Annotated in this window: 89 protein-coding genes and 6 pseudogenes (2 of these 95 running past the window's edge); 48 read left to right on the top strand and 47 right to left on the bottom strand. The window is 69.3% G+C overall.

The features are described 5' to 3' along the window. The 3 genes in view from ACQP26_RS19960 to ACQP26_RS19950 are tightly spaced (each overlapping or abutting the next) and all read right to left on the bottom strand, a layout consistent with a single transcriptional unit that may run on beyond the window. Nucleotides 1-1,402: the 5' portion of a ThiF family adenylyltransferase gene (locus ACQP26_RS19960; RefSeq protein ID WP_433493680.1), read on the bottom strand. It extends 89 nt beyond the left edge of the window; the window shows 1,402 of its 1,491 coding nt (coding positions 1-1,402); it begins with the start codon at nucleotides 1,400-1,402; the stop codon falls past the left edge of the window. Further along, the gene (locus ACQP26_RS19955) at nucleotides 1,399-1,764 is read right to left on the bottom strand and encodes a hypothetical protein (RefSeq protein ID WP_433493679.1); all 366 of its coding nucleotides are present in this window, start codon (nucleotides 1,762-1,764) and stop codon (nucleotides 1,399-1,401) included. The genes ACQP26_RS19960 and ACQP26_RS19955 overlap by 4 nt, the downstream gene beginning before the upstream one ends. Beyond that, a complete protein-coding gene (locus tag ACQP26_RS19950; protein ID WP_433493678.1) occupies nucleotides 1,761-2,021 on the bottom strand; it encodes a multiubiquitin domain-containing protein in 261 nt (86 codons plus the stop codon). The genes ACQP26_RS19955 and ACQP26_RS19950 overlap by 4 nt, the downstream gene beginning before the upstream one ends. Before the next feature lie 227 nt (nucleotides 2,022-2,248). Between ACQP26_RS19950 and ACQP26_RS19945 the strand changes: the two genes are divergently transcribed. From ACQP26_RS19945 to ACQP26_RS19930, 4 genes are read left to right on the top strand one after another with little or no spacing between them, the layout of a single operon-like run. Next, nucleotides 2,249-2,644, top strand: a complete 396-nt coding sequence (locus ACQP26_RS19945) for a hypothetical protein (protein ID WP_433493677.1) — start codon at nucleotides 2,249-2,251, stop codon at nucleotides 2,642-2,644. After that, a complete protein-coding gene (locus tag ACQP26_RS19940; RefSeq protein WP_433493676.1) occupies nucleotides 2,641-3,612 on the top strand; it encodes a hypothetical protein in 972 nt (323 codons plus the stop codon). Before ACQP26_RS19945 ends, ACQP26_RS19940 begins: the two co-directional genes overlap by 4 nt. Before the next feature lie 24 nt (nucleotides 3,613-3,636). After that, nucleotides 3,637-5,031: a hypothetical protein gene (locus ACQP26_RS19935; RefSeq protein ID WP_433493675.1), complete on the top strand. Its 1,395-nt coding sequence runs from the start codon at nucleotides 3,637-3,639 to the stop codon at nucleotides 5,029-5,031. After that, nucleotides 5,000-6,799 (top strand): AAA family ATPase, encoded by a 1,800-nt coding sequence (locus ACQP26_RS19930; protein ID WP_433493674.1) that lies wholly within the window; start codon nucleotides 5,000-5,002, stop codon nucleotides 6,797-6,799. The genes ACQP26_RS19935 and ACQP26_RS19930 overlap by 32 nt, the downstream gene beginning before the upstream one ends. Nucleotides 6,800-6,913: 114 nt before the next feature. Here ACQP26_RS19930 and ACQP26_RS19925 read toward each other — a convergent pair whose 3' ends face one another. The 3 genes from ACQP26_RS19925 to ACQP26_RS19915 form a co-directional block, all read right to left on the bottom strand. Next, nucleotides 6,914-7,189 (bottom strand): hypothetical protein, encoded by a 276-nt coding sequence (locus ACQP26_RS19925; protein WP_357671025.1) that lies wholly within the window; start codon nucleotides 7,187-7,189, stop codon nucleotides 6,914-6,916. Between the two features lie 76 nt (nucleotides 7,190-7,265). After that, nucleotides 7,266-7,463, bottom strand: a complete 198-nt coding sequence (locus ACQP26_RS19920) for a hypothetical protein (protein ID WP_433493673.1) — start codon at nucleotides 7,461-7,463, stop codon at nucleotides 7,266-7,268. A 203-nt stretch (nucleotides 7,464-7,666) separates the two neighbouring features. After that, nucleotides 7,667-11,248: a hypothetical protein gene (locus ACQP26_RS19915; RefSeq protein ID WP_433493672.1), complete on the bottom strand. Its 3,582-nt coding sequence runs from the start codon at nucleotides 11,246-11,248 to the stop codon at nucleotides 7,667-7,669. An 897-nt stretch (nucleotides 11,249-12,145) separates the two neighbouring features. Here ACQP26_RS19915 and ACQP26_RS19910 point away from each other — a divergent pair. The 4 genes from ACQP26_RS19910 (at nucleotide 12,146) to ACQP26_RS19895 (ending at nucleotide 20,358) form a co-directional block, all read left to right on the top strand. Beyond that, entirely contained in the window at nucleotides 12,146-13,993 is a 1,848-nt protein-coding gene (locus tag ACQP26_RS19910) for an Hsp70 family protein (RefSeq protein ID WP_433493671.1), read from the top strand. A gap of 118 nt (nucleotides 13,994-14,111) precedes the next feature. Continuing rightward, entirely contained in the window at nucleotides 14,112-16,160 is a 2,049-nt protein-coding gene (locus ACQP26_RS19905) for a hypothetical protein (RefSeq protein ID WP_433493670.1), read from the top strand. A 272-nt stretch (nucleotides 16,161-16,432) separates the two neighbouring features. After that, nucleotides 16,433-19,402, top strand: coding sequence for a BTAD domain-containing putative transcriptional regulator (locus tag ACQP26_RS19900; RefSeq protein ID WP_433493669.1), 2,970 nt, complete (start codon nucleotides 16,433-16,435; stop codon nucleotides 19,400-19,402). Next, on the top strand, nucleotides 19,399-20,358 hold the full coding sequence (locus ACQP26_RS19895; protein ID WP_433493668.1) for a DUF2637 domain-containing protein: 960 nt from the start codon (nucleotides 19,399-19,401) through the stop codon (nucleotides 20,356-20,358). The genes ACQP26_RS19900 and ACQP26_RS19895 overlap by 4 nt, the downstream gene beginning before the upstream one ends. Before the next feature lie 170 nt (nucleotides 20,359-20,528). Here the strand turns inward: ACQP26_RS19895 and ACQP26_RS19890 are convergent, their stop codons facing one another. From ACQP26_RS19890 to ACQP26_RS19880, 3 genes are all read right to left on the bottom strand, one after another. Next, nucleotides 20,529-20,990 carry a DUF4262 domain-containing protein gene (locus tag ACQP26_RS19890; RefSeq protein ID WP_433493667.1) on the bottom strand — a complete coding sequence of 154 codons (462 nt, stop codon included), beginning with the start codon at nucleotides 20,988-20,990 and terminating at the stop codon, nucleotides 20,529-20,531. A gap of 243 nt (nucleotides 20,991-21,233) precedes the next feature. Further along, on the bottom strand, nucleotides 21,234-22,043 hold the full coding sequence (locus ACQP26_RS19885) for a hypothetical protein (RefSeq protein WP_433493666.1): 810 nt from the start codon (nucleotides 22,041-22,043) through the stop codon (nucleotides 21,234-21,236). 60 nt (nucleotides 22,044-22,103) lie between these two features. Beyond that, entirely contained in the window at nucleotides 22,104-22,988 is an 885-nt protein-coding gene (locus tag ACQP26_RS19880) for a hypothetical protein (protein WP_433493665.1), read from the bottom strand. Between the two features lie 1,165 nt (nucleotides 22,989-24,153). Between ACQP26_RS19880 and ACQP26_RS19875 the strand changes: the two genes are divergently transcribed. Further along, nucleotides 24,154-24,888 carry a hypothetical protein gene (locus tag ACQP26_RS19875; RefSeq protein WP_433493664.1) on the top strand — a complete coding sequence of 245 codons (735 nt, stop codon included), beginning with the start codon at nucleotides 24,154-24,156 and terminating at the stop codon, nucleotides 24,886-24,888. A gap of 483 nt (nucleotides 24,889-25,371) precedes the next feature. Here ACQP26_RS19875 and ACQP26_RS19870 read toward each other — a convergent pair whose 3' ends face one another. From ACQP26_RS19870 to ACQP26_RS19795, 16 genes are all read right to left on the bottom strand, one after another. Continuing rightward, complete coding sequence (locus ACQP26_RS19870; protein ID WP_433493663.1) at nucleotides 25,372-25,704, bottom strand: hypothetical protein; 333 nt, start codon at nucleotides 25,702-25,704, stop codon at nucleotides 25,372-25,374. A 457-nt stretch (nucleotides 25,705-26,161) separates the two neighbouring features. After that, nucleotides 26,162-26,680: a hypothetical protein gene (locus tag ACQP26_RS19865; protein WP_433493662.1), complete on the bottom strand. Its 519-nt coding sequence runs from the start codon at nucleotides 26,678-26,680 to the stop codon at nucleotides 26,162-26,164. Between the two features lie 70 nt (nucleotides 26,681-26,750). Then, complete coding sequence (locus ACQP26_RS19860) at nucleotides 26,751-27,164, bottom strand: hypothetical protein (RefSeq protein ID WP_433493661.1); 414 nt, start codon at nucleotides 27,162-27,164, stop codon at nucleotides 26,751-26,753. 28 nt (nucleotides 27,165-27,192) lie between these two features. Then, the gene (locus ACQP26_RS19855) at nucleotides 27,193-28,197 is read right to left on the bottom strand and encodes a DUF4192 domain-containing protein (protein ID WP_433493660.1); all 1,005 of its coding nucleotides are present in this window, start codon (nucleotides 28,195-28,197) and stop codon (nucleotides 27,193-27,195) included. A gap of 199 nt (nucleotides 28,198-28,396) precedes the next feature. After that, nucleotides 28,397-29,995 carry a VWA domain-containing protein gene (locus ACQP26_RS19850; protein ID WP_433493659.1) on the bottom strand — a complete coding sequence of 533 codons (1,599 nt, stop codon included), beginning with the start codon at nucleotides 29,993-29,995 and terminating at the stop codon, nucleotides 28,397-28,399. Between the two features lie 21 nt (nucleotides 29,996-30,016). After that, entirely contained in the window at nucleotides 30,017-31,150 is a 1,134-nt protein-coding gene (locus ACQP26_RS19845) for an AAA family ATPase (protein ID WP_433493658.1), read from the bottom strand. A 269-nt stretch (nucleotides 31,151-31,419) separates the two neighbouring features. Beyond that, the gene (locus ACQP26_RS19840) at nucleotides 31,420-31,722 is read right to left on the bottom strand and encodes a hypothetical protein (RefSeq protein ID WP_433493657.1); all 303 of its coding nucleotides are present in this window, start codon (nucleotides 31,720-31,722) and stop codon (nucleotides 31,420-31,422) included. Continuing rightward, nucleotides 31,715-32,827, bottom strand: coding sequence for a DUF4314 domain-containing protein (locus tag ACQP26_RS19835; RefSeq protein WP_433493656.1), 1,113 nt, complete (start codon nucleotides 32,825-32,827; stop codon nucleotides 31,715-31,717). Before ACQP26_RS19835 ends, ACQP26_RS19840 begins: the two co-directional genes overlap by 8 nt. Then, a complete protein-coding gene (locus ACQP26_RS19830) occupies nucleotides 32,824-33,708 on the bottom strand; it encodes a hypothetical protein (RefSeq protein ID WP_433493655.1) in 885 nt (294 codons plus the stop codon). Before ACQP26_RS19830 ends, ACQP26_RS19835 begins: the two co-directional genes overlap by 4 nt. Nucleotides 33,709-33,803: 95 nt before the next feature. Next, a complete protein-coding gene (locus ACQP26_RS19825) occupies nucleotides 33,804-34,835 on the bottom strand; it encodes a C40 family peptidase (protein WP_433493654.1) in 1,032 nt (343 codons plus the stop codon). 71 nt (nucleotides 34,836-34,906) lie between these two features. After that, nucleotides 34,907-35,434, bottom strand: a complete 528-nt coding sequence (locus tag ACQP26_RS19820) for a hypothetical protein (RefSeq protein WP_433493653.1) — start codon at nucleotides 35,432-35,434, stop codon at nucleotides 34,907-34,909. An 82-nt stretch (nucleotides 35,435-35,516) separates the two neighbouring features. Then, entirely contained in the window at nucleotides 35,517-35,783 is a 267-nt protein-coding gene (locus tag ACQP26_RS19815) for a hypothetical protein (RefSeq protein WP_433493652.1), read from the bottom strand. Beyond that, nucleotides 35,780-36,355 (bottom strand): hypothetical protein, encoded by a 576-nt coding sequence (locus ACQP26_RS19810; RefSeq protein WP_433493651.1) that lies wholly within the window; start codon nucleotides 36,353-36,355, stop codon nucleotides 35,780-35,782. Before ACQP26_RS19810 ends, ACQP26_RS19815 begins: the two co-directional genes overlap by 4 nt. Nucleotides 36,356-36,436: 81 nt before the next feature. Continuing rightward, nucleotides 36,437-37,075, bottom strand: a complete 639-nt coding sequence (locus ACQP26_RS19805; RefSeq protein WP_433493650.1) for a diguanylate cyclase domain-containing protein — start codon at nucleotides 37,073-37,075, stop codon at nucleotides 36,437-36,439. A 92-nt stretch (nucleotides 37,076-37,167) separates the two neighbouring features. Then, nucleotides 37,168-38,193 carry a MarR family transcriptional regulator gene (locus ACQP26_RS19800; protein WP_433493649.1) on the bottom strand — a complete coding sequence of 342 codons (1,026 nt, stop codon included), beginning with the start codon at nucleotides 38,191-38,193 and terminating at the stop codon, nucleotides 37,168-37,170. A gap of 565 nt (nucleotides 38,194-38,758) precedes the next feature. Further along, complete coding sequence (locus ACQP26_RS19795; RefSeq protein WP_433493648.1) at nucleotides 38,759-39,409, bottom strand: hypothetical protein; 651 nt, start codon at nucleotides 39,407-39,409, stop codon at nucleotides 38,759-38,761. Here ACQP26_RS19795 and ACQP26_RS19790 point away from each other — a divergent pair. Continuing rightward, nucleotides 39,402-39,626: a hypothetical protein gene (locus tag ACQP26_RS19790; protein ID WP_433493647.1), complete on the top strand. Its 225-nt coding sequence runs from the start codon at nucleotides 39,402-39,404 to the stop codon at nucleotides 39,624-39,626. The genes ACQP26_RS19795 and ACQP26_RS19790 overlap by 8 nt on opposite strands. Before the next feature lie 598 nt (nucleotides 39,627-40,224). Further along, the gene (locus tag ACQP26_RS19785) at nucleotides 40,225-41,193 is read left to right on the top strand and encodes a hypothetical protein (protein ID WP_433493646.1); all 969 of its coding nucleotides are present in this window, start codon (nucleotides 40,225-40,227) and stop codon (nucleotides 41,191-41,193) included. A gap of 75 nt (nucleotides 41,194-41,268) precedes the next feature. On the opposite strand, the gene ACQP26_RS19780 is transcribed toward ACQP26_RS19785, so the two are convergent. From ACQP26_RS19780 to ACQP26_RS19755, 6 genes are all read right to left on the bottom strand, one after another. Further along, nucleotides 41,269-42,174 carry a replication-relaxation family protein gene (locus ACQP26_RS19780; RefSeq protein WP_433493645.1) on the bottom strand — a complete coding sequence of 302 codons (906 nt, stop codon included), beginning with the start codon at nucleotides 42,172-42,174 and terminating at the stop codon, nucleotides 41,269-41,271. Nucleotides 42,175-42,440: 266 nt separating this feature from the next. Then, nucleotides 42,441-44,903 carry a type IV secretory system conjugative DNA transfer family protein gene (locus tag ACQP26_RS19775; protein ID WP_433496165.1) on the bottom strand — a complete coding sequence of 821 codons (2,463 nt, stop codon included), beginning with the start codon at nucleotides 44,901-44,903 and terminating at the stop codon, nucleotides 42,441-42,443. A 74-nt stretch (nucleotides 44,904-44,977) separates the two neighbouring features. After that, on the bottom strand, nucleotides 44,978-46,765 hold the full coding sequence (locus tag ACQP26_RS19770) for a VirB4 family type IV secretion system protein (RefSeq protein ID WP_433493644.1): 1,788 nt from the start codon (nucleotides 46,763-46,765) through the stop codon (nucleotides 44,978-44,980). Beyond that, nucleotides 46,762-47,691 (bottom strand): PrgI family protein, encoded by a 930-nt coding sequence (locus tag ACQP26_RS19765; protein WP_433496164.1) that lies wholly within the window; start codon nucleotides 47,689-47,691, stop codon nucleotides 46,762-46,764. Before ACQP26_RS19765 ends, ACQP26_RS19770 begins: the two co-directional genes overlap by 4 nt. Before the next feature lie 38 nt (nucleotides 47,692-47,729). Further along, nucleotides 47,730-48,650, bottom strand: coding sequence for a hypothetical protein (locus ACQP26_RS19760; protein ID WP_433493643.1), 921 nt, complete (start codon nucleotides 48,648-48,650; stop codon nucleotides 47,730-47,732). Between the two features lie 2 nt (nucleotides 48,651-48,652). Then, a complete protein-coding gene (locus ACQP26_RS19755) occupies nucleotides 48,653-49,027 on the bottom strand; it encodes a pilin (protein ID WP_433493642.1) in 375 nt (124 codons plus the stop codon). 1,074 nt (nucleotides 49,028-50,101) lie between these two features. Here ACQP26_RS19755 and ACQP26_RS19750 point away from each other — a divergent pair. The 4 genes and pseudogenes from ACQP26_RS19750 to ACQP26_RS19735 form a co-directional block, all read left to right on the top strand. Continuing rightward, nucleotides 50,102-50,974, top strand: a complete 873-nt coding sequence (locus tag ACQP26_RS19750) for a hypothetical protein (RefSeq protein ID WP_433493641.1) — start codon at nucleotides 50,102-50,104, stop codon at nucleotides 50,972-50,974. A gap of 356 nt (nucleotides 50,975-51,330) precedes the next feature. After that, the gene (locus ACQP26_RS19745) at nucleotides 51,331-52,215 is read left to right on the top strand and encodes a hypothetical protein (RefSeq protein ID WP_433493640.1); all 885 of its coding nucleotides are present in this window, start codon (nucleotides 51,331-51,333) and stop codon (nucleotides 52,213-52,215) included. 4 nt (nucleotides 52,216-52,219) lie between these two features. Then, on the top strand, nucleotides 52,220-53,203 hold the full coding sequence (locus tag ACQP26_RS19740) for a DNA methyltransferase (RefSeq protein ID WP_433496163.1): 984 nt from the start codon (nucleotides 52,220-52,222) through the stop codon (nucleotides 53,201-53,203). Nucleotides 53,204-53,519: 316 nt separating this feature from the next. Then, a pseudogene (locus ACQP26_RS19735) lies at nucleotides 53,520-53,649 on the top strand (IS630 family transposase); the annotation flags it as partial. Here the strand turns inward: ACQP26_RS19735 and ACQP26_RS19730 are convergent. The 3 genes and pseudogenes from ACQP26_RS19730 to ACQP26_RS19720 form a co-directional block, all read right to left on the bottom strand. After that, the gene (locus tag ACQP26_RS19730) at nucleotides 53,646-55,538 is read right to left on the bottom strand and encodes a KedN5 family methylcobalamin-dependent radical SAM C-methyltransferase (protein ID WP_433493639.1); all 1,893 of its coding nucleotides are present in this window, start codon (nucleotides 55,536-55,538) and stop codon (nucleotides 53,646-53,648) included. The pseudogene ACQP26_RS19735 and the gene ACQP26_RS19730 overlap by 4 nt on opposite strands. A 276-nt stretch (nucleotides 55,539-55,814) precedes the next feature. Further along, nucleotides 55,815-57,008: a hypothetical protein gene (locus ACQP26_RS19725; protein WP_433496236.1), complete on the bottom strand. Its 1,194-nt coding sequence runs from the start codon at nucleotides 57,006-57,008 to the stop codon at nucleotides 55,815-55,817. A 387-nt stretch (nucleotides 57,009-57,395) separates the two neighbouring features. Beyond that, nucleotides 57,396-57,470 (bottom strand): annotated as a pseudogene (locus tag ACQP26_RS19720) (hypothetical protein); the annotation flags it as partial. Between the two features lie 490 nt (nucleotides 57,471-57,960). Between ACQP26_RS19720 and ACQP26_RS19715 the strand changes: the two are divergent. Next, nucleotides 57,961-58,677 (top strand): hypothetical protein, encoded by a 717-nt coding sequence (locus ACQP26_RS19715; RefSeq protein ID WP_433493638.1) that lies wholly within the window; start codon nucleotides 57,961-57,963, stop codon nucleotides 58,675-58,677. Nucleotides 58,678-58,849: 172 nt separating this feature from the next. After that, nucleotides 58,850-60,613, top strand: a complete 1,764-nt coding sequence (locus ACQP26_RS19710) for a BTAD domain-containing putative transcriptional regulator (RefSeq protein WP_433493637.1) — start codon at nucleotides 58,850-58,852, stop codon at nucleotides 60,611-60,613. Between the two features lie 850 nt (nucleotides 60,614-61,463). Here ACQP26_RS19710 and ACQP26_RS19705 read toward each other — a convergent pair. Together ACQP26_RS19705 and ACQP26_RS19700 are read right to left on the bottom strand one after the other, a co-directional pair. Then, nucleotides 61,464-62,032, bottom strand: a pseudogene (locus ACQP26_RS19705) (transposase family protein); the annotation flags it as partial. Between the two features lie 130 nt (nucleotides 62,033-62,162). Then, nucleotides 62,163-62,450, bottom strand: a pseudogene (locus ACQP26_RS19700) (transposase); the annotation flags it as partial. A gap of 204 nt (nucleotides 62,451-62,654) precedes the next feature. On the opposite strand from ACQP26_RS19700, the gene ACQP26_RS19695 reads away from it, so the two are divergent. The 11 genes and pseudogenes from ACQP26_RS19695 to ACQP26_RS19645 all read left to right on the top strand — a co-directional run bounded on the left by ACQP26_RS19695 (nucleotide 62,655) and on the right by ACQP26_RS19645 (nucleotide 73,810). Beyond that, the gene (locus ACQP26_RS19695; RefSeq protein WP_433493636.1) at nucleotides 62,655-62,783 is read left to right on the top strand and encodes a hypothetical protein; all 129 of its coding nucleotides are present in this window, start codon (nucleotides 62,655-62,657) and stop codon (nucleotides 62,781-62,783) included. Nucleotides 62,784-62,893: 110 nt separating this feature from the next. After that, nucleotides 62,894-63,682: a hypothetical protein gene (locus ACQP26_RS19690; RefSeq protein WP_433493635.1), complete on the top strand. Its 789-nt coding sequence runs from the start codon at nucleotides 62,894-62,896 to the stop codon at nucleotides 63,680-63,682. Further along, nucleotides 63,679-64,449: a hypothetical protein gene (locus tag ACQP26_RS19685; RefSeq protein WP_433493634.1), complete on the top strand. Its 771-nt coding sequence runs from the start codon at nucleotides 63,679-63,681 to the stop codon at nucleotides 64,447-64,449. The genes ACQP26_RS19690 and ACQP26_RS19685 overlap by 4 nt, the downstream gene beginning before the upstream one ends. Further along, on the top strand, nucleotides 64,446-65,711 hold the full coding sequence (locus ACQP26_RS19680; protein WP_433493633.1) for an MFS transporter: 1,266 nt from the start codon (nucleotides 64,446-64,448) through the stop codon (nucleotides 65,709-65,711). Before ACQP26_RS19685 ends, ACQP26_RS19680 begins: the two co-directional genes overlap by 4 nt. Then, nucleotides 65,708-66,841, top strand: a complete 1,134-nt coding sequence (locus ACQP26_RS19675) for an insulinase family protein (RefSeq protein ID WP_433493632.1) — start codon at nucleotides 65,708-65,710, stop codon at nucleotides 66,839-66,841. The genes ACQP26_RS19680 and ACQP26_RS19675 overlap by 4 nt, the downstream gene beginning before the upstream one ends. 26 nt (nucleotides 66,842-66,867) lie before the next feature. After that, nucleotides 66,868-67,980 (top strand): hypothetical protein, encoded by a 1,113-nt coding sequence (locus ACQP26_RS19670; protein WP_433493631.1) that lies wholly within the window; start codon nucleotides 66,868-66,870, stop codon nucleotides 67,978-67,980. Further along, a complete protein-coding gene (locus tag ACQP26_RS19665; RefSeq protein WP_433493630.1) occupies nucleotides 67,944-68,948 on the top strand; it encodes a hypothetical protein in 1,005 nt (334 codons plus the stop codon). Before ACQP26_RS19670 ends, ACQP26_RS19665 begins: the two co-directional genes overlap by 37 nt. Continuing rightward, nucleotides 68,945-69,940 carry an aminotransferase class I/II-fold pyridoxal phosphate-dependent enzyme gene (locus ACQP26_RS19660; RefSeq protein WP_433493629.1) on the top strand — a complete coding sequence of 332 codons (996 nt, stop codon included), beginning with the start codon at nucleotides 68,945-68,947 and terminating at the stop codon, nucleotides 69,938-69,940. Before ACQP26_RS19665 ends, ACQP26_RS19660 begins: the two co-directional genes overlap by 4 nt. 36 nt (nucleotides 69,941-69,976) lie before the next feature. Then, complete coding sequence (locus ACQP26_RS19655) at nucleotides 69,977-71,302, top strand: hypothetical protein (RefSeq protein ID WP_433493628.1); 1,326 nt, start codon at nucleotides 69,977-69,979, stop codon at nucleotides 71,300-71,302. Between the two features lie 66 nt (nucleotides 71,303-71,368). Further along, the gene (locus tag ACQP26_RS19650; RefSeq protein WP_433493627.1) at nucleotides 71,369-72,124 is read left to right on the top strand and encodes a class I SAM-dependent DNA methyltransferase; all 756 of its coding nucleotides are present in this window, start codon (nucleotides 71,369-71,371) and stop codon (nucleotides 72,122-72,124) included. Between the two features lie 556 nt (nucleotides 72,125-72,680). After that, nucleotides 72,681-73,810: pseudogene (locus tag ACQP26_RS19645) on the top strand (IS701 family transposase). 413 nt (nucleotides 73,811-74,223) lie between these two features. On the opposite strand, the pseudogene ACQP26_RS19640 reads toward ACQP26_RS19645, so the two are convergent. Next, nucleotides 74,224-74,622: pseudogene (locus tag ACQP26_RS19640) on the bottom strand (transposase); the annotation flags it as partial. Nucleotides 74,623-74,824: 202 nt separating this feature from the next. Between ACQP26_RS19640 and dnaE the strand changes: the two are divergent. Beyond that, nucleotides 74,825-78,361 (top strand): DNA polymerase III subunit alpha, encoded by a 3,537-nt coding sequence (dnaE, locus tag ACQP26_RS19635; protein ID WP_433493626.1) that lies wholly within the window; start codon nucleotides 74,825-74,827, stop codon nucleotides 78,359-78,361. Between the two features lie 841 nt (nucleotides 78,362-79,202). On the opposite strand, the gene ACQP26_RS19630 is transcribed toward dnaE, so the two are convergent. The 4 genes from ACQP26_RS19630 to ACQP26_RS19615 all read right to left on the bottom strand — a co-directional run bounded on the left by ACQP26_RS19630 (nucleotide 79,203) and on the right by ACQP26_RS19615 (nucleotide 83,820). Then, nucleotides 79,203-80,645: a GH1 family beta-glucosidase gene (locus tag ACQP26_RS19630; protein WP_269705241.1), complete on the bottom strand. Its 1,443-nt coding sequence runs from the start codon at nucleotides 80,643-80,645 to the stop codon at nucleotides 79,203-79,205. Beyond that, on the bottom strand, nucleotides 80,642-81,541 hold the full coding sequence (locus tag ACQP26_RS19625) for a carbohydrate ABC transporter permease (RefSeq protein WP_091427581.1): 900 nt from the start codon (nucleotides 81,539-81,541) through the stop codon (nucleotides 80,642-80,644). The genes ACQP26_RS19630 and ACQP26_RS19625 overlap by 4 nt, the downstream gene beginning before the upstream one ends. A gap of 10 nt (nucleotides 81,542-81,551) precedes the next feature. After that, nucleotides 81,552-82,484 carry a carbohydrate ABC transporter permease gene (locus ACQP26_RS19620; RefSeq protein ID WP_433493625.1) on the bottom strand — a complete coding sequence of 311 codons (933 nt, stop codon included), beginning with the start codon at nucleotides 82,482-82,484 and terminating at the stop codon, nucleotides 81,552-81,554. A 64-nt stretch (nucleotides 82,485-82,548) separates the two neighbouring features. Further along, entirely contained in the window at nucleotides 82,549-83,820 is a 1,272-nt protein-coding gene (locus ACQP26_RS19615) for an ABC transporter substrate-binding protein (RefSeq protein ID WP_433493624.1), read from the bottom strand. 266 nt (nucleotides 83,821-84,086) lie between these two features. On the opposite strand from ACQP26_RS19615, the gene ACQP26_RS19610 reads away from it, so the two are divergent. The 3 genes from ACQP26_RS19610 to ACQP26_RS19600 all read left to right on the top strand — a co-directional run bounded on the left by ACQP26_RS19610 (nucleotide 84,087) and on the right by ACQP26_RS19600 (nucleotide 86,572). Next, entirely contained in the window at nucleotides 84,087-85,100 is a 1,014-nt protein-coding gene (locus tag ACQP26_RS19610; RefSeq protein ID WP_433493623.1) for a LacI family DNA-binding transcriptional regulator, read from the top strand. Nucleotides 85,101-85,610: 510 nt separating this feature from the next. Then, entirely contained in the window at nucleotides 85,611-85,994 is a 384-nt protein-coding gene (locus tag ACQP26_RS19605) for a VOC family protein (protein ID WP_269705244.1), read from the top strand. Further along, nucleotides 85,991-86,572, top strand: coding sequence for a GNAT family N-acetyltransferase (locus ACQP26_RS19600; RefSeq protein WP_433493622.1), 582 nt, complete (start codon nucleotides 85,991-85,993; stop codon nucleotides 86,570-86,572). The genes ACQP26_RS19605 and ACQP26_RS19600 overlap by 4 nt, the downstream gene beginning before the upstream one ends. A 7-nt stretch (nucleotides 86,573-86,579) precedes the next feature. Here ACQP26_RS19600 and ACQP26_RS19595 read toward each other — a convergent pair whose 3' ends face one another. Next, nucleotides 86,580-87,317 carry a hypothetical protein gene (locus tag ACQP26_RS19595; RefSeq protein WP_433493621.1) on the bottom strand — a complete coding sequence of 246 codons (738 nt, stop codon included), beginning with the start codon at nucleotides 87,315-87,317 and terminating at the stop codon, nucleotides 86,580-86,582. A gap of 302 nt (nucleotides 87,318-87,619) precedes the next feature. Here ACQP26_RS19595 and ACQP26_RS19590 point away from each other — a divergent pair, with 302 nt between their 5' ends. The 15 genes from ACQP26_RS19590 to ACQP26_RS19520 are packed head-to-tail and all read left to right on the top strand — an operon-like array spanning nucleotide 87,620 to nucleotide 105,200. Further along, the gene (locus tag ACQP26_RS19590) at nucleotides 87,620-88,207 is read left to right on the top strand and encodes a hypothetical protein (protein ID WP_269705247.1); all 588 of its coding nucleotides are present in this window, start codon (nucleotides 87,620-87,622) and stop codon (nucleotides 88,205-88,207) included. Beyond that, on the top strand, nucleotides 88,204-89,313 hold the full coding sequence (locus ACQP26_RS19585; protein ID WP_269705249.1) for a BtrH N-terminal domain-containing protein: 1,110 nt from the start codon (nucleotides 88,204-88,206) through the stop codon (nucleotides 89,311-89,313). Before ACQP26_RS19590 ends, ACQP26_RS19585 begins: the two co-directional genes overlap by 4 nt. A gap of 35 nt (nucleotides 89,314-89,348) precedes the next feature. Beyond that, nucleotides 89,349-90,641, top strand: a complete 1,293-nt coding sequence (locus ACQP26_RS19580) for a DegT/DnrJ/EryC1/StrS family aminotransferase (RefSeq protein WP_433493620.1) — start codon at nucleotides 89,349-89,351, stop codon at nucleotides 90,639-90,641. Further along, nucleotides 90,638-91,510 (top strand): transketolase, encoded by an 873-nt coding sequence (locus tag ACQP26_RS19575; RefSeq protein ID WP_269705252.1) that lies wholly within the window; start codon nucleotides 90,638-90,640, stop codon nucleotides 91,508-91,510. Before ACQP26_RS19580 ends, ACQP26_RS19575 begins: the two co-directional genes overlap by 4 nt. Beyond that, nucleotides 91,503-92,537 carry a transketolase family protein gene (locus ACQP26_RS19570; RefSeq protein WP_433493619.1) on the top strand — a complete coding sequence of 345 codons (1,035 nt, stop codon included), beginning with the start codon at nucleotides 91,503-91,505 and terminating at the stop codon, nucleotides 92,535-92,537. The genes ACQP26_RS19575 and ACQP26_RS19570 overlap by 8 nt, the downstream gene beginning before the upstream one ends. Then, nucleotides 92,534-92,698 (top strand): lysine biosynthesis protein LysW, encoded by a 165-nt coding sequence (locus ACQP26_RS19565; protein WP_302906721.1) that lies wholly within the window; start codon nucleotides 92,534-92,536, stop codon nucleotides 92,696-92,698. The genes ACQP26_RS19570 and ACQP26_RS19565 overlap by 4 nt, the downstream gene beginning before the upstream one ends. Continuing rightward, entirely contained in the window at nucleotides 92,695-93,588 is an 894-nt protein-coding gene (locus ACQP26_RS19560; protein ID WP_269705255.1) for a RimK family alpha-L-glutamate ligase, read from the top strand. The genes ACQP26_RS19565 and ACQP26_RS19560 overlap by 4 nt, the downstream gene beginning before the upstream one ends. Further along, nucleotides 93,585-94,610, top strand: a complete 1,026-nt coding sequence (argC, locus tag ACQP26_RS19555; protein ID WP_433493618.1) for an N-acetyl-gamma-glutamyl-phosphate reductase — start codon at nucleotides 93,585-93,587, stop codon at nucleotides 94,608-94,610. The genes ACQP26_RS19560 and argC overlap by 4 nt, the downstream gene beginning before the upstream one ends. A gap of 52 nt (nucleotides 94,611-94,662) precedes the next feature. Then, on the top strand, nucleotides 94,663-95,535 hold the full coding sequence (locus tag ACQP26_RS19550) for a [LysW]-aminoadipate kinase (protein WP_269705257.1): 873 nt from the start codon (nucleotides 94,663-94,665) through the stop codon (nucleotides 95,533-95,535). Further along, nucleotides 95,535-96,623: a M20/M25/M40 family metallo-hydrolase gene (locus ACQP26_RS19545; RefSeq protein ID WP_269705258.1), complete on the top strand. Its 1,089-nt coding sequence runs from the start codon at nucleotides 95,535-95,537 to the stop codon at nucleotides 96,621-96,623. Before ACQP26_RS19550 ends, ACQP26_RS19545 begins: the two co-directional genes overlap by 1 nt. Next, a complete protein-coding gene (locus ACQP26_RS19540; RefSeq protein WP_433493617.1) occupies nucleotides 96,620-99,913 on the top strand; it encodes a non-ribosomal peptide synthetase in 3,294 nt (1,097 codons plus the stop codon). The genes ACQP26_RS19545 and ACQP26_RS19540 overlap by 4 nt, the downstream gene beginning before the upstream one ends. Further along, complete coding sequence (locus tag ACQP26_RS19535) at nucleotides 99,910-100,782, top strand: thioesterase domain-containing protein (protein WP_433493616.1); 873 nt, start codon at nucleotides 99,910-99,912, stop codon at nucleotides 100,780-100,782. Before ACQP26_RS19540 ends, ACQP26_RS19535 begins: the two co-directional genes overlap by 4 nt. A 3-nt stretch (nucleotides 100,783-100,785) precedes the next feature. Continuing rightward, the gene (locus ACQP26_RS19530) at nucleotides 100,786-103,035 is read left to right on the top strand and encodes an acyl-CoA dehydrogenase family protein (protein WP_433493615.1); all 2,250 of its coding nucleotides are present in this window, start codon (nucleotides 100,786-100,788) and stop codon (nucleotides 103,033-103,035) included. A 12-nt stretch (nucleotides 103,036-103,047) separates the two neighbouring features. Further along, complete coding sequence (cysD, locus tag ACQP26_RS19525; protein WP_269705262.1) at nucleotides 103,048-103,953, top strand: sulfate adenylyltransferase subunit CysD; 906 nt, start codon at nucleotides 103,048-103,050, stop codon at nucleotides 103,951-103,953. Beyond that, a complete protein-coding gene (locus ACQP26_RS19520) occupies nucleotides 103,953-105,200 on the top strand; it encodes a sulfate adenylyltransferase subunit 1 (protein ID WP_269705263.1) in 1,248 nt (415 codons plus the stop codon). Before cysD ends, ACQP26_RS19520 begins: the two co-directional genes overlap by 1 nt. 130 nt (nucleotides 105,201-105,330) lie before the next feature. Here ACQP26_RS19520 and ACQP26_RS19515 read toward each other — a convergent pair whose 3' ends face one another. Together ACQP26_RS19515 and ACQP26_RS19510 are read right to left on the bottom strand one after the other, a co-directional pair. Continuing rightward, nucleotides 105,331-107,769 carry a non-ribosomal peptide synthetase gene (locus ACQP26_RS19515; protein WP_433493614.1) on the bottom strand — a complete coding sequence of 813 codons (2,439 nt, stop codon included), beginning with the start codon at nucleotides 107,767-107,769 and terminating at the stop codon, nucleotides 105,331-105,333. Between the two features lie 70 nt (nucleotides 107,770-107,839). Continuing rightward, nucleotides 107,840-111,922: a non-ribosomal peptide synthetase gene (locus tag ACQP26_RS19510; RefSeq protein WP_433493613.1), complete on the bottom strand. Its 4,083-nt coding sequence runs from the start codon at nucleotides 111,920-111,922 to the stop codon at nucleotides 107,840-107,842. Nucleotides 111,923-112,238: 316 nt separating this feature from the next. Here ACQP26_RS19510 and ACQP26_RS19505 point away from each other — a divergent pair, with 316 nt between their 5' ends. After that, nucleotides 112,239-113,582 (top strand): MFS transporter, encoded by a 1,344-nt coding sequence (locus ACQP26_RS19505; protein ID WP_433493612.1) that lies wholly within the window; start codon nucleotides 112,239-112,241, stop codon nucleotides 113,580-113,582. 46 nt (nucleotides 113,583-113,628) lie between these two features. On the opposite strand, the gene ACQP26_RS19500 is transcribed toward ACQP26_RS19505, so the two are convergent. The 3 genes from ACQP26_RS19500 to ACQP26_RS19490 form a co-directional block, all read right to left on the bottom strand. Then, a complete protein-coding gene (locus tag ACQP26_RS19500) occupies nucleotides 113,629-114,294 on the bottom strand; it encodes a response regulator (RefSeq protein ID WP_269705267.1) in 666 nt (221 codons plus the stop codon). 390 nt (nucleotides 114,295-114,684) lie between these two features. Continuing rightward, on the bottom strand, nucleotides 114,685-114,849 hold the full coding sequence (locus ACQP26_RS19495) for a hypothetical protein (protein ID WP_433493611.1): 165 nt from the start codon (nucleotides 114,847-114,849) through the stop codon (nucleotides 114,685-114,687). Between the two features lie 475 nt (nucleotides 114,850-115,324). Then, on the bottom strand, nucleotides 115,325-115,343 hold the 3' end of the coding sequence (locus ACQP26_RS19490; protein WP_433493610.1) for an SGNH/GDSL hydrolase family protein. It continues 686 nt past the right edge of the window; the window shows 19 of its 705 coding nt (coding positions 687-705); its start codon lies beyond the right edge, outside the window; it ends in the stop codon at nucleotides 115,325-115,327.

Raw genomic sequence — 115,343 nt, 5'->3', positions numbered from 1 at the left:
GCCGCTGCCGTTGTTCGCGAACTCCATCAGCCGCCGGGTGACGAGCGGTGAGTTCAGAGCGTTGATCGCCTTGTCCGACGACCTGTTCGTATGGGCAGGTGTCGAGTGTTTCGGAGGGCAGGTGCTCAAGGGTGTGCGTGGCCAGAGAGAAACGTAGGGGACTCGGTGCGCCGAGGCCGGCGGGCGTGACGATGAGGCTGGTGAATTGGGCCAGCATGGAGGCGGTGACGGAGGGCGCGAGCAGTGACACGTTCTCACGTGAGGGGGCTTTGATACCGGCGGTCTTGATGTAGGTCTGGTTGTCGAGGAGGCCAGCCCGGTCGCGAGCCACCTGACCGCCGTCTATCTGGCCGTTGCATTGCATGCACGGTCGGCCTGGTGTGATGACGTGCGCTCGCCATGTGGCGTTGCGCATTCCACCGTGGGGGAATGGGTCGATTGCCAGACCGCCATCGATGACGGGAATGAGGTCGGTGTAGGCGATTTGGTTGAGCACGGCGCGGGCCCACGGCCGGTCCACGCAGCTGAAAATCACATCGTAGTCCAGCGCCACGCTCAGCCCCGCTGGCTCGCAGATGCTGAGTTCATGCCCGTTCAATGTTGGTGTGGCTGCGGTCGAGGCGGCTCGCATGGCCCGCAGCGCCACATAGACCTTGCTTCTGAGCAGGGCGGCGTCGAGACGGCTGGCGGTGATGAGCCGGTCAAGGTTGAGAATCTCGACGGTGTCGAAGTCCATGACGGACACGTGTTGTATGCCGGCCTGTACGAGGCGGATGGCTAGGTCGAGGCCCACGGTGCCGACACCGACGACGAGGACGCGGAGCCGGGCAATGCTGGCCTGCACGGCGTCGCCCCAGGCCGAGACGGTGCGGACCTGCGCGCCGGTAGGCGTGGGCGCGGGGCGAATGGCGTCATTCCAACTAAGGCGCAGGGCCGGTCCGGCGACGCGCACGTTTTCAGCGCCTCGGTGCCCGCCATCCTCCTGCCAGAACCGCGCCGACCAACCGGCATCGCCCGCGACCGTCATGCCGAGCAGGGGCAAACCGGTGATGGTCTGAGCGACACGGGCGTAGGACTTCTCGGTGTCGTGATCGATGCCGCTCATGCTCTGCCAGCCTGTGCCGGTCGGGTGTGAGTGCATCAAGGCGATGCCGAGACCGCTCTTGGCGGCCTCACTTGCGGCCCGGACCACATATTGCCCGGCGAAGGAGGCGTTGCCGTGAACACTACGTTCACCCGGTTGGGGCAGCACGAGCCTCGACAGGGCAGCCGTGGTGCGTGTCAGCCCTGTCGACGGGGCGTACAGGGCAAGGCACACGTCTTCCTGCCCGTCCGTCCGAAGCAGGTGGTCGCGGGCCTCGGCGTCGAGGTCGGCTGTCATCGCCGCCGACAGCCGGTTCATACGGCACCCCCGAGGACGCCTCGAACATGCGCGAGCCACGCGGCGATCGGTGTTGCCGCCGTGCCCCACGCCTTGATGTCACGTGAATGGGATGCCCATCCCGGCATGGGTGAGCCGCCCTTGTTCGTCTGCGCGAAGGCCACATGATCGGGCACATGGATCCAGTGCGGAGGCGCCATCGGCCACGGTACGACCTCGTCAAGGATCACACCGGTACGCACCGGCTGACCGGCAAGAGCCCCCGTCACCGGGGTGACGGTGTACGTCACCAGGCCCGAGGTGACCTCGGGGTCAGCCGCGTAGGACTCGAGCGCAGCGACGAAAGCGCCGATCCCGGTGGTGGCAACGAGCTGCGTGGTCACGCTACAGTGCCCTGCTGGTTGACGCTGACGAAGACATCGTCGTTCTTGACGTTTACCTTCTGCTCGTCGCGGAAGGTCTCGACGTGGCCGTGCTTGCCGACCCGGGTGAGGTCGTACCCGGCCGCCGGCAGCCCCGCGAGTGCCAGCAGCTCGGCTGCCGTAAAATGGCGATCCTCGATGTTGAACGACTGCCCGTCGATCGTGATCCGGATCTTGTGGTTGCGCTCGGCCGGCGAGGGCTCGGTACTGGTAGTCATGGAGGCTCCTTGGTCTGGGATCCCTGTACTGGCCGGATCCTGGTGGCTCGTTCGCCCAGCCAGGACGTCGCACCTGATCTCCGCGTCCGACCCAAGTGGCAACTACTTTCAGTGATCTCCGCCATGCGGATAGTAGCGCTGCGGCTTCCGGACAGAGCGGCGCGGTGCGACGTCTGGAAGCAGCAGGGGCCTTCCGAGGCCGAAAGGGCGGGAGGGCTTACGGCGAGATGTCGAACCACGGGAGGCGGTCGCACGCCTGGCTCGCCAAGCCGAAAGGGGCGGCCGGCGAGCCCTTCCTGCCGAAAGTCGGAGAGCTGTACCTGATCACCACAACGATCTTCACCCTCGGTAACGATCCTGGGGCCTCGCGCCCCGCAGTCGTCATCGTGGTACCGGCCGAGCCGGGATCTCGCTTTCCGATCCAGGTGGTTACCCGAACCTCGCAGAAGGCGGCAGGTGTTCCGCATCCCGCGGACCGGAACCTCAGTTCCTACCTAGACAAGGACGGCATGTTCTCCGACCTGACCTCAGTCGAGCAACAGCTCTGGCGTCCGGAGAACGTCAAGCGGCTCGGCGAGCTGCCAGAGCCCTACCTTTCCCGCGTGTTGAGGCGGTTCACGTGACCCCCCGCGAAGAATTGATCGCCGAGCGCCGTATCGGTCCCGCCGGTGCAGCACTGCTGTACAAGACGGTAAGGCTCGTGGCAATCGGAAACGGGTTTCCACCACCTGAAGGCTCCACCAGGTGGGACGTCAGCGCCGTGACCGAGGTGGCCCATGACTTCCTGCAGGGCGAGCGAGGATCGAAGCGCCTGCTCGACGTGACCCTCCGGTCGACCGACGACGCCTCGTTCGCACGGTTGCTGGAGACCGCGGTCCTGAACTTCCTGCGGGATCTTGCCAGGGGCACCGACATGGGCAAACTGATCGTGCGAGTCAAGGAGATCTTGCGCGACGAGGAGGACTTCGAGGTGGTGCCCGGATCGCCAGAACGCTGGACGCTGGCCGGCGGTCCCCGCGCCATCAGCGGGGCGAGCATCAGCGACTTGGCCTCGGCGACGGCCGGCGTTGAGGTAACCGTGCCCAAGTGGACGAGCGCGAGACGGGACGCCCCACTTGCCGATCGTGCATCCTTTGTTCGTTTGATGACCAAGGTCCTGTCGACGGCGGCGGGAAGCCTCGCGGCAACAGACCTTGCCCATGCTTTGACGGCCCGCCTTGATCACCGCAGGACCGCATATACCGTTGAACTGGATATCCAGGAGCAGGTATCAGAACCAGGCTGGCTCGAAGGAGACCCGGCCACCCAGACGGAGGCCCAGCTACGCGCGATCGAGATCTTCAACGCGCTCAGCGACCGCGAGCGCATCATCGTGCCGACGCTCGACACGAACGTGCGAGATCTCGCCAACCTGATCAACGCTGGCAAGACGCAGGCGGCGCACCTCCGTCAACGACTCCTGAACCGCTTGCGCGCCGAACTGGCCGACGATGACCAACCGGACAGCACCGCAACAATCTTGTACGAGCTTTGCGAGCGGTGGATCGAACGCCGGACAGCAGGGGAAGGTGCAACGTCTGATGACAAGTAAGCACCACGAAAGGGGTGATGACCGGTGACCCTCCACGTCCATCCCTCATCCAGCGAGCTACTTGCGGCCATCCACGAACCTGACCGCGCGCCGCTAGTTCTCGAACACGTCGGCGACTGCCTCGCCTGCCGTGTCCGCCTGTCCAGGCTCCGTGAGGCAGCCGAACCGGAGCCCACCGACCAGGGAACCTTCCAGCGCATCATGGCGGCATCGACGCCGCTACCCGACATCGCCCACCTCGTCACCGCAAGCACGAACGAGCAGCCCCAACCCAATCAAGTCTGGCGCATCGGCCGAGACGAAGCGCTGCTCGCATGGGTCCGTCGCGTGTTCGACGACGGCGTCGCTGAAGTCATCCCGCTCGTCCTTGACATCGAGCTCGCGGACCAGCAAAGCGTCCTGATCAGGGCTGATGCCACTCCGGTTGCCACCGAGATGGCAGCCCTCGTCGCCTTGCGCACGCACATCCACGTCGGCGCCTTCCTCAACCCCATCGGTGAGCTCGATATCAGCCGAGAGGTCACCGAAATCATGACCGCGGTTCAAGAGGGACGCCGCCCCAGTGGCATTCCCGTGGGACCACCCATCGAGGACGACGATGACCAGCGGCTGGAATACCGCCAAGCCCTGCGGGACCTTCTCGCCCCGCTGTCACCAAGCGCCTGGCTCGACGGCGACGCCGACCCCGAACCGTCGAGCCAGGAGGCAGCGGCAGACAAGCCTACGGAGTCGACGGATGGCGAAATCGGCTACATCAAAGAACAGCTCACCGAAAGACTGAGGGGCATCCTCATTGTCGACAGCTCGCCGCTGATAGTGGCTGTAGGGAGCCATGCACACGCGACCAGGATCCTTAACGTCACCTACCTTGACGCCACGGTCATTGTCGCTCAACTCCGTGTTGACGATGAGGACGCCGCAGAACCAGACAACGCATCACTGGCGCAGGCGTGCGCATCATTCCTGGAATGTGAGCCAGGCGCCGACGCGGTCGCCGTTGCAGTGAGCCAGGAGGGATGGCCGACTCGACTGTTCCCGTCGTCGTACCTCCGAACGGCGTACCAATTACCTGCAGGTGTCGTCACAGGTCCGGAGCCCTCGCTCACCGGCCTCGGGCTAGTCGACACTCTATGCAAGCACCTCGACGGGAGTTCTCGCGCATGGGAGCTACTGGACGAGCCTGTCCACTTCAAAATTGGAACGAAGAGCATTCGGCAAGTGGCTATCGGTCATGCTACAAGCTCGATCGAAAAAATCACAAGAGACGGAAAGCGCGCCGTTCAGGTTGCGAAAAAGGTGGCCTGGCAAAGCCTGCCCGAGGATCTCGACCAGCGAGTAGCCAACTTCGTGGCAGCTGCTGCCGGAAACGACATGTCGGACGCCCTGGATGACCTTCTTGGAGAACTTCCCGGTGATTAGGAGACTGACTCTCAAGAACTGGCGCAGCTACAAGGACTTCACCATCGATCTCGGACCCGGTACGACATTCATCGTCGCTACCAACGGCGTCGGAAAAACGTCCCTGGTTGAAGCCGCGCGATGGGCTCTCTTCGGTGCGAGCAGCACAAGCGGAAACGCCATTCGCGTCGATGCTGACTCCGCTACGGCACGTGTCGAACTAGAACTCCCAGATTTGCGCGTTCTCGCCATCGAACGAACCCTCACCCGCAACGCGCGTAGAAGAAGCAATCTTCACATCCAGCTGGACGGTGCGCCCATAGCGGAAGAAGACGTCGGCCAGCACTTCCTCGAGGCGTACGGTACCGAACCCGGCTTCCTGGCAAGACTCGCGATGCCGGCCGCGGATCGGTCCAGTGACACGCCGTCCCACTTAGGACTGGAAGCCCATCTGGGTCGATATTACGGCGTCGACGGCCTCAGCTCCGCGATAGAGCAGCTCAAGAAGCGCAACGGAGTCGTTGCTGCGGAAATTAAGAAGATCAAGGAGGTAAACGCGGCGGCCGCTCAACGCCTCGACCATCTGCTGGAAGAGGAAAACATGGCGAAACTCCGCGCCGAACAAGCTAACGAAGTCCACCAGTCCCTGAAGGGAAGAGTGGACCGTGCGCGCGAAAAACATCGCCGACGTTCCGAACTCGCCGCGTGGAAGTCCAGACATGAAACGTGGAGAACCGCCACTGAGCACCTGGCTGAACGCATCTCAGCCGAACTCGGCCGGAAGGTTTCCATGGAACTGCTGCAGCCCGCGATCGACGAATTCCTGTCGGACATCGACGGTAACATCCAACGGGTGCGCGTGGATATTGCTGTCAACGAGTCCACGGAAGCGCAGCTAACAAGCAACGATCAGGATCTGATGGCTGCTGAGCATGATTGCCCCATTTGCCGTCGGCCCCTCGATGGGATGACCATCACATCCGCTCATGAAGCCAACGCGGATGAGATTACGCGAACCCGAACAGTGATCTCGGGACTAAAGTCCACCGAAGCCGATCTCCTCGAACGTCGCCGGCGCGCAAAGGAAATCTTGGACGAATATCGGAGAGTCCCTCATCCGGGACCAGAGCCGGAAATGCTGCAAGGTGCCGCCGGCACATCCAACGCGGACGAGAATATCGAGGAACAACTTGAGAAGGCGTTCGCTGAACTCGTTGAGGCGCGAGCAGCTCACAAGAACGCCACGCGCGAGCGTGAGCAGGCGCAGGCGGCTGGCAAGGCAATGGAAAGGCTGGAGTCGCTGTTTCGCCAAAATGCCGTCTTGACAGCAGCGATCGGGGCTACCGAGGCGACTCGGAACGAACTTCTCACGGAGACGATCCGCCCTCTCGCATCCGAAGTAAGTCAGCGATGGCAGGCGCTGTTCCCAGGCCGAGGCCAGCTCGTAACCCGCCCGGACGGTCAGATCACCCGATCCGTCAGTGGGCACCAACTTACCTTCGACGCATTTAGCACGGGCGAGGGCATGGGCGCCACCATCCTCGTGCGCCTGCTGGTCGCTCATTTCGCCACGTCAGTCAATTTCTGCTGGTTCGACGAACCACTCGAACATCTCGACCCCGACGTCCGCCGCCAGGTGGGCAATGCCCTTTCCCGCCTAGCCACAGGCAGGGGACCGCTCAGGCAAGTCGTGGTGACGACCTACGAAGAACGACTCGCGCGCCACCTCCAAGCCCGAGACCCAGAACATGTCAAGCTGCTTGACGTGCGCCAGCCGGCGGGGCGCTGACCTTCCGGAGACAGAGACTATGGAATCCTCGGCCGTACTTTAAGCCCGGCGAGAAGGGCGCGGGACGGGCATCCAACACACGACTTGTGGCGGCCTGCGTGCACATAATTGTCACTATGTGATCCGCCGCGCCTCGCCAGCGCCAGTACCCGGCGGGGGAGTGCCGCGGTCCTGCTCTCGCCACTGGCCGGCGGTGTCGGCGCGCAGCAGGCGATCAACCATCTCCAGCGCCGGTGGCTCCGAGTCGAACTCCCAGCGCAGCACCTTTCCGGACTCCGTGTCCCCGGCCCGGGCCATCACCGTCCAGCGCGTCTCGCGGACCAGCCACACGTCGCGCCGCGTCAGGCGCCCCCAGACACCGTTCCACCACCGCCGTACCACTTCCTGCACCCCGCGATCGTACATACGTTCGATTAGGTAGGCGGCTCGGATGGCGAGCGTGTCTCGCCCGCCCCTAAACGAAGGGTTACTCGCAGCGGTCCTCCGCGCCCCGGCCGTAGCGCTCGCAGCAGTCCGGGCGGTGCCGATACACCCGAAGATCACGCCCGCCCCGGCGGGCGAACTCCTGCGTGATCTCGTACAAGCAGGGCCGCCACACGACGGCCTCCCCGCCCCCGACCAGCACCTGGCCGTCACCCGGCCCGCCGCGCAGCAGCACCTCCACCCCTCCGACCGTAGGCGATCGGCGAGCGGCGGGCCCGAGCTCGACCGATCACCCCCGCCGCCTTTGGCGGACCGAAGACAGAGGGTCCCCGCAGCGTGGGCTTCACGCTGCGGGGCCCGGATGTCGGTGGCCTGCTGCCGGGGCTGATGGCAAAGGCAATGAACGGGGTGGGTGTTGCGCTGTGCGAGGCCGCGGCAATCCGCTTACGCCGATCCGTTTGCGGGCTTCCATGTCAGGATGCACGCGTCGTGGCCTGCGGTGATGAGCAGGGTGGTGCCGTCGGATCGAGCCGAGGTCCCCACCGCGTTCACCGGGCTGGTGTGGCCGTGGAGTTCGCCGGCGGGTCGGAGGGTGTGGGGGTCCCACAGCCGCACGACCTGGTCGTGGCCGGCGGTGACGAGCAGGGTGGTGGCGTCGGGGCGGGTCCAGGTCCCCACCGCGAGGATCCAGTCGGCGTGGCCGTGGAGTTCGCCGGCGGGTCGGAGGGTGTGGGGGTCCCACAGCCGCACGACTTGGTCGTGGCCGGCGGTGACGAGCAGGGTGGTGGCGTCGGGGCGGGTCCAGGTCCCCACCGCGATCACGGAGTCGGTGTGGCCGTGGAGTTCGCCGGCGGGTCGGAGGGTGTGGGGGTCCCACAGCCGCACGACTTGGTCGTGGCCGGCGGTGACGAGCAGGGTGGTGGCGTCGGGGCGGGTCCAGGTCCCCACCGCGAACACCAGGCCGGTGTGGCCGTGGAGTCCGCCGGCGGGTCGGAGGGTGTGGGGGTCCCACAGCCGCACGGCCCGGTCGCGGCCGGCGGTGACGAGCAGGGTGGTGCCGTCGGGGCGGGTCCAGGTCCCCACCGCGAGGATCCAGTCGGCGTGGCCGTGGAGCTCGCCGGCGGGTCGGAGGGTGTGGGGGTCCCACAGCCGCACGACTTGGTCGTGGCCGGCGGTGACGAGCAGGGTGGTGGCGTCGGGGCGGGTCCAGGTCCCCACCGCGATCACCGGGCTGGTGTGGCCGTGGAGTTCGCCGGCGGGTCGGAGGGTGTCCGGGTCCCACAGCCGCACGGCCCGGTCGTGGCCGGCGGTGACGAGCAGGGTCGCGCCGTCGGATCGAGTCCAGGTCCCCACCGCGTTCACCGGGCTGGTGTGGCCGCAAAGTTCGCCGGTGGGCCGGAGGGTGTCGGGGTCGGGGTCCCACAGCCGTACGGCCCGGTCGCGAGCGGCGGTGACGAGCAGGGTCGCGCCGTCGGATCGAGTCCAGGTCCCCACCGCGTTCACCGGGCTGGTGTGGCCGTGGAGTTCGCCGGCGGGTCGGAGGGTGTCGGGGTCCCACAACCGCACGACTTGGTCGTGGCCGGCGGTGACGAGCAGGGCGACGCCGTCGGATCGAACCCAGGTCCCCACCGCGTTCACCGGGCCGGTATAGCCGTGGAGTTCGCCGGCGGGTCGGAGGGTGTCGGGGTCCCACAGCCGCACAGGCCGGTCGCGACCGGCGGTGACGAGCAGGGCGACGCCGTCGGATCGAACCCAGGTCCCCACCGCGTTCACCGGGCCGGTGTGGCCGAGGAGTTCGCCGGCCGGTCGGAGGGTGTCGGGGTCCCACAGCCGCACGGCCCGGTCGTATCCGGCGGTGACGAGCAGGGCGGCGCCGTCGGATCGAGCCCAGGTCCCCACCGCGTTCACCGGGCTGGTGTGGGGCTCGAGTTCGCCGGCCGGTCGGAGGGTGTCGGGGTCCCACAGCCGCACGACCTGGTCGTATCCGGCGGTGACGAGCAGGGTGGCGCCGTCGGGGCGGGTCCAGGTCCCCACCGCGAGGATCCGGTCGGTGTGGCCGTGGAGTTCGCCCGTGGGTCGGAGGGTGTCGGGGTCCCACAGCCGCACGACTTGGTCGTGGCCGGCGGTGACGAGCAGGGCGACGCCGTCGGATCGAACCCAGGTCCCCACCGCGTTCACCGGGCCGGTGTGGCCGAGGAGTTCGCCGGCCGGCCGGAGGGTGTCGGGGTCCCACAGCCGCACGGCCCGGTCGTATCCGGCGGTGACGAGCAGGGCGGCGCCGTCGGATCGAGCCCAGGTCCCCACCGCGTTGATCCAACCCGAGTGGCCGTGGAGTTGGGTGTGGGCGGCTCCTCGCCAGATCGCGCCGTGAACGCGCGGAGCATCAGGGTGGAATCGGGCGGCGCAGGCAGCCGCGAGGGTGGTGCTGCGGCATTTCACTGCCCACACGTGCAGCCAGCGCAGTTGCTCGTCGGGGGCCAGGGCGCTGGGGTCGCCCATCAGTTCTCGTGCGGCGATTGCCTGGCGGGCTTGCGGGTCGGTGACGGTGTTCCGCGTGCGCAGCAGCGGCGGCAGTGGAGACCACAGGAGGTAGCCGGGGTCCAGGGCCAGCCGGTCGAGTTCTCCCGCCGCGGCGGCGTGGTCGGTCAGATGCGCCCGGGCGTAGCTGCCGGCATCCTCCCACCGTCGGACTCCCGCCTCGTCTAAGGCGGGGATGAGGCAGGCCAGGATCCTCCGGTGGGCCTGCTGGGTTGCCTGGGCGCAGCGCGCCGAGAGCTGCACCACCGTGTGGTCCTCGTGGCCGGTCTCCCGTCCGGTCAGGAAGTCCCGCAGGCTCTGGTGCCGCAGCCGGTAGCGACCAGTCGGATCAGCAGCCTCATGGTCGCCTCTCGTGTGGGCAAGGAATGGCCGTAGCGGGCTGTCGAGGACATCCTGCACCGGTCCCAGGGGCAGATTCATGGACCAGTCAGCGAGCGTCGTACTGGTCATCGGTTCGGTGACCGCCGCCAGCGTGCCCAGAACCGGCAGCACAACGCCGTCCCACCGGTCCGGGTCCCGCTCCCGAATCCGCCGCAGGTTCTCGCTGTAATACCCGGCCAACCCTGCCGGCAGCGCGTCGAGACTGTCAGCGGGCAGGTCACCGTCGCGGACCTGATCCATTACCAGCAACGCGTAGATCCACACTCCAGCGGCAGCGGCCACCAGCCCTCGTGTGAACGCCTCCGGAGTGACGTTGCTGGCGGCGAGCCGGGCTGCCAACGCGCGGTCGCTGCGCGCCCGGAAGGTGACATGCTCGCGCAGATCGTCGAGGTTCGCCTGCCCCGTGACATCGATCCGCTCCACCCTCGCTCCAGCCGGCAAGGGATGCCCCGGACGGGTGGTGGCCACCACCACCACTCCCGGCGGCAGAGTCCGTGGCAGCCCGAACGCGACCTCACCCGCCGAAGGAGGGGGTGCCTCGTCCAACCCGTCGATCAGGATCACCAGCGGCGATACCTCCCCACGCGCACGCCGCTGTGCCTGAATCGTCATCAGCCGCTGAGCGAACCACGCTGGATCGGTGTAGTTGCCCGGCAGTCCCGCCGACCCGTCCGGAGTGTCGGTAAGCGGGTATGCATAGGTGAGCTGGGCGGCGAGGTTCGCGCGTGCAGCTTCCGGGCTGGTCGACTGACGAGAGAAGTGCGCTGGCCAACGCCGCGTCGGCGAGAACGCCAGATACGTCGCCAACGCGCTCTTTCCCAGCCCCGCCTCCGCCTCCACTAACACGTAACCGCCGACCGGGCGGGCAGCAACCTGCGCGATCCGCACGTCGATTTTCTCCACCAGCCACCCACGGCCGGTGAACCCGCCCACCGGCTCATCAGCGACCGTCAGCCCAAGCTCAAGCGGAATCAGCGACGGATCAAGAACCACATCCGCCAAACCCGTCGCGTTGCCTGCCAGGATCGTGCCCGCCACCGTCCCGTAATTCGCCCCGACCGTCGCCCCGGAACCCCCACCCTGCACCGAACCGATCCGCTCCGGCACCCCACGACCGAACCTCACCATCACACAGCTCCCCGGTCGGCACCGCCACGAGCCTCGCCATAGTTGACACCGATCGTCGGCCCGGACCCACCCCCCGACACCCTGTCGATCCTGTTGTCACCGGTGTGCACAACACCAGACCTAGCGCCGACGGTCGCCCCACGGTAGGTCAACCATGCCGACAACCCTGACCCGACCGCCGCCAGCACCACAAACCCCACCCAGAACCACGGGCCCTCACCGAGGTTGTTGCCCACCACCCCGGCCGCCGTCCCGACAGCGAACGCCGCACCCGACCCGGCCGCCAACTTTCCCGCACCAGCCACAGCGCCCCCTCATGCCATCTCACCAACCAGCATGCCCAACGGAAGCCACCCAGTCCTTCATGGATGCAAGCGCAACCACCAAACACGCGACCGAGTACAAGCTGGTGACCGAGTACAAGCTGGTGACCGAGTACAAGCTGGTTAAGCATCCCCCGTGCCCCAGGCGGTGTCACGCGGGGCAAACCAGGCCCACGAATACCAGATCGACAAGGTGGAACGCCGTGCCCAGAACCGGTGTTGTGCGATTCCCAAGCCGACAGTCGGCTCGCCTATGGCGTTCATCAGGAACGACGGCAGGGATGTCCGGTGGTAGCCAGCGGACAGGCGCGACGAGACAGCCCAGCCAATGCCCGGCCAGGACTTCTTCGGCTTAGTGAAGCCCTCTGGATCCGGCCAAGTCGGGGTGCCCAATCACACGCCATGGCCGACACTGTCAGCGCTTGCCTTGCCCGACGCGAGTCACTCAGCGGTCGTCCGTCCCGGTCACCCTGCTCATCAGGCTGCAAGATGTCCGTGTCTGTGAGTAATTCGTGGGTGACGTGAATGTGATCGTCATGTTTGACTGAGGTCTATGCGAGCGGGGGAGGCGCGGCTGGCGATCGACTGCGGTATCGCCAGCACAGCCGCGGTGCTGGCGTGGCCGGACGGCGCCTGGCTGCCGCTGATGTTCGACGGCGAACCAGCCCTGCCGAGTGCCGTGCTGGTCGGCGGGGAGGGCGACGTGCTGACCGGCCACCAGGCATGGCAGGCCGCCGCCGCGGATCCGCAGCGGTTCATCCCGGCCCCACGGCGCTCCCCCGAGCAGCAGCTCGCCGTTGCCGGCGCGGATGTCGACACCTTGGATCTGGTCGCCGCGACGCTACGTCGGGTCGCCGCCGAGGCGCAGCGGGCCGTCGGGTTGGTGGTGGAGGATGTGCGGCTGGTGGTGCCGGCCGGGTGGGGGCCGCGGCGGCGGACGTGGATGCGCCACGCCGCGCATCGGGCGGGCCTGCCCCAGCCCCGCCTGATCGAAGCCCCCGTAGCCGTTGCCGGACACTTGCTGGCGACCGGGGTCCAGCTGCCGGTGGGGTCGTGCATCGTGGTGTGCGACGTCGGCGCCGGCGCCGAGGTCAGCGTCCTGCGGCGTGGGCCGGCTGGGTTCGAGGTCCTCGCTACCCTCGCCGACGCCAGCGCGGGTGGGACCGCGATCGACGAAACCCTCACCGCCATGTTCGCCGAGACCAGCCCGGCAGGTGGCGACGGGCAGCGGTGGGCTCTGCTGGCCAGCGTCGGCGCCGCGAAGCATGCCCTGGCCGACCGTGTCGCGGTGACGGTGCCGCTGCCCCAGGGGCAGGCCGCGGTGCTCAACACCGACCTCCTCGAGCAAGCCGCTCATCCTGTCCTGCAGCGCGTCGCTCAGCTGGCGACAGGGGCGATCGCCGCCGCCGAGATCGCGGTCAACGACCTTGCCGGTGTCTACTGCGTCGGCGGTGTCGCCCGGATGCACCTGCTGGAGAAGGTCCTCACCGAGACCGTCGGTGTCACCCCGACGGTAGTGGCGGACCCCGCCACGGCGGCCGTCCGGGGAGCCGCCGACGCCGGCGCCGCTGACGCCACAGCGGCCGCAGGGCTGCCGGCGGAGGAGCCGGTGCCACCCCTGCGACGGGCCGCCGCGATTGCGGTACCCGGCTTCATGTCGCTCGGCCTGATCTCTCAGTTCCTGCTGACTCCCGAATGGAACGGAAGCTACCTCTACAAGTGGGCGCTGCTGAATTGGGGTGAACTGGCCGTGGGCGCCGTGTTCGCGGTGATCGCCAGCCTCGGCGCCGGTACCGTCCTCGCCTCCACGATCGCCGCCCGCACCAACCCGGCGGTGAGCCCTGGCTCCCAGACCGGCACGGGCATCCTGGCGTCGGCGTCCCTCGGCGTCGCGGTCAGCGGCATGTACGCCGTCGTCGGCAGCCTCTACATCGGCGACCCCGCGGGCGGATTCCTGCGCTGGGCGCTGCTGCCGATTACCCCGATCGTCGCCGCGGCCGCGGTGATGGCCCTCGTCGCGGCCCGACAGTGGCGCATCCCCCGAGGCGGCTGGTCGCAGCTACTCGCGTTCCCGACCGGCTCCGTGGTCACCGCCGGGCTGGGGATGATGCTCATCCAGTACTCCCTGACTGCGGACCGCTGGCCGAACATGGTCCTGTGGATCGACCTGGCCAGTCGCCTCGGCGGCGTGCTCCTCGGTGTCGGAACCGTCATGGCCGTCGTCTCCCAGCCGATCCTGCGGCTGATCCTCGGCGCACCCCTCGCCGTCATCACCGCCGCGCTGGTCGGGTGGCCCGCCTCCGGAATCCTCGGGGCGATCTACGCGATCGCCGTGGCCGTGTGGTGGCTGCGCCAGCTGTGGACCCGCCTCCTTCGCCCCGCGGCGCCTGCAGTTCGATGAGCGGCGGGCCGAGGCGCGGACAACCGCCCCGAGCAGAGGTCAGCTCCTTCAGGAGGTGGGTGAGGTGAGGTGGCCGCGAAGGGTCACATCCCTCGCGTTCGCTCTGCTTCTTCTGGGTATGCCGCCGTGGCTGCTGGCGAGGTTCGTCGGCCCGCCGTTGCACAGCTGGCCAACCCTGCAGCAGCTCCGCCTCTGGGCGGCGCAACCCCTCACCACTCAGACGCTGACCGCCGGGCTGACGGTCTTCGCATGGCTGCTCTGGCTGCTCGTGGCATACGCGGTCATCGTCACCGCCGCACGGCGTCTGCGTGCCGGCGCCCGCTGGCTGCGGCGCCTGCCGCTGCCGACACCCCTGCAAGCCACCGCCACCGGCATGGCCGGCGCCGCCGCCCTGACGGCCGCGGCCAACACCACCGCGACGTCCCCGCCCGTCCAGCCCGTCGCTGTCTCCGCCGGCACACTCCACCACGACGCTGTCGACGTGCATCCGGCACCCGAGGTCCAGGCGGGGGAGGGCGTCACCATCCCGGGCGGCTGGCTGCCTCAGAAGACGGCCGACCAGGTGGCCGCCGCGGCCACACTTGTGTGGCTGAGGCGCCGACGCAGCTACCAGCCCGGCCTGCGGGAGTCTCCGGACCAGGACGACCCGGACCTGGCACCGCTGCCGGCGGCCGTCACCGCCGTCCAGGCAGCCGTCTGCGTCCCCGACCAGGACTCCAGCGAACGGTCGCCCGACGAGCAGCCCCTGGCTATCGCGCCGCCGTCAATCGCCGCGTTACCCCCGGCGGGCGTCGCCTTCGCCGGCGGCGGCGCGGCCGACGCCGCCAGGGGAGTGCTGGTCACCGCGCTGCTTGCGGCGTTGCGCGATCCGCCCGACGCCATCCGCGTGGTCATCACCCGGTCCGCCCTGACCACGCTGCTTCCGCCGGCCGCCACCGAAGTCTGCGACAGCGTCCCCGCCCTCCGGGTCACCGAGACCGCGGCCCACGCCGTTGAGCTGATCGAATCCCTCGCGTCGCCCACACCTGACACGGATGGCCCGTCGCCGCCGACGCACGAGGAGGCTTCGCGGCTGGTGCTGATCACCGAGCCGCCGCCGGGGCCTGCCGCCGACCGGTTGGCGGCCCTGCTCGGCGCCGGCCGAGCAACCGCGGTCGTCCTCGGCGCATGGCCGCTCGGCGCCACGTGGAGCGTCGACCAGCACGGCCGGACCGTGAATGCGCGGCTGCCGGGGCACGCAGGGCCCCGGCTGTGCGTCCTGGACCGGGTTGCCGCGATGGACCTGCTCACCGTCATCGCCCCGCCCACACCAAGCAACACACCGCACGCAGGCACCGCCCCCCGCACAGTCGTCCCCGAACAGCGACGGCAGCCGCCCGAGGTCCGGATTCCCCGCCAAGCCGGCGAGGACCGCACGCCCCAGCCCACCCCGCTCGTTGCCGCGCAGCCGCCGGTCGAGCTGCGGGTCCTCGGCCAGCCCACGCTGCTCATCGACGGCGGGGCCGTGACCATCCGCCGCAGCGCCGCCGTGCAGATCCTGACCTTCCTCGCCGTCCACCGCCACGGCGCCACCACCGCACAACTCGTGCAGGCCATCTGGCCCGGCCTGGCCGCCCACACCGTCACCAACCGCCTCTACACCACCCTCAGCGTGCTACGCGCCGCCATCCGCGCCGCCTCGGATCTCTCGATCATCGACCACTCCGACGACCGCTATCGCCTGCGCAGTGAGCACCTTGAGGTCGACCTGTGGCGGCTGCACACCGCCGCCCACCACGCCGCCACCACCCTCACCGACCCCGCCCGCGCCTGGCAGGCCGTGATCGACGCCTACACCGGCGACCTCGCCGCCGGCCACACCTGGCCCTGGATCGACCCGCCCCGGGAAGGCACCCGCCGGCTCGTCCTCGACGCCTACGCCGCCGCCGCGTCGACCCAACAAGATCCCCGCCGCGCCCTGGAGCTCCTGCAGGCCGGGATCCGCGTCGACCCCTACAACGAGAACCTCCACCAGCGGGCCATCGACATCCTCACCACGCTGGGAGACCACGCCGCCGCACAACGGCTGCGCGACGCCCACCGTCACCGGCTCAGCATCGCCGGGCTGCACCCCAGCGACACCCCCGGCCAGCCCCGCGAACACAGCAACGCCTCCGCCGGCGACTAGCCAACCCCGCCGAACGTCGAAGCGCGGCAGCGCGAGCCACCCCGTTGCGGAAGCCACCGAGCGCAGGGGCCGTGACTCGTTGAGCTGCGGTTGTAAGGGCGCGTGAGGTTTTGTAAGGCGCTGTCAGGCGCCGCACCGGCGCACCGCCATCGCCATCGCCATAGCGTCAGATCATTCCCAGCCCACCGCCATCCGCAGCCCTCGTTCGCGGCGCGCTCGCCGCTGCATCCGGCCTAGCGGCGGCGTGGCAGCCAGCGACGCGAGGAGGTCAGGTGAGGTCCAGAGCAGCGAACGCCGCGGCCGCCGCCACGTCCATCATGTCCACCCTTGTCGTTGCCGCGATCCTCGTCGCAAGCGGGGTGTGGCATCCTCGGCTACCGTCGCCGGCGGCGCTCCGGCAGTGGATTCACCAACCGTTGACGACCGACTTCGTCATCCTCCTGGCCGAAGCAGGCGCCGTGATGCTGTGGCTGCTGCTGGCAACCACCGTCCTGACCCGCGCCTACACGACGCTGGCTCGCCGCCTGCGCTGGCTGCCCGCACTACACCTACCCGGCCCCGTCCAAGGCCTCACCGCCGCACTGCTCGGCGCCACCGCCGTCACCACCGCCACCGCGGGCACCCCCGCCCACTCCGCCCCCGCAACCGGAACCACGCACGACAGCGACGCGCAGACTCCGCAAGCTTCGACCACCGCCCCAGCGACCCGCCAGGTGAGCAGCAGTCAACAGCTGAAGCTGATGGCCGCCGACCATGCCCACACCCACACCGTCAGGCGAGGGGACACCCTCTCCACGATCGCCGCTGAGCAGCTCGGCGACGCCGACCGCTGGCCCGAAATCTTCGCCCTCAACCGCGGTACCCACTTCACCCACACCGGCGGAACCCTGCGCAACCCGAACGTCATCTACCCCGGCTGGACCCTCACCCTGCCCGACGACGCCACCCCACCGACCAAACACCAACCCCGCACCGAATCGCCACCGCCGGCCCCGCATGAGCCGGACTTCGCCACCCCGGCCCCCGTCCCGACAACCGCCCGGCCGCCCTCGACACCGCGCCCGGCCCCACCCACGGCAACCACTCCCGCAATCGAGCCGAGCCACGCGCCGACGCCCACCACCGCCGGCACCTGCGCCAGCACAGACAACACCACGAGCACACCTACCTCCGGACCGACCGCGGACCGTGGACCCCGCCCCACCAGCCCCGACCGAGGCGTGGTGCTGCCCAGCGGCAGCTGGATAAGCCTGGGCCTCGCCCTGGCCATCACCACCGCCGCCGCCCTCGTCTGGGCGCACCGGCAGCGCCGCTACACCGCGGGCAAGCCCTCCACCACGCCGCGCTGGGAAACGCAAACTCTCGCCCCCTTGCCCCGGCTGATTGGGCAGATCCGCCGCGCGCTGCGCCATCCAGCCGCCATGCCGGGCGAAACGGGCCAACACAACGAGCCGGCGGACGCTGCAGTCGGCGATCCCGACGCCGCCAGCACCCTGAGCAAGACCAATTCGAGCAGTCAACAAGCGACGTCACGCGATCCTTCGGCCACCGCCTCACACGCCACCACCACGCTGACCAGCAGCAGCCACGGCTTCGACCCGGTCATGCCGACGCCTGCGCCGCTGACGGTATGGCCGCCGGCCGGGCTGGGCCTGACCGGACCCGGCGCAGACGCCGCCGCCCGAGGCTTCCTCACCGCCGCCCTCGCCACCGACACCGACGAACATCCCCACGCGCGCACCCACGTCGTGATACCGGCAGCGACTGCGGCGACCCTGCTCGGCGCCACCACAGGAACCGTGCCCCGCACACCCCGGCTGAGGATCACCCCCACCCTCGACGACGCGCTGGACCTCCTCGAAGCCCTGGCGCTGCACCGCACCCGACTGATCGACCAGCACGAGACCGCCACCGTCGCCGACCTCCGCGCGGACCCCTACGAAGAGCCCCTCCCACCAGTCATGCTCCTCACCCACCCCCCAGACCGCCGCGAGCGCCCCCGCGTCGCCGCCCTGCTCACCCAAGGGCAACGCCTGGACATCCACGGCGTGCTCCTCGGCCCCTGGTCCGACGGCACCACCGTCACCGTCAACGAAGACGGCACCACCACACCCGCCGAGGGCGACCACGCCTCCCACCGCGCCGACATCGGCCGGCTCACCGTCCTCGAACCCACCGAGACCCTCGATCTGCTCGCCGTGCTGGCCGAGGCCCACACCGGCGATGCCCCCTCCCCGGCCCCCGCCGAGCCCACGCCCACCGCACAGCGCACAGCCGCTCAGCCCGACCCGCGAACACCGCTGGCGCGCCAACATCAGATAGCAACGATGCCGGCCGACACACGCGTAGACGGTGCTCACTCCGAGATCCAGGCGCTCGACACGGCCCACGCTGACGCCCTCGACCAACCCCTCGCCACCAGCACGCCGGCGACCAGCTCCACCCCACCCGTCCCCGAAACCGGCACCCGCACCACGGTCGCGATCACCGTGCTCGGTGCTCCCGCCCTCGCCCACGCGGACCCGCAGCGCAGCCTGCGCGCCAAATCCCTCGAACTGCTCGTATACCTGGCCGCGCGCGACGGCGCCGCCACCACCGAGGCGATCCTCGACGACCTGCTGCCCGACGCACCCGCGAGCAAAGCCACCCACCGCCTGCACACCTACGTCTCCGACCTGCGCAGCGTCCTGCGCCACCACGGCGGACCCGGCACCTACCTCACCCACCCCCGCCACCGCTACGAGCTCAACCCCGACCGCCTTGACGTGGACCTGTGGCGGATGCGCGCCGCCCTCCGCGCCGCCAACACCGCCACCAGCAAAGCCGAACGGGTCGCGGCGCTGCGCCGCGCGGTCGACACCTACCGCGCACCACTGGCCGACGGCTGCTACTACGAGTGGATCGAGCCCCACCGGGAAGCCGTGCGGCAACAAGCCCTCGACGCGGCCGTCGCCCTCACCGAGGAACTCGACGGCCAACCGGCCGAGCAGCTAGCCGTCGTCGACGCCGCCATCGGCCAGCACCCCTACGCCGAGCAGCTGTATCAGGTGGCCATGCGCGCCCGCGCGCACCTCGGCGACATCGACGGCGTGCGGGCCCTACGCCGAACCGTGACACGGCAGCTCGCCGAAATTGACGCCGAGCCCGGCGACGACACGCTCACACTGGCCGACCAGCTCATCACCAAGCTGCGCTCCGCCAGCCGAAAGGGTCGGGCCGCAGCGCAGGGAGCACGATCGTGAGCCCGCTGACCAGCCCCACCACCCGTACCGAGGGCAACTCGACAAGCGAGGCCGCGACTGATGTGGCTGTGGTGCACCTGAAGCGGCTGCGATGGGCAGTACGGGCAACCCTCACCCTCGGAGTCGCCGCATCAGTCGCCGCGAACGTGCTGCACGCCCGACCGAACCCGATCAGCCAGATCATCGCCGCGTGGCCGCCGCTGGCGCTGCTGCTCACCGTCGAGCTGATCTCCCGCGTCCCGCACCATCGCCGCTCCCTCGGCATCATCCGCATGGCCGCCACCAGCGTTATCGCCGCCATCGCCACCTGGGTGTCGTACTGGCACCTCGTCGGGGTCGCCGCCCGCTACGGCGAGGCCGGCGCAGGGGCCGCCTACCTGCTGCCCATCTCCGTTGACGGCCTGGTCATCGTCGCCAGCGTCAGCCTCGTCGAGCTCACCGCCCGGATCCGCGCGGGACAACCCGAACAGCACCCCCAGCTTCCTGTGGCCGCCACACCCAGCCCTGCGTCCACGACACGCATGCCGCACGCCGCATCAGCGGGCCGCCGAGACGAGGGCACTGCAGACGCGTCATCCGGCGCGGGGGCATCAGCTGATCCGGTCCCGTGCCCTGACCCGCCGCAGCGTCGCCCACAACATGACGCCGGCGACGGTGAGCGCCGGCCGAGGCGCCACCTGGTCGACGTGGCCAACGCGCGGGTGCAGCGGCCCTCCGCTGCCAGCGCCGTGAACGGCGAGCCGGCGGTGAACGGCGACCAGCTGGTGCCGTCGGAGACGGCCGCCGCCGTTGCTTACTGGCACCGGCGGGAGCCCCACCTGCATCCGGCCGAGATCGCGGCGCGTATCGGACGCTCGGAACGCACCGTGCGCCGCTACTGGCCGCCACGTCCGCAGACACCACCGGCAGCCAACGAGAACCACGCCGGTGATCTCACCGAAGGGGCCCGCACCTAGCAACCGCGACCGCTTCCACGACCCACGGAACCCCGGGGAAGAGACGCCCCAAAGACAGAAAAACCGATCTTCTTCCTCGCGCCGGTCATTGACAGGCGGCTCCGGCGACGAAGGACCTCGCGGCGAGGGGCCGGACGCGGCATCGCATCCGGCCCCACGGGGGCCGAGGTCTACGGCCGCGCGATCAGCGGCTGCACGGCGGAGGGAAACGCGTATGCGGTGTCCCAGGGGAAGCGGCCGTGCCGGTCGGGCCAGACAACCTGCTGCAGGCGGACGCGGTCGCGGCCGTAGCGGCCGATCGCGCCGCCCGGGTGCAGCTGCTCGGTCGGGTCGCCCTCGATGATGACCGCGTCGTATCCGGCGATGAGGTCGCCGATGCCCTGACCGTGACGGAAATGTTCGGCCTTGTCGTAGACCCTGCTCGCGAGGTCGTTGAGCAGCGCTTGGGAGGTAGCCGGGTCCAGTCTGGCGATGATCAGCTCCGGGTAGTCGTGTGCGGTGAGCCCGACGGTGTAGGCGAAGGGCGGGGTGTCGTCGGGGTCGTCGTCGCTGGGGACGACGAGAGTTACCGCCCAGCCCACCCTGTCGATGATCTCGCCTTGGCGGTACAGGAAGTCGTCTATGCCGGTCACGAGGAACGGTCCTTCGGTTGGGATGCGGGCAGCGGTGGCCAGCCACGCGGCTCGTACCGCACCCGCTCCGGGGCCATTCGTTGGTGTTGTCGGCGTACGGGTTCCGGTGCAGCGACACTCGCACCGTTCGCCTACCTGGACCTGGACGAGCTGCGCCGCAAGGCGTACGAGTTGTTCCCGGGTCAGGACATGTGGCGGTCCAACGCCATCTGGCAGCGAATGCACAATTAGTGAAGACCGGGACTAAGTCGCCGAGCCATTTTTGCCGGATTTGCTCTGGTACAGCCTCTTGCTGCGCCCTAGCTTGACTAGAGAACTGTGTGCCTCAAGCAGGCGGTCAGCCAGTCCCTCCAGCTCCCGCGCCTTTGCCTCGAACTGGCGGTTCGATTGGAATCGGTCTCGTTTGAGGACGCGAGTGCCATCGTTGGGGTCACCCAAGTCTCTGAACGATTCACTGGCGACCCCTACCCGAAAATCGGTACACCTTTCGTGGAGTGTTGTGAGCGCAGCTTGGACCTCCTCATCATCGAAAAATGTGTTCAGAGACCACGTAGCGCAGAACTCGTATAGCTCTCCAAGTCTGTCTATATCCCAACTCTCGCCGCTGAACCACTTCGTCAGGTACTCGACGGTGCCCTTATCTTGCGGGAAATCGTCAAGGAAGCGCTGGAACAGATCACAATCGTGCGGTGTTGGCTCGGCCCTGAGCCGGGCAAGCTCCGTCTGCGAATTCTTCAGATCGGCCGTCACACTCTCAAGGCGGTCGTCCCGTTCAGCCAACTCCCCCTGGTGCACCTGGATTAGCTTCGACTCTCGCTGCTTTCCGTCGGTCAACATGCGGTGCAAGACAAGGACGTAGACTACGAGGATGATAATTAATGTCACTCCCACCCAGAAGACAAGGATGGAGTTCGCCTGAACCCAGCGTCGGAAGCCTGCCGAGAAGAGGAAGGTTGCGGCGCCGACGAGATCACTTACCGAGCCGGTGATCAGCAAGAGAAGAGCGACTGCAACACTACCCGCGATCCCAGCCAGTCCGAGCCTTTTGCGCATCTATCTAGGATAGAGGGCTCTGTCCTTTATGGCGATCCCCACGTCTCCGATGGGTCGGCTCTACGCCTTGTGGCGCAAAACGCCGGTCGAGAGCCACTGCACCAGCAGTACGGCAAGGTGCACCGCCGCCTCCGCCTCGTCCTGGCTTTGCCGGCGGGACTTTGGCGCTCCGCCGTGCCGGGAGATCTGGGCGTGCCACAACGCCTCCATCATCGAGACGATCGGCTCGACGCCGCTTGGCTGGCCGTCCTTGCCGGGCAGCACCAGCTCCCACTTGTGCGGCGCGTTCTTGCCCAGTTCGCCGATGACTGTGCCGAGGGTGGCCGAGTTCGCGGCAGCCTTCTTCTGCTCGACCAAGGGGCAGGCCACCTCCTCCACGGCCCGGATCGCCTCGTTGAAGACCTTGTCCGGGTCGGGGTTCAAGCCGTACGCCGAAGTCCACGCCGCGCGCAGGTGATCCGCTGCAGAGGCCGTGGTGCTCTTGATCGCCGTGTCGACGGCAGCCTGCGTCGTGTCGTCCACCCGACGAACTAGGCAGTGCTGCTCAAAGTCGCACCGGTAGAGCGACCCTCCGTCGGAGAGCAGGAGGTCCAACTCGCGGAGGGACGCGATGACACTCTCCCTGAGCAAGCGATGCCTGTCCCAAAGGGCGTCCTCGTCTTCGTGCCACCCAGGGTGCAGCTGAAGCACTGCATCAACGACGGTGAGTAGATCATCCATAAGGACGTTGGTGAGCTGATCTTTGTACGCCGAGTAGTACTGGGGTTGGTACGCCCGCCTAAGCCGCAGCATCACCTTCTGCGCCATCAGCTCGCTGATGCTACGTCGGAGCCAATCGCGAAGCGGCTCCACCAACCACTCCGGCACGCCGTCATGGAGGGTCGTGTCCAGAGGCTTCCGGGCGAGCCGGTCGGCCAAGGGCTGGAAGGGGCGCGCTTCGGTCACGGAGCGAGGTTACCCGCTCGCTGCGACAGTCTCGAACACACTTTCGGGCCGCCCGCGCCGACACGTTCGGCCTCCACCTCGCGCGACCATGGGATACTCGGCGACGACGTTGTTGGCACTTGAAGGAGCAGCGTTGCATCAGTGGATGAAGGCCGCTAGGTAGGGGGCCCATGGAAGCCACGGCCTACGTCGCCGGGGCTTCCATTCTGATTGCGATCCTTCGGTTCGCGCTGATCTGGGGACTGTGCAAGATGGCAGATCGGTCGGGCCGAGGCGTCAAGATCAGTGGGCTTAACCCTCTAGCGGTCCAGGTGGAGTACGGCGTCGTCACGGCGGACGACTCCACCGACGAGACCGACACAGCACCACGTCCCGCTCGGTTGACTGGCCGTCGCCGCCGAGCAGTAGGGAGCTAGACCACGCGACGCACTTTCCGGTGTCTGCCGCGACTCATGTACATCGGCAGAATGGAGGGCACCTCCGCCCGCACCCGGTCCCGTGCGGAGGTACATCGGTACATCCCGCAGAGGTGTCGGGAAGTAAGCAACGAGGTCAGGCCCCGGAGCATGAGCTCCGGGGCCGCTTCGTGTGCCCGCCAAGGTCCGCCCTTGACCGTGATGGCAGAGTCTGTCTTACTTGTCGGTTTACATCATCACGTTGAAGGGGTCCAATCGATTCGTCCATCCACAACGGACGGACGGATCGAGCGATGGAGTGATGAGAGATGACCGAGACCACGACCACCGAGGCCACCGAAACCCGCAGCATGCTGGGCGTCCGTGAACGGCGGGAGGCCCTGCTGGTCAGCCGCGCCGCGCTGGCCGAGCTGACCGGCTTCACCCCGGCTGTGATCTGGCGGTGTGAGGACGGCCGCCCGAGCCGAGGAGCTAGCCAAGATCACGGAGATCCTGGACACCATCGAGAAGGACGGCCTGCCGGAGCACCTGCGCAAGACCCGCATCGCCGTGCCCGCGAGCCAAGGCCAAGATCCCGGCGAAGGTCGAGCTGCTTCAGCGGCTCGCTCGCGTGACGCACCTGCTGGGCGAGGCGGTCGCCGCCAAGACCGCATAGGAGATGCGGGCGCTCGTGGAGCAGGCGCAGGCCGCAGCCGATGGGAACGTGGACGAGCCCGAGCAGCCCGCCGATCAGCCGGCGGGTGAGTGATATGCCGAACTACCCGTTGCCCTGGCTTGAGGGCGACGAGCGGATGTCGTACGGCTTGATCGTGGACGTGCGGACGGTCCTGCTGCGGCACGGCTACCCGGAGCTGACGAGGGTGGACATGGAGACGCTGCGGGTGGCGCTGGTCCGGTTCGTCTTTGGGCGGCGCATCAGCGCGGAGAACCCGGCGAGCGTCGACCTCAATGTGACCGAGCCGGTGAACGAGACGCCGGCACAGCCGATGCCCAGCGCGGAGGAACTGGCCGAGGGCATCGACCGCTGGCACGCGGGGCGCCAGCGGCCGTACGACCCGCCGGTGGTCACGCACATGGTCCTCGCCCAGCGGGGCATGACCGAAGCGGAGGTCGAGCGGTTCCTCACGACCGGCGAGATTCCGGACTTCAGTCGGCCACCCGTAGTCGACAACCAGAGCCGCATTCTGGAGCACGCGGACGAGATCACCTCGGACGTGGCGTACGCGGTTCTGCGCTGCAGCCCGTACACCGACAAGTGTGGTCGTTCAGGTAGAGGCGCTGAACTCGGATGGACCCTGCTCGGGCGGGTCGACCTCGACGAAACCGAAGAGCCGTGCGATGAGTTGCAACGCCTGGGTGTCGTAGCGGTCGGCGAAGCCGCGGCAGATCGCCGGCTTGACCTCGGGATGCATGTAATGCGGAAGCGTCGAATGGCAGATGATGAAGGACTGCCTGGTTCGGGCTTCGGCGACAAGGTCGTGTAGCCGGCCCGGGGTGAGACGCATCTGGTTGCCTGGCGCGAACACGCAGGTGTCACACTGCCGCGATAGCAGCCGTGACTTGCCCAGCTGAGGGTCGCCGACGCTGAGATCGTTGCGATTGGCGTCGCCCGGGTCGATCGCGGGTGCCATAGGGTTTCTCCTCTCCTTGTGAAGCACTGGGGCGCTGTTCGAGCGGCTAGGTCTGTGGGGCGAGGTTTGCTGGCGGTCCGGACCTGCACCGCAGGTGCGCGGGGGCGCGACCAGCGCGTTAGGCGCGGGCGAGCCGGATGGGGTTCTGGCAGCCTGCAGCCCACGCCGTTGCCCGTGGTTGCGGCATACGCGTCCCAAGCCGCCGGTAGCCCGCGGTGGTAGGGCGTAGGGCATGAGGCGCCGAAGCACGGACAGCGACGCGACTTGGCGAGGCGTCAGTCGCCGGTAGGACAGAAGGACCGACTGCGGCGCCGGGTGGGGAGTCAGCGCGAGTTGTTAGGCGGCGCGCGGCGCCGGCATCGGCCGCTGCGGCGGTGGTACCGGCCGGGTGGGCCGGAACCAGCCGGCGAACCGCGCCGCCGCGCCGGCTGGAGCAGCAACCTTCGCTCGCCCTCGGGCGATCACTTCGCCTCGGGTTGCCGCGTGGCAGGCGCGGCGGGCGTCGCGCGCCGGCGGGCACGGGTAGGCCTCGCCGGTGCAGCGCAGGTTGGCGCAGCGGTCCGGCCGGTGGGGATCAGGGAGGTGGGCTGACGCGACGTCGGCGGCGAGCAGCCACAGCAGGACGTCGGTGACGTCGCGGGGAATGCAGCGGCGGTGCGGCTGCGTCATCGGCGTTGCCTCTCGCGGATTGTCGGCTCGGGTGGCCGCCACCCCGGCCAGCGGTGTGGGCCGCTGCCGGGTCCGCCGGGGTGGCGGCAGCCACGAGTGACGCTCGACTTTCCCGATAGATCAAGTCGTCGTCGAGGAGGTGAACCTTGCCTTCCGCGGCCGCAGTGGGGGAAGCATTCCAGCGCCAAGCGCGCCGACGGCTCGTCAACGCCCTGTCGCGGGAGGCTGGGCGGCCTGCGGCCGCCCGACGAGCAGATCCACCGCAACATGCGTGGCCCGCAGCAGTCTCCGGGCCTGGGAGTCGGCTGGTAGCGGCGGAACCCGCCGGGACCTGCTGTGGGATTTCCGCTCTTGTCTCGGGAGTCGCGCGGTGATGGCCTCACCCCGACAGTGGTGAGCAGGGGAGGCATCGGGGGGCATAGGAGACCGCTTTCCCCGGGTAGCCGGGATGCGCTGGTTACCGCGGGCAGCCGGGCCACGGGTCGGTGGGGTCAAGGTCGCCGGGGTCGGCGTTGTCGCGTTCATTGCCGTTCCACTCGATGCGTGCCTCGATTTCGGCACCGGCGAGGGCGGTTTCGATTGCGGCTTCGGCGGCGTCGAAGGCGTCATCGCTCGTGCCGGCCGTGAGCTCGGCGAGGACGGTCAGGGTGAGGCGTACCTGCCAGCGGCGGGGCAGCAGCGGCAGGTCGACGACCTCCATGACCCGGTTGGCCGCATCTATGTCGATGTCGTGCTCGCTGACCGCCTCGCGCAGCCCCTGCCACATCTGTCTGCGGAGCTGCGTCAACGATTCGGGGATTGCGGGCGGCGGCTGCGGGTCGCTGTGGTGGTTACGCAGGTAGGCCTGGATCTGGGTGGTGGTGTGAGTGAGCCATCCCAGCGGTGCTGGCTGGCCGGGGTGGAAGGCGTCCCAAGCATGGCGCAGGACGGATTCGAGGCTCGGGGGTGCGGCAGGGGCCGCCGTCGGTTCGGTCATCAGGTTCTCCGTTGCGTTGCTTACCGGCGCACCCGCCGCCCGTTCGGGGCGGCGGGTGCGGGTGTCTGGCTCAGGGCGTCGAGTCGGTGGCGGCGCGCGGTGACTCGGCGGGGTTGACGCACTCGGGTATTGAGAGCACGGCGAGGTCGGTGCGGATCAGGGCGCCGCAGGTGTGTCGTAGGGCGGCGGTGGCCTTGTCGTGCTGGGCGAGAGCGGCGGTGAGGGCGTCAGCGACCCGGTCGAGCCGCTCTCGTAGCGACAGAATGGTGTCGGCGTCGCTGTTGGCATGGGCGTCGCCGAGCAGGTTCGCGGCGTCGGTCAGGACCGTGATCTGGGCGCTGGTGGCGGCGATGGTGCCAGCCGCGGCAAGCAGCGCGCACAGCTGCTCTGGGTGGTGGGCGCAGGCCTCGGCGAGCTGATCCGGGTCGAGGGCGTAGCCCTGGTCGTGCAGCAGCCGCTGGACGTCGAGGTGCGGTGCGGACATGGATGTCTCCAGACGTGACGGGCGCGGGTCAGGCGATGGTGGTCTGGTCGGGGTGGGGCCAGCCGTCGAGCACGGACGGGGTGAGCCCGGCCCGCAGCGCCTGGTCGAGCAGCTGCGCGAGGGTGTAGGCGGGGTTGGCGGCCAGGGCGCGGTCGACGGCGATGGAGGCGAGCGCGCCATCGCCGCGGCGCCACGCGGCGAAGGCGAGCAGACTCGCCGGTGGGGCCACGAGCGGCGGGTGCGCGCGGCGGGTGATGTCGGTCCACATGGCGACGTGCCAGGGCTGGGCGTCCGTGGCCTGCCAGGCGACGTCGCGGATCGCGGGGACGGGCAGCAGGACAGTGAGCCAGGCCAACTCGTCATCGGTGAGGGTCTGCTCGTCGGCGTAGCGGGCGAGCATGTCCCGCACCGCCTGTTCGCCGGCGCGGATCAGGCCGTCGCGTCCGGCCTCGCTGATGAGGGTGCGGCGTCGAGCGCGGGCGTGGGCGGTGGCGCGGGTGACGGCGACGCGGGCGTCCCCGGTGGTGGGGGCGATGCTGGCCACGAGCGCGGCCCGGTCGGGTAGGGCGTGACAGCCGGCGACGATGGCGTGCATGGTGATGTCGCTGCGCTGGGGGTCGAAGGGCACGCCGTCGGTGGGGCAGCAGGCGGGGTCCTGGCAGAGGTAGGAGAAGTAGCGGCCGTCGGTGACCCGCAGCGCGTCGAAGACGTCGATGTCGGTGGCGGCCAGCCGCGGGATCACGGTGTCGATGGCCGGGGTGACGGTGGCGGCGGGGCCGTAGCCGACGGCGATGGCGCGGGTGGCCGCCGCGTTCCGCAGCATGCGGATCTGCGACAGGATGTAGTCGTCGGCCCAGGCGGCGACCTGGCTGGGCTGGGGGAGGTCGGCGCGGCTGGCAACGGCGATCCGGGTGCCGGTGAGGCCGACGATCACGAGGCTGTCGGTGGGGTGGAAGCCGAGCAGGTAGGGCACGGCGGTGAGCAGGTCCGCGGGCGAGGTGATCGGCAGGCGCGGGTTGTTCGGGCTGTTCACGGTTTCTCCTGTTCTGTCGTGATGGGTCCGGGCACGGCTGAGCGGCCGTGCTCGGCGTTGGAAGTGCGCGGGGTGGCCGAGCAACGGCCAGTGGGAGCGCGATGAGTGATCTCGACCGGTGGTTGTCGGCGTGATGCCGGAGTGCGGTGGACCGCGAGCCGACACCTCGGCCAGGGGAAAGCCCGGCCGAGAGACGGGGTCAGGCGTGCTCGAGGGCGGTGACCGCAGCGTCGGCGATGTGGCCGGTGGCCTGCACCGGGTCGGCCACCAGGATGGTGGTGGTGTCGGTGAAGGTGTGCCCGTCCAGGTCGGCGGGGCGCAGCCACAGCACCGGGCAGCCCGTGCGGTGCAGGGTGGTGAGGAGGCGTTGGGCGGGGCCGGTGTCGGGCAGGTCGCCGTCGGAGACGACGGCGAGCATCCGCAGCCGGCCCGGCTGACGCAGCTGCAGCAGCTGGTCGGCGAGTTTCACCGCGTCTGTGAAGGCTGTGCTGCCGCCATTGGCGCGCAGTTCCAGCACGTGGGCGGGCCGTCGCCGGGGCGGGACGAGCAGGGTGACGTCGCTGCCGAAGGCGATGGTGGCGGTGACCGCCTGGTTGCAGTGTGCGGCGTGGGCGAGGATCCACCCGGCTGAGGACATCGGTGCCGCGTAGGGGTGCATGGAGAAGGAGGCGTCGACGATGACGCCCAGGTGCAGGGTCGGTTTCGGCGGTGGCAGCTGTGTGCGCCGCTGCCAGGGGGTGGCGGTGGGCGCGGCGCCGGCGGCGATCTGCGCCTGGGTGGTGATGGCGTGGCGGGTCCGCAGCCGTCCCGGCGGAACCGTGCTGGGCCGCGTGTCGGGTTCAGCGTGGTGGGTGCGGGCGGCGCGCAGCCGGCCGGCGAGGAGGCGGGCCGCCGCACGTTCACCGTCTGTCGGGTCGCGGCGGGTCCACGTCGCGGGCGCGGAGAACCGTTCGGTGATCTGCTGGTCCCGGTATTGCCCTGGTGTGAGCCCGGCGGTGTGGGCGAGGTAGTCGGCGAGCGCCTGGGCGAGCAGGCCGGCGAACACGCCCGCGTCCGCTGCGGGTGCCTGTGGTTGGCGGTGGGGGTCGACGTCGAGGATGCGGCACCACCGCCACGCCAGGTCGATCATGGTGTCGGCGTCGCTGTCGTCGACGCTGTGGGCGTGCCGCCACACCTCGCGTAGCTGCAGCAGCCGCTTACGGCCCAGCACGGTCGTCACGGCGGCGCGGATCCCTTTGGTGTCCTTGGCGGTGAGGATGCGGGCGTCCACCCTCGCCAGCAGCAGCGCGGCGAGGTGGGCGGCGTGCCAAGGGTCGTCGACGGCGGCGTCGTAGGAGCCGATCAGGGTCGTGACGGTGTGCCGCAGCCACCGGCGGTCACCGCGCCGACGGGTTCGCTGCCGGTACTCGATACGGGATTCCTCGAGCAGCTCGGCGGCAGCCGCGACCACGGGTGGGGTGCCGGGCGGGGTGCGCCAGCGGCTGTGGGCGGCGTGCGCGGCCTCGTGCACGAGCAGCCCGTAGGCGGTCGGGACGAGGCGTTTGTGGCCGGCGCGGCGGGGGTTGGCGATGTCGGGGGAGCCGATGTAGGTGGCGTCGACCTCGATGCGGCCGGCGTCGGGGTAGCAGCAGGCGGGTGCGCCGCCGCCGGCGCCGGGGGCGACGGTGACGGTCAGGTCGGTGCGGCCGGTCAGGGTCGGGATATGCCGGGTCCAGGCGTCGCTCCACACCTGCCAGTCCGGGTAACCCGTCGTGGGGCCGGCCGGGCCGGTCTGCAGGTGACTGTGCGGATGAGGCATCAGGGGTTCTCCTTTCGGGGGTCAGCGCTGTTTGCCGAGGGTCAGGGCGGTGATGTCGGTGCCGAACTGTTGGCGCAGCGCGGCGAGGACCTGCTCGCGGTCGTCGGCGGGGGCGCGGCCGGCCAGGTTGGAGACGGCGGCCGGCAGGCCGAGGGTTTTGCGGACGCGGGCGAAGCCGAGCAGCTCCCGCAGCTGCGGCGCCCAGCCGACGCGTCCGGCGGCGAGGTCGGCGTTGAGCGCGATCGCGGCTTCGACGGCGGGGCTGGGGACGCCGAGGTGGCGGGCGAGATCCCAGTCGGTGGTGACCTCGATGTGCACGTCGAACCGCGACGCCAATGCTTCGGTGAGGATGGCGCCGTGGACGCCGGGGTTGTGGCCGGCGATGACGTAGAACCCGTCGGCGGCGTCGACGCGTTCGTTGCGGTAGCCGGGGATGGTGATGACCCGCCGTCCGTCCATCGCGGGGTAGAGCACGGCGAGGACCTTCGGTGGGATGAGGGTGGCGTCGTCGACGAGCAGCGCCCTGCCTTCGCGCATGGCGGTGACGAGGGGCCCGTAGACGAACTCGAAGCCGCCGTCGGGGAGGGGGATGAAGTTGCCGAGGAAGTCCTCCACGACGGTGTCGCCGGTGCCGGCGACGGTGAGCAGGTCAGGGAAGGCGGCCTCGACGAGGGCGGTCTTGCCGGTGCCGGGCGGGCCGTAGAGCAGCACCGGTATACGCTTTTCGCGTAGCCGGCGCAGTACGTCCACATCCGAGGCCCCCGCGAGCTTTCGCGGGAAGTACAGGTCCCCGTTGGGGCGTGTGATCGGCTGCCGCCGACCCGCCCCGCGACGTCCTTGGCGGGGTGTACGCGGGGTGGGCGGTGGCATAGTTCCGGCGGCGTCGACACCAGCTTGGGTGATCTGGAACCGGTGCGGGCCTGTGGTGTGGGTGGCGTATCCGGCCGCGGCCATCTTCTTCAATGCCTCGAACACCGCCCCGGTGGACGGGGCGGCGATCGCCGTGGTGAGCTCCCCGACCTTGAACACCTGATCGGGGTGCGCGGCAAGGTGAGCGGCGACCTGCCGGTAGAGGTAGCCGGGCCGGCGGCCGTCACCTGGGTCTGGTGTGGGGGAGGCGTCGGCGGTGATTGGGGTTGGGGTTGCAGGGTCCATGCAGGCCTCCTGTGGTCTGGGGTGGGGCCCGCGCACCCCCGTCTCCGGGGTGCGCGGGCAAAGTGCGGTGTCCGCGCGGTGGAGACGGGGCGGTGAACGGGCCCGGCCCAATGGCAGGGGATGGCCGGCAAGCTCCGTGAGGTGCTCAGCAGGCAGCCCGAGAGGGCTGCGGATCGGTGGTGCCGCCGCCATCGGGTGGTGGGCGACGACAAGGAACGCACCCGAGCCGGGATTGATCAAGTCGGTCCGGCAGCGGTGGGCCAGTGCTGTTACCTGCGGCGGAGGGTGACCTCGCCGCGGGGGCGGCGGGAGATCTGCACGGTCAGCCCGAACACGCTGCCGTCGGACAGCTCCAGCCACACCCCGCGGTCCAGCGTCAGGACCCCGGCGTCCCGGTACGTACGCGCCGAGGTGATCGTCACTGGCAGCCCGTCGTCGTGGGTGAGCTGCGGCAGGCCGGCGTCGTCGCACAGCTCGTCCAGGTCAGCGCTAGTCAGCAGCCTCAGGACAAGGGCTTGCAGGAGATCCTCGTGGGCGTACTCGCCGAACTCATCCGCCAGGTCGTCAGGCATCAGGTGCTCCCTCCGCCGGCGTTCTAGGAGTGCTGGCGGCGGTAGGCGGGTCCGGGATGTCGCCTGCGATGCGGTCGCAGTCGTACGGATGCACCGGCAGCCACGTCCAGGCGCGGCCCATCACGACGTACCGGCCGTCCGAGTCGGGGCTGATCCGTTCGATGGCGTCCGGGTCGTCGTGCACGCGGGTTTCGTCGGCGACGATGACGTCGCCGTCGAACCACAGCCGCGCCATGGACTCGTCGACCATCCGCTCCTGGCGCTCGCCGCTGACGCCTTCGGCGGCGAGCTGTTGCCGGTAGCGGTCGCGGGCGGCCTGCTGGTCGGCGACGATCGCCTCGGCCACCTGCCGGGTGCAGGTGAACACCGCCCACCCGTTCCACGTGTCCACCAGGACGCCGACGAACCCGACCGGGATCCGCATCTGTCCGTCGCCGTTCGGCGTCCACGCCCAGTCCCCGGCGAAGACGCCCGGCCCGCCCAGGCGCACCCGGTCGGGGGCCAGGTGGCTCATGTCCCGGTCGTCGCCGTGCGGGTGCAGCACGATCCGGCACTGCCGTGCCACCTCGGCTTCGGCGGCGTCGTCGAACCCGTCGCACCACGCCCACCGCGTCTGGTCGCGCTGCCGGCCGGTCAGGTCCTCCCACGCCGGCGCACCCTGCGGGGCGTGCTCGGCATACCGGTCGCGGTCCTCGGCCAGGACGTACCGGTCGGCGGTGGGCAGCCCGTCAATGACGGGCAGGTCCACGTCGTCGATGCCGGCCAGGACCTGCCGCGCGACCTCGCGGACGTCGCCGGTGGCCTTCCCCCCGATAACGTTCTGCGCCCACCATCCCGCTGCGTCCCGGCCAGCCGCCGCGCCCGCGACCCGCACCGCGTGAAGCACCTGCTCCCAGCCGGCGCCGCCGACCGGGGCCGGGAGCCGGCGGACGCGGTCACCGGCCTCGAGAAGCATCGACAGGCAGGAGCCGCTGTCCCAGTTCACCTCGAGGACCTGCTGGTCCGGGTCGTAGTGGCGCACCGTGCCCTCGTCACCCGGACGCAGAAGCGTGTGCGGGTCGCTGGTGTGCTCCAGCACGACCCGCTCGCCAGGCTGGTAGGTCATCGGGTCCCCTCCCGCGCCGTCAGGACGGCGTGGCAGCGGGCGGCGACACCGTCGCGGACGGCGTCGGTGAACCCGTCCCGCACCGCGTCGACCACCAGCGCCTGATCGTGATCGGGCAGCTCCGACCAGCCGGGCGCGCAGGCCGGCGCGTGGGCCTGGTAGCGGTCGGCGTCGTAGACGGCGACGTCGAAGCGGGGCAACGCCGCCACGACGGCGTCGTCGCTGCTGTCGATGCCCTCGAGGACCGTCTGGGCGGTCTGCTTCTGCTCCGATGCGGTGCGTCCCTCGAGGGCGTGCTGCTGCCACCAGCCCACGGCGAGCTGTCCCTCACGCTCACCCGCGTTCCGCAACGCCAGCAGCATCTCCGAGTCGACCGGCGACACGGCCGCCTGCTGGGGGCTACTGGAGGCGGCGCTGGCCGGGGAACTGGCGTGCGGGGCCGCGGAGGTGGCAGGGTCGAGCCAGTCGGCGGCGAGCAGCACACCCTCACGGCGGTAGCGGGCCGGCACGGTCTGCTCATTGGTGACCCGGCGCAGCCACCCGGCCAGCTCGGCGCGGATCTTGCGGGAGGCGGTGGCGTAGCGGGCGCGGGCCTCACGGGCCCGCCGGTTAGCCTCCTGCGCGTTACGCCGGTCCACCTGGGTGTGCAGGTCGAGCAGCCACTGGTGCTCCGCGATACTGATCCAGCCGCAGCGGGAGTCGGTCAGCAGCCGGCGCAGCGCCTCGGCGTAGTAGTCGTCGCCGTAGCGCGGGGTGCTCTCGTGGTGGACCAGGGTGTTCTGGATGTTCTGCAGCCGGCGGCCCAAGGCGACCCAGTCCGTGTGGTCCTCGGGCCGGGTCCCCGGCTGTTTCCTGCTGCTGTTGTGGTCCGTGTCGGTCACGGTGATGTCCTCTCCGAAGGGATGGAGGAGCCGCAGCTGTCGACGCCCGGAGGGCGCCCCGGCTGACGGGATTCGCGGTTTGTGGATGCGGTGGTTCAGCCGATGACGCGGCGCGCGGCGGCGAGCTGCGCGGCCCACGCGGACAGGCGGCTGATCTTGACGACGTCGCCGCTGTGCGGGGCCTGCACGATCAGCCCCTGGCCGAGGTAGAGGCCCACGTGCCCGGGCTTGGCGGTGGTGCCGCGGCTGCCGGGAATGAACAGCAGGTCCCCCGGCCGCAGGTCCCGGTAGTCGGTGACCGGCCGGCCCGCGTGGATCTGATCGCTGGTGGTGCGGGGCAGGGTGATGCCGGCGGCCCGGTAGGCCTGTTGCATCAGCGAGGAGCAGTCGCATTGGCGGGCGGGGATACCGGAGTGTGGTGCGGTGCAGTCCCCGCCGAAGGTGTACGGGCTGCCGAGCTGCGCCATGGCCCAGCCGACCGCCGTGACGACCGGCGCCGGCGTGCCCGCCGGCAGCGCGAACCCCGCCGGCAGCGGCACCTGCTCGCTGCCGGGCTGGCCGTCACCTGCGTCGAACAGGCACAGCGGGTTGCTCATCGCCTGCTCCAGATCCCCTCCGGCGGGCCCGGCGGGGGTGCCGCCGCTCAGGACGCGGATCAGGGCGATCGCGTCGTCCTCCCACTTCGCGTAGGCGCCGGGGTAGGCGGAGCGCTGCACCGCTTGGGCGGCGTCGGTCAACGGCATGGCCTGCCAACCGTCGACGGCCAGCAACGCTTTATAGAACCTGCCGGCCGCGTAGCGCGGGTCCTGGAGTTGAGCGGGTGTGCCCCAGCCTTGGGACGGGCGCTGCTGGAACAGCCCCACCGAGTCGCGGTCCCCGCCGGGCAGGTTGCGCAGGGTGGACTCCTGCATGGCGGTGGCCAGGGCGATGACCCAGCCTCGGGGCGGGACCGTGAGCTCGACGCCGACGGACACGATCACCGCCGCGTTGGTGACCTGCTCACCGGTCCAGCCCCCGACGCCGGCGGCGGGCGGGGACACGGTGACGGCGGGCAGCAACGGCTGCCGGCCTGAGCCGACAGTGCCGTTGCACGCGGCCGAGGCGGTGCCACCGCCGGTGAACAGCATCCCCACTCCGCCCGCGCACATCATCAGCACAGCGAGCACCCCAGCGGCGATTACGGCGAGACCGCGCCCGCTCACCGCCGGACCGCCACTGGCCGCGGGGCGTGGCGGGCTGCGGGGGAGCGGCTCGCGGGGGTGCAGGTGGCATCCGGTGACGGGGGCAGGCAGCCGGCGAGCCGGTAGCGGGCCAGGTGCTGCCCGTCGTCGGTGTGCACGGCGACCTCGGCGGTGAGCGGGTCGATCAGGTAGATCCATTCCGCGTCGAGGTGCCGGGCGTGGGACAGCGGGAACACGGTGACCGGTTCCGCCGCGTCGATGGCACCGTCGGTGGTGCTGGCGAGGGTCATGCCGACGCCGGGCACCGGGCGCTGCCCGTCGAACCCGGATTCGGTGGCGGCGGTGATAGCCGGGTCGAGGTACTCCCAGTCGGAGGCGAGGATCGCGGTGCTCAGCGCGTGGGCGTCGCGGCGGGCGTGGCCGGCCCAGATCGCGGCGAGGGCGGCCACGACGACGCTCGGCTGGCCGTCGAGGAGCACGAACCGGGCGTGCACGAGGTGCGGGTTCGCAGGATCAGTGGTGCCGACGAAGCAGTGGGTGCTCACGGGGAAGGTCTCCTTCGCAGCAGATGCGGGAATGGGAGGCGCGAGGTGCGCGGACCGGTGGCCGAGACGCGGGTCGGGACGGTCACGGGTCGTCCTGTTGCGGGGGTGCTGGCCAAGGGGCGGGCTTGGCGCGCCAGCCGAAGATCGGGTCGCTGGTCTCGGCGGATCCGCAGCGGCTGCAGCGGATATAGGTGTCTTCGCCGTAGCCGGCCATGGACGGCATCTCGTCCTGGACGAACTCGTCGACGGCCTCGCATACCTGGCAGCGCAGGGACGTCCCGTCGGGCCCGCACGTGATGAAGATCGGCTCCTCGTCGGTGCCGTCAGGTCGCCGGCGCGGGCCGGTCATGCCATGCCCCCCGCCCTGCTGCTGGTCGGCTGGGCGGTGGCGGTGAGGATGGCGGTCAGTCCGGGGTAGGTGGCGGGGACGTCGCCCGGGTCGGGGGTCTCGTGGATGAGCAGCAGCGGTTGGTCATCGCCGCGCGGGTGGGTGAGCTGGTAGAGGCGGCCGTCGGTGTCGACGGCGTCGATGCGGCGGGCCTGCCGTGCCGCGTCGCCGATGGTGAGGATGGTGTCGTAGCAGGTGGCCCAGGCCAGTAGCCGCGCATCGGGTTCCGTCGCCCGGATCAGGCGGACGATCGTGTCGAGGGTGGCCCGGTAGGGCGTTGCCGCGTCGGGCTGGCGCAAGCCTGCGGCGAGGCGCTGCAGCAGGGCGGGCAGGCCAGCCGGGTCGGTGAGCAGGTCGTCGCGGCGCAGCGGGAATTCCACGCTGCGCACAGCGTGTGCTGGCGAGGCCGTGTGGAGGGGGCGGGTGTGGATGAGCAGCAGCGTCGGCGGCTGGCCCCAGCCCAGATGCTCGGCGTCGACGTCGGTCGCCAGGAGGCAACCGGCCAGGGCGTGGACAGCGGTGAAGGACAGCACAGCGGTCTCCCTTGTCAGGGCGGCAAAAGGGGGAAGGCCCCGCAACCGGGTGGTTGCGGGGCCCTCCAGGCGTCAGACCTGTCAGTGGTGGTGGCGGTCGCGGCTGCGTCCCACTGGGGCGGCCAAGGGATGGTGGCCGTGCACACCGGCACCAGAACGCTTCGCGTGGTACATCGCCGCATCCGCCTCGGCCAGCAGCTGACGGGGGCTCGCGGACAGGTAGGCGGGGCTGTGGGTGTAGCCGACGGAACCGCTGACACTGACCTCGCCGCTGTTCAGGCGGAAGGGGGCGGCGCCGATGGCCTGCCATGCGGCGCGGGCGGCACCGGCCACATCCTCGTGGTCGCCGCGCACCAGAAGGGCAAACTCGTCGCCGGACAACCGCGCGGCGATCTCCACCGGCGCGTCGAGGGCGGCGAGGAGCCGGCCGACGTGGGCGAGCAGCAGGTTGCCGGTGTCGTGGCCGAGGCTGTCGTTGACGGTCTTGAACCGGTCGAGGTCGAGCAGCACCACCCCGACCGCCGTCCGCTCGGCGAGGGCGGCGCGCAGTCGGGCGAGGAACAGCCGCCGGTTGGGCAGCCCGGTGATCTCGTCGTGGCTGGCCTGGTAGCGGGCCGCGTCGAGGGCTTGCTGTTGACGCCACAGGAGGGCGCCGGCGAGGGCGAGGCCGGCGAGGATCCCGCCGACGGTGGTGACGATTCCTTGCAGGATGGGAGACACTCGGAACGCTCCTTGTGTTGGAAGGAGCACCGGGGGCGGGCGTGAGGCAGCAAACTTCGACGCCCGCCCTCGGGCTGCCTGACGAGTCGTGGCTACTGGCCGCCATCGCTGGGGGCGAGCTGGAAGGTGGCCGGGCGTTCGACGGTCTGCACGAGCGCGCCCGCGGCGACCAGCTTGATCGCCGCGTTGAACACCGCACCTTGGCTGGCTTTCCTCGCGCCGCTACCGGCGTTCGCGGCGTCGATGAGCTTGCACAACTCACTGGTCTTGTACTGCCGGTCGGGGTGGGCCTCGAGGATGTCCAGTACTGCACCCCGCAGGGAGCCCTTCACCCGGCGGTTGTTCCCCGTCCCGGCTGCCTGCCCCTGCGGGTCGGGGTTCGACCCGCCCTCGGCGTCGGCGTCGGCCTCGGCTTCACCCTGGGCGTCGGCGTCGGCGTCGGCCTCGGCTTCACCCTGGGCGTCGGCGTCGGCGTCGGCCTCGGCTTCACCCTGGGCGTCGGCGTCGGCGTCGGCCTCGCCCTCGGCGTCGTCGGGCACGGCGTCGGACTGCTGACGGTCGTGGCCCGCCTCTCCCGAGGGCGGCTGCTCGTCCCCGCCACTGGAAGACGTGACCGTATCCAGTGGAGCAGGTGCGCCACCGGTGGAAGCCAAGGCCGGAGACGCCCCGTCCGTGTCCCGGGCTGCCGGTACAGGCGGCTCGCCGTCCCGTTCGGGCACGCAAGCGGTGCCGAGGGGATCGGTCGGGGTGCCGGTGTCCGAGGTCGCGGCCGCGGTCCCGCTGGGTGATGTGTCAGCCGCCCCCTGGTTGGAGGGTGGCGTGGCGGTGGTCGTGCGGCCGGTGTCGGTCAACCGCCACATCGCGCGGTTGTCGTCGCTGCGGAACCGCTCGGCCTGCCCGGTCTTCTCCCAGGCGCGCAGCTTCGCCGTGGCAGTGGAATAGCCGAGCCCGGCGTGCTCGGCCACGGCCGTGGCAGTGGCCTCGCCGAGCTCGCTGAGCGCGGCGAGGACCGTGAACATCGTGTGCGCCGGCACGGGCTGCGTTGCATCCGTCATGGGCACGTCCTTCCTGGTGTGGAGGTCTGCAGTGATCCACGCTTCGACCGCGTCGCTGATCAAGTGCGACGACCGGATCTCGGGACATCCCTCGAGACCCGCGCCGCGGCCGCCAACCGGGGGAGCGGCGGGCGCGTGGGAAGGAATGAGTGATCGGCCGGCGGGCGCCGGCTGGGTGCGGTGAGAACGAGGACTCGACGTTGGCCGGAGATGCCAGCAAGGGCCGGCTCGCTGCCCTCGCTCGCGGCGATTTGCACCCCCGGTGAGGCGGTGGGCCGGGCGGGCCATGGCGTGCTCCGCGAGGGACAGCACCTCTTCGATGCGGACACCGTGGGAGGACGTCCTGCCGATGACGAGGGCTGGAAGAGGAATACGGCGGCCTGTTACCGGCCAGGCGGGAGCGAGCGCCCCTGCCCGGGGCGCCCGGCTGTAGAGCCCTCACCGCCGCTGTGTGAGGCGGCGTGCGGTAGCTGGCTGTTGAGGCAGCTGCGGTGCGTCGAAGGCAGCAGCGGAGAGCCAGCCCCGCCGGGTGACACGGCATGGCTCGATCGCTGGGGCATACCAGCTGCGGCTGGGCCCGTAGCGGGTTGCCTGTCGGGTGCCCCGACGACGGGGCGTGGCGACGGGTCTAGAGAGCGACGGCGAGTAGCCGCTCATCGGGTCCGAGGGTGTCGAGGTGGGCCAGGGCCTGCTCGAGGTAGGTGATGCGGTGGGCGAGGGCATCGCTGGCCGGGGCGAGCTTGCGGCCATCGGCGGTGAGCATCGCGTTGCCGGCGACGGCGCTGGCGGCGCGGTAGTGCTGGTAGGCCAGCTGCCCCGCCTGATACATCTCCAACTCTCCGACGGCGGGCTGGCCAGGGCCGGGAGCGGCGGCGGCGTGCAGACGCATTGCCTGGACGCGGGGTTGGGCGTGGAAGTCCGCGATCGCGGTGTCGAGGGGGTAGCGGTCGGGGTCGGTGAGGTAGCGGGTTTCGAACACCGGCCACGGAGTGGCGGCGCGGGTGCCGTGTACGACCTGCTGCCAGATCTGGTAGCGGATCCCGGCGCCGACAGCGGCGGCGTGGCGCATCCCTTGCAGGTCGAGCAGGCGAACCGGTCCGCCCGCGCACGGCGCGGGTCGACCCTTGCGCAGCCCGATCAGCTGCTGGCGCTGCCACACACGCAGCTGCGCGACCGCCCAAAATTGGGGCGTGAGGGTGCCGGTAACACCGAAGTGGGTGTCGAGCTGGTGGCTGGTGAGAGCCTGCGCGGGCAGCGCGTCGGGCAGGCAGATGATCATCGTGGCGATGGTCGGGGCCGAAGTGACGGTTGGCCGGGCGGTGGTGGCAGCCCGGATAGGGCGCGGACGGGGTGCGGGCGCCGGGGCCGTCTTCGTCGAGGCCGGTGGTGCCGGGATGGCTGGCACGCGGCTGCCGTGGCGGGTCAGCGGGGTGCCGTTGACAGTGGACATAAAGCTGTCCTCCTTCGATGAGGTGCGCGCGGGCGCGCAGGGATAACCGGCCCACCGGGTACGTGGGCTGGATCAAGGGAAGAACCGGTGTGGGTGGCTGGTGCGACCTCGAGGGGCTGCCGCGCGGTGCGCGTGCCGACCGGCCGAAGCGGGTGGGCATCGCGTACCGCTGGATGCGGCGGGGGATCCCTGAGGTGGGGACCGAACCGGGGTGGAGCAAATTTGGGGTGTGGTGTTGCCGAGAAAGGTAGCGGCTGCCACTCACAGTGCATTCCGACGCGACAGCGGCAGGAAAGGCGGTTGACCTGCACTGTGAGGGATCAACAGCCGCTGTCCGGTCGGTGAGGCGTTGCGCGTTGTGAGCGGTCGATTCACTCACAACCGATCTTGCGGTGTGACAGTCGGCCCTGCCGGCCGTAGTTGGGACCGCCTCCCAGAAACTCCTGGTACTAAAGGCCCGCGTGTCCCTCTCGGCAGGATCTCGTGAGACGCCGGAGTGCCGGATGCCCTGGCGTAGGGCGGACAAGATCACCAAAGATCCTGACCTTGAACATCGTTGAGAGGGCATCGGCGACGATGGGCTGAAGGCAGCCTCTTCACCGCGCCGTTGACAAGATCGGCCGACCACGAGGGACAATCGCTGAATGCCACCGCAGGATGTCACAACTCGTCGTGATGGAGCGCGCCGGAAACTTGGGCCGCCGCGGGATCGAAACCGTCCGCTGTTTGTCTATGGCTCGTTGAAGCCCGGCGAGCTGGCCTTCGGTCTGATTGAGCCGCTTGTCGGCCAGCACGTTTTGGCCACCGTTACCGGCGTGATCAAAATGCGTGATGGATTGCCATTGCTCGATCATCTGGCTGCTGGGCGGGTCCATGGCTCACTTCTCTTCTTTCCCGCCGACAAGGCCGATGAAGCCTGGCAGACCGTGGCTGACTTCGAGCCAGTCGCCCAGTATGCGTGGAGCACGAGCGAAGCCCTGACTGAAGATGGCCAAAGCATCACGGCCAACGTTCTCGCCGGCGCGAAGCTGCAGCGCGGGGTCTCGGGAGATCCAGTACAGGAATGGTCGGCCAGCCATGACCCAGTGCTTGGTGAGGGACTGGCCGAGGTCCGGAGGCTCGTATTGGAGGCGGCGCCGCATGGCGTGCAGCCACAACCGGACAGCCCGGGGTTCTGGCGTCAGTTCTTCCGCCTCCAGGCGTCCTACCTCTTGCTGTGGAGCGCCGTCGAACGATACACGGCGCTCCGCTACGGGCCAGCGCTAGATCCTTGGGACCGCGTTTGTCGGCTGGACAACGACCTCGCGTTTCAAGACGCGCTCAGAACCGTGAACGCCGAGTCCGGCAGTGTCGTGGACAGCAGAGATCCCACCACCAAGGTCACATTGAGGCCGGACTTCACCGGCGGTGCCCGCTATTACTACCAAGTTCGTTCGAACCTGTCTCATCGGGGGAAGGGCGCGTTTCGGGACGCACGGCTGGTGCTGAAGGCGTGTGTCGAGCTGCATGACGCAATGCTGGTCTTGCTGGCCCGGCATTTCTCGATCGCCGTAGATTCTGGTCCGAGTGAGGTCCAGTTACGGCCGCTGCTGCCTACTGCCGTGCAGGCGTAACGGGTTCGGCGGTGTGTTTTGAGGTGCCAGCGCCGGATGGGAAGCGCCAACTGTCGGTGGTAGTTGCACCTGGTGTTAGTCGCCTTCGGGGTCCGTGTAGCGATGTGGGTTCGTGGCGGTGTTGCGGGGGCCGTGGTCGGAGGGCAGTTCGTGCAGCCACCGGCGCGGACCCGGGTCGGCGGCGAGGGTCCAGGCGGGGCCGGCGGGGTGCTCGCTGTGCAGGCCGGTGACGACGGGCATGACGGTGGGCACGCCGGCGAGGGCGTCGACGAGGTGGGCTTCGCGGCGGCGGGTCGGCACCCGTAGAAGGACGGGGTAGCGGGGGCCGAACTCGGCGAGGCGTTCGTAGCCGCGCAGCTTGCGCAGCACCCGGGCGAGGGGTTCGGTGCCGTTGTCGTGTTCGAGGAAGAACCCGACGGTGTGGCCGGCGGCCGACCAGATGCCGTGGCCGTCGGGGCGGATGCCGGCGAGGGTGTAGGCGGCGGTGGCGTGCTGCTCGGACCACCACCGCACCAGCTTCGTGCTGGGGTCGGTGCGGGTGTAGGCGTGCAGGTCGATGAAGAGCTGGTTGGCGCCGAGCAGGTGCCGCAGGCGCGGGCTGCCGATGATGCGTTCGGTGCGTTCGATGCTGGAGCGCGGCGGCCGGGCATCAGGGTGTTCGGGGTCGGTGTAGGTGGTGGGGTGCACGAGCATGCCGAGCGGGCCGAGGGTGTAGAGGTGTTGGCCGTCGCCGGTGGTGACGTCGACGAAGCGGTGCACGGCGTCGATGCGGTGCAGGGCGGCCAGGCGCAGCCGCGCGGAGCGCGGTGACGGGAACAGGGCCGCCGCGATCTGGGCGGTGGACAGCACATAGTGCTCGGCGAGCCAGGCCAGGAGTTGACGGTCGCGCAGGGTCAGCCGACGCAGGTGGGCCAGCCGCTGAAGCTTGCTGGAGGGGGAGCGGGACGGGCGGGACTCGGGGTTGGTGGATTCGCGGGACATGAGGGATCTCCTCAGGGAGTAGACGAAGGGTGACCCCTCCCATGGGGAGGGAGTCTGGAAATGTCACCGCCGCTCAAGCGGAGGCCCTCACGGCGGCGTGCTGCGCTGACAGCCACACAGGGCTGCGGTGCGGGGCCGGACGTGTGTGAGAGGTGGTGAAGGCGCGGTGAAGCCGCAGCGGAAGGCGTCACGGAAAGCCCACGGGGCCGCCGGATCAGCCCAGCCGCCGCTGACAGCGACGGTGCCGGCCACACGGTGGTTGGTGTTCAGGCCGGGCGGGAAGTTCGGCTGCTCCGACGGGCGTCGCGAGGGTCCGCTCCGGTGGGCCGGTCACTGTTGTCTGGGCGGGAGAACCGGTCGACGAGGGCGTCGATGGCGCTGGTGTCCTGGGGTGTGACGGCTTCGGCCGCGACCTGCCGGATCGCGGTCGCCTCCCCGACCATCGGTTTCGGTGGGCGCGTCTTCATGGTGAACGCCGGTGTCTGGCGGCCGTCGGCGACGAGACGCGTCGCGGTGGTGTAGGCGTCGAGGTGGGTCAGGTCGTGCTCGTCGAGCTCGGGCAGGGTGTGGCGGGCCAGCACACGGGCGTCCTCGGGCGCACACGAGAAGTAGACCTTGTTGCGGGCGTTCGCCGATGCGGCGGCGAGGAGGTCTTTCGGGAACTGGGCGAGGTCCTGATGGGCCAGGACGAGGGACAGCCGGTACTTGCGGGCCTCGGCGAGCATCGTGTCGAGGCTGTTGGCGAGGGTGAGGAAGTTCTGGGCCTCGTCGATGATCAGGGTGGCGTCGCGGCGTTTGTCGGGGGCGATGCGCGCGCGGGCGGTGGCGGCCTGCCACACCTGCGCCAGGACCAGGGAGCCGAGGAGTTTGCTGGTGTCCTCCCCCAGCTGGCCTTTCGGGATGCGCACGAGCAGCGCGCCGCCGTCGAGGACCTTGCCCATGTCGAAGCTCGAGCGCGGGTAGCGCATGGTGCGCTTGACGAAGTCGCGCAGGAGGAACGCGCGGAGGCGGGCGAGGACGGGGCCGATGACCTGCGAGCGCAGAGCGGGGTTGAGCTCGTCGTACCACTGCCAGAACCCGGACAGGCCGGCCGGGTCGTCGAGGTCGACGGTCATCGCCGACCGGAACTGGGCGCTGTTGAGCAGGGGTGGGATGTGTTGCAGGGTGACGTTGGCGTGCCGCAACAACGTGAGACAGGCGACGCGCATGACGTCGTCCATCCTGGGGCCCCACGCTTTGGCGAAGATGTTCCCGAAGATCGACACCAGGTTGTCGACCACGAGGTCGGGGTCGTCCCCGGCGAGAGGGTTGATGGTCGGTGGATTCGGCTGGTCCGGGTCGAAGATGACGAGGCGGTCGGCGACAGAGGCGGGAAGCCGGTCGAGGATGTCGAGGACCATGTCGCCGTGCGGGTCGATGACGACGGTGCCGCGGCCGGCGGTGATGTCGTCGACGGCCATGTTGACCAGCAGCGTCGTCTTCCCGCTGCCGGTGGAGCCGATCACGTGCAGGTGATACCGCGCATCCGGCACGGCCAGGGCCACGCCGTGGCCGCCGACCTCGGCGGTGCCGAGGACCTTGGTGCCGCGTCCGCCGGTCGCGACGGCGACCGGTGCGGGCATGGACTTCGCCCGCGCGCGGTCCAGGCCAGGGACGGCCAGATCTTGGGGCAGCGCGGCGAGCGCGGCCAGTTCGGGCGTGGAGGTGAGGAATCCGGCGCCGAGGCGCCGCCGCGCGAGGACCGCGGCGGGGGCGGGCATGCGGGTGCGGTGGGTGAGCCGGTTGCGGCCGGAGTACACGGCGAAGGAGGAGGCGATGGTGTCGGCGATGCCCCGCAGCCGGGGCCGCTGGTCGGTGCCGGCGCGTCCGCTGTCCTTGCCGACGGCGTATCGGATGGCGGTCTCCCACAGCGGGTGGGAAGCCTTGTCGAGGATGGCCCGGACATCGCGTTCCACTCCGGGGTCGCGGCGGCCCGTCGGCCCGGACCGGCGGGCGCTGGAGGTGTGGCCGGGTAGGAATGCCTCGACGAGCCACAGCAGCGGCGCGGCCGGGTTGATGGCGGGGAGGGCGCTCTTGCCGTCGCGCAACCTGCCGGCGGTGCGTCGGGCGCGCAGGGCGCGGCGGGGTGTGGCGGGGCGGGCGAGGATCTGCACGCAGGCGTGCTCGTCGGCCCGCAGTTGGGAGCCGGCGGAGATCAGCGCGCGCAGCGGGTCGTTGTCGTGGTCGATGCGCAGGGGCAGCCATTCGGCGGCGGCGGGCAGCAGATGTCCACCCACCACCGTGGGCACGCCGACCGGGATGGGTGGGGCGGGGGTGTCGTCGGTGGTGCAGGCGGCGCCGGGCCAGGCGGCGCGGACGGCGGCTTCGACGGCGCCGGGTGGGACGGTGCCGGGTACCCAGATGGAGATGAGCAGGCGTCGTCCCGTCCACGTGTACTGCCAGGCGACGTGAGGGCTGCCGTAGAGCCAGCGGCGGCGCCGGGACGGGGTGAGGGTGCCGGCGAGGTTGGCCCACAGCGCGGACGCGCAGTGGGCGTCGACCTCGGGTGGTGGGGCGATCGTCACGAGCCTTGCGCCCTCACTGTGCCGGCGGTGCCGCCACGCTGCGAGGAGATTGCGGCCGGCGACGTGCGCCACGAGCAAGCCGGCGGAGACGGCGAGCAGCCACGGCCGCTGCCCCACCCACGCGGTGGCCTCGAGCAGCCAGCGGGTGGCGCCGGTGGGCGGCACGACGACGTCGGCGCCTGGGCCGGTCGGATGGGGGGTGAAGGTCAGGATGGCCGCGAGGTATGCGGCGGGTGGGGTCACAGGTCGTCTCCCTCGTCGAGGTCGGCGAGTTCGCTCGGGCGTGTCGTACACAGCTGGTGCTCCGCTTGCGAGGCGATGGCTTCGAAGCTGGTCCGGTTGGTGCCGGAGATCAGCAGGCCGGTGCCGACCTGGGCGGCGAGGAGCAGCCGCCGTTCGCCGGCGGTGAGCCCGAAGGCGTCGCCGATGGCGTCGATGGCTTGCGGGGCCTGCTTGAGCAGGATTTGGGTGGCGGCGTTGGCGACGACGGCTTGACCGAGGTCGGTGCCGAGCAGGTCGGCGACGTCCTGGGTGATGACGGTCAGGCCGGCGTGGCGCTTACGGGCGGCCTTGGACATGCGGAACAGGAACCGGGCGCCTTCGCCGTCGCGCATGAGCAGCCACGCCTCGTCCACGACGACGAGCCGCCGCGCGGCCTGCCTGCTGGGTGCGTCGACCTGCCGCCAGATCGCGTCCAGGGCGAGGAGGGTGCCGACGGTGCGCAGTTCGTCGGGCAGGTGCCGTAGCGACCACACGACGAGGTGGCCGGCGGGGCGGGTGGTGGTGGGCCCGTTGAACAGGTGCGAGAAGGAACCCTCAACCCACGGGGCGAGGCGGGCGGCGAGCTGCCGTGCGGCGGGGTCGGTGTCGGCGTGCAGGCAGTCGGCGAGGTCACGAAGCAGCGGGGCGGGCCGATGGTGGGTGGCCGGATCTGGGGTGATGCCCGCGGCCCGGTAGACGGCCAGGATCGCTCGGTCCAGGGCCGCTCGTTCCGCCGGTGGCGGCTGTTGCCCGAGCAGCACGGCAATGAGGGTGTGCAGGAACAGGCCACGGCGGGTGAGCACGTCGGGGCGGTTGTCGCCCGCCGGCAGGTCGAGGGGGTTGACCTTCACGCCGGGCATGCCGAGGCGGACCACCGACCCGCCGACCGCGTCGGCCAACCTGAGGTACTCGTCCTCGGGGTCGATGACGGCGACCTGCGCCTGCTGGTAGAGGTTGCGCAGGATCTCCAGCTTCACGAAGTACGACTTGCCGGCGCCCGAGCGGGCGAGAACGACGCTGTTGTGGTTCTCCTGTGCCCAGCGGTCCCACCACACGATCCCGCTGGAGTCGGGGTTGACGCCGTAGAGCACCCCGCCGTCGGCGGGCGGGTCGCCGGGCAGCGGCGCGGGCAGGTCTGCGCTGGCGAGGGGGAACGCGGCGGCGAGAGCGGCGGTGTCCATGGTGCGGCGCATCTGCAGGCTGTCGGTGGCAAGCGGCAGGGTGGTGGTCCACCCGGCCAGGTGCCGCCAGGTGGCGGGCTGCACCTCGATCAGGGTGGACGCGGCGGCTGCCTTCACCTGCGTGCACGCCTCGCGGAGCTCGTCCTCGGTGCGGGCGTGCACGGTCAGGTAGAGGCCGACGCGGAACAGCTTCGCCGCACCGCGCGCCAACCGCTGGGCGAGGTCCGCGGCGTCGTCGGCCGCCGCTTCCACGGACGGGTCGGGCAGCTTGCCGCGGCTGGCGTCCGCGCGTCGGGACGATTCGAAGCGGGCCCGCTGATTGCGCAGCCGGGCGGCGGCGACTGGGGCGGGCAGCGGGTCGATGTGCAACGCGAGGTCGAGGCGGCCCGGCCACGACAACAGGGGTTCGAGCCAGGCCGGGCCAACCTCGGCCGGGTAGCCGGTCACCACGAGGGTGGCGGCGTAGCCGTCGCCGACGCGCAGGAACCGCGGGGTGACCTCGACGGCGGCGGGGGCGACGGTGGCCGCCAGCCCGTCCGGTTGGCAGCCACCGTCGGCAGGCTGGGATCTGTGGCGCAGCTTCATGTCGGTCGGCTCCTTCCGTGCCGGTGACGCTGATGGGGCGTGGGTGAGGTGATGACGGTGTCGGGGGCCGCGAGGCCGCCAGGCCGTGGCGGCCGGTAGGGGTCGGCGGCCGCGGCGAGCGCCGCGGTGACCGCCTGCCCGTCGAGGGCGCGGGTGGTGACGCCGAGGCCGGACAGGGCGCGGGCCGCGTCGTCGGCGCGCCGTCGAGCCGTGTGCTCGCCGCGCTCACCGGCGCTCGTGCCGGTGACGATGAGGACCTGCCGGCGCAGCGGATCCTTGCGCGCTGCGAGGTCGTCGAGGAAGCGGGCGTGGTCGCTGGCCGCGTCGGTCAGCGCCGGGTGCGGCAGCTGCATGGCCGCGTGGGCGAGGCTGCGGGCGGCCGAGTGCAGGTCCACCGGCTGCGCCGACACCACGATCTGCGTGGGGGTCGACAAGCTGTTGAGCCAGCGGCCGAAGGTGTCGACCAGGGCCGCCTGCTCATCGCCGGTGCGCAGCGCGAGGTTGATGTTCGTCGTGGCGACCATCGCCGCTCGCGCGGCGCCGAGTCGGATCTCCCCTCCGTCGTCGATGGCGTCGGCCGGCAGCTTCAGCGGCGCTGGCAGCATCATCCTCGTCGTCGGCGCCTGCACCCAGTCCGGTGTCTTCGACGTCGTGTCAGTTGTCGACAGCGCGCGCGGTGCCCGAGAGTGAAGGACGGCGGCGAGCAGCCACACGTCCAATGGCAGGCCGTCACGACGGCCGACCGCGACGCCGAAAACCAGGCCGCCGACGACGACGGCGGCGCCGACGAGCACCGGCGCGGGCACGACCTGATGCAGGGCCCGCCACGCCCCGTAGAAGGCGAGGGCGGCGACGGCGAGGATCGCCAGCTGCCGGAACGTCAGCCCGTAGAGCACCTTGTCGGGAGCGTCGACGTCGGCGGGCATCCGCGTACGGCCCGGATCGGTGCGTTCGTCGTGGCGGTTCATCGGCCAACCGCCTTCAGCCCACGGCCGAGGCCGGGCACCGTACGGGTGGCCTGCTGCACGACGATGACCCGCACCGCGGCACCGAGCATGTTCACGCCGCGGCCGCTGTTGCCCGTGGCCAGGTAGCGGCGCATCAGGGACGGCACGCGCAGCGTCGTCCAGAGCATGACCATGACCACGAACAGGTTGATCGCGCCGCCTGGATCCACCGGCAGTCCGAGCACGGGCAGCAGGTGCTCGGGGTCGGTGAGCATCCACTGCCCGGCGTAGAGGGTGAAGCCCTGCACCACGGGAACGGCGAGGATGCCGGTGTAGGACCGCCACCACATGCGGGCGACCGGTTCGGTCTGCGGCATCGCGTGACAGGCCAGGGCCAGCGGCGCGAAGGCGGTCAGGACGATGACGACGGCGAAGCGGACGATCACGCTGAACGCGGTGCCCGCGAGCAGGACGGCGATGATCGCCACGCAGATCACGAACAGCAGCACCGCCGTGGTGTCGCGTCCGGCGAGGATGTGGGTCTTGATGGCGCGCAGCGCGCCGTCGCTGTCGCCCTCGGGTGTGGTGAGCGCGCCGGTCAGGGCGTTGGCCAGGTCGATGAGCATGCCGCACCACAGCTGGGAGAAGTGCGCGGCGACGAACCCGACGATCAGCCTTGGGATGAGGTCCTTGGCCGTGTAGCGGGTGGTTTCACTGCCGCCGGCGGTCATGGTGAGCACCCCGGCGGCGACGAAGGCGAGGACGAAGACGGTGTCGACGACGAGCACCGAACGGCCCGTCAGGGCCTGCACCTGCGGCAGGGCGGTGACTTTCGGGGTGATCAGCAGCGCGCTGCTGATCACCCCGAACAGCGCGTCGAGGCTCGCGAGGATCGCCGCCGCCAGCCAGTCCAGAATCTGGTCGAGTAGCCAGCCCATGGTCAGCCCCCGACGATGCCCTGGACGACCTGCAACAGGACCGGGGCGAGGACGGCCAAGCCGTAGCCGACCAGCGCGTTTTTCAGTGCACCCTTGGCCCGCTCCACCTGCGCTGGGTCACCCCCGGCGGTGGCCCAATAGACGCCGGCCAGGACGAGGAACAAGGTGGCCAGCGCGGCGAGGATGCCGACCAGCCAAGCCCGCAGATTGGCGATGACCACCGGCAGCGAGTTCACCGCCACCATCGCCGGCGCACCAGAATCGGCGTGCGCGGCGGTCGGTGCCGACAACAACACCATCACCAACCCGGTGAAGGCGACGCGGCGGGCGGCATGGGAGCGGGTGAGAGCACGAAAACGTGCCGAAATGCGGGACATGACTCTTTCACCTCCGGCCCCGCCGACGTCCGGGGACGCGGCGGGGTGCTAGCGGATGGTCACGGGAGACCGCCGCCGGGCCCGCGGACGGCACGCGCGGCGAACCAGACCGTCCCCGGGAGGAGCCCTTCCTCCCTTGTCGGGTAGCGGGTGTTCGATGAGGTGTCAGCGCACCAAGCACTGCGCGGCACCCGAAGCGGCCGGCACGGCGGGCGGCCCAACTAGGTGCGGACCCGGCGGCGGGCGGGATCCTCGCCACGCCGTAGGTGTGACGAGAAGTCCCGCACCCCCAAACCGCCGGTTGTGTGCTCTGGCGAACGCCCCCGGTTCTCACCGCCACTCACAGCGGCACACAGCAACTCCATCTCGCGCCGATTGGGCTCCGCCTCGGTGTGATGGCGGATGTCGGCCAGGGACCACCGACGTGCGACACCTGATCGAGTCGTGGCCATGTCAGGCACGGCTGTCAGACACGAAGCACCACTGAAGGCCGCCCGAGATAGCGGCAGGCGCCGATGACACAGGCCGGACGACACCTCCTGTGACCATCGCCGCCGATGTCACCGATGCTCCCTCATCCTGCCGCTGACATGACCTCAAATCTCGGTGTCAGACCGGCCCTTTGACGTCCTGGTGGCAAGGGCGTCGACGCCGCGTCGCGCCAGACCCGGCATCGGTGACAGCGTCGCGGTCGCCCGACGGCACAGGTGCCCGGTTGTGAGTCGTTGTGAGCGACCGTGGGCGGCGGTGAGTGTCACACCCGGCCGATGGCAACCCCGTCGCGTTCCATCCGGGTGTCGACGGCATTGCCCTCGGCGGTCGGTCGCATCAGCGCCTGGCCTGTGTCACAGCCCAGCTCAAGGGCACTGACAAATCCAAATGCCAACGACATGGCTCGATGTCACGGGTTGCCTGCCTGGGGCGGTGTCACGAGTGTCGGCGCCGCGCCGCAGGGCCGTGGTCTGCGCTGTGAGCGGGTTGTGTGACGGCCGTGGCCCAATCGGTACCGCCGCGCCGCCGTGACATCGCAGCCTTGCAGAACCGGCGGTCATCTTCGACAGGGGGAGTTGTGACATGAGCGTGCCCGCCGCCACCGACTGGCCAACCTCGCCTCTCGCAGCCGCAGACGCCGCCTTCACCGCGCTGACCGGCGAGCCAGCACCCTTGACGCTCGACCTAGACACCTGCGGCGTGCCCGACGCCGCCGGGTCGGGCGTCATAACACTGCTGGCGCTGCGCGACTGGCTCCTGCGTCACCCTCATGCATATGCGCTACGCGACGGCGTGTGGCGGGAGCTGATCCGCCGTGCCCGCTTGGACGGGCCGGCGTGGGTGATCGGCGCGGTCGGGATGGCCATGCCCGCCCTGCGCCGCTACGCCGGCCAGTTGTGCGCCGGCTACAACGGCGACCCCGACGACATCGACGCCGAGATCCTCACCGGATTCCTCACCGCCCTGCGCGACCGCGTCGACCTGACCCGCGACGCCCCGTACGCGGCGCTGTGCCGGGCGGCGTGGCGCGCCGGGCACCGGCTGCGCCTGCAGGCCGGCGAGTACACCTCGATCGCCGACGTCGACCACCTGCCCGGCCCCCGCACCCCCAAGGTGCCCTACGGACACCCCGACGTGCTCGTGCGCCGCGCCGTCGGCCTGGGCATCCTCGACCCGGACGACGAACAGCCCTACATCGACGTGCGGCTCGGGCGGCGGGCGATCGAGCCGATCGCCGCCGGACTCGGCATCACCGTCGACGCCCTACGCATGCGTCTGGGCCGCATCGACACCCGCATCGCCGACGCATTGCACAGGGGTCTGCTCACCGGCATCGCCTCGCCGCACGCCGCCGCCACCCTCGCGGCGCAAGCCGAACATCGAGCAGCCACTCGCGCCGGCCGGGCCACCACTAGCCGACCGCACCTCGTGTGCGAAGCCGTGGCGGCCGCCTGAGGCGTCCACTGACACGGCCGCGCCTGACCGACCCGAACTCGCAACACGCGGCGGCGCCCTCACCCTCTCAGGTGAGGGCGCCGCCGCATGTCCCCACCGCACAGCAGCCGAACGCCACACCCCGCCCCGCCCAGCCGGGTTGAGCGGGCGCACGCCACTGGAGCCAACAGACGGGGCGCTCGTGACCCCTCAGCAGCCCATGGCTATACCGCCGCTGACCTGCGATGTGAGCGCAACGAACGCCTGACCGTGAGCGCTGCGAGCTGCTGTGAGAACCGGGGGCGTTCGTCAGAGCACACAACCGCCGGTTTGGGGGTGTCAGCGCACTACCCGCGCGGCGCGGAGCCGACATCCAGATGAGCGAGCACACGCCGCAGCACCACCACGACCGCGTCCACCCCGTCGACCGGAATGTCGACCCGACCCTCATCGACCTGGTGGCCGGTGACCCGCCGGTCCCGATCACCGTATGGCGCACCGCCCGCACCGACGCCGACACCGGCCGCGCGATCGGCGCCCGGCTGGCCTACCGGCTCGTCGCCGCCTACAGCCGCCCCAGCGACGCGGTCATCGACCTCACCACCGACCACGCCCTCACCAGCGCCTGCACCACAGGCAGGCGCCGACACCACCCCGGCTGGTTCACCGACGCGTCCAGCCTGATCATCGGCCCGCCGACCCGCACCGAACCGGCCGCCCAGCCCGACAACGGCGACCTGCCGGACACGGGCGCCTGGTTCGGTGACGACCTCACCGACGCCGACCTGCCCCCGGCCAGCAACCCGGCTGTCCCTGTACCCGACGGCGCGTCCCTGGCGGAGGCGACCAGCCTGGTCGTGGCCTGCTGGCCCCTCGACACCGCCGACGCGACCAACCGCATCCGACTGGCGTGGCTGTTGACCGCCTGCACGCGGCTGCTGCGCCCCGGCGGCTGCCTGATCCTCGTCGTCACCGCCCCCGCCAGCCCGGCCGCCCCGCAGGACTTCACCCCCGTCGTGCAGGCGGCCGCCGCCATCGGGCTGGGCTACCTGCAGCACATCGTCGCCGTCACCGCCGACACGTGCGGCGACGCGTTCGTCTACCACGTCACCGACGAGGAACTCCTCGCCCTCGCCACGCAGGCCAAGCAGCCGTGGACGGTGGCGCACCTGCAGGTGCACGCGGACCTGCTGGTGTTCACCCCCCACCAGGCGCCCACCTCCCAGCGGAACCCACGCTCCGAAGGCGGTCGCCGTGGCTGAGCACCTGCCCTTCCCCGCCGACCCGAACCAGCCGACAAACCCGGCCGAGGACACCCACCACGGCCAGCACCGCCACTACGAGGGCCGCCACCGCGACACCGGCGGACGCCACCGCGCGCCCGGCGGGCCGGAGGGCCTGTCGGTGTGGGCGACCGCCCAGCGGACCGGGCCGGTGCAGCGCCGCGGCCGCTACACCGCCGAGTCCGTCAAACACCCCGCCCGGATGCTGCCCGCGATCGCCGCCCACGCCATCGCCGCCTACACCCAACCCGGCGACCTGGTCCTCGACCCGATGTGCGGAATCGGCACCACCCTGGTCGAAGCGATCCACGCCGGCCGCGACGCGATCGGGGTGGAGTACGAGCCGCGATGGTCGAACATCGCCGACGCCAACATCACCCACGCCCAGCAACAAGGCGCCGGCGGCCGGGCCTCCGTGGTCCGCGGCGACGCCACCCGCCTGCGATCGCTGCTGCCCGCCGCCCTCACCGGGCAGGTCGCCCTCGTCGTCACCTCACCGCCGTACGGGCCCACCGTTCACGGCCTCGTCCGACCCGGCGCCGACGGGGTGGCGAAGTTCGACAACGCCTACAACGACGGCACCGACAAGGGAAACCTCGCCTACCGGGACCTCACCGGTCTCACCGACGGGTTCGAGCAGATCCTGTCAGGGTGCGGGGTGCTGCTGCGCCCCGGCGGCACCGTGGTGGTCACCGCCCGTCCGTGGCGCAAGAACGGCCAGCTCGTCGACCTGCCCAGCGCGGTCATCGCCGCCGGTGTCCGCGCGGGCCTCATCCCGACCGAGCGGTGCGTCGCGCTCCTCGCCGCAGTCCGCGACGGGCGGCTCGTCGCCCGGCCGTCGTTCTTCCAACTTCAAGCCGTGCGCAAGGCCCGCACCGGCGGCACCCCACTGCACCTGATCACACACGAGGATGTGTTGATCTTCCGGCGGCCGCATCCTCAACCCACGGAAGTCGCTGATGACTGACGACCATCCCCTGGGCGCCAAGTTCTGGACGTGTGCGGGGGGTGGCGTGAGTGACCATGTTCCCGGGCCGCGGATCGGATCGCTGTGCACCGGCTCCGGCGGCCTCGACCTGGCCTCGAACTGGTGCTCGGCGGCCACCTCACCTGGTACCTCGAAGCTGACCGCCACGCCCGCGCCGTCTGCGCCGACCACTGATTGAGTGAGCGCGATGGGAACAGCCTGGTGCACCGAACGGGCGCGGAACTCGCACTTCACCGACCGGATCCTCGTGAATCAACCAGGTCGAACGCTGGTTCGGTTACTTCAGGGAAGAGAAGCCGACATCCGGGCGTGGATCGACGACTGGAACAATCAATCCACGCCCGTTCGTCTGGACCAAGACCACCGAAGAGGTCCTCGACTCACCGCCCGATTTTTGTAGGCGAATTTCTGGGCAGCACAGCTAGCCGGCGACCGGAACGCTCTCGATAGCCTCGGTGTGTACCGGGTGCTCGGGCTGCTGTGGGTGGACCCGCTCGATCGTCGCCATGTGCAGCAGCGCCTCCTCGTGGTTGTCGATGTAGGCCTCCAGCCCCAACCGCCAGGCAAAGTCGAAGGTCGTCGGCATCTGGTCGGTGAGCTCCACCTCGCGGCCTTCGCGCAGGGCCGCCACCACGGCCGGTACGTCGACCGAAAAGTGCGCGCTGCGCCGGTAGGTGCGGGTGAGGCCGGTCTGCTCGACGAGTGCCGGGTCGACCTGTCCGTCGATGATGGGCAGGGTGAACAGGTCGAACCGGAATACCTCGTCCACCAGGTCCTGGTACTCAGGCTTCACCACTGGGCGGATCTCATCTTCCCACCACTCCGACAGCAGGTCACGGACACGGGAATCGAGGAACAGTGCCCGTACAGCTGCGTTGACCGCCATCGGCTCGACGATGGTGCTCGGGGTCTTCAAAGGATCGGCCGTCTCGTCACTGCACGCGTCGAACCAGTGGGCCAGCTTGAAGAGCACCTGGGACTGAGTCAGGCCAGCGTAGCGGAGCAGGGGCCGCCAGATGAAGCGGAAGAAGGAGTTCTCACCGACAGCTCGGGCCCACAACAGAAAGCCCTGCATCGCCAGATTTTCCTGGAAGGTCATGGTGTTGGTCGCGAGGACGTACTCGAAGTCGTCGGACTGGCCACGCGTGGTGACCAGACCGAAGTCCTCCCGTCTCTCTCGGTAGTCGGTGTTAGGAAGGATCATCAACGGATAGGTTGCGATCCGCGGGATGTGAAGCGCCAGCTCGTCGTAGCCCTGCAGGAAGGACTCTGTCGTCTCACCCGGCGCGCCCCAGATGAGCTCGGCGTAGCATTCGAGCCCTTCTGCAGATAGCCACTCGGCAAGCGCCTTCCAGTCGTTGAGCTTCATGTTCCGGCGGTTCATGTCGCGAAGCGCCGTGTCGTTGAGCGTCTGCAGCGCGATGGTGAACGAGCTGTGCAGTCCCGCTTCCTGCATCCGCTTCACGATGCGGTAGAAGGTCGCCGACTTGTTCTTCGCCCAGGACGTCTCTATCGCCCGTGGGTAACCGGTCTTCTCTCGCAGCTTGATCACATCTTCGAGGAACTCCTCGTCTCCGGACTGCATGCCGAAGTTCGCGTCACAGAGAATGACCGTGTTGACCTTGTGGAAGGCGAAGATCTCCATCTCGGCGATGAGGCGCTCGCGCGGGAAGCGGCGGATCTTCTGGCCAATCGCCCCACCCCAGTAGCAGAAGGCGCAGTGGTAGGGGCAGCCGCGGTTCGTCTCCATGATCGCCACGTCGTAACGGAAGTTCCCTGCGGCGTCGGTCATGGGAATGGACCCGTTCAGGAACGGCGATGCGATGGTGCCGAGGTCCTGTACGCCGATGCGACGCTTGGTCGTCACGATCGTTCCGTCGGCGCGGCGGAAGGAAACGCCGTCGATCTTGTGTCCTCCGGGCTCGGGGAACTCTCGGGCCAACCATGCGTGCAGCAACTCGGGGAACGTCAGCTCGCCTTCGCCGTTGACGACGACGTCAACTTCGGGACATAGCCGGAAGACCCGCTGAGCCTGGTTGGCCACGTGGGTGCCACCGAGCACGACCAGGCCGTCCGGCTTGAGCAGCTTGAACGTCTCCGCGAGGACGAGCGCCTCCCGGAAATTCCAGCCGAAAACCGAGATGGCGAGGACGTCCGGCACCGTCTCGGAGAAGATCGCCGAGACTGCAGTGCCGATCGACGTCGCACCGCGAAGGTTGACGATGACCGTCTCGAACTCGTCCCTCAGGCCCTCGTCGGCATCGACAGCCGCCTTCATGTAACCGATGGCTAGGGGCATCGATTCCAGAGGCATTGCCCAAACGCCCTGCTGAACAAAAGTTATGCGCCTACGAGGCATCCCCGTACTCCCTCCGCGGATCTATTTCCTGATCCTTGTACAAATTGGCAGCGCGGATCCAATTGAACGTTTATGGATTCGCGCGGCCGACACTTAAGCGCCGCCTGCGGTTCAGGCTTAAATCGGTCGACTGTGCCGGCATATTCCGCTTTCCGCAGCCGGTAGCGCGAACGACGCGACGACGACGTGCGGTCCGGGTTGGAGAACTAGCGGCTCCCGGAATGGCCTGGGTCAGTAGGCGGGTCGGCGGGTGGCGTCCGGCGGAGCGCTTTGTTGCGCCGCTTGCAGGGTGGCTGCCGGAGAGGCGGCGGCGAAACGGAACAGCCGCCTACCCACACGCTGCCCGTGTGGCAATAACTCCGGCCCGGGTGCCGGCGCCGCTGACATCCGAGTGAAGACCCGGTCGATCGCCTCACCGAGCGTCCAGGCGTGCGAGTGCGGATAGTTCGCGAAACCCGGGCAGCCGTTTTCCAGATGATCGAACCGCTCGTACGTGCTCATCGTCCACTGCTCAGTGCGGGGATGGCGGTGGTGGTGGTCGTGATGCATCGAATCGCCGGGCAGAACGGCGACCCGGACCGGCAGGTGGTACGCCAGTAGGCGGAGCCACCAAACCGCCCAGGCCTTGGTGCGCCGATCGGTGGGAAGAGAGCGGTCAGGCGCGGGGTCCAGCAGGAAACGACTCTGCTGCAGCAGGACCAGGCGTAGCCGCGCAGGCTGGTCGAGCAGTGTCCCCCAGTGGTGCTCGCTGAACGTGCCGAGAAGGCCGGTCACATTGAACACCACGAAAAGCGGAACGACGTAGGCCAGCAGAAGCGACTCCATGAGGCTCAACTGGTAGGCCCCGACGACCAGTCCGACGGTGTACGTCCAGACGGCGGCCCTGCGCCACAACGGCTCGCCCTGTTGCCAGTCCCACAGCCGGTACCGTGCATAGAGAAGGTAGGTCCAGGGCGTGCAGACCAACCACGTCAGGCGGCGGTAGTAGTAGCTCTTGGGCATGCCGGGCGGGAAACCCAGCGGCATGAAGGCGGCCTCTTCGTCGTCATACGTACACATCTTGCGGGTGTGATGGCTCTGGATGTGTTCCTTGCGGTACGAATCCAGCGAGGAAGAGAAGGACAGCAGCGATGAGCAGAAGGCAAGTGCACGGTTCACCCTTTGTGAGGCGAACAGGGTGTCATGGGTGGCGTGGTGGAAGATGTTGAAAAGTGCCCACGTTCGGCCAGCGAGAATGAGCCACAATGCCGGCAGCAAATACCACGAGCCGGAGATGACCGCCCAGTGCCCGAGCCCGATGGTGAGGAAGAAGCCGCCGAAGGCCTCCACGGTGTAGGCCAGCTTACTCCGTCTCACCAGGGGTTGCTGGCCCTTGTGTGGACAACCGCTCAGCCAGGTCACGAAGGCTTCGAGTACCACCGCCATCGGCCTCGGTACACTGTCCTGGATGGACGCGCTGACGGACTCTCGCACATCGGTTGTGAGGTTGCGCGACTGCTCGATAAACACGGCATGCGCTGGTGGCGGCTGCCTGTCAGACTGTCCAACCTCGTCAGTCCTAAAGGGATTCCACAGACCGACCGCCCCGTTAGTCATGGGCGCCATCATGCACGTCCTGCCAGGCTCGTGCAAGGTCATCGATTGCATCGACTTAAGCGATCTGTCCGGGTTCGAGGCAGCCTGCCTGCGGCGCTGTGACCGGCGTAGCGGTGGAAATCGCGAGCGCCCGGAGGCGAGTCGGCAGCTGCCACACCCTGGTACCCCACATTCGAAGCCGAGCCGGCTCCTGACCTGTTCGTGCAGGTCATGCACCCAGTCACCGATTGCGGTGAACGACGAGGCGCCGGCCAGGACGGCGCACACCGCGACCGTGAGCAGCCCGGCCATGCGATAACGGACTCCACGGGGATCACATGGATCCGCGCTGCGGCCAGAGCGTGCAGCAGTCCGCCGTGCTCACCCGTCGGTGACCTGCGCGGGTGAGGGGCCGGTAGCGTGTGTCGTTGCGCCCAGCACAGGGATGAGGGCCGATGCCATCGGCGGGTCAGATCTTCCTCGGCGTCGTGAAGCGTAGAGAACTTCATGATCACCGGGGTCTCACCCGCTTTGTCGCCACCACACCGCCCGTGTGCCCCGCAGGTTCCCTGATCAGAGCCCTGCGGTCCGGCCCGGTGAGGACGGATGTAGGCTACGCGACCAATGCCCTAAACCGACGTGTTGCGCTTTGATAGTTTTGGGCCCCGCTAGGTGAGGTCGCGCTGGCCGGAATCCGAGGGCTGGACATGATCGGGTTCTAATAGGACACTAGCCCCGTGTCGTCCTGCCAGGAGCCTCTCTGTCCGAGTGCGCCAAGTCGTCGCTGTCACCGCGGATAGCGGTGTGCGGCAACCAGTGGGCCGTCGCCGCCCAGGTGGGCACCTCCGCGAAGGGTGAGCAGACGCTTGTCGATGGCATGGCCGGCCAGCTGGGGCCTCGACTGCTGGACCTGACCGACCGACGATCCTTCTGCACGGCGCGGTGGGTGCACTGCCGCCACAGCGAGGCGCAGCTGGCCTCGCGGGTCAGGAACGGTGCTGGCAACCTGCTGGCCCGCCTGGTGGGGATCATGCCCGACGGATTGGCCCCCGTCTGGCTGCGCGATTTCGGCCCGCTGCTGTGCCGGCGCCGGGCCGCGGCCACTGACCGGGGTCTGCTGATCGTCTGCAGCGCGGTGTTCACCCTGGCCGTCGCAGCCGCTGTCGACCTCGACATCGATCCGGGCGCGATCTCGTTCACCGCGGTCATGGTGTTGATCCCTTCCGACATCATCCCGGATACCTCGTGCGCCAAAAGCGGCCATCGCGTCGGGCAGACCGCCGGCTTCGTCGCCGCCCTCCTCGCGGCCATCGCCAGCCAGGCGCTCAACCGTATCGATCGAGAACGCACCGAGCCCCACACAATCTGCCAACGACACGGAACCCACCCGCAAGGCCACCTACGAGATCACAGTGACGCCGCCAGAACTGCCCCTGGAAAGCAGAACGGCTTAATTTTAGGGCAGTGGGTATGGGATCCGTGGAGAACGTGCGGAGGCTGGTCGGACGTCATGGACTGATTTCGATGGTTGCGAAGAGCGTAAACGTCACACTGTAAACGCAGCACGGGGGAAGTTGTTGTCTGATCGCTGGAATCATGAGTACTGCTTTGAACTTTGGGGCCCATTCAGGCTGTTGCGTGACGGGACTGCGATCGAATTGCCGCAGGCGCAACAGCGCGCAGTGCTATCCATGTTACTGTTCAACGCAAACGTCCCGGTGCACCGAGACTCACTTATCGAAGGCATATGGCGTAAACCGCCAGCCAGCGCGGTCAACATCGTCCAGACCTATATTGGACGAATCCGGCGCGCTCTTGGCGAGAAGTCGGACCGGCATTTCGGAGCCGAAATGATCACGTCGTCCGCAGCTGGCTACCGGCTGCGCGTAGAGCACGCGAGTATCGACATCTTCCGCTTTAGGCGCGCAGCCGAAATGGCGCGACAGTTACGTCAGGGGGGCCAGATAGGCGCAGCCTATGAGGCTATCAAGAATGCTCTCGCGTTATGCCACGGCAAGCCACTCATCGACGTTCCAGGTCCATGGGCGGAGGTTGAGCGGGCGAGCCTGCTGGAAGAGCGGACGTCGGCAATTGAGCAGAGAATCGAAATCGAGCTGGAGCTCGGCCGTTACGAGGAGCCCATCGCCGACTTGTCGCGGCTCCTCGTGGAGCATCCGCTCCACGAGCGTCTTTACGGCCTGAAGATGAGGGCTCTGCAGGGCGCGGGGAGACGCGCAGAGGCGCTGGCGACGTTCCATCAGGCAAGGTTGGTCCTGAACGACGAGCTGGGTGTCGAGCCGGGCGCCGACCTTCAAGCCTTACACTACCGGCTACTGTCAGCAGAAAATCCCACGACTCCGCCTGCCTCTATCGGCAACCGATCCGCCATGCATGTCGCTGCCTACCCGACTCCTTTCCAGGTCCCGCCAGGGCCTAGCCATTTCGTGGGCCGCGAGAATGAAATCCGCCAACTGCGTGCGCTGCTCACGCAGGAGGGGAATGGGTCAGTGGTCAGTGTAACCGGGGCGCCGGGCGTGGGGAAGTCCGCTCTCGCGCTGCATGTTGCAAACGGCATTGACCGCTACTTCCGTGACGGAGTCCTGTACGCGGATCTCAGAAATTCGGATGGCCAGACGGATTCTGAGACGCTTACAAACTTCCTACTGGATCTCGGCATCGAGCGGAGCCAGCTACCTGCATCTGTGAGTCGTCAAGCGAGCCTGCTTCGGTCTGCAATGCACGGGAAGCAGATACTGCTGGTGCTTGACAACATAACGGGCCGAACGCAGGTCCCTCAGTTCATCCCCCCAGCCGGGTCGCGGATGCTGATTACCACAAGCATCAAGATGACGGACTGCACCGAATCTCGCACAGTCACTTTGAAGCCTCTGAGCGCTAGAGCGTCCCGGACGTTGTTGGAACGAGTGCTCGGCGAACATCGCCTTCGGCCGGAGGCGACTGCCGTTGATGAGTTGATTCGATGGTGTGACGCCCTGCCCCTCGCACTGCGGATCGCTGCAGCTCGTCTCGAAGCCAGAGACGGGTGGCCGGTGAGCTGGCTGACAGAGCGCCTTAGAAGCGAGCACCGGCGGTTGAACGAGCTGCAAAGGGGAACGTTGTCGGTTCGATCGAGCATAAAGATGAGCTACGACAGCCTCGACCACGATGGGTCGGGCACGGAGCGCCGCCGCGCTTTAAGTCTACTTAGCCTGCTGCCGAATCCAACCTTCGATTTGGGAGTGGCCGCCGCATGCCTACATATGACGCCGGCGGCGGCTGAGGTGCTAATTGAAGAGATTGTAGATGCGCATCTGGCCGAATGCCGGGAGCCCGGCAGTTACTCAATCGCCCCACTAGTCCGTCTGTTCGCGAGGCAGGAACTCGAGAGATGCGAATCGCCCGATCTCCAGATCCTCGGCGTTCAGCGGGCGCCTGTCGCAGAACTTCGGCGGTGAACGTGGCCCGACCTTGCGTGAAGGGCAGCCGGTCGGCCGACATGGCGGAGAAGGCTTCGCCAGCCATGTCACGGACCAACCTCGCTAACGGGTTCCCGGCGGTCTTCTAGATCCTTGGGTGAGCTCGCGGCCGAAGTCAGATGGCGGGCGCGTTCGCCGGGCATCCGTAACGTGCGATGCCCGGCTGCCCGCACCGGATCAAGTTCGTTGTAGTTGGGTGCGAGGCAGTGCATGACCTGGGCGTGGGTTGTCTTGCCTGCTAGCTTTTCTCGCAGGAGGGGGCGCAGTTGGTGAGCACGTCCTTGAGCTGATTTGTCGCCTGATTGCGCGCCTCGACCGCGGAGTCGTTGGCGAGCATGTACAGCCTCATGGCCTCAACGTCGTGGCTCTTCGGTATCACGGTGTCGTGGCCGGAGAGGACAGTGCGGGCGTCCGTCTCGGCGCCGACGGTGTCGGGCTTGCCATGTCGGCGGCGCATGGAGCACTCCGGCCGGATTACCGATGACGGTGTTGCGCTCGCGACGCAGTGCCTGAATGAGTGCGGGGCCCCACGATCCGGCCCCTTCCACCCCGGCGACCCCGGGCTGGCCGTGGCTACGAACCCACTCAAGCAACTCTTCGCAGCGGGCGAGGGTGGTCGCGAATGACGATGCGGCCAGCGATGCGTCCGTGTTGCTCAAGACCGCAATGACACGTCTGTCCATGTGCGTGTCGATGTCGATAGTGACCTCACCGCCAACGCGAAGCTGGCGTGGATCGTGCTGCTGCGGCGGGCCGCCGACGGCCACTGGTGCTGGTCCTCCCTGGTTCAAGGGGGCGACGGATGGTCGGCCTCGTTCCGGAGCGGACGTTCAATGATTCGAAGCTCTGTTGCGGCGGTGAGGTCGTGCGCCGAGCCCGGCAGCGCCGGTGTGGCCCAGACGAGCCGGCCGGCGGCGTCGAGCGACGGCCTGCACGTTCACGCCTCGTCTCTCTTGCTTGCCGGAGTAGTACGGCTTCTGAGCTGCCACGCGATCAATCGGAATCGGGGTGCAGCCCAGGATCGCGTACGCCAGTTGCCAAATGCGCCGTATCGCCGTGGCCAGGTTCTCGGCGGCCGCAGCGAGCAGCACGATCGCTTCGTGCACATAGCGCAGGCCGGTGGCGACAACGACCTCGAACCCGGCGGCGAGCCGGGCGTGGGTGCCACCGTTGAACAGGTAGGCCAGGGCAAGCAGTGCCTGTTGGCCCGGCGCGAGACGCCGCCACCGGGAACGGCGCTGGCTACGGTGGGCCCGGTCGGCGCTGCGCCTCACCCTCGCCGACGGCGCGCTGGAGGTCAATCAGGTCGGCGAGGTGGTGCAGAGTTCGGCTGGACAGCGAGATCGTGGAGGGTGAGACAGCACAGGCGGGGCTGCCGGTCGGGCATCGGGTCTTAATCGACTGCAGCTGTCTTACATAGAGCCTCCTCCTTATCGGTATCCGGGCTCGCCGCAACCGCACTGAGCTGCAAGATCGGCCAGGAACAGGCCCAGTGATCCAGAAGATCGTCTGCTTCCTGACCGGGGCACCCATAGATCTCCACGAAGTGCGCCGAGATCTCCCCGATCGTCAAACCCTTGGCATGCAACCCCAACACGACCTCGTTGACCCCCGGCCGGCGCCGCTGCCGCTTCTTAACGCCCTGCGACTCGAACGTGACCGCCCGGTTCCGCGCCACTTCGATCTGCACCGGCCCAATGATGTCGGCCAGCATCGTCTTCGGCCGAGTACCGTTGCGGGTGCTGCCCGGCCCGAGCCGGGCTGGGTCGATTCTTTCGTAGCCGAGCTGCTCAGTCGTCTCTCCCGGCCGTCGCATCGTTCAGCGTCGCGGTCATCACGGCACCCCTCCAACCAGGCACAACGCCTGATGGGTCAGGCCAGAAACACCGATAGATCCACACTTCCGCACTGCAATAGTTCTCCGGTTCAGCACCAGTACAGCGTGCTCGGCAAGACTTCCGACCACGCACTGAACGCTGCAGCGATGTACAGGCATCGCTGTCGACCGAGAGGAGTCGCCATGAACGACGCTACCGGCGAGCAGATCGCTAACCTGGACGAGGTCATCGCCGACCTCCAGGAGCTGGACGCTACGGAGGACGGCCGCGAGGCGCTCGCGGCGCTCCAGATGCACGAGACCGCGGTCTGATTGCGCACGGGCGCCCGGCCTGCCAATCTCGGCAGGCCGGGCGCCCGGTGTCTCAGGTGCATGACGCCGCTCGTCGAGCGGCAGGTCCGTCGTAAGGAAATGATGTCTCCGTGGTCGCAAGCATGAACCCCTACAGGGACGTATCACTGCGGTATGACTCGCTCATCCAGATGGTCGAGTTCCGATACGGTGCAAGGGCGCAAGCTAGCATCCTCGTCCTGTACGACCATCTCATCGCCCTTCGCTCGATCCTCGCGATTGACCCGGACGCTCACGTTGTAAGATCGAGGATATCCAATATCTCGAACAGCATTTCGGAGCGGTACCGGAAGCATGGCTTTGAGCCGGTGTACGACCACCCCACGGCCATTGTCGGTAGGGATCCCGTGGTCATCGAGTTTCAACGAGACATCTTCGAAGCGAAGTACCGGAGCGTTGTCGACATCGTCCAAGCCGAAACGGTAGAGCTCGTCAAGCCAGACATCTCATTTCTAAAGCCGGGTCGGCCCTACATGTTCGTCATCGACGAGGACGGGCGTCTCCTCGTATGGACCCGAGACTTCGCATTCGAGGAGCTCGTCTTCGGCCGGAATAGAGCGACGGTCAACGGTGTGCCCGTCGGCCACCCAATGCTTGTGCCGCAACGGCTTCGCGCAATCGCTGCCGGCGAGATCGTCTTCATCGGCAGTCAAACCCCTCAAGCCGCGATCGTCAATAACAAGTCGGGCCATTTTCGGTTCCCGCCTTCATGCCGTCAGGTGATCCTGGACAAATGCGAGGAAGTTTTGGCGCTGAGCGCCGAGCAGGTTGACATCTTCATCGTCGGCGGCATCGACGATCACCACGTGCACCGGTCGGGCCGAGTGGCCACTAAGGAATCCAGGGAAGGTGTGTCATGAGCGCTGGCACCAAAACGCTGACCACGGAGGAGGTCGAGAACGCTCTGGCCGACCTGCCGACGACCCGCGTCGGGACAGAAATGGAATATAAGTGGCTGCTTGACCTCGACTCATTCCCTCAGATTGATGGCGAGGACGTCCTATCCCGCCTCCAGGACCTGGTGCCGCCGCCAGCTGGGATGAAGCTCGGAAGCCCTTTCGTTCACACCCAGTCGTCTGTCTACTTCGACGATGATTGGCTATTGACGGAGCGGGATCTCACACTCAAAATTATTGTTAACCACGGTTCCTTCAGCAACGTCAGCTGGATCTGCGCGAAGCAGACGATCTCATGGATCGACGGTTGTCGAGACGCACTGGAGATCAGTGAGCGCATCACGCCCGGGGAAGCCACTCAAATCATCCGGTCTCACGCAGCCCTGCCAATCGATTACATCGATCGCCAATGTGGCAAGAGGGTGAACCTGCAGCCATACGCCACCGCGACGCAAGTGCGCCACAAGTTGCCCTTCCACGGACCCGATGGTTCGATACTGCAGCTGACCTTCGACCGCACTACCAACAGGTCACTCGCCAGCGAGGAGACTTGCCAGGACACGTGGATCGAGATTGAAACGCCCCACTCTGACCTACGGTCTCGAGGGGGTCTTATCGGCTGGGCCGCCGCCATGACTGAGCTCTTGCAAAAGAGCCCGCATCAGATGTCCAAGTCGGAGCGTGAGGCGCGGAGAGCAAGGCGCGATTCGACGATCGGTGACCAGTCGTGAATGGCTACGATGCTCCTCGAGGGCTACCTAAGAAATTCTGGTATCTCTGGTCTAGTCAAGCTGTATCGCTCAATGGCAACGCACTTCAGCTAATCGCTTTGCCGCTGTGGATTTATGCTCACACCGGGTCGGCGCTCTCGACCGGTTTCAGCTTTGCCGTGCAGTTCGTACCGCTCGTAGTTCTGGCACCCTGGGCCGGCTATATCGTCGACCGCTTCGATCGCAAGCGTCTCATGATCTCGTGTGAGCTGCTCTCCGCCGTCGTGGTTGCGGGGCTGATTGCTGCGATGTACTCGGAGAGCCTTCTAGGGGTTTACCTCCTCCTCCCGGTCCTCCGCGTATTCAATGCCCTCACGATGCCCGCGTTCCATGCAGCAACAGTGACCTTAGTTGCGAAGGAAGACAGGGCCAAGAGTGCCACCGTCATGGAGGCGATGATTGGGGCGAACAACGCAGTAGCACCACTGGCGGGCGCAGGCCTCGCCGCCTGGCTCGGGTACGAGTCGGTGCTGATCGTAAATCTCATCTCGTTCTTGCTTGCGGCCATCCTCCTGCTGCCCCTCGGGCCCCTGCCTGGCCAAGGGGAGATGGGCGGCCTATGGCGATCGACGGTAGCAGCTGTCCGAGTCATCAGCCGGGACGGGGTCCTGAGGGCTGCAGCTCTGGCGGAGACGAGCTTTTTTCTGTTTTTTGGATCCGGGATTGTCCTGGCGCTTCTTCTCGCTAAGGATTCCTATGGAACGGGACTCGCGGGAGTCGCCACGTCCGGCTCGGGCGTTGGTTGGGTGCTCGCGTCCATGTTCATCATCCGGCGTTTTAGGCACCGGCCGATGATGGTGATGGCAGTTTCGGCGCTAGCCTGCGTACCCGCCGTGGCGCTGGTGGTTGCAGTCGTCGACCTCGGCCCAGCCGCGATGTTTACGGCCGCAATCGCCCTCGGGGCGGTCAACGTTGGCGTGGGCGCTGGCGCCAGTGTCCTGTATCAGCAGCAGGTGACGTCCGAAATCGCCGGACGCGTCATCGCGCTCCGACGGGCTCTGCTGAACCTAGCGCTGGCTGTTTCCCACGTACTGATGCCGGCCGTAGCGACGGTCGGAGTAGGAAACGGGCCAGCGCTCATCCTGTTCAGCGTCCTGACAGCTGGATCCGTCCTCATCGCTCTGCTGAGTCCGCGAGCGAGACGTAGGGGCACCGACGGACGAACCGAAGAGGCGATCAGTCAGCTGGACGAAACCGTCTCGAGCGTGGGAAAGGCACCATGAACGTCCCCGTCCGTCGACGACGCAAGCTTCTAGTCCCCTGCCGCGCACCGCTGGGTTGGGACATCGAACTTGGCGCCGACGACGATCCGGAAGAGGCGAGGGGCCGGGCGGCTCTTGCCGCCCGGTACTTCGGGCAAACGCTGCGCGACAACGCAAGGCCAGGGCTCCGTGACGCTGCTCGCCGCCATCTTCTTCTTCCCAGATCCTCACGCTTCTCTTTCTGGTCTCCCAGCCTCGAGCAGCGTGAGCTCGAAATGGCCGTCGCGCGACTGGCGGAAACACCCCGCAGTCTGCCCATCCGACAGCTCGTGGACCAGCAGATTGCGTTGGCGGAGAGCCAGCTGAAAAGCCCCCAACAACAACTAATAAACGCGTTGGATGAGGCGGCATGGGGGCGCTCCAAGATCCGCGACCTCGGCGCGCCGGCGACTCTCAGGGCGATAACCGAGCCGGGCCTAAGCAAGTACATTCGCCGCTGCGTGGAGTGTTCCAGGGTGGTGAACCCGATTGTTGCGACTGCGCCCCCTACCCCTATTGCCAGGAGTGGGCGCTGCCGGTGGCACGGAGGCCTGCAGGTCGTCGCCGTGCCGGGCCAACAATGCCGCCTAGGGGTCAGTTTCGTGCTCTCAAGCGGCATGTCCGATCACGCCGCAGTTCTTGTGCTCACCGAGTTTCTCGGTGGCCAGAAAGGGCTCCTCCGCCGCCGACTCCGAGACGAAGCGGGGCTCATCTACGGCAGTGCTGTGATGTTCCGTCGAGAACCGGGCACCTCTTCCGTCTCAATCGGTGTCAGCTCGATCCCCGACCATCTGCCTCAGCTCGTTCCGCTGATGCATGAGTTGTTGGCGGAGATAGATAGCGGGTTCATCAGCCCAGAGGAACTTGTGGAGTGCGCGTACAGAGTGGAGCACCGGCTTCTAGATGAACTAAGCGGTCCCTTCGGCAAACTTACCGACTACCGTCGCGCTGTTGACGGCGACTCGACGACCGCCGAACTCGTTTCGCAATTGTCCTGCGTGCCTCAGGTGCTCTGCGAAACCAGCCGCATATCCTCCTCTCACTCTCTCGCCGTCGCCTATGTCGGTGACCCGCGGCTGGCCTCTATGAGTGACTTGGAGCAACTCCTTTGAGACCTTTGGAGATCGTAGAGTCAGACGTGCGAGGCCAGCGTGTCGTTGCCGCTCAGATGCCCTGGAGCGGGACGGCGTTCGGCATCCTCAAGGTGTCGTGTGGCTTCGCCCATGATCCAGTCGGTCGCGGCGGCCTGGCCCATTTTGCCGAACATCTCATAGCCGCTGGCATTCAGAGGAACTTCGGGCTCCGTCCCAACGCTGTGACAGACTCTCTCTTTACCACCTTTACGCTGTCGGTCCCCGGCAGGGACGCGAGACGTATGTGCGCGGCGGTTGCGAGCGCACTGGGAACGTTGAACGCTTCCGACGAGGTGATGGAGGCCGAACGACAGGCGATCCTCATCGAGACCGCGAAACTTGAGGACCACCCAATGGCTCGGCTAGCGCCAGCCGCTGCCGGCCGCTCCTTTCCCGGCTGTGCAAACTTCCTCACGGATCGGTCCCACCGCGCCGCGATCGCCTCGATAAGCCGCCGAGAGGTGCAGGATTTCGTTGATTCTATCTATTCGAGCAGCGGTTGGTCCCTGACGATCGTAAGCCCACAGGGTGTTGACGAGACGCTGCATTTCGTCGAGGAGGCACTTGCGGGAGTGACGCTGCGGGCCAGGCAGGCGCCACCAACGGGCGGGCGAGGTGTGAACGTGGACCTGTCGGGTCTGCCGGAGGTGCACTTGCTTGCCATGCGAATCGCAGGCGGCGATCCGGCCGCCCGGAAAATCACTGAACAACTTCTCGTCGGTCGGGGCGGTCTGGTCGACGATGCCTCCGCCGGAGCGGGTGCTAGGCCGATCGGACTCGCCAAACTGCGATGCATTGCAGCGGAAGTCGTGGTGGCAGCGTGGCCCCGCAGTGATCGGATCGCAAGCGGCCTAGCTGCAGCCAAAAAGCTGTTCAGCGAGGACGAGAGCCATATAGACGCTGCCCGCCGCCGATACCTGGATGCTGTCGCCTATGATACCCAGACGCCCGCAAGAATGGCATCATTGCTTGCGGCGTACGCAGTAGGGGGCGGACCATGGCCGGATCTGACGGAAATCGGTGCCACCCGCCCGCTAGATGTGCAGGTTGCGGTTCGCGACGCCATCAAATCGGCCAGCGTATGGTCGATCTCCGATGGAACGATGACGAGGGAATAGATGAGTCGATGGCAATTTTAATGGTGGTGACGCGGAAATGGACAGCCCGGCTAGCCAAACGGCTGGCCGCAGTGGGCGTTCCGGTTGCCGCGGTTGCGATCACGGATCCGACCCTTCGACAATGGTGGCTGAAGGGCGAAAGCGCAGTGACAGGCGCGCCGGCGCTCATGGCGGCTGAACAGCCGGTCGCAGTCGGTGAGCCGGTGACCGTCCTCGCGGAACTCACTGATGACGTCCCCGAGTGGGTGCTTCGGAGAACGGGTCCGTCCGCCGAGCGGATCCGATTCTCAGTCCAGCACGAAGGCAAGCTGACCGCGAGCGACCCGGTCCATTGGATGATTCGCAACGGGCTAGGAGGCGGCGCTGTCGTGCTTGACGACGCCACCGGGGGGGTTGGAACGTCGTCCTCGGCCTTCACCATCCCTCGTGTCAGCTACGTTGAGACGATTAGCGCTGTCGCTACCGCACTGAAGGAGGCCCTTCACCAGAGGAAAAAGGCAGTCGGGCAGATGGATGGAAAAGTCCTCGTCTCTTCGTACCCGACCGACCGCCTCAGCTACCCCATTCTGAAGACGTATGTTGACTGGCAGGCTGACGCCGAGGCAATCGTTCGTCTCGTCGTTGCTTGTCGAGGCGGATCCTCGCCCGCCCTTTCGGACCTAAAAGGCTTCTGCGTCACTATAGGACGAGCGCGTTTCCACGGCACGACGTCCTACAACGTGCCGCCCGGGGTGGTCATCGGATACGAGAACCGCTCCATCCTGGTCCAGTCCGGGAGCGGTGTGGTTGCTCTGGACGACGTGCGAGATTTAGTGGGACCCGTTGCCCCCGAGATGGTTCCCGTCGGTACAAGGTTCGGCATTGACCCTGCCGAAGAGATCCGGGACCTCCGAGCGAGGGTCGCCGACCTGGAATATCTTACTCATTGGTTGGCCAGCTCCCGCGCCGGGCACGTCACATCGTCATGACGAGCCCTGTGGCCACCGGGCCGTCATCTGGCCTCATTGACTTGACTGGCTCTTTCCGGCTATGGCCGGCGCCCGAACTAAATGTCTGGCGCGGGGCGATGGCTCGCGCCGTCCGTGATGTTGATCCGACGCTCAGGCCACAACTCGGTGGGGATCCATTCTTGCGGGAACAGCTAGCGGCCGAATTGAGTGTCGATATGGACCAGGTTGCGATAACAAGTGGGGTCAGGGCGGCTGCGCCCATTTTGTGCAGATGGAGCCGGAGGGTGGTGCTTGAGCGCCCGACCTTCTTGGGTGTCCAACGCATGCTGGAGATGAACAACATCCCGGTGACAACGACGCCTTGGGCGCGGTTTCGCGATTTCACCCCCGATCGCCACATCACCTTCTGGGTAACCGGACCCTGCCGGAACCCGGACGGAGACACTCCTGACGAGCGTCTGCTCGACACACTCAATAGCTTCCGCAGCGCAGGCGCCCAGGTGGTGTGCAACACCAGCTACCGATGGTTCGCGCCGCCCCAGCCAATGCCGGAAGGCTTCGTCACGGTTGGTTCTTTGCATAAGCTGGCTGGGCCAGGATCAGGTCTCGGGTGGGTAGTGGGCCATACCGCTCATGCCGAAGAGACACTGCGACATCTATCAATTATTGCACCGCCGCTTCACTGGCAGAGGGCGTGGGGATACTTCCTCAAGGTGGGAGGTCTCGGCCTGCTGACAAGGCGGCTCAGAGACATTGCAAGCTTAAGAACACTCATCGGCGACGCTCTGGGTCTTCCTGAAGGTCCGCGTCACGGGCCAAATATGTTGCTCCCCGTAAGAATGCGCGAAGAACAGGCCGTTGCGACGCTTGCGCGGCGCGGAGTGCGCGTCTCGCCCGGCTCTGCGTTTGCCGCCTCGAGGGACTCCATTCGCATTTCTTTGGGGAGCCTCGAACGCAGCCGGGCCGAGTTCGTCACGGAAGCACTGGCATGCGTCGTCGACCTAAAATAGGTGTCGTTGTCTTGTCAACGTTCAATGGAGGTGAAGATGGAACCGGAAATGCTCTCAGCCATTGTCTCGATTGGACTGCTGCAGCCCCGCGTACCGATCGAGCTATCAATCGACGCGATGCGCCAACTCGGTGTCGACGCGACGGTTGATGTCATTTGTAAGCACAAGGTGACGCGACTGGCCAGGTGGCGATTGTCGAAAGCGGCAGCCGAACGGCCCATGGACGCCGACTTCGTTCGGTCGGTGTCCAGCGCCGTGGGAGCGCGTCGCAGTGTACTGGATCGTCGCTTTCGTTCGGCAGGTGGAACTCTGACCGCCCTGTCGACGGCGCTTCCGGACACACCCGTTCGTCTCATGAAGGGTCTAGCCGCGCAGCGGTGGTACCCGGAGGAATCCTTGAGAGACGTCGGGGATGCGGATCTGTGGACACCGGACCTCGAGAGCGGGTGGAAGGTTGTAGGTGCCCTGCGGAGCCTTGGGTACATCTACGAGGCCGGCGAGCTGCCTTGGGTCAAGGGAGACCTCCGGGGTAATCTCTTCGGTCAGATGCGCCTGTTGGGGCCTGACGAAGAATCCATTTCGGTAGATGTGCACACAGGGCCGTACTCGATCCGCTATTGCGGCCTATTGCATTTTCGGAAATCGATGTCGTCGGCCCCGTGGCAGCCGCTGGCTTTGGAAGATAATCTTTGTGCTGTGATTGGCAACATTGCAGGTGACTGCTTTATCGACGGCAAGACGGTGAATGACTGCATCGTCACTCTGACTGGCGGCCTCGATACCGAGTACGTGCGATCCCGTATCGAGGAGGCAGATCTTTCCGGGTTCATGGCGGCACTATTTGAAGTGGTTGGTCAGCTATCCGACCTGACTCCGGAACAAGCCGCCACCCTCGATCGCCTCGGGAGAGATCTCGAACCGGAAGGCATCGGGCTGAGTCAGGCCCCTGACCCGGAGTTGCGAATCGAGCTTGTCGCCGCGCATGCAGAAAAAGCGGGCCTGCGGCTTACAGATGACCAAGATCTGGCTGGGGAGATCTCGACCCACGCACGTTCCGCCTACAGCAATGGAACGCGGTACCGCCTTATGCGGGATAGCCCTACAAGGGGACAACTTCCAGAACTCAAGCCATGGACCTGTGTCCGGCTTGCTCCCCAAGAGCTTCTCCGGGCAGCCTTTCGCCGCAGCCGCGGGGAATCTTATCTTATCGAACGCAGGTTCCAGCTAAGTGAGAGCTTGGAGGTCCTGCGCGGGCCTTCCGGCGATTTGGTCCGTTTCGACGAAGATGTCTTCGTTCCTACAGTCGACTACTCATTCCCGGTGGGACTTGTAGAGGGGCAGGTGACGGAGCGCCCGACGTAACTGATCCTTGGATACTTCCAGTGCCATGCCGATCCAGATCTACTCATTTCTTGCTTGGGGGACGCGATGACCGATGCCGATAAAGCGCAATACTGGGACCAGTGGGCGGAACATTATGACGACCAGTGGCGCCAGGTCGACCCTACTGACGCCGTGACTTTCCTGCATGCACAGGCGTCCGGCGGAACAGCGCTGGAGTTAGGTGTCGGGACCGGGCGTGTGGCCGTGCCTTTGGCCGAAAAGGGCCTACATATCGATGCGGTGGAACTATCACCGGGAATGGCACAGAAACTGCAAGATAAGGCCGGGTCCCTGCCTATTCGTGTTGTCATGGGCGATATGACCGACCCGCCCGTCCAGGGCCCCTACGAACTGGTCTACTGCGTGTTCAACACCTTTATGGAGTTGACGACCCAGGAGTTGCAGCTCCGTTGTTTCGAAAATGTCTCCCGACTGCTGCAACCCGGAGGTCGCTTCGTTCTCGAAACCATGATGCCGTCAGGTGGAAAGCTTATGGAATCGCGTCAGCAACTGGCCATCCGTGAGTTGAGCAGCAGTCACCTAAGCATCTCCGCACTACTGCATGATCCTGCGCAGCAACGGATTGAGTTTCAAGAGGTGCACATTGATGAGAATGGAATCCGACTGCTGCCGGTTTCCGAGCGCTATGTTTGGCCGAGTGAGCTGGATCTGATGGCGAAACTGGCTGGACTGCAGAAGGTCTCACGCACTTCAAATTGGCTGGGTGGCCGGTTTGACGGCGCGAGTAGATCCGCCATATCGGTCTTCTGTAAGCCGGTCAACCGTGAGTCGCCTTCCTGACGTGCCCGCTGGTCGACTAACTGTCACCTCTTCTTCAGCGAAGGGCGCATCTCTGCGACGACGGAGGCGGCGACTGGCTGCGAGGTAATGCCAAGCTTCGCGGTCGACGAGGGCTGCCCGACAGTCGATATTCGGCGGCATGTGTATGGCATGGTTCGGGTGGGAAGTTGAATGTACGGCGACATACCTTTGACTTCCCGCCCCGGCCGGCTGCCCGCACTAAATGTACTGCCCAGGGAGGTCGGTGGAAGTCGTGTTGACAAGGCCTAAATTTGCGGGATGAAGGGCCTCCGGCTGTGGAGTGGAGCTGTCTAAGGGGGCGTCTTCGCCATCGCCGACGGCACTCTGATCCCCACCCGGGATCATCACCTCTCCGCCCGGCGCAAGAACTACCCGCGCCGCCAATATATTGACCGACACCGCTGCCGCCATCGCCCACCTGCACAACATCGTCCTCACCGGGTGAGCACCAATGCGCTCACGGGCAATGCCTTCACCGAGTTCCGAGGCGTCCCTTAGTACTGCAACGGCAGTTACGGATCCCGTGTAGTAAATGATGTCTGCCGTGACGGCGGCGGAGGTCGACGCGTGGGCGGCGAAGTTGGACCGGTTGCACGCGCGGATCGGAGGTCGGTTTCGGCGGCGGAGGCGCGGGCTCGGGTCCGGCAGTAGCTGTGCGGGCTGGCCGCCGGGTTGGAACGCAAGAACGGTTGGACCCTGGCGGAGCGTGCGGGTGAGGTGTCAGCGACGGGATGCAGCGGTTGCTGCGGTAGGCGGACTTGGGACGCCGAGGCGGTCCGGGATGACGTGCGGGACTACCTGATCGAGCACCTCGGCGGCCCGCAGGGCGTGCTGATCGTCGACGACGCCGGCTTCCTGAAGAAGGGCGTGCGGTCGGCCGGCGTGGCCCGGCAGTACTCCGGCACCGCCGGCCGGGTCGAGAACTGCCAGGTCGGTGTTCCTGGCCTACCGCTCAGCCAAGGGGCACGGCTGATCGCCCGGCAGTTGTACCTACCCACGACATGGACGGATGACCGTGAACGCTGCCGGGCATCCGCGACGACGTTGAGTTCGCGACCAGCCGCAGATCGCCAAGACCATTCTGGCCCGGGCCCCGGATGCCGGGACGCCGGTCGGGTGGGTCACCGCCGACGAGGCCTACGGGCAGGTCAAGAGCCTGCGGGTGTGGTGGAAGACCGTGACGTCGGCTATGTGCTGGCCACTCGCCGCAACGACGACATGATCACCGCCACGATGGGCACCTGCCGTGCCGACGAGCTGATCGCGGCGCTGCCCGCCCAGGCATGGTGCCGGCTGTCCGCCGGCCCGGGCACGCACGGCCCCCGCGACTACGACTGGGCCCGCGTGCCGGTGCGGATCTGCTGGCGGCCCGGCCGCGGGCACTGGCTCCTCGCCCGCCGCAGCATCACCACCGGCGAGATCGCCTACTACGTCTGCTATGGACCCCGCCGCACCCGCCTGATTGACCTAGCCCGCATCGCCGGCAGCCGCTGATCGAGGAGTGTTTCCAGCAGGCCGAGCAAGAAGCCGGCCTCGACCACTGCCAGGTCCGCGACTGGCGGGCCTGGCACGCCCCACATCACCCTCGCCATGCCCACCCACCCCTGGCTCCCCGCCGCCAAAACCCTTACGGCAAAGGGGGAACCGCCACTGGCAAGGACATGATGATCGCCTAACCGTACCGGAGATCCGCCGACTCATGGTGTCCCTGATCCTCACCGCCCCGCCATGCCCGACACGTATCTGGGCCTGGTCACACTGGCGCCGCCGACGCCAACACCAAGCCCGTACCAGCCACTACCGCCACCGCGGCTACCCGCCTTAACTGCCGTTGCAGTATGGAATCGCTCAGGCAACCAGGAGGCCTTCGTGTCCCACACAATGCAGCTTTGACTTCTTGTACACGTCTTCGCCTGGCGCGTCTGATCGTGGACCAGGGGTGGCCGGTCGGCGGTGCGGCGGGACGCTATGACGTGTCCTGGCCGACGGCGAAACGGCGGGCGGCACGCTATGCCGAACTCGGCGCGGACGGGATCGCGGATCAGCCGTCGCGACGGATCTGTCCGTGCCTCAGCCCGCTTGGCCGACAACGACAGGACCAGGTGATCGACCCCGCTCAGGCGCCTTGCCGTTTCCGCACGATCCGCGGCTCGAACGTGCCCGCCGCGTGCCGCGGAACGTGGACCTCGAATGGCCCGACGTCGGTGAGCACGGTCTTGGTCCGGCTATCGTTCCGGGTGTTCCGCTACCCCGACCGGCAGGTCGTGCTTGTCGTAGCTGACGTGGTCGGTGATCTCCCCGCCCAAGGCCTACTCGATGACCCGCTTGGTGCGCTGGTGCAGCAGCCCGCTCTCGCCGGTGAGCTTCAGCCCGTCACCACGAGCCCGGCCGACCAGCATCGCGATCAACTGTTCCTCCGTGACCGCACTCACCGGCTCCACGGCCGGCTCCTCCTGCGAGGTGATCTCGGTCGTCATCTGGCGTCTTCTCGCTCAGTCGATCGATCAGTCGCTATGTGTGCAGTCCCGGACGCGAGGGGGATTGGAAGCCGGGAGCCGCAACCCTCCTGAATAGTGGGCATGGCATCCGTGCGCATGCGCAGCAGGCCATGGTGAGGCCTGTAAGGTAGGTGCCCGGCTGACTCCGACCGACCAATAGGCCAGACCCCGGGGGCCACGTATGGGTAATTCGTTCGCGCATCTGCACGTGCACACTGAGTACTCGATGCTCGACGGGGCGGCCCGGCTGAAGGATCTCTTCGCCGAGGTCAGCCGGCAGGGGATGCCGGCGGTGGCGATGACCGATCACGGCAACATGCACGGCGCGAACGACTTCTACAGGCAGGCCATGGCCGCCGGGGTGAAGCCGATCCTTGGAATCGAGGCGTATGTGGCGCCGGAGTCGCGTTTCCACAAGCAGCGGGTGCGGTGGGGCCGGCCCGAGCAGAAGAGCGATGACGTCTCCGGCAGCGGCGGCTACACCCACATGACGGTCTGGGCGGCGAACAAGATTGGCCTGCACAACCTGTTCTCACTCACCACCCGGTCGTACACCGAAGGCTTCTTTGTCAAGTGGCCCCGGATGGACGCCGAGATCCTCGCCGAGCACGCGACCGGGCTGATGGCGACCACGGGCTGCCCATCGGGGGAGGTGCAGACCCGGCTGCGGCTGGGCCAGTTCGATGAGGCGCTGAAGGCTGCGGGTAGGTACCAGGAGATTTTTGGGAAGGACAACTACTTCCTGGAGATCATGGATCACGGCATCCCCATCGAGCACCGGGTCCGCGCGGAGTTGCTGGAGATCGGCCGTAAGCTGTGTATCCCGCCGGTGGTCACGAACGACTCGCACTACACGCACGAGGCGCAGGCCGAGGCGCACGACGTCTTGCTGTGTGTGCAGACCGCCTCGAACGTCTCTGATCCGAACCGGTTCCGCTTTGACGGCAGCGGCTACTACATCAAGTCGGCCGAGCAGATGCGCGCGGTCGACTCGTCCGAGCTGTGGCAGCAGGGTTGCCGCAACACCCTGCTGGTCGCCGAGAAGGTCGACCCGGCCGGGATGTTCGAGTTCCACAACCTGATGCCGCGGTTCCCGATCCCGGAGGGCGAGACCGAGGAGTCCTGGTTCCGCAAGGAGACGTTCGCGGGGTTGAAGCGCCGCTTCCCGAACGGCATCCCGGAGGGGCACGTCGTCCAGGCGGAGTACGAGCTGGGCGTCATCATCCAGATGGGCTTCCCGTCCTACTTCCTCGTGGTCGCCGACTTCATCCAGTGGGCGAAGAGCCAGGGCATCGCGGTCGGTCCGGGCCGTGGCTCGGCCGCCGGCTCGCTGGTCGCGTACGCCCTGGGCATCACCGACCTGGACCCGATCCCGCACGGCCTGATCTTCGAGCGGTTCCTCAACCCCGAGCGCATCTCGATGCCGGACGTCGACATCGACTTCGACGAGCGCCGGCGCGGTGAGGTGATCCGCTACGTCACCGACAAGTGGGGCGAGGACAAGGTCGCGCAGATCGCCACCTTCGGCACCATCAAGGCGAAGGCCGCGATCAAGGACTCGGCGCGGGTGCTCGGCTACCCGTACGCGGTGGGCGACCGGATCACCAAGGCCATGCCGCCCGCGGTGATGGGCAAGGACATCTCGCTGTCCGGCATCTTCGACCCGAAGCACCCGCGCTACGCCGAGGCCGGCGAGATCCGCGGCCTCTACGAGTCCGACCCGGACGTCAAGAAGGTCATCGAGACCGCGAAGGGCATCGAGGGCCTGATCCGGCAGACCGGAGTGCACGCCGCCGGCGTCATCATGTCCGCCGAGCCGATCATCGAGCACATCCCGCTGATGCGGCGGGACTCCGACGGCGTCATCATCACGCAGTTCGACTACCCGACCTGCGAGTCGCTCGGGCTGCTGAAGATGGATTTCCTCGGCCTGCGCAACCTCACGATCATCGACGACGCGGTCAAGAACATCCAGCTCAACCACGGCCAGGAGCTGGACCTGCTGGGCCTGCCGCTGGACGACAAGGCGGCCTACGAGCTGCTGGCCCGCGGCGACACCCTGGGCGTGTTCCAGCTCGACGGCGGCCCGATGCGCTCGCTGCTGCGGTTGATGAAGCCGGACAACTTCGAGGACATCTCGGCCGTGCTGGCGCTCTACCGGCCCGGCCCGATGGGCGTGGACTCGCACACCAACTACGCGCTGCGCAAGAACGGCCTCCAGGAGATCACGCCGATCCACCCGGAGCTGGAGGAGCCGCTGCGCGAGATCCTCGCTCCCACCTACGGCCTGATCGTCTATCAGGAGCAGGTGCAGCGCGCCGCGCAGATCCTCGCCGGCTACACCCTCGGCCAGGCCGACCTGCTGCGCCGGGCCATGGGCAAGAAGAAGAAGGAGATCCTCGACAAGGAGTTCATCCCGTTCCGGGACGGCTGCCGCGAGCGCGGCTACTCCGACGAGGCCATCCAGGCGGTGTGGGACGTCCTCGTCCCGTTCGCCGGCTACGCGTTCAACAAGGCGCACTCCGCCGCGTACGGGCTGGTGTCGTACTGGACCGCGTACCTCAAGGCGCACTACCCGGCCGAGTACATGGCGGCGCTGCTCACCTCCGTCGGCGACGACAAGGACAAGATGGCGCTCTACCTCTCGGAGTGCCGCCGGATGCGCATCCAGGTCCTCCCGCCGGACGTCAACACCTCGGCCGGGCCGTTCACCCCGGTCGGCGAGGACATCCGGTTCGGCCTGGCCGCCGTGCGCAACGTGGGCGCGAACGTGGTGGCGGCCATCATGCGGTGCCGGGAGGAGAAGGGCGAGTACGCCGACTTCTACGACTTCCTGTCCAAGGTGGACGCGGTGGCCTGCAACAAGAAGACCATCGAATCGCTGATCAAGGCGGGCGCCTTCGACTCGCTGAAGCACACCCGCAAGGGCCTGCTCGCCGTGCACGCCGACGCCATCGACGCGTACGCCGACGTCAAGCGCAAGGAGGCCGTCGGCCAGTACGACCTGTTCGGCGCCGGCTTCGGCGACGTGGACAGCGGCGCGGGCAGCACCACGGTCATGCCGGTCATCGGCGAGAGCGAGTGGGACAAGCGGGACAAGCTCGCCTTCGAGCGCGAGATGCTCGGCCTCTACGTCTCCGACCACCCGCTCTTCGGCCTGGAGCACGTGCTCGGCGCGGCGGCGGACACCACCATCGCCGCGCTGTCCGAGGAGGGCACCGTGCCGGACGGCGCGGTGGTCACCCTGGCCGGCATCCTCTCCGGCGTGCAGCGCCGGGTCACCAAGCAGGGCCGGGCCTGGGCCTCGGCCACGCTGGAGGACCTGGCCGGCGGGGTGGAGACCCTCTTCTTCCCCAACACCTACGAGGTGATCGGGCAGTACATCGCCGAGGACGCCATCGTGGTGGTGAAGGGGCGGGTCGACCGCCGCGACGACACGCCGCGGATCATGGCCATGGACATGTCCATGCCGGACATCAGCAGCAACCCGGCGAACAAGCCGGTCACCCTCACCATCCCGGTGCACCGCTGCACGCCGCCGCTCGTGGAGAAGCTCAAGGAGACCCTGGTGCTGCACCCGGGCGACACCGAGGTGCACGTCAAGCTGCTCAACGGCGGCAAGGTCACCACGCTGCGCCTCGGCCCGTTCCGGGTGGCCGCCACCACCGCGCTGATGGGCGACCTGAAGAGCCTCCTCGGCCCAGCTAATGTCAGCTGACCGTCACCAAGATCGCTGGATGCTACTGGCTCGATCATGTGCGGTGACCTCTTCGGCAGGCTCGAAGAGGTCACCGGAGCACCTAGACTTGTGTGAGCTTCAAGGTCTTGGCGATCGTCATCGGCGGTGGGGCAATAGTTCGTGTTGCCCCTCGGACACCAACTGAATCCCAACGGTGCGCGGCAAGGTCAACACTTGCCCGCACCGTCTGCGTTTCCGGGTCGTACGACAGGTGCAGCCCGAGGCTGCGGTAGACCTCCAGTTTGTGTTCCGGCTGTGCGTTCCGCAGGGCGGCCACGAGGTCTCCGAGTTCGCGAATCGCGCCGCCGGTCCCGCGGCGGCAGTTTCTGAGGATTCCTGAACCTTCGACTGCGACCGCCGCCACCGCGTGAGGTCCCATTGGCGAGTTGGCCGAGGACGGGCTGAGCAGGCAGCCGCACGAACCTCGTCGACGGAGTCGGTCAGCAGGAGCCGCCGGTCCGGTCCGGGGGCCTGCGTCCACCACCGTGCGAGGGTGGCCCGGACCGGCGGGTCAGGGTCCGTGGCGAGCCGGGCGAGCAGATCGGCCGGTACGTCGTCGCGTTCGGCGAGGTGTCTCCGTACCAGCGTGTCCGGATCGTCGATGAGTCGCTCGTGCAACTCGCGGGGCGCGCCACGGGCGCCGACAACCAGGGCAGCCCGGACGGCGGGATCGGCGTGGGCGGCCGGCCGCATCCGGACGGCGTTCGGCAACTGGCGGTTGGGCGCCTGACGGGTCAACCAAACCGACTCCACCGAACCGGGGCGGTTCGTTGCCGGGTGACCGCGCATACCGTTGCCGCCACGAGCCGCGGGCGGCGCTTCAGGTGGAGGTGCGTTCCCGCCACGCCCGCAAGCGGTCACGCAGCCAGTGGTAGCTGGCCTTGGGCGTACGGGATCCGGTGCCGTAGTCGACGTGGGCCAGACCGAAGCGGGGCCCGTACCCGCGGGCCCACTCGAAGTTGTCGATGAGCGACCAGTAGAAGTACCCTCGCAGATCGAGCCGGTCGTCGACGGCGGCCGCACGGGCCGCCGCCGCCAGGTGCCCGGCCACGAACGAGATCCGTTCCGGGTCCGGCTCGGGTCCGTCCCGCAGGTCGGCGCAGCCGTTCTCCGTCACGTACACGGCAGGCAGGCCCGGGTAACGGTCCGCGAGCCCGGTCAGGGTGTCGAACAGCCCTTGCGGCTCCACCGGCCAGCCCAGGTCGGTGGTGGGCAACCCGTCCGGCCGTAGCTGCCGGACCCCGATGTCGAACGCGCTGCGCAGCGCCGGGTCGGGCTGCTCGTACGGGGCGTCGGCGACGTGCACCCGGTAGTAGTAGTTGACACCGAGGAAGTCCAGCGGCGTGGAGATCACCGCCAGGTCACCGTCGCGGCGGAACGACAGATCGCTCACCCCGGCGTAGAGCCGCTCGAACCCGGACGGGTACGCGCCGCCCAGCACCGGATCCGTGAACTGCCGGTTGAGCATGAGGTCCTGCCGATCCGCCGCCGCCCGGTTGGCCTCGGTATCGCTGGCCGGCACGGCGGGGGAGAGGTTGAGCGCGATGCCGACGCGCGCCCGCGGGCCGGCGGCGGACCGGACTGCGGCGACCGCCCTGCCGTGCCCGAGCAGCAGGTGGTGGGCGGCGGCCAGGGCACCATGTCCTTCGGCGGCGCCGGGAGCGTGCCGGCCCTCCGCGTAGCCGACCATCGACGAGCAGTACGGCTCGTTCAGCGTGATCCAGTCCTGGACCCGGTCACCGAGGACGCCCGCCACCGCGGCGGCGTACTCGGCGAACCACTCGGCGGTGTCCCGTACCCGCCAGCCACCCTCGTCCTCGAGCGCCTGGGGCAGATCCCAGTGGTACAGCGTGACGAACGGCCGGATGCCGTGCCCGCACAGGGCGTCGACGAGCCGGTCGTAGTAGTCGAGGCCTCGCCGGTTCACCGCGCCCCGACCGGCCGGCATGACCCGTGGCCAGGCGACCGAGAAACGGTAGGCGTCCACGCCGAGGCCGGCCAGCAGGTCCACGTCCTCCCGCCAGCGGTGGTAGCTGTCACAGGCGACCGAGCCGGAGGTGCCGTCGTCGACGGCACCGGGGCGGCGGCAGAAGGTGTCCCAGATCGACGGCCCGCGGCCGTCCTCGTCGACCGCACCCTCGATCTGGTACGCCGCGGTGGCGGCACCCCAGCTGAAGCCGGCCGGCAGGTCCGGCAGATCCGGCAGCTCGGGCAGGTCCGGCCGGGTTGCGGCCGCGGCGGCGCCTTGGGATGTGGTGGTCATCCCTTCACCGCCCCCTGCATGATGCCGTCGACGAGATGCCGGCCGAGGAGCATGAAGACGACGAGGATCGGCAGCGTGGCGAGCAACGTGCCGGTCAGCGTCAGGGTGTAGTCGGTGGTGTAGCCGCTGGCCAGTGCGGAGAGCGCCACCTGCACGGTCGCGTTGTTCTGCAGCACGACCAGTGGCCAGAAGAAGTCGTTCCACGCCTGCATGAAGGTGAACAGCCCGAGCACCGCCGCGGCGGGGCGGGCCGCCGGCAGGACGATGTGCCAGTACAGGCCGAACGTGCTGGACCCGTCGACGCGGCCGGCCTCCAGCAGTTCGTCGGGTACGGCGCGGCCGAGGTACTGGGTCATGAAGAAGACGCCGAACGCGGTCACCAGCCCGGGCACGATCACGGCGGTGAGGCGCCCGGTCCAGCCGAGGTCGGCCATCAGGATGTACAGCGGGATGATGCCGAGCTGGTGCGGCACCATCGAGGTCGCGATGGCCACGACGAGAAGCGCCTTTCGGCCTCGGAACCGCAGTTTGGCGAAGGCGAACCCGGCCAGGGTCGAGAAGAACACCACGGAGACGGTGATCGAGCCGCTGACGATGAAGGAGTTCACCAGGGCTCGGCCGAAGTCGGTCGTGTCGAACACGCGCGCGATGTTGTCGAAGAGGTGCCCGCCGGGCACCAGGGCCGGCGGCACCTTCGTGACGGCGTCGCTGGTCTGCGAGGACACGACGATGGACCAGTAGAGCGGGAAGACCGACCCGGCCACGACCGCCAGCAGGGCGCCGTAGCTCCAGACCGAGCCCTTGCGTGGGTACCCGAAGCTCCGGCGCCGGTGGGACCGGCGTGGCGGCGGCGAGGGTGTGGTGCCGGTCTGAATGGGGTCCGCGAGGGTGGTCACGGCGTTCTCCTCAGTCCTCGTCCTTGGCGATGCGCCGGATGAGCAGGAAGTTGATGATCGCGAAGATGGCGATGACCAGACAGAGCGTCCAGGCGACCGCCGAGGCATAGCCGAAGCGGAACTCCCGGAACCCCTGCTCGTACATGAACAGGGCGACGGTCTGGAACTGCCGGTCGGAGCCGCCGGTGGGCGTCTGGGAGCTGGCGAACAGCAGGGGTTCGGCCATGATCTGCAGGCCGCCGATCGTCGAGATCACCGTGGTGAAGATGATCGTCGGCCGCAGCATCGGGACGGTGATCCGCCTGAACTGCTGAGCCTGCGACGCGCCGTCGAGGTCGGCGGCCTCGTACAGGTGGTGCGGAATCGCCTGCATCGAGGCGAGGTAGATGAGGGCGTTGTAGCCGGTCCACCGCCAGGCGACGATGAACGAGATGGCCAGGTGGGAGCTCCAGGTGTTGGCCTGCCAGTCGATCGGGCCGATGCCGACGAGGCCGAGCGCCCAGTTGACCATGCCGAAGTCGCGGCCGAACAGCTGGGTGAAGACGATCGTCACCGCCACGATCGAGGTGACGTTGGGCAGCAGCACACCCATCCGTAGCGCGGTGCGGGCCCGCAGCCGGTGGTTGAGCAGGTGGGCGATCCAGAGCGCGGCGAGCAGTTGCGGCACGGTGGACAGCACCCAGATGCTGAGTGTGTTGCCCAGGGCGTTCCAGAAGTACGCGTCCTGCAGCATCTCGCGGTAGTTCGCGAGGCCGACCCAGCGGTGCGACCCGGAGTCGAGCAGGTCCCAGTCATTGAACGAGACGTACGCCGTGTACAGCAGCGGGAACAGCCCGAACGCGCCGAACAGCAGGAAGAACGGCAGGATGTAGAGGTAGGGCGAGCCCTTGGTGTCGAGCCGGCTCAGGCCGGCCCGCCGGGCCTGGTGGAGGTAGGTGGCCATCGTCGATCCTTCGTCGCCGGGAGCCGCCGGCGGTCAGGGGCGACCGCCGGCGGCGCGGGTCGAGTTACTTGGCGAGTCGCTCGACGTCGCTGACCATCTGCTTCCAGGACTCGTCGGAGCTTTGCTTGCCCTGTTCGATGCGGACGAGCGCGTCGCGGATGGTGGTCTGCACGTCTCCGGCTCGCGGGCCCTGGTACTGGGGCTTGAGCTGCTTCGCCGCGGTGGTGAAGAGCTGGCCCACCGGTGCGTTGTTGAAGAAGGCGTCCTTGTACTGGGCAATGTCGGGCTTGTCGTACAGAGCCGGGATGGACGGCAGGTTGCCCCGCGCGGTGAACACCTTGGCCTGCTGTTCCGGGGCGGTCAGCCACGCCGCGAGCTTCTTGGCCTCCTCGGTGTGCTTGCCCTGCTTGGGAACGGTGAGGTACGAGCCGCCCCAGTTGCCGCCGCCGCCCGGGACGCTCGCCACGTCCCACTTGCCGGCGGCGTGCTTCGCCTGGTCCTTGATCTTGGTCATCATCCAGGCCGGACACGCGATGGTGGCGAACTGGTCCTTCGCGAAGCCGTTGTTCCACTCCTGCGAGCTGCCGATCAGCTTGGCCGACAGGTTGCTCTGGATCGCCTTCACCGTCAGGTCCCAGGCCTTTCGGACATCGGGGCTGGTGCCCACGACGATGGCGTTGTCCTCGCTGTAGTACCCGACCGGGGCCTGGCCGATGATGGCGTTGAACAGTTGGCCTCCGCCGTCGAAGAAGGCGCTGCCGGCCGGGGCGTTCGCCGCGTACCGCTTGCCGAACTCGATGTACTGGTCCCAGCCGCTGCCCCAGGCGGCCGACACCTGGTCGCGGTCGAACGGCACGCCGGCCTTCTCGAACAGGTCACGCCGATAGCAGATGGCCAGGCCGCCGACGTCGGTGCCGTACCCGATCTGCTTGCCGTCCTTCGCCAGCGACGCCGCCCACTTCCAGTCGAGGTACTCGGACTGGCGGTCTTTGCCCAGGTCGACGAAGAGGTTGCCCCGCTCGCGCATCTGCGCGATGAAGCCCGTGTCGACGCCCTCGATGTCGCCCGCGCCGGAGCCGGTGGCCAGGTGGGTGATCAGGTCGCGATGATGGTCGTTGTAGGCGGCCGTGCGCTCCTGGATCGTGATGTTCGGATGCGCCTTCTGGTACTCGGCGTACAGGTCCTGGTACCCGAAGTTGCCGAACAGGTTGACATTCAGGGTGATCTTTTCGTTGCCGCCGCCGGAGCCTCCCTCGGTGCCGGTGCCACACGCGGTCAGCAGTACTCCGGCGGCCAGGGTGGCCGCCGCCAGTCGCAACAGTCGTTTTGGGTGCATGCCAGGGAACCCTTTCGTGCGATGTAACCGGTTACCTGAAACCGGTTACATTGTCGGCGAGCGATGGTGGTGGAGGTGGGTGGAGTTGGATGAAGATCGGATGCCGGCCGAGTTGCGGGTGACCGCCGGCGAGCGCCTTTCCTGGGAAGTGTGAACGGGTTCGGCTATGGGGTGTCAAGTTACGAAAAGGTAACGGTCGATGCGGGTTGACCGGCGGACATCGCTGGCGCTACGGTCGTGAAACCGGTTACAGAGAAGGCACCACATTGACCACTATCAGGGAGCTGGCGCGCCGCTCCGGCGTGTCCGTCGCCACCGTGTCCCGCGTCTTCAACACCCCCGAGGTCGTCAGCCAGCACACCCGCCAGCGCATCCTCGACCTGGCCGCCGAGATCGGCTACCTGCCGAACGGGTCGGCCCGGACGCTCGCCACGAAGAAGTCCAACATGGTGGGCCTGGTATGGGACACCGACCATCGCCGCCCTGGGTGGCGCCACCCATTCCTGCAGGAGATCCTCGTCGCGCTCAAGACGGCGCTCAGCGCGCACGGGCTGAACCTGCTCATGCTCGCCGGCCACGACGCGGCGGGGCCCGACGACGGGCAGCGATACGTGCGCGCCGTCCGCCAGCACAACCTCGACGGCGCGGTCATCATCGACAACGGCACCCGGGACCCGGCCGTGCTCGCCCTCGTCGAAGCCCAGGTGCCGTGCGTCGCTCTCGACCTGCGGGTCGACGGTCCGACGTCGACCTACATCACCTCGGACAATGCCGGCGGCGCGGCGCTCGCCGTGCGCCACCTCGTCGAACGCGGCCACCGGCGCATCGCCACCATCACCGGCCCGCTGCGAACCTGGCCGGGAGCCGAACGGCTCGTCGGCTTCCGGGCCGCGCTGGCCGGGGCCGGCCTGCCGCTCACCGACGGCCACGTCGTCGAGGGAGACTTCTATCTCGACGGCGGTCACGCCGCGATGGACCGGCTGCTCGCCCTCGACGACCGCCCTACCGCAGTGTTCGTCGCCGGTGACGAGATGGCTGTCGGCGCGATGCGGGCGGCCCAGGCGGCCGGCCTACGGATCCCCGACGACATTGCGATTGTCGGCTTCGACGACATCGAGGTGGCCGCGCTGATCCCGCCCGGGCTCAGCACCGTCGCCCAGAACAAGCCCGGCTTCGGCACGGCCGCCGCCGATGCGCTGGTCGCCATGCTGCACGGCGGCGACGACCCGCCCAAGCCGACCGTGCTGCCGACGACGCTCGTCGTCCGCGGCACCACCTGACCCGAAACGCGACGTCGGCGCCGTCCCGCTCTGGATCGTGCTGCTGCTCGCGGTCGCTGTTGCCGGAGCCGCTGTCACCGACCCCGCAACCGGGCCTGCCTCGAGCGTCACACCCGTGCCTGGGCGAGGTCGGGTCCGGCGGTGGCTCGAATGATCCGGGGCCAGGTCCATGCGGCGCGCAGGATGAAGGGCAGAGGAGCGGGTCCCACAGTTCGAAGTCTTGACGGCGGCCATCGGGCGATGTAACGAAGGGGTCTCGTCGCCCGCGCTGAGATCGACTTCAGCGCGCACCGTTTGTGTTTCAGGCTGGTAGGTGAGCCGAAGGCCGAGTTGACGGTAGACCTCGGCCTTGTCCGCGGGGTCGGCGTCGCGATGGGCGACGGCAGTGTCGCCGAGGTCGTCACCATGCCTGTGATTTCTGCTCGGCCCATGCGGCGTGGGCTGTTGCCCGCGATCGGGTCAAGATCTGCCGTAGGTGTGGTTTCCGCTGCGGCGGGGTACGGGCCGGGTATGGCGTGCAGAATCAGCGAGCTTGTGCTCGACGCGCATGACCCGCACCGACTCGCGACCTTCTGGTGCGGCGTGCTGGGCTTCACCGTGTTGACGCACGAAGAGGACAGCGTGGAGATCGGCCCTGGTGAGGGGTTCGGCGGGGCGCAGCCCACGATCGTGTTCAACCGTACGGACAACCCCAAGCGGGAGAAGCTGCGGTTGCACATCGACGTGAGCGCCACCGACCAGGATCAGGCGGCCGAGTTCGAACGGCTCCGCGAACTGGGCGCCCGTCCGGTCGACGTGGGGCAGACCGGGGAGGAGACCTGGCACGTGCTCGCCGACCCGGAGGGCAACGAGTTCTGCCTGCTGGACGGCAAGGTGGAGCCGGTGACGTCGTGAGCCGGGCGAAGGGCGGGCGCAGCCGGACCGACGAGCTGGCGTGCCACCCCCTGACCGAGGAGCGCTGGCCGGACCTGCTGCGCCTGTTCGGCGACCGAGGTGCCGCCAACGGCTGCTGGTGCATGTTCTGGCGGCTGCGTCGCAGCGAGTTCGAGGCGAACCGCAGTCCCGGTAACCGGCGTGCGCTGCGCGAGTTGGTGCGGTCCGGCGAGGTGCCGGGCGTACTCGGCTACCGGGACGACGAGCCGGTGGGGTGGTGCTCGGTGGCGCCGCGCGAGGAGTACGGCTCGCTGGAGCGCTCGCCGAAGTACCGCAGGACCGACGAGACCCCGGTTTGGTCGGTAGTCTGCTTCTTCCTGGCCCGGGAGCACCGGGGCAAGGGAGTCGCGGCGGCCCTGCTGGACGGTGCGGTGACGTACGCCGGGCAGCAGGGCGCCACGGTGGTGGAGGGCTACCCGGTGTGCGGCGACGACGGCTCGCACTACATGGGCACCGCCTCCCTGTTCGAGAGGTGCGGCTTCACGCAGGTGCGCCGGGTGGACGAACGCCGCGCCGTCTACCGCCGCCAGGTGGGCTGACGGACCGTCACACCGGGCGCAGTCGCTGCTCCCAGAGCTTGTGGTGGTACGGCTGGTGGTAGCGGTGGTATTCGGCCAACTGCGGGTCGTTGTCGACAGTGCGCGCGTACTGCCGTGGCGCGCGGGAGAACCCGCTGCTGGCGGCGGCGGCCTCGTGCCAGCGCTCGGTGCGCTGCCACTGCCGTGGCGTCCCCGGCTGCCAGCGCAGCGCCTCGGCGTCGAAGGGGATACCGACCCGCGCGCAGTACGCGGCCACGGTGTCGGCCGGCCGGTCGATCAGATCGTCGGAGTCGATGACCACGGGCGCCTCGCCGGTCGCCTCGGCGACCGCGTCGTAGATCTCGTGCAGCCGCGCGAAGCCGATGTCGTCGCGGGACACCTCCGGGTTCAGGTGGGCGTGGGACTCGATCACCTCCCGCGGGTCCCGGATGATGAAAGTGTGGACTCCGTCGCGGAGGAAGGGTTTGTCGTTCAGTAGTTCGGGGTAGTAGAAATCAGTTGTGTCCTTGAAGAAGACGCGCCCCGGCAATTCCTTCAAGGTGGACAGCAATTCCTTCTCGCTCGTCACCTGACGGTCCAGCACGGTTGCAGAACCGAAGTCCATGACGTGTGAGAACGGCTCGTGCAGGACGGCGAAGTCGCCCCTCTCCATCATCATCCGTTCGAACGCAGTGGAACGGCTGCGAGGCGCGCTCCACATGGTGAGCATCATCCGCTCGGAGGCGTATCTGCTGGTAGAGCCCATCGGCGCGGTCCTTCCCGGCTCGTGGTGACCGGTCCCCGGCTGGCGGGCGCCACCCGTCGTCCCCGGTCGGATCAGGGTCGAACCTACTTCCCCCAAGGGGCGCACGCGCGCCCGGAATTCATATTCCGGGTCCATTTACCAGTTTCGCTTACCGGCGTGTGCGCGAGACGTAGCCAGGCGGTCCAAACTCCCTCTGACAGCGACTTGTATGTCGTTCTGTCGCGGCTGTTCACACGTCGCGGCAGCCGTAGCTTCGGATGTGGGTTCCGGCTCGACAAGCCCTCTCGCGGAAGGAGCAGCGGGTGCCGACATCAGCGACCATCGCCGCCCACGTATTGGATCTCGCGTCACACTTCAACAACGTCGGCGCCTCCCGTGCGGAGGACACGAGTGCCGGCCGGTTCAACGTCTGGGGGAACTCCTTCGCCGCCGAGCATCTGCCGTCGGCGGGCAGCCAGGTGGTCGTGGACGGAGTTCCGTTCCAGTTGCCCCCGCTGGGCACCGGCACGCCGGACAACGTGCGATGCGACGGGCAGTTCGTACGCGTGGCCCCGGGCCGCTACGACTGGCTGTACCTGCTCGCCTCGGCGGAGCGCCGGGTCGAGGACGAGATGGCGCTGCACTTCGCGCACGGCGCGGTGGACTTCGAGCCGCTGCGAGTCTCGGACTTCTGGGCGGCACCCGCGACGTTCGGTGAGACCCGCGCCTTCGAGTCGCCCCTCATGCACTACCCGCACCACGTGCAGTTCGGCGTGCCTGCCGCGATGTGGTGCCAGCGGGTGCCGGTGGTGCGTCGCGCCGACCTCACGGCGGTCCGGCTGCCGCACAACATCGCGGTGCACGTCTTCGCGGCCACCCTGGTCGGTCCCGTCGAGCAGGCGAACCGATGACGCCGGCCGCGATCACCACCGAGGACGCGGAGCCGATCGTGCGCGCCGATGCGGCCGAGTCGGCCGGCCCGGCCGGGCGGCGGCCGGTGCAGGCGCTGCGGCGCCCGCTGCTGTGGTACCGCGACCCGCTGAGCTGTCTGCAGACGACCTTTGCCGCGGTGGTCGACGCGGGCGGCGGCGACCCGCTGGAGGTGCTGGGCGCCGGCTGGGAGTTCCGGCACATCCCCGGTGACGTGCGGACCGAGGAGTTCTACCACCCCAGCCGCCATCCCGAAGACCTCGGCCGCAGCATCGCCCCGCACCACCATGTGCGGTCGCGGTGGACGACGCCGGCCGCCGACCGGGATCCGCTGTCCGAACTGGCCGACGAGATCGCCGCCGGACGGCTGCCGATCGCCGCGGTGGACAACTTCCACCTGCCGTTCCGGCCGGCATACCACGACGTACACGCCGCGCACCTGGTCGTGGTCTACGGCGTGGACCTGGCCCGCGGCCTGGTGCTGGTCTCCGACGCGCAACCCCCGGCGTTCACCGGCCCCATCCGCGCCGAGGACTTCCTCGCCGCCTGGGGCTCGGTGAATCCGGCGGACGACCAGGATGCCTTCTTCAGCGCCACCCGCATCGACCGGCGTTACCTGCGGGTCGAGATCGGCGACTCGCGGCCCCTGGACCGTGACGGCCTGCGGGCGGCGCTCCGCGCGAACGTCGACGGGTTCACCGCCGCGCCGGCGTCGGACGGTGGAGCGTGGACCGGTCTGGCCGGGCTGCGCCGCTACCTCGACGAGGTCGTCGCCGCTGCTGCCGCCGGCGACTCCGCGACGGTGCGCGACGTGTACCCCTTCGGCTGGTCGATGCAGGCGCAGGCGTGCCTGCACGGCGAACTGCTGCGCACGGTCGGCGTCGACCGGGTCCTGCCCTGCCTGCGCGAGGCAGGCCGGGCGGTGGAGGCGGTCGGACACACCTGGAGTGGCCTGCGCGTCACCGCGGCCCACGGCTGGCCGGCGCCGCAGGCGGCGGCCGAGTCCCTCGAACACCACGGAGCGCGGCTCCAGCAGCGGTACCAGTGCGCTGTGGAGGCGGTCGACCGAGCCGTCGGGCGCCTCTGACCCACCCTCACCACCGAGACGGGAGAGTGATCGTCGTGACCAAGCTGGCCATGCTGGGCGGTGCTCCGGCTGTGCCACGGGACATCCGGCAGGTGCCCTGGCCCATCATCACCGAGGAGGACCGCAAGGCGGTACTGACCGTGCTCGACGGCGGCCAGCTCGTCTCCAACGCCGAGAACGAGACGGCGGTACGGGACCTCGAGCGGCGATTCGCCGAGCGGACCGGAGTCACCCACTGCGTCGGGGTGTCGAACGGGACCACGGCACTGTCGCTGGCCCTCGCCGCGCTGGGGATCGGCCCCGGCGACGAGGTGATCGTGCCCTCACTGAGCTTCATCGCCTCGGCGCTGGCGCCCCTGCACCAGATGGCGGTGCCGGTCTTCGCCGACGTCGACCCGGTCACGTTCAACCTCGACCCGGCCGACGTGGAGCGGCGGATCACCGGCCGTACCCGGGCGATCCTCGTGGTCCACCTGCACGGGCTGCCGGCGGACATGGACGCGCTCGGCGAGCTGGCCCGGCGGCACAACCTGGCGATCCTGGAGGACGCGGCTCAGGCCCACGGCGCGCTGTACCGGGGCAAGCCGGTCGGCTCGCTGGGCGACGTGGCCGCCTTCAGCCTCCAGGTGACCAAGAACCTGCCGACCTGCGGCGAGGGCGGCCTGCTGACCACCGACGACCCGGCCCTGGCCGAGAAGGTCCGGATGGGCCGCCAGTTCGGCGAGGTCATCGAGTCCGGTCGGCCGCGCGACTACATCTCCTACTTCCTGGGATGGAACTCCAAGCTGAACCCGGTCCAGGCGGCCTTCGCCGCCAGCCAGTTGGACCGCTTCGACGACTACGCCCGCCACCGCCAGGAGAACGTCACCCGGTTCCTGGACCGGTTGCGCGAGCTTCCCGGGATCGCCGTGCCGGGCGCGCCGGCACACGCCACCCACGCCTGGCACATCCTGCGGTTCCGGTTCGACCCGGCCGCGCTGGGACTGCCCGAGGTGGCGCCGACCGCGCTGCGGGACGCGCTGCGTCGCGTGCTGCGTGCCGAAGGCGTACCGATGTCGCAGTACCAGTTGGTGCCGCTGCCCGAGCAGAAGGTCTTCACCGACCGCATCGGCTTCGGCTCGGGGTACCCCTGGGCCGCCGCGGAGGGCACGGCCGGGCCGGACCAGCGGTTCCCGGTGGCCCGCGCGATCATCGACGACTCGCTGACCCTCCAGAAGCGCCACCTGCACCCGGACTCCGGACCCCTGCTCCAGCGCTACGCCGACGCCTTCGAGAAGGTGTGGCAGCACCGGGACGTGCTGGCCGCGGTCGCCGGGAGGGCGTCATGACGGCGGTGCTGGAGCCCGCCGCCACGCGTGCGCCGCAGAGCCTGGCGGAGCTGACCGAACGCGCCCGGCGCATCCGGCAGCACATAGTGGACGTCTGCACCGGTGGCGAGGGCGGTCACCTCGGCGGCTCGCTGTCGCTGGTCGAGGTGCTGACCGCGCTCTACTTCGACGTACTGACCGTCGACCCGGAGCGTCCGCAGGCGCCGGAACGGGACATCTTCCTCCTCAGCAAGGGCCACGGCGCCGTCGGCCTGTACGCGACGCTGGCCGAGCGGGGCTTCTTCGACCCCGCCGAGCTGGCCGGGTTCGGCCGGCCGGGCAGCCGGCTCATGGCGCACCCGGTGCGCGCGGTGCCGGGCGTGGAGATGCCCACCGGATCGCTCGGACACGGGCTGGCCCTGGGCGTCGGATTCGCGCTGGCCGCCCGCCTTGACGGCAGCCCCCGGCGGACGTACGTCGCCCTGGGCGACGGCGAGTTGCAGGAGGGCTCGGTGTGGGAGGCGGCCGCCGGGGCGGCCGGCCTGGGCCTGGACCGGCTCACCGCCGTGGTGGACCGCAACGGGCTCCAGCTCACCGGCGCGACCGAGCAGATCTGCCCGCTGGAGCCGTTGGCCGAGCGGTGGCGGTCGTTCGGCTGGGCGGTGCGCGAGGTCGACGGCAATGACATGGCTCAGGTGCGGTCGGCGCTGCGCGCGGCGCCGTGGACGCCGGGGCGGCCGAGCGTGCTGATCGCGCGGACCGTGAAGGGCGCCGGTGTCCCGTTCGTGGCCGACCGGGTGGCCAGCCACTACGTCCGGTTCACCGAGCGGCAGCACGCACGGGCCAGCGCCGCGCTGCGCCGGCAGGCACGAGGTGACGGCGATGACTGAGGCGACAGTGGTGCCGTCCCACGCGACACGTGAGGCGTACCGGGACCGGCTGGTGGCGCAGCTCGCCGAGCAGGCGAAGCTGATCTGCCTGGACACCGACACCGGCTTGTTCGGCGGGGTGGACTTCGGCCCGGCCGCGGACCGGTACGTCAACCTCGGCATCGCCGAGCAGAACCTGATGGGTGTCGCGGCCGGTATGGCCGCCGCCGGCTGGACGCCGTACGTGAACACGTTCGCGGCGTTCGCGGCGGCCCGCGCGATCGAGGCCGTCAAGATCGACATTGCCTACAACGCCCTGCCGGTACGCATCGCGGCCACCCACGGCGGGCTCGCCGCGGGTCACCTCGGCCCGACCCACCAGGCGCTGGAGGACCTCGCGGTCATGCGGGCGCTGCCCAACATGACAGTGGTGGTGCCGGCGGACGCCGCCGCGGTCGAGGCCGTGATGGAACAGGCCACGCGGCTGCCCGGCCCGCTGTACCTGCGGCTCGGCCGCAAGGCCACGCCCGCCGTCCCCACGGCGGAGCCGCTGGTCATCGGCCAGGTGCAGATGCTGCGGCCCGGCCACGAGGTGGTCCTGGTGGCGTGCGGCCCGCATCCGGTGCGCGCGGCGCTGGCCGCCGCCGAGGAACTGGCCGCCGAGGGGATCGAGCCGGTCGTGCTGAACATGCACACGGTCAAGCCCCTGGACGTCGCCGGCCTCTGCGCCGCCACCGCCGATGCGCGGCTGGTGGTCACCGTGGAGGAGCACTGGCGCGGCGGCGGCCTGGGCAGCGCCGTCACCGAGACGCTCGCCGAGCACGGCCCCGTGCCCGTGGTGCGGGTCGGCATGCCGGACACCTTCGCCTCGTACGTGGGCGGACACGAGCCGCTGCTGGAGCACTACGGCATCTCCGCCCCGGCGGTGGCCGCCGCCGTGCGCGAGCATCTGCCCCGATTCAGCCCGCCGGCGAACCCCCGCCGGGCAGTGCACCCAGTTGTCGACCCGAACGGTTCGGGTCGTGTCAGAAGAGAGGTCGAGCAATGAGCGCGTGTCCCGAGTGCGCCACCACCGTCCCCACCGGCGCCGGTCTGCGTCCGTCCGAGCTGGTCGAGTGCCCCGACTGCCGCAGTGAACTGGAGGTGCTGAGCATCAGCCCGGTCACCTTCGCGCTGGCGCCGGAGCCGGAGGAGGACTGGGGCGAGTGAGCGCCGTTACTGACGCCCCGGCCCGCCTGGCCGTGCTGGCCTCCCGAGTACGGGCCGAGGAGAAGGGCATCCTCGATGCCCTGGAGCAGCGCAGGATCCCGGTGGAGCAGGTCGACCCGCGTCGCCTGTCCGCCGGGGTCGGCGCCCCGGTCGGGCCGTGGTCCCTCGTCCTCAACCGGGAGATCTCCGCGACCCGGGCCCGGTACGCGGCGGTGAGCCTGGAGGCCGCCGGCACACCGGTGATCAACTCGGCGGCGGCCATCGGCACCTGTGGTGACAAGTGGCTGACCTCGCTGGCGCTGCAGCGCGCCGGCGTGGCGACGCCGCGCACGGTGCTCGCCCTGACCCCGGAGGCGGCCGCCGAGGAGATCGAGCGGCTCGGCTATCCGGTGGTCGTCAAGCCGCTGAGTTCCTCCTGGGGGCGCCGGGTCTCGCTGGTGCGGGATCCGGACGCTGCCCAGGCGGTGCTGGAGCACTGCGCGGCGCTGCCCGCCCCGCAGGCGCATCTGATCTACCTCCAGGAGTTCATCGACAAGCCGGACCGCGACATCCGGGTCGTGGTGGTGGGCGGCGAGCCGGTCGCGGCGGCGTACCGCCGGTCGGCGCACTGGCGCACCAACGTGGCCCAGGGCGCGGGCACGCAGCCGTGCCCGCTCGACGACCGCCTGACCAAGCTCGCGGTGGCCACCGCGGAGGCGGTCGGCGCGGACATCGCCGGGGTCGACGTGGTCGAGGACCGCGACGGCGCCATGTACGCGCTGGAGGTCAACGCCGGCGTGGAGTTCGCCGGGCTGCAGGCCGCCCACCAGGGGCGGGTCGACGTGGCGGGAGTGATCGCGGACCTGGTGGCGCGACGGTTCCGCGACCTGACGAAGGGTGGTGCCGGATGATCCGGGCAGCGGTGGTCGGCGCGGCCGGCTACATCGGCGGGGAGGTGCTGCGGCTGCTGCTGGGCCACCCCCGGGTGGAGGTGGCCGCGGCGGTCTCCTCGCGGTTTCCGGGTAAGCGGGTGGACGGCCCGCACCCGAACCTGCGCGGCGTCACCGATCTGACCTTCTGCACCGAGGAGCAGCTCACCGAGTACGACGTGCTGTTCCTGGCCACTCCCCACCGGACCACGATGCGGACGCTGCCGCGGCTGGCCGCGCTGGCCAAGACGGTGATCGACCTGTCCGGCGACTTCCGGCTGCGCGACGCGGAGGTCTTCCGGCGCTACTACGGTGAGCCCCACGAGGCACCGGAACTGCTCGACGAGTTCGTGCCGGGTTTCCCGGAGCTGGCCCGCGAGCAGCTCACCGGCGCGGACCGGATCGCCGTGCCGGGTTGCATGGCCGCCGCGGCGATCCTGGCGCTGACCCCGTTGACGGACGAAGGGCTCATCGAGCCGGACGTGGACGTGGACGCCCGTACCGGATCGAGCGGGTCGGGCGCCACCGCCGGTGAGGCCAACCTGCACGCCGAGCGCAGCGGCGCGTTGCGGCTGTTCGCCACCTCCGGCCACCGGCACGAGGCGGAGATCGCCCAGGCGTGCGGGGTCCGGCCGACCATGACCGCGACCGGCGTCGAGGCGGTACGCGGCGTACAGGTGGTGTGCCGTACGCGGCTGCGCGAGGGCGTCACCGAGCAGGAGGTGCGGGCCGCCTACCGACGCCGCTACGCCGAGGAGCCGTTCGTGCGGGTGGTTGCCCAGCGGCGGGGCCTGTACCGGCTGCCGGAACCGAAGATCCTGCTCGGCTCGAACTTCTGCGACGTCGGTTTCGCGCTCCAACCCGACTCGCGCCGGCTGCTGACGGTGTCCGCCCTGGACAACCTGGTCAAGGGCGGCGCCGGCAACGCCGTGCAGTCACTGAACGTACGGATGGGCTGGCCCGAGCGGCTCGGCCTGGAGTTTCCCGGTCTGCACCCGGTCTGACGGACCTCACCCACGCGGCCCCGTCAGCGTCTCTGGAGGAAGGCACGATCTGATGAAGCAGAACAGTGGACGTCCACCGGTCACGGTGGTGAAGTGCGGCGGTAACGGCGACGTGGACGCCGCCGCGGTGTGCGAGGACGTCGCCGAACTGGTCCGGCAGGGCCGGCGGGTGGTGGTGGTCCACGGCGGGTCGGCCGACATCGAGGACCTGGCGCAGCAGCTCGGCGTGCCGCAGCGCAAGCAGGTCGCCCCGGACGGGGTGAGCGCCCGGCACACCGACGAGCGCACCCTGGAGGTGGTCACCCTCGCCCTGGCCGGCCGGGTGAAGCCCCGCCTGGTGCGCTGCCTGGTCGAGCAAGGGGTCCGGGCGGTCGGCCTCACCGGGATCGACGCGGGTCTGCTGGTCGCGCGCCGGAAGAAGGCCCAGCGGGCGGTCGTCGACGGCCGGGTCGTCCTGGTACGCGACAACCACTCCGGCGTGGTGGACACCGTGGACGGTGAGTTCCTGGGCAGCCTCCTCGACGCCGGTGCGGTACCGGTGATCTCCCCGCCGGCGATCACGCCGGACGGCGAGATCGTGAACATCGACGCCGACCGGGCCGCGGCGGCCGTCGCCGCGGCGCTGGGTGCCGAGTCCCTGGTGTTGCTGACCGGCGCCCCGGGCGTTCAGCAGGACCCCGGCGACGAGCACTCGGTGCTGCCGATCTGTCACGTGCCGCCGGCCGGCCGCCCGCCCAGGTGGGCGCGGGGCGGGATGGCCCTGAAGCTGGTCGCCGCCCGCGAGGCCCTGCTCGGGGGCGTGCGTCGGGTGCTGGTGGCGGACGGCCGCTGCCGCGGCCCGGTGCGTCGGGCGCTGTCCGGCACCGGGACGCAGGTGGCCCTGGAACAGCCGGTCCGGCAGGAGTCCCTGGCGAAGGCGTCCTGATGGGCGCCCCGTCCGATGTGGACCTTCTAGAGGAGATGGTCCGCATCCCGTCCCCCTCCGGCGCCGAGCACCGGTTGTCGGCGTTCCTGGCCGAGGCGATGACCGGGCTGGGCCTGGACGCGCACGTCGACGAGGTCGGCAACGTGGTCGGCGTGACCGGGACCGGCGACGGGCCCACCGTGGTCCTGCTGAGCCACCTCGACACCGTGCCGGACCCGATGACGCCCCGCCGGGAGAGCGACCGGATCATCGGGCGGGGCGCGGTGGACGCCAAGGGCCCACTGGCCGCAATGGTGATGACCGCCGCGGCGTCCACTGACTTCCCCGGCCGGCTGGTGGTGGCCGGCGTGGTGGAGGAGGAGACCCCCGGCTCGCGTGGGGCGATGCACGTGCGCGCCACCTGGCCCTGCCCGGACGCGTTGGTGGTGGGCGAGCCGAGCGGCTGGCAGAACGTGGTGATCGGCTACAAGGGGAAGCTGGACCTGCGGTACCGGGTGCACCGGGCGGCGACCCACCCGAGCAACCCGGTGGAGAAGGCCACCGAGGCCGCCGCCGCGTTCTGGCACGACGCGGTCGCCGCGGCCGGGCCCGAGGTCAGCCACGCCGCGTTCGACCTTCCCGGCGTCACCCTGGTGGCGATGTCGGGCGACACCACCGACGCGACGCTGGAGCTCAGCTACCGGACCCCGGTGGGGTTCGACGACGCCGCGCTGCTGGAGCGGCTGCGTAGCGTCTCCCGCGGCGGCGGCCTCGAACTGCTCAACTCCGTCTCGGCGGTACGCAGCGACCGGCGTGACCCGGTCGTGCGGGCGCTGACGGCCGCGATCCGCGAGGTCGGCGGCACGCCGCGGCCGAAGCTGAAGACGGCGACGTCGGACATGAACACCCTGGCCGAGGTCTGGCCGGTGCCGATGGCCACCTACGGGCCCGGCGACAGCAGCCTCGACCACGCCGCCGACGAGCACATCCTGATCGACGACTACCGGTGCGGCATCGAGGTGCTCCGCCGCGCCGTGACCGACCTCGGCCGCCGCCCGCCGGCCGCCGCGGTTTCCCCTTCCGCCATCAGCCCTGGAGGCCGATCGTGAACGATTTGATGAAGCGGCTGGCCCGACTGCCCGCGGACCGCCGCGCGGAGCTGCTCGCCCTGCTGCGCGACGACGAGCCGGACACGGCCGCCGGTCCCACACCACGCCAGCGCGGTGACAGCTCGCCGCTGTCGTACGCCCAGGAGACGCTCTGGTTCCTGGACCGGCTGGCCCCCGGGCAGCCGACGTACAACGTGCCGGTCTGCTTCCGGCTGCGGGGCCGCCTGGACGCGGACGCCCTGCGCACCGGCCTGGCCACCGTGGTGGCCCGGCACGAGTCGCTGCGGGCCCGGATGGCCGACGGGGACGACGGGCCGGTGCAGGTGGTGGCGGCCGAGGTGCCGGTGGAGCTGCCGGTGCAGGACGTCACCGGCGGTGCGGATGCCGCCGTCGAGGCGGCCCGGGCGCTGGCCCGGGAGGCGTTCGACCTGGGCCGGGCGCCGCTGTGGCGGGCTCGGCTGATCCGGGTCGCCGACGACGACCACCTGTTCGTCTTCGTCGTGCACCACGTGGTCTTCGACGGGTGGTCGCTGGGTGTGTTCGTCCGCGAACTGGGCGAGTGCTACCGGGCGGCGGTCGACGGGGACCGGGCCGACCTCGAGGCGGTGCCGTTGCAGTACGCGGACTACGCGTTGTGGCAGCGGGAGTGGCTGCGCGAGGAGAACCTGGAGCGGCTCACCGGGTTCTGGCGGGAGCGCCTCGACGGGGCACCGGTGCTGGAGTTCCCGACCGACCGCCCACGGCCGGCGGAGGCCACCTACCGCGGCACGTTCATCCGCCGGTTCCTGCCGGTGGGCGGCCCCGGCGCGGTGCAGCAGTTGGCCCGTTCGCTGGGCACCACCCCGTACAGCGTCTACGTGGCGGCGTTCTTCGCCCTGCTGCACCGCTACACCGGCCAGGACGACCTGGTCATCGGCTCGCCGACGGCGAACCGGCAGCACTCGGAGGTGGAGGCGGTCGTCGGGTTCTTCGTCAACATGCTGGTGCTGCGCGCCGACGTCGCGGGCGACCCGACCTTCCGGGAGCTGGCCGGCCGGGTCACTCCCACCGTGCAGGAGGCGTTCGCCCACGGCGAGCTGCCGTTCGAGAAGCTGGTCGAGGCGGTACGACCGGACCGCGACCCGTCCCGCTCGCCGATCTTCCAGATCGCGTTCACCTTCCAGAACGCCGAGGGCGAGGTCACCCTGCCCGGCCTGGAGACCGAACGGGTCCTGCTCAGCCCCGGCACCTCCCGCTTCGACATGAGCTGGAACCTGTTCGAGCGCGACGGCGGGCTGGACCTCAACGTCGAGTTCAACACCGACCTGTTCGACCCGGAGTCCATCGAGCAGGTGATGGCGCACTACGGGCGGCTGCTGTCCGCGGTGGTCACCGACCCGGACCGCAAGGTCACCGAGATCCCGCTGCTGGACGAGCGGGAGCGGGAACGGCTCCTGCACGAGTTCGACGGTCCGCGCCGCGAGCGGCCGGACACCACGGTGGTGGATCTGTTCGCCCGGCAGGTGGCCGAGCGTCCCGACGCCGTCGCCGTGGTGGTCGGCGACACCGAACTGAGCTACGCGGAGCTGGACCGGCGGGCCGAGGAGATCGCGGGCCGGCTGCGCGCAGCCGGAGCCGCGCCGGACACCCTGGTCGGGATCTGCCTGCCCCGGGGCGCCGACCTCGTCGCCACGGTGCTCGCGGTGCTCCGCTGCGGAGCCGGCTACGTACCGCTGGACCCCGGACATCCGGCGGCCCGGATCGCGGCGATCCTGACCGACAGCGCGGCCGTCGCGGTGGTCAGCACCACCGCAGCGGGCGGCGCGCTGCCGGCCGACGGGCCGGCCGTCGTACACCTCGACCGCCCGGCCGGGGACGACCGGGCGGAGGTGGCGGCGGCGCCCCCCGCCCCGCACGACCTGGCCTACGCGCTCTACACCTCCGGCAGCACCGGCACCCCGAAGGGGGTGCTCATCGAGCACCGCGCCGTCACCAACTTCATCGCCTCGGTGCAGGAGCTGTTCGACCTCACCCCACAGGACCGGGTGCTCGGCTTCGCCGCTGTCACCTTCGACGTGTCGGTGTTCGAGATGTTCGCGGCCCTGCTCACCGGCGCCCGCCTCTACGTGGTGCCGGACGAGGACCGGCTGGAGATCGACAGGCTGCAGGCGCTGCTGGAACGCGCCGAGATCACCGTGATCGACCTGCCGCCGTCGCTGATGGCGCTGCTCGAACCGGAGCGGCTGCCGAAGCTGCGCATCGCCTTCGTCGGCGGCGAGGCGTTCCCGGGCGAGCTGGTCAACCGGTGGAACCAGGGCCGGCGCTTCTTCAACGGCTACGGCCCGACCGAGTGCACCGTCACCATGGTGGTGCAGGAGTGCACCGGGACCTGGGACACCTCGCCCCCGATCGGGCTGCCGATGGCCAACCACGTGGCGCACGTGCTCGACCCGCACGGCGAGCCGGTACCCGTCGGCGTACCCGGTGAGCTGGTGATCGGCGGGCTCGGTCTGGCGCGCGGCTACCTCAACCGGCCCGAGCTCAGCGCGGAGAAGTTCCTCGACGACCCGTTCGGGACCGCGCCCGGCGGCCGGCTGTACCGCACCGGCGACCTGGTCCGCCGTCAGCACGACGGGGCGCTGGTGTTCTGCGGCCGGATCGACCAGCAGGTGAAGATCCGTGGGCTGCGGATCGAGCTGGGTGAGATCGAGGCCGTGCTGAGCCAGGTGCCCGGCGTGCGGCAGGCAGTGGTGCAGCCGTGGGCGGACGACCGCGGCGATCGGCATCTGGTCGGCTACCTGACCGGTGAGCCGCCGGCCGACGAGCGACTGCGCGCGGCGCTGGGTGAACAGCTGCCGCCCTACATGGTGCCGGCCCACTTCGTCCGGATCGCCGACATCCCGTTGACCACCAGCGGCAAGGTCGACCGCCGTGCGCTGCCGGCGCCGGAGACCACCCAGGCGGCCACCGGCGAGGTGCGCTACGCCGACGAGACCGAGGAGACGCTGGCCCGCGAGGTGGTCGGGCCGGTGCTGCGCCTGGAGCAGGTGGGCCCGGAGGAAAACTTCTTCACCCTGGGCGGGCACAGCCTCGGCGCCGCGCAGGTGGTGTCGCGTATCCGCCGGCAGTTCGGGGTGGAGGTCGGGCTGACCGACTTCTTCCGCGCCCCGACCGTACGGGGACTCGCCGCGCTGGTTCGCACCGCCCAGGCCGGCCAGCTCAACGACAACGACCTGCTGCGGATGATCGAGTCGATGAGCGACGAGGAAGCGGCGGCCATGCTCGCCGCCGAGCAGGGGCAGGCGTCGTGACCTCCGTACCGTCGGCCGGAGCGGTGCGCGAGGTGGGGGCGGACGTCACGCTCTCACCAGCCAAGCGGGCGCTGCTGGCCCGGTTGCGGCACCGGTCGGTGCCGCAACCGGGTGGTCCGGCGATGCTGCGGCCCGGTGCCGGCCGCCCCGGGCTGGTGCTTGTGCATCCGGTCGGCGGCGCGGTCCTCTGTTACGCGGCGCTGGTGTCCGCTCTCGGCGGCGACGAGCCGGTGTGGGGCTTCGCGGCGGACCGGCCGGCCGACGACCTGCCCGACGCCGGCCGCCTCGGCGGTCTCGCCGAGCGCTACCTGGCCACGCTGGACCCGGCCGAGCGCCGGTGGGTCTTTGCGGGCTGGTCGTTCGGCGGCGTCGTCGCCTACGAGATGGCCCGTCGCGCCGGCGGGACGGCGGTGCTGCTGGACACGGCGTACCCCGGGTCGGATCCACCGGAGGACGAGGCGGCGATCCGCCGATTCTTCCTGCACGACCTGTGCCGCACCGCCGGCCTGCCGCCACCTGCGTCGGCGGCCGGGGCCGGCGGGACCGGCCCGGGCGTGGCCGAACTGGCGTCGCGGGCCGGCCTCACCGCGGACCTGACCGCCGCGGAGATCGAGGCCCGCTACCGGGTCTGCCGCAGCAACGCGCTGGCGCTGGCCGCCCACCGGCCCGGCCGGTACGAGGGTCCGGTCTGGTATGTCCGGGCCGGCCTGTCGCCGGACCACGGGGCGGCCTGGCAGCAGGTGGCGCCGGATCTGCGGACCCGGTCCGTGCCGGGCGAGGACCACTACACCCTGTTGGGCGCCGGCCCGGTCGGCGCGGTCGCGGCGGTGGTGCGGGAAGCGATGCGCCGCGCGGATCGAGGAGAGTGACCGATGGAGACCAGTATCGACGTCGACGAGGGCCACGAGCGGTTCCGCCGGTCCGTGCGGGACCGGCTCGCCGACCCCGAGCTGCGCCGTGAGCTGGCCGCGCTGCGGGCCGGCGGGCAGCCGGAGCCGGACGCCCGGGAGGTCTACCGCCACCTCGGCCGGCTGCGGCTGCTCGCGCCGAACTGGCCCGAGGAGTACGGCGGGGATGGCCTGGGGCACAGCGCCGCGGCGATCGTCTACGAGGAGTTGGTACGCGCCGACGTGCCGGACACGTTGCACGTCAACACCATTCAGATCGTCGCGCTGTTCCTGCTGCTCGCCGGCAGCCCGGAACAGAAGGCCGCGCACCTGCCCGCGATGGCCCGGGGCGAACGCTTCGCCAGCGTCCTCTACACCGAGCCGGAGGCCGGCTCCGACCTGGGCGGTTTGCGGACCACCGCCACACGCGACGGGGACGGCTGGCGCCTCGACGGGGTCAAGGTGTTCAGCCTCAAGAGCGACATCACCGATCTCGGCCTGTGCGCGGCGCGTACCGGATCGGGCGCGGGCCGCTACGACGGCATCACCCTGTTCCTGGTGGACCTGCACGCCGACGGGGTGGCGCGCAGCCGGATCCCGAGCATCGCCGACGAGCAGTTCCACCGCGTCGAGCTGACCGGGGTGCGGGTCGGGCCGGACGCGGTGCTCGGCGAGGTCGGGCAGGGCTGGCCGCTGCTGTCGCAGGCGTTGGCGATCGAGCGGACCGGCCTGGACTACACGCTCAAGGCCGAGCGATGGTACGAGGCCGCGGTGGCGGGACTCGGCCACGACGACAGCCCGGCCGAGGCGGCGCTGCTCGTCGACGCCGGAAGGTTCGACGCCCGGCTCGCGGCCAGCCGGGCGCTGGCGTGGTCCGTGCTGACGAGGCTGGAGGCCACCGACACGGCCGACGAGGCCGCCACCGCTGTGGCGAAGCTGTACAGCAGCGAGCTGGCCCAGGAGGTGGCCGGCTGGGCGGTCGGCGTGCACGGGCTCGGCTACCACCCTGCGGTGCTGGGGCGGCGGCGGGCGGACGTGCTGGAGGCGGCGTACCGGGAGGCGCCGGGTCTGACCTTCTCCGCCGGTGCCTCGGAGGTGATGCTCCAGATCATCGCGAACCTCGCGCTGGACGACCCGGACCCGGCCGCCGGTGGCCCCGCCGATCCGATGCGGGACCGGCTGCGGCAGGTGATGCGCGGCCGGCTCGCCCGGGTGCCGGTGCACGCGTCGGGCGCGGACCCACAGGCCGCGTGGGACGCCGTACGGCGGGGCGGGGCGTGCACGCTGGACGTCCCGGTCGCCGCCGGGGGCATGGAGCTGGGACTCGGGGCGGCGGTGGTGGTCGCCGAGGAACTCGGGCGGGCGGCGGCCGTCACGCCGTACCCGGCGGTGGCGGCGGCGATCGACGCGGCGCTCGCCGGCGGTGCGTCCGAGGACATGCTCGCGGAACTGGTCGCCGGCGCGGTGCCGGCGGACATGGGGGGTTTCGACCCGGTGTCGGTGACGGCCGCCCCGGACGGCGACGGGGCGTGGAAGGCGTCAGGCGCGATCCCCGTGGACGGCACGGACGTGGCGGTGCTGCTGCCGGTCGCCGTCGAGGACGGCACGGCACTGGCGCTGCTGCCGGCCGGCAGCACCGTGCCGTCGGCCGAGATCCCGGGCGTCACGGACGCGGCTGGGGTCCGTATTCCAGGTGAGCGGTTGCTCTGCCGGGACGTGGCGCTCGACGACTGCCCGGAGGGCGTCGTCGGGCGGGCCCGCATCCGCCAGGCCGCCCTGCTGCTCGGGCTGGCGCAGGGAGCGCTGGGCGAGGCGGTGCGGCACACCGGCGCCCGGGAACAGTTCGGCCGGCGGCTGCGCGACTTCCAGAGCGTGGAGTTCGCGCTCGCCGGCGCGTACGCGGAGGTGGCCGCGCTGCGGCTGCTCGTGGAACAGGCGGCGGAGCTGGCCGACGCGGACCGTCCGTTCGGCGTGGCCGGCACCCGGGCGCTGGCCCTGGCCGCGGAGACGACGTTGGAGGTGACCCGGCTGGCCATGCACGTGTGCGGTGCCCGTGGTCTCACGCCGCAGCTCCGGGTCGCGCCCTACTACCTGCGGGGCCGGTCCGAGGCGGTACGCCTGGGCCGTCCGGTGGCGCTCTGGCACGAGCTCGGCGCCCGGGCGGTAGCGCGCTCCCGGCGAGATGACAGTGGCGGCGCCGCCGCCGACGCAGCGCCCGGCGCGGGCGCGGATTGACGAGGTGAACCGATGTCCGTGTACCGACTCTCCCATCTGGAGGCGCTGGAGGCCGAGGCGCTGCACGTGCTACGTGAGGTGGCGGCGGAGGCCGACCGGCCAGCGCTGATGTTCTCCGGCGGCAAGGACTCCATCGTCATGCTGCATCTGGCCCGGCTCGCGTTCTGGCCCGCGCCGGTGCCGTTCCCGATGCTGCACGTGGACACCGGGCACAACTTCCCGGAGGTGCTGGCCTTCCGCGACCGCCTGGTCGAGGAGTGGCGGTTGCGCCTGGTCGTGTCCTCGGTGCCGGAGATGATCGCCGACGGGCGGATCGTCGAGCCGCCCGGGGAGCCGTCCCGCAACCGCCTGCAGACCCCGGCGCTGCTGGAGGCTGTCACCCGGCACCGTTTCGACGCGCTGTTCGGCGGTGCCCGTCGCGACGAGGAGAAGGCCCGGGCCAAGGAACGGGTGCTGTCCTTCCGGGACGAGTTCGGCCAGTGGGATCCGAAGAACCAGCGGCCGGAACTGTGGAACCTCTACAACGGGCTGCTGCGGCCGGGGGAGCACCTGAGGGTGTTCCCGCTGTCCAACTGGACCGAGCTGGACGTGTGGCAGTACATCGCCGAGCGCCGGATCGAGGTCCCCTCGATCTACTTCGCGCACAAGCGGGAGGTGTTCCGCCGGGACGGGATGATCTTCTCGGTCGGCCCGTACCTGCCGATGCGGGACGGGGAGAGCAGCGCGGAGGAGCAGGTCCGGTTCCGCACGGTGGGCGACATGAGCTGCACCGGCGCGGTGAGCTCGACGGCCACCACCGTCGAGGAGGTGCTGCGGGAGGTGGCCGCGAGCCGGCTCACCGAACGCGGGGCCACCCGGGCCGACGACCGGGTCAACGAGAGCGCCATGGAGGACCGCAAGAGGGAAGGGTATTTCTGATGGACCTGCTCCGGATCGCCACCGCCGGCTCGGTCGACGACGGCAAGAGCACACTGATCGGGCGGTTGCTCTACGACACCAGCGCCGTGCCCGAGGACCAGCTCGACGCCGTCGAGCAGACCAGCGAGCGGATGGGCGCCGACGAGGTGAACCTGGCGCTGCTCACCGACGGCCTGCGCGCCGAACGCGAGCAGGGCATCACCATCGACGTCGCCCACCGCTACTTCGCCACCGCCCGCCGCAAGTTCATCATCGCCGACACGCCGGGGCACGTGCAGTACACCCGGAACATGGTCACCGGTGCCTCCACCGCCAACCTGGCCGTGGTGCTCGTCGACGCGCGGGTCGGGCTGACCGAGCAGAGCCGCCGGCACGCGTTCCTGTGCTCGCTACTCGGCGTGCCCCACCTGGTGCTGGCGATCAACAAGATGGACCTGGTGGACCACGACGAGGCCGTGTACCGGCGGATCCGGGACGAGTTCACCGAGTTCGCCACCCGGCTGCGCATCCCGGACGTGACCGCCATCCCGATGTCCGCGCTGCGCGGCGACAACGTCGTGCACCGGTCCGCGCGGATGCCATGGTACGAGGGCCCGCCGCTGCTGCACCACCTGGAGGAGGTGCACGTCGCGTCCGACCAGAACCTGGTCGACCTGCGGCTCCCGGTGCAGTACGTGATCCGCCCGCGCACCGACGAGCACCACGACTACCGCGGCTACGCGGGGCAGGTGGCCGCGGGTGTGGTCCGGGTCGGTGACGAGGTGGTCGCGCTGCCCAGCGGGATGACCAGCCGGGTCACCGCGATCGACGGTCCGCTCGGGCCGGTGGAGGAGGCGTTCGCGCCGATGTCGGTGACCGTACGACTGGCCGACGACATCGACGTGTCCCGGGGCGACCTGCTCGCCCGCCCCAACAACCAGCCGCGCGCCACCCAGGACCTGGGCGCCGTGGTGTGCTGGATGGACACCGCGCGGCTCACCGCCGGTTCCCGGCTCCTGGTGAAGCACACCACCCGGGTGGTTCCGTCGATCGTCACCTCGCTGCGGTACGGCATCGACGTGAACACGCTGCACCGGCACGACACCGACGAGCTGGAGTTCAACGGGATCGGCCGGATCGGCCTGCGGACCACCCAGCCGCTGATGTGCGACGACTACCGGCTCAACCGGTCCACCGGCTCGTTCATCCTCATCGACCCGGTCTCCAAGCGAACGGTGGGCGCGGGCATGGTCCGCGCCTCCGGCTGATCCGCCCGGCCCGACGACGGCTGGTGTCCCCGGACACCGGCCGTCGTCGTGTGTGCGCCGCCCTGCCGGTGGTCCGGGTGCGACGCCGGCCCCCGCTCGGTGCTCCGGGCGGGGGCCGGTGGGGTGGTGCTCAGGCGGCGTCGGCCAGCTCCAGCACTTCACGGACGACCGCGGCACGACGGCGCAGCCGGTCGGCGGCCGAGCCGGCCAGCAATGCCTCGGCGAACAGCCGCACGGTCGGCCGGCTGAAGAACATCGCCGTGTCCACGTCGATCCGGAGCAGGTCCCGGAGCACACCCAGCGCCCGGGTCACGGTGAGCGAGTGCGCGCCCAGGTCGAAGACGTTGGCGTCGGCGTCGACCCGGTCGACGCCGAGCAGGTCGGCCCAGACCATGGCGAGCACGGCCGTCACGTCGTCGGCCGGCGCCGGGGCGGCCGTTCCGGCATCGGCCGGTGTGTCCGTTGCCGCCGCGCGCAACCGGGCCCGGTCGACCTTGCCGTTGGGCAGCAGCGGCAGCTCCGCGACGGGCACCAGCCGGGCCGGCACCCACGCCTCGGGGAGCTGCGTACGCAGCCGGTCGGCCAGCGCCGCCGGGTCCGGCTGCCCGTCGTGCACCACGTACCCGACGAGCACCGACTCGCCGTGACGCTCCTCGGCCAGCACGCACGCCTGGCGTACCCCGGGCTGATCGAGCAGGGTCCGCTCCACCTCGCGCGGCTCCACCCGGAAACCGCGGATCTTGACCTGGTCGTCGGCGCGGCCGACGAAGACCAGGTCACCGGCGGGGGTCAGGACACACACGTCGCCGGTGTCGTAGACCCGCCCTCCGGTGAGATCCGGCCGGCCGGGCGGATGGGCCACCGACTGGAAGCGCTGCCCGGTCTGCTCGTGGTCGCCGAGATACCCGCGGGCCACCCCGGCACCCCCGATGAACAGCCGGCCGGGAACGCCGACCGGAGTGGGGCGGCCCTCTGGGTCGCGCAGCTCGGCCCACACGTGTGACAGCGGCGCACCGAGGGAGACGTCCCGTCCCGGCCGGGCGGGTGCGGCACCGGCGAACGCGCCGACTGTCGTCTCCGTCGGCCCGTAGTGGTTGTAGACCCGCAGCTCGGGCCGGAGAGCACGGAGCCGCTCCAGCAGCGCGGGGTCGAGCCGTTCCCCGCCGAGCACCAGCGTGCGGGCCGGGAGGCAGGCCGGGCCCTGCGGGTCGGCGAGGAGCGCCGCCAGGTGGGACGGGGCCATCTTGACCAGGTCGACTCCGGCCGCGCGTAGGTGGGCGGCGAACCGGCCCGCGTCGAGACGGGCGGCCGCCGGGACGGCCGCGACAGTGCCGCCGTGGGCCAGGGTGGGGAACGTGGCGGTGTAGCCGAGGTCGGCGCCGATACCGGCCGGGCTGGCGGTGGTGACGCCGGGGCCGAGGGAGAGCAGCGCGGCCACGGAACGGGCGTACGCCGACAGTTGCCCGTGCTCCACCGCGACGGCCTTGGGCGTCCCGGTGGAGCCGGAGGTGAACAGCACGTACGCCAAGTCGCCGGGATCCCCGGCGGGAACCGGCGGCGGACCGGCCGGTGCCGGGGCGTCCAGCGGCAGGATCGGCACGTCGCTCAGCGCCGAACGGTCGGTCCCCGGCCCGGTCAGCACGACGCTCGCGCCTGCCCGGCGGACGAGCGTGCGGATCCGCTCCACCGGCAGGGTCGGGTCGAGGGGCAGGAAGGCCGCACCGGCGGTCATCGCGGCCAGCGCACCGGTCAGGAACGACGTCAGGTCGTCCGCGAGCACGCCCACGATCTGCTGCGTCGCGGCGGCCGGGAGGTGGCTGCGCAGCGCCGCCGCGTACCGGAGCATGTCGGCGCGGAGCGCGCCGTAGGTACGGACGGCCGGTCCGTCGACGATCGCGCGGGCGTCCGGGTTCTCCGCGCCGTGCCGCAGCACCGCCAGGTGGCAGGGCTCGGCCGGCGGGTCGTCCAGCCGGTCGCCGGTGAGCCGGTGGCGGATCCACGCCAGCTCCTCGTCGCCGACGACGTGTGTGACCGGTCGTCCGGCGGCGACAGCACCGGGGATCCGCGTCAGCACGGTGTGCAGCCGCTGCGCGAACAGCTCCGCGGCTCTGCCGTCCAGGTCCTCGCCGTGGACGTGCACGGCGGTGGCGGGACGCCCGGCGATCCGCAGCGCGAGGGCAGTGCCGGCGCGGACTGGGCCGTCCCCGGCCGGTGCGGGGGACCAGCACACCAGGGGGTCCGGCGCCGGGATGCCGTCCACGGTGTCGACGGCCGCGGCGCGGATGCGGTCGAGCAGGTCCGGCACGGTCGGCGGCTCCGCGAGGTCGACCGGGACGCTTCGCCGGCCGGCCAGCCCGGTCAGGACCAGCTCGCCCGGGTGCCGCAGGGCGAACTGGACGATCGCGGTCGCAGCGGCGAGTAACTCGTCCTCGCCGGCGGCCGCGGCCGTGGCCGCGTCGCGCAGCGCCCGGACCGTGGCCGGCGGCAGCGGCCGGGCGGAATCCTCGGCGGCCGGGCCCGCAACGCGGACGCTGACAGCCGGGGTGTGACGTGCATCGGTAGTGCGCACCGTGACACTCCTAGGTCGACAGCCCGGTGCCGGCATCGCCGGCACCGGGCGGGGACGGACGGGGTCGCTCTCAACTACGCTCGTGAATCAGATCGTCGATGATTGATGCGACGTCGGTCAGGTGTGGTTCCCGCAGCATGCTGTAGTGGGTACCCGGCACCCGCCGGTGCTCGACCCGGGCGAGGTTCGCCTCGATCCACCGACGCGTGTGGTGGTCGCCCGAACCCTCCGCGGTCAGCAGCGACACCACCCCGTCGTACGGTGCCGGACGGTAGCGGCGGAACGCCAACGCGTTGGCCCGGAACACCGCGCTGCGACGGGCCATCTCGTCGACCGCCTCGGCCGGCACGAGTCCTCGCTCGCGGAGCGCGGCCAGGACCGCCGCGGTCCGCTCATCGGGTGGCAGCGCGGCGAGCCGGTCGCGGTCCAGCGCCGGTACGTCGGCGTCCTGGAGCGCCGCGACGTCCTCCGCGAAGTCGATCAACAGATCGGTGTCGTCCGGCAGCGGGCCGTCCCCGGCCGGGGACGAGGTGTCCAGCAGAAGCAGCAGCTCCACCCGCTCGCCGTCCCGGGTCAGCCGGCCGGCCATCTCGTAGGCCACCATCCCGCCGAACGACCAGCCACCGAGCCGGTACGGCCCGTGCGGCTGGCGGCGGCGCAGCTCCGCGACGTACCGGGCCGCCATCTCCGGCAGGTCCGTGCACGGCTCGCCGTCGTGCAGCCCCGCGGCCTCGAAACCCCACACCGGCAGGTCGGTGGGGAGCAGCGCGACCAATGGCAGGTACGGCACGACCGAGCCGCCGACCGGGTGCACCAGGTGCAGTGGTGTCCGGCTCCCCTCGGCTCGCAGCGGTACCAGCGACGAGGCCGTCGCCCGATCCGCGCCGTCGGTGCGGACCGTGTCGATGGCGGTGGCCATGGTGGTGAGGGTGGGGTGGGTGTAGAGGGTGCGTAGGGGGAGGTTGATGTGGAAGTGGTTGTGGATGTGGGTGATGAGTTGGATGGCATGGAGGCTGTTGCCGCCGGTGGTGAAGAAGTTGTCGTGGGGTTGGGGGTTGGGGTTGTTGGTGAGGGTGGTCCAGATGGTGGCGAGGGTGTGTTCGGTGGGGGTGTGGGGTTGGTGGTGGGTGGGGGTGTCGGTGTGGGGGAGGGGGAGTTGTTTGCGGTCGATTTTTCCGCTGGTGGTGAGGGGGAGGTGGGTGATGGGGGTGATGGTGGCGGGGATGAGGTGCAGGGGGAGGTGGTCGGTGAGCCAGGTGCGTAGGTCGGTGGTGAGTTGGTCGGGGTGGGGGTGGTCGGTGGTGATCCAGGCGATGAGGTGGGGGGTGGTGTGGGGGTCGGGTTGGTGGGTGCCGGCGATGGCGTGGTTGATGTGGGGGTGGGTGGTGAGGGTGTTTTCGATTTCGCCGAGTTCGATGCGTTGGCCGTTGATTTTGACCTGGTGGTCGTTGCGGCCGAGGTATTCGAGGGTGCCGTCGGGGTTCCAGGTGGCGATGTCGCCGGTGCGGTAGAGGCGTTGGCCGGTGGTGGGGTGGGTGATGAAGGTGTGATGGGTGAGGTCGTCGCGGTGGTGGTAGCCGCGGGCGAGGCAGGTGCCGGCGAGGTGGAGTTCGCCGGGGATGCCGATGGGGGTGGGTTGGTGGTGGGGGTCGAGGACGTGGCATTGGGTGTTGGCGATGGGTCGGCCGATGGGGATGGTGGGGTCGGTGTGGTGGGGGTGGCATTGCCAGTAGGTGACGTCGACGGCGGCTTCGGTGGGGCCGTAGAGGTTGTGGAGTTCGGCGTCGAGGTGGGTGAAGAAGCGGTCGCGTAGGTCGGCGGTGAGGGCTTCGCCGCTGCAGAAGACGCGGGTGAGGGTGGTGGGTGCGGTGGTGGTGTCGAGGTGGTTCAGGAAGTGGCGGAGCATGGCGGGGACGAAGTGGACGGTGGTGATGTTCTCGCTGGTGATGGTGTGGGTGAGGTAGGCGTTGTCGCGGTGTCCTTCGGGTCGGGCGAGGACGAGGCGGGCGCCGACCATGAGGGGCCAGAAGAACTCCCAGACGGAGACGTCGAAGGTGTAGGGGGTTTTCTGCAGGACGGCGTCGTGGGCGTGCAGCGGGTAGGTGTGTTGCATCCAGCGCAGGCGGTTGTCGATGGCGCGGTGTTCGACCATGACGCCTTTGGGTTGGCCGGTGGAGCCGGAGGTGTAGATGACGTAGGCCAGGTTGTCGGGGGTGACCGTGGTCTCGGGTGGGGTGTCGGGGTGGGTGGCGACGGTGGGCCAGTCCGTGTCCAGGGCCAGGTGGGCGGTGGTGGCGGGGAGCCGGTCGGTGAGGTGGTGCTGGGTGAGTACGACGGGCACGCCGGTGTCGTCGATGAGGTAGCGCAGGCGTTCGCGGGGATGGTCGGGGTCCAGGGGGACGTAGGCGGCGCCGGCTTTGAGGGTGGCCAGGAGGGCCACGACGAGTTCGGTGCTGCGCTGGGCGCAGATGCCGACGAGCCGGTCGGGTCCGGCGCCGAGGTCGATGAGGTGCCGGGCGAGTTGGTTGGCGCGTCGGTCCAGTTGTGCGTAGGTGAGGTCGGCGCCGGCGTAACGCACGGCCACCGCGTCGGGAGTGCGGGCGGCCTGCCGGCTGATCGTCTCGTGCAGACACGCCGCGGGTCCGTAGTCCACCGCCGTGTCGTTGAAAGAGTCCAGCAGCCGCTGTTCCTCCTCGTCCAGCAACGGCAGCCGACTCACCGGCAGCCCCGGATCAGCCACCGCGGCGGCCAGCACCCGACCCAGATGAGCGACCAACCGCCGAACCCGACCCTCCCCGAACAACTCCGTCGAATATTCGACGAGCACTTCGAGTTCGTCATCGGGGCCCTGAATGGCGGTCACCGTCATGTCGAACCGCGACCGGGTGGTGTGGAAGGGGAGCATTTCCCCGGGCACCTCACCCAATCCGAAACCCGAATCCGCCGGCCCCGACGAACGCAGGGAGAAGCTGGTTTGGAAGAGGGGGTTTCGGCTGGGGTCGCGTGGGGGTTTGAGGTGGCTGACGAGGGTGCTGAAGGGGATGTCCTGGTGTTGCAGGGCGCCGAGGACGGTGTCGTTGCAGCGGTTGATCAGGGTGTGGAAGTCGGGGTCGCCGGTGAGGTCGGTGCGGAGCACGACGGTGTTGGCGAAGTAGCCGACGAGGGGTTCGACTTCGGGGTGGTGGCGGCCGCTGAACACGGAGCCGACGGTGATGTCGCTCTGGCCGGTGTAGCGGGACAGGACCACGGTGAAGCCGGCCAGGAGGGTGGCCAGGAGAGAGGCGTTGTGGTCGGTGGCGAGTCGGCGGAGGCGGTGGCCGAGGTCGCGGGGCAGGTGGGCCCGGTAGCTGGCGCCGGCCCAGGTGCGTTCGGCGGGGCGGGGCCGGTCGGTGGGCAGGTCGAGGGTGGGCAGGTCGCGCAGGTTGTGTTCCCAGTAGATGAGGTGTTCGCGGAGGGTGTCGCCGGTGAGGTGGCGGCGTTGCCAGGCGGCGACGTCGGCGGGCTGGACGGTCAGCGGGGGTAGCTGGGGTTGCCGGCCCTGGGTGAGGGCCTGGTAGGCCTCGGACAGTTCGTGGGTGAGGATGCTGACCGACCAGCCGTCGGTGACGGCGTGGTGCAGGCTCAGCAGCAGCACGTGGTCGTCGGTGTGCAGGCGCAGCAGGGCGGCGCGCAGCAGCGGGCCGGTGGCCAGGTCGAACGGCCGCTGGGCCTCGGTGTCGGCGTGGCGGACCGCTTCGGTGAACGGGTCCTCGGCGGTGGACAGGTCGATCACCGGCAGGTCCGGGCCGTCGCCGGCAGCGTCGATGAGCAGGCGCGGACTGCCGTCGCCTGCGGTGGTGAACCGGGTCCGTAACGCCTCGTGCCGGGCGGTCAGCAGCCGTAACCCCGACCGCAACGCCGTCACGTCCAGCTCACCACGCAGCCGCAACGCGAACGGCACGTTGTAGACCGTCTGCCCCGGATCCAACCGGTCCAGGAACCACAACCCCTCCTGCTGGAACGACGGCAACAACGGCTCGTCCCGCGACACCACCGGCACACCCCGTTGCACCGACGCCCGCTCCCGCAACCGCCGCCGCAACAACTCCTGCTTGACGTCGGACAGCATCGACACTCGATCCGTCGTGGCGTCCTCTCGCCGCATCTGCGTCATGGCCCCTCGCTCGTCGGTCGCGGGAATCTGATCCGGAATGCTCCTCACGCTAGGCAGCGCGGAGGACGGCGTCTGCCTCGTGACGTTGATTCGGCAGGCGCTGCTGGGTTGCAGTTGAGCGGCTCAAACGCATTTTCCGAGGTAATCAGCGCCATCATTTTGCTTACCTTGATGACGTCGCCGGGCCGAGTGCCCGGGTTGGCGGTAACGTCGGTATGCCCGGGACGTCCCCCGTCCCGAGCCTGAAGTTCGCCGGGCACGCCTTTCGCACGGCAACCCCCTTTGACGTACGCGAGCCCGCAGTGGAGGACCGCAGGTGAAGGCATCCGCAGACGTCCCGTTGAACCGCAACGCCAGCTTCCTCAAGTTGTGGGGCGGGCAGTCGGTCGCGCTGCTGGGCAGCAAGGTGTCGCAGTTGGCGCTGCCGCTGGTGGCGATCTACACCCTGGATGCCAGCCCGTCCATGGTCGGCCTGATCGGCACCGCGACGTTCCTGCCGTACCTGTTGTTCGCCCTCTGGGCGGGGGCCTGGATCGACAGGCGTCGCCGGCTCCCCATCATGATCACCACCGACGTGGTGCGTGGCGTCGTCCTGCTCGGCATCCTCGGCCTGGCGGTGACCGGCACGCTGACCATGTGGATCATGCTGGGCCTGGTCTTCGTGTTCAGCACCTGCTCGGTGCTGTTCGAGCTCTGCTACTACTCGTTCGTCCCGTCGATCGTGCCGTCTCGTGACCTTGTCGCGGCGAACAGCCGGTTGCAGGCCAGCGACTCGGTCGCCGAAGTCGGCGGTCCCGGCCTCGGCGGTGTGCTGGTGCAACTGCTCACCGCACCGTTCGCGCTGCTGGCACAGATGATCTCGTTCGTCGTGTCGGCCGTGACGCTGGCGTCGATCCGGGACCGGGAGCCGCAGCCCGAGCCGCCTGCCGGGGGCGCTCCACCGATCATGGCCCAGATCCGCCAGGGCCTGGTGACTGTCGTACGCGCTCCGTTGCTGCGTACCCTCGTGGTGAGCGCCGCCCTCTACAACTTCTTCGCCAACTGGGTGATGGCGTTGTTCCCGGTCTTCGCCGTCCGGGCGCTGGACCTCAACGCCGCGACGATCGGTCTGATCCGCTCCTGCGGGGCGATCGGTGGCGTGCTCGGTGCCGTCGCCGCCGGGCGGCTGATCGCGCGGCTGGGCATCGGCCGCTCGTACCTGGCGTCGATCGTCCTGCCGTTCGTGGCGTTCGTCGTCATCGCCGTGACGCCGGCGAACACGGCGTTCACCGTGGTGGTGCTGACCGTGGCGTTCGCCGCCAGCGGCTTCCTCGTCGTGTCGAACGTGGTCGCGATCAGTGTCCGGCAGACCATCACCCCCAACGACCTGCTCGGCCGGATGAACGCCACCTACAAGTTCATCTCCTACGGGGTGATCGCCCTGGGCACCTTCGCCGGCGGAGTGGTCGGCGACCTGCTCAGCCTCCGGACCGGAATGATCATCGGTGCGGTGGGTCTGGTGCTCAACGTGCTCTGGATCCTGACCAGCCCGCTGCGGCCCATGCGTGAGCTGCCGGAGCCGGTCGACGAGACGCCGGCATCGGGGCCGGAGCCCGGGGCCGACCGGGAGGCGCCGCCACCGCGCGAGGTGGTCGAGGATGCGCCGATCAGCCGGGGCTGAGCAACTTCCGTCGGTGGCTCCGCCCCGGCCCACCGACCGCACGCGGTCAGTTGAAGTTGACCAGCCCGGCCTGATAGGCGAAGGAGACGAGCTGGGCGCGGTCCCGGACCTGGAGCTTGCACCGCAGCCGATAGATGTGGGTCCGCACCGTCGCCACGCCGATGTAGAGCTTGCTCGCGATCTGCTCGACCGACAGCCCTTGCGCGGTGAGCAGCAGGATCTCCCGCTCCCTGGTGGTGAGCGTCATGGCCAGGGGGTCCAGCGGACGCGGCCGGTCGGTCTCGTGCTTGCGGAACCAGTCGAGCAGTCGCCGGGCCACCGACGGGCCGAGCATCGCCTGCCCCCGGGCCACCGCCCGGATCGCGAGCACCAGCTCCTCGCGGCTGGCGTCATCCGACAACAGCGCGTTGGCTCCGGCCCGCAGCACCTCCGTGTGCGTCTCCTCGGAGCCCTCGACCGCGTACACCACCACCGGGGGGTTGGTCTGTTCGTTGTCGCCGCGCAGCCGACGGGTCAGGTCGGTGCCCGACATTCCGCGCAGGCGTAAGCCGGTCACCACGGCGTGGGGCCGTTCGGAGCGTACGAGCATCAGGGCGTGCACACCGCTGTCCGCCACACCCACGATCTCGAAGTCGGGCTCCGCCGACAGCAACCGCTGCAAGCCGGCAGTGACCAGCGGTCGCTCGTCGCAGATGAGTACCCGAAGCGCCATCCTGGGAACACCCCCGTTTGTCCGGCCCTTCCATCGGCAGCCGAGGGAGGGCCCCTGTCCTGTCGGCAGGCCGTGAAATATTCACGGACCTGATTGCGAAGATTAAGTGCCCTCCGGCAACTGTGCTATTCAGCGCATGCACGCTTACTTTCCGTTACTGGAGTCCTCGGGCCGTCCGAAGTGAGTTGACCTGCCTGTTTCCAACCGAGGCACGCATAGTTCTGGTAGAACCTTTCGGATGATGGGATCCGGCGGGCGGAAAGTTCCGGCATCTGAAACGTTGCCGTCCGGCTTGACACTCTGTTGCCGGCACCACAAACGGCCGGCGCCTGCACCTGTGCTACCGGTCCAGGTCGGCGAGGACCGCCGCCAGTACGGGACCGAGCTGCCTCAGTGCCGGGTGCGCATCATGCGGTGGTGCGTCGTGGCGACCTCGTGCGTGGTGATGTGACCGCCGATGTAGGGACGCCATTGATCCGCCAACCCGGACGGGCCGGCCGTGCAGAGCAGCAGGTCGCCCCCGAACACGCTCGGCGTGAAGCGCCATCCGACCACCCGGCGGGCCGTACGGGTCGGGCACGAACCGCTCGGCCGTCAGCCCGGGACGGTTGCCGTATCCCCGGGGCAGGCCCGCGCCGGCGGTGTACAGGTCACCCACGACCCCGACCGGCACCGGGCGCAGGCAGGCATCGAGCTAGCCGCTGTTCGACGAACTCCTTTGCCGTCGCGCTCAGTCTCTCCCGGTCCACGGCGGCGCCGGCCGGGTCTGGCATGACGTGCCCGATCAGGCATCGCTCGCCCCGTGCGTCCGTGCCGCGCTTCGCCCGCGGTGTGCGCTGAGGTCCACTTCAGCGCGCACCCTTTCCGTTTTCCGGCTGGTAGTTCTCCGCGGTCACCTCGATCCCGACACCGGTCATGCCGACCGACGGTAGTGCGCCACCGCCGCAGCCATAACCCGATGGTGGACCCGCCTGGCGCGAACGGTGCGAACGACCCAGGGACCCGCCGGTGTGCAGGTCGTGCCGGCTCGTCAGGGCGCTGGTTGGCCA

Source organism: Micromonospora sp. CA-248089, from assembly GCF_050948515.1.
GTDB lineage: Bacteria > Actinomycetota > Actinomycetes > Mycobacteriales > Micromonosporaceae > Micromonospora.
Note: the sequence above shows the minus strand (reverse complement) of the source record. Positions and strands in the feature narration are given on the sequence as shown.

Bases quoted from the DNA above. Each gene is read 5' to 3' on its own strand.
- ACQP26_RS19950 (WP_433493678.1), bottom strand. From the start codon at position 2,021: ATGACTACCAGTACCGAGCCCTCGCCGGCCGAGCGCAACCACAAGATC.
- ACQP26_RS19945 (WP_433493677.1), top strand. From the start codon at position 2,249: ATGTCGAACCACGGGAGGCGGTCGCACGCCTGGCTCGCCAAGCCGAAA.
- ACQP26_RS19930 (WP_433493674.1), top strand. From the start codon at position 5,000: ATGACCTTCTTGGAGAACTTCCCGGTGATTAGGAGACTGACTCTCAAG.
- ACQP26_RS19910 (WP_433493671.1), top strand. From the start codon at position 12,146: ATGCGAGCGGGGGAGGCGCGGCTGGCGATCGACTGCGGTATCGCCAGC.
- ACQP26_RS19905 (WP_433493670.1), top strand. From the start codon at position 14,112: ATGCCGCCGTGGCTGCTGGCGAGGTTCGTCGGCCCGCCGTTGCACAGC.
- ACQP26_RS19885 (WP_433493666.1), bottom strand. From the start codon at position 22,043: ATGCGCAAAAGGCTCGGACTGGCTGGGATCGCGGGTAGTGTTGCAGTC.
- ACQP26_RS19875 (WP_433493664.1), top strand. From the start codon at position 24,154: ATGCCGAACTACCCGTTGCCCTGGCTTGAGGGCGACGAGCGGATGTCG.
- ACQP26_RS19870 (WP_433493663.1), bottom strand. From the start codon at position 25,704: ATGACGCAGCCGCACCGCCGCTGCATTCCCCGCGACGTCACCGACGTC.
- ACQP26_RS19865 (WP_433493662.1), bottom strand. From the start codon at position 26,680: ATGACCGAACCGACGGCGGCCCCTGCCGCACCCCCGAGCCTCGAATCC.
- ACQP26_RS19860 (WP_433493661.1), bottom strand. From the start codon at position 27,164: ATGTCCGCACCGCACCTCGACGTCCAGCGGCTGCTGCACGACCAGGGC.
- ACQP26_RS19850 (WP_433493659.1), bottom strand. From the start codon at position 29,995: ATGCCTCATCCGCACAGTCACCTGCAGACCGGCCCGGCCGGCCCCACG.
- ACQP26_RS19845 (WP_433493658.1), bottom strand. From the start codon at position 31,150: ATGGACCCTGCAACCCCAACCCCAATCACCGCCGACGCCTCCCCCACA.
- ACQP26_RS19840 (WP_433493657.1), bottom strand. From the start codon at position 31,722: ATGCCTGACGACCTGGCGGATGAGTTCGGCGAGTACGCCCACGAGGAT.
- ACQP26_RS19835 (WP_433493656.1), bottom strand. From the start codon at position 32,827: ATGACCTACCAGCCTGGCGAGCGGGTCGTGCTGGAGCACACCAGCGAC.
- ACQP26_RS19825 (WP_433493654.1), bottom strand. From the start codon at position 34,835: ATGCTGTTCACCGGCGGTGGCACCGCCTCGGCCGCGTGCAACGGCACT.
- ACQP26_RS19815 (WP_433493652.1), bottom strand. From the start codon at position 35,783: ATGACCGGCCCGCGCCGGCGACCTGACGGCACCGACGAGGAGCCGATC.
- ACQP26_RS19790 (WP_433493647.1), top strand. From the start codon at position 39,402: ATGATCATCGTGGCGATGGTCGGGGCCGAAGTGACGGTTGGCCGGGCG.
- ACQP26_RS19795 (WP_433493648.1), bottom strand. From the start codon at position 39,409: ATGATCATCTGCCTGCCCGACGCGCTGCCCGCGCAGGCTCTCACCAGC.
- ACQP26_RS19785 (WP_433493646.1), top strand. From the start codon at position 40,225: ATGCCACCGCAGGATGTCACAACTCGTCGTGATGGAGCGCGCCGGAAA.
- ACQP26_RS19780 (WP_433493645.1), bottom strand. From the start codon at position 42,174: ATGTCCCGCGAATCCACCAACCCCGAGTCCCGCCCGTCCCGCTCCCCC.
- ACQP26_RS19770 (WP_433493644.1), bottom strand. From the start codon at position 46,765: ATGAAGCTGCGCCACAGATCCCAGCCTGCCGACGGTGGCTGCCAACCG.
- ACQP26_RS19765 (WP_433496164.1), bottom strand. From the start codon at position 47,691: ATGCCCGCCGACGTCGACGCTCCCGACAAGGTGCTCTACGGGCTGACG.
- ACQP26_RS19760 (WP_433493643.1), bottom strand. From the start codon at position 48,650: ATGGGCTGGCTACTCGACCAGATTCTGGACTGGCTGGCGGCGGCGATC.
- ACQP26_RS19755 (WP_433493642.1), bottom strand. From the start codon at position 49,027: ATGTCCCGCATTTCGGCACGTTTTCGTGCTCTCACCCGCTCCCATGCC.
- ACQP26_RS19750 (WP_433493641.1), top strand. From the start codon at position 50,102: ATGAGCGTGCCCGCCGCCACCGACTGGCCAACCTCGCCTCTCGCAGCC.
- ACQP26_RS19745 (WP_433493640.1), top strand. From the start codon at position 51,331: ATGAGCGAGCACACGCCGCAGCACCACCACGACCGCGTCCACCCCGTC.
- ACQP26_RS19730 (WP_433493639.1), bottom strand. From the start codon at position 55,538: ATGCCTCTGGAATCGATGCCCCTAGCCATCGGTTACATGAAGGCGGCT.
- ACQP26_RS19725 (WP_433496236.1), bottom strand. From the start codon at position 57,008: ATGGCGGTGGTACTCGAAGCCTTCGTGACCTGGCTGAGCGGTTGTCCA.
- ACQP26_RS19710 (WP_433493637.1), top strand. From the start codon at position 58,850: ATGTTACTGTTCAACGCAAACGTCCCGGTGCACCGAGACTCACTTATC.
- ACQP26_RS19695 (WP_433493636.1), top strand. From the start codon at position 62,655: ATGAACGACGCTACCGGCGAGCAGATCGCTAACCTGGACGAGGTCATC.
- ACQP26_RS19685 (WP_433493634.1), top strand. From the start codon at position 63,679: ATGAGCGCTGGCACCAAAACGCTGACCACGGAGGAGGTCGAGAACGCT.
- ACQP26_RS19675 (WP_433493632.1), top strand. From the start codon at position 65,708: ATGAACGTCCCCGTCCGTCGACGACGCAAGCTTCTAGTCCCCTGCCGC.
- ACQP26_RS19665 (WP_433493630.1), top strand. From the start codon at position 67,944: ATGGTCGATCTCCGATGGAACGATGACGAGGGAATAGATGAGTCGATG.
- ACQP26_RS19660 (WP_433493629.1), top strand. From the start codon at position 68,945: ATGACGAGCCCTGTGGCCACCGGGCCGTCATCTGGCCTCATTGACTTG.
- ACQP26_RS19655 (WP_433493628.1), top strand. From the start codon at position 69,977: ATGGAACCGGAAATGCTCTCAGCCATTGTCTCGATTGGACTGCTGCAG.
- ACQP26_RS19650 (WP_433493627.1), top strand. From the start codon at position 71,369: ATGACCGATGCCGATAAAGCGCAATACTGGGACCAGTGGGCGGAACAT.
- dnaE (WP_433493626.1), top strand. From the start codon at position 74,825: ATGGGTAATTCGTTCGCGCATCTGCACGTGCACACTGAGTACTCGATG.
- ACQP26_RS19630 (WP_269705241.1), bottom strand. From the start codon at position 80,645: ATGACCACCACATCCCAAGGCGCCGCCGCGGCCGCAACCCGGCCGGAC.
- ACQP26_RS19620 (WP_433493625.1), bottom strand. From the start codon at position 82,484: ATGGCCACCTACCTCCACCAGGCCCGGCGGGCCGGCCTGAGCCGGCTC.
- ACQP26_RS19615 (WP_433493624.1), bottom strand. From the start codon at position 83,820: ATGCACCCAAAACGACTGTTGCGACTGGCGGCGGCCACCCTGGCCGCC.
- ACQP26_RS19605 (WP_269705244.1), top strand. From the start codon at position 85,611: ATGGCGTGCAGAATCAGCGAGCTTGTGCTCGACGCGCATGACCCGCAC.
- ACQP26_RS19595 (WP_433493621.1), bottom strand. From the start codon at position 87,317: ATGGGCTCTACCAGCAGATACGCCTCCGAGCGGATGATGCTCACCATG.
- ACQP26_RS19585 (WP_269705249.1), top strand. From the start codon at position 88,204: ATGACGCCGGCCGCGATCACCACCGAGGACGCGGAGCCGATCGTGCGC.
- ACQP26_RS19575 (WP_269705252.1), top strand. From the start codon at position 90,638: ATGACGGCGGTGCTGGAGCCCGCCGCCACGCGTGCGCCGCAGAGCCTG.
- ACQP26_RS19570 (WP_433493619.1), top strand. From the start codon at position 91,503: ATGACTGAGGCGACAGTGGTGCCGTCCCACGCGACACGTGAGGCGTAC.
- ACQP26_RS19565 (WP_302906721.1), top strand. From the start codon at position 92,534: ATGAGCGCGTGTCCCGAGTGCGCCACCACCGTCCCCACCGGCGCCGGT.
- argC (WP_433493618.1), top strand. From the start codon at position 93,585: ATGATCCGGGCAGCGGTGGTCGGCGCGGCCGGCTACATCGGCGGGGAG.
- ACQP26_RS19550 (WP_269705257.1), top strand. From the start codon at position 94,663: ATGAAGCAGAACAGTGGACGTCCACCGGTCACGGTGGTGAAGTGCGGC.
- ACQP26_RS19545 (WP_269705258.1), top strand. From the start codon at position 95,535: ATGGGCGCCCCGTCCGATGTGGACCTTCTAGAGGAGATGGTCCGCATC.
- ACQP26_RS19530 (WP_433493615.1), top strand. From the start codon at position 100,786: ATGGAGACCAGTATCGACGTCGACGAGGGCCACGAGCGGTTCCGCCGG.
- cysD (WP_269705262.1), top strand. From the start codon at position 103,048: ATGTCCGTGTACCGACTCTCCCATCTGGAGGCGCTGGAGGCCGAGGCG.
- ACQP26_RS19520 (WP_269705263.1), top strand. From the start codon at position 103,953: ATGGACCTGCTCCGGATCGCCACCGCCGGCTCGGTCGACGACGGCAAG.
- ACQP26_RS19510 (WP_433493613.1), bottom strand. From the start codon at position 111,922: ATGACGCAGATGCGGCGAGAGGACGCCACGACGGATCGAGTGTCGATG.
- ACQP26_RS19500 (WP_269705267.1), bottom strand. From the start codon at position 114,294: ATGGCGCTTCGGGTACTCATCTGCGACGAGCGACCGCTGGTCACTGCC.